The 115,343-nt window shown below is 43.3% G+C and carries 107 protein-coding genes, 2 tRNA genes, 2 rRNA genes, 4 pseudogenes and 2 riboswitches (2 of these 117 cut by a window edge); of the genes and pseudogenes, 85 read left to right on the forward strand and 30 right to left on the reverse strand.

Going from position 1 to position 115,343, the window contains the following annotated elements:
- The 9 genes from HC660_RS03320 to tsaD form a co-directional block, all read left to right on the forward strand.
- Window positions 1–1,173 (forward strand): 23S ribosomal RNA (locus HC660_RS03320); it begins 1,755 nt to the left of the window's first position.
- Window positions 1,174–1,226: 53 nt separating this feature from the next.
- Window positions 1,227–1,342: ribosomal RNA gene (gene rrf / locus HC660_RS03325) — 5S ribosomal RNA — on the forward strand.
- Window positions 1,343–1,364: 22 nt separating this feature from the next.
- Window positions 1,365–1,441, forward strand: a tRNA-Met gene (locus tag HC660_RS03330).
- Between the two features lie 55 nt (window positions 1,442–1,496).
- Window positions 1,497–1,573, forward strand: a tRNA-Asp gene (locus HC660_RS03335).
- Window positions 1,574–1,754: 181 nt separating this feature from the next.
- On the forward strand, window positions 1,755–2,732 hold the full coding sequence (thiL, locus tag HC660_RS03340; RefSeq protein WP_168747075.1) for a thiamine-phosphate kinase: 978 nt from the start codon (window positions 1,755–1,757) through the stop codon (window positions 2,730–2,732).
- A 14-nt stretch (window positions 2,733–2,746) separates the two neighbouring features.
- Complete coding sequence (gene tsaE / locus HC660_RS03345) at window positions 2,747–3,223, forward strand: tRNA (adenosine(37)-N6)-threonylcarbamoyltransferase complex ATPase subunit type 1 TsaE (protein ID WP_168747076.1); 477 nt, start codon at window positions 2,747–2,749, stop codon at window positions 3,221–3,223.
- Complete coding sequence (gene tsaB, locus HC660_RS03350) at window positions 3,204–3,893, forward strand: tRNA (adenosine(37)-N6)-threonylcarbamoyltransferase complex dimerization subunit type 1 TsaB (RefSeq protein ID WP_010333204.1); 690 nt, start codon at window positions 3,204–3,206, stop codon at window positions 3,891–3,893. Before tsaE ends, tsaB begins: the two co-directional genes overlap by 20 nt.
- A 9-nt stretch (window positions 3,894–3,902) precedes the next feature.
- Window positions 3,903–4,358 carry a ribosomal protein S18-alanine N-acetyltransferase gene (gene rimI / locus HC660_RS03355; protein WP_010333205.1) on the forward strand — a complete coding sequence of 152 codons (456 nt, stop codon included), beginning with the start codon at window positions 3,903–3,905 and terminating at the stop codon, window positions 4,356–4,358.
- Window positions 4,351–5,391 carry a tRNA (adenosine(37)-N6)-threonylcarbamoyltransferase complex transferase subunit TsaD gene (gene tsaD / locus HC660_RS03360; RefSeq protein ID WP_168747077.1) on the forward strand — a complete coding sequence of 347 codons (1,041 nt, stop codon included), beginning with the start codon at window positions 4,351–4,353 and terminating at the stop codon, window positions 5,389–5,391. Before rimI ends, tsaD begins: the two co-directional genes overlap by 8 nt.
- Window positions 5,392–5,617: 226 nt before the next feature.
- On the opposite strand, the gene HC660_RS03365 is transcribed toward tsaD, so the two are convergent.
- Window positions 5,618–7,546, reverse strand: coding sequence for an ABC-F family ATP-binding cassette domain-containing protein (locus tag HC660_RS03365; RefSeq protein ID WP_168747078.1), 1,929 nt, complete (start codon window positions 7,544–7,546; stop codon window positions 5,618–5,620).
- 126 nt (window positions 7,547–7,672) lie between these two features.
- Between HC660_RS03365 and moaC the strand changes: the two genes are divergently transcribed.
- Genes moaC through tatC form a run of 4 tightly spaced genes read left to right on the forward strand, consistent with a single transcriptional unit; the run spans window position 7,673 to window position 9,789 of the window.
- Window positions 7,673–8,185 carry a cyclic pyranopterin monophosphate synthase MoaC gene (moaC, locus tag HC660_RS03370; RefSeq protein ID WP_010333208.1) on the forward strand — a complete coding sequence of 171 codons (513 nt, stop codon included), beginning with the start codon at window positions 7,673–7,675 and terminating at the stop codon, window positions 8,183–8,185.
- Complete coding sequence (locus tag HC660_RS03375) at window positions 8,182–8,829, forward strand: redox-sensing transcriptional repressor Rex (protein WP_010333209.1); 648 nt, start codon at window positions 8,182–8,184, stop codon at window positions 8,827–8,829. Before moaC ends, HC660_RS03375 begins: the two co-directional genes overlap by 4 nt.
- Before the next feature lie 21 nt (window positions 8,830–8,850).
- Window positions 8,851–9,024, forward strand: a complete 174-nt coding sequence (gene tatAY, locus HC660_RS03380; RefSeq protein WP_010333210.1) for a sec-independent protein translocase protein TatAY — start codon at window positions 8,851–8,853, stop codon at window positions 9,022–9,024.
- A 6-nt stretch (window positions 9,025–9,030) separates the two neighbouring features.
- Complete coding sequence (tatC, locus tag HC660_RS03385; protein WP_081720752.1) at window positions 9,031–9,789, forward strand: sec-independent protein translocase protein TatCy; 759 nt, start codon at window positions 9,031–9,033, stop codon at window positions 9,787–9,789.
- Window positions 9,790–9,835: 46 nt separating this feature from the next.
- On the opposite strand, the gene HC660_RS03390 is transcribed toward tatC, so the two are convergent.
- Together HC660_RS03390 and HC660_RS03395 are read right to left on the reverse strand one after the other, a co-directional pair.
- Window positions 9,836–10,027, reverse strand: a complete 192-nt coding sequence (locus tag HC660_RS03390; protein ID WP_010333212.1) for a YdiK family protein — start codon at window positions 10,025–10,027, stop codon at window positions 9,836–9,838.
- Window positions 10,024–10,758 (reverse strand): CPBP family intramembrane glutamic endopeptidase, encoded by a 735-nt coding sequence (locus HC660_RS03395; protein ID WP_010333213.1) that lies wholly within the window; start codon window positions 10,756–10,758, stop codon window positions 10,024–10,026. The genes HC660_RS03390 and HC660_RS03395 overlap by 4 nt, the downstream gene beginning before the upstream one ends.
- Before the next feature lie 237 nt (window positions 10,759–10,995).
- Between HC660_RS03395 and groES the strand changes: the two genes are divergently transcribed.
- The 4 genes and pseudogenes from groES (at window position 10,996) to HC660_RS20980 (ending at window position 14,740) form a co-directional block, all read left to right on the forward strand.
- Window positions 10,996–11,280 carry a co-chaperone GroES gene (gene groES, locus HC660_RS03400; RefSeq protein WP_003155970.1) on the forward strand — a complete coding sequence of 95 codons (285 nt, stop codon included), beginning with the start codon at window positions 10,996–10,998 and terminating at the stop codon, window positions 11,278–11,280.
- A 46-nt stretch (window positions 11,281–11,326) separates the two neighbouring features.
- Window positions 11,327–12,961, forward strand: a complete 1,635-nt coding sequence (groL, locus tag HC660_RS03405; protein ID WP_010333214.1) for a chaperonin GroEL — start codon at window positions 11,327–11,329, stop codon at window positions 12,959–12,961.
- 658 nt (window positions 12,962–13,619) lie between these two features.
- Window positions 13,620–13,906, forward strand: a pseudogene (locus HC660_RS20975) (abhydrolase domain-containing 18); the annotation flags it as partial.
- 210 nt (window positions 13,907–14,116) lie between these two features.
- Window positions 14,117–14,740 carry an alpha/beta hydrolase family protein gene (locus HC660_RS20980; protein WP_244956496.1) on the forward strand — a complete coding sequence of 208 codons (624 nt, stop codon included), beginning with the start codon at window positions 14,117–14,119 and terminating at the stop codon, window positions 14,738–14,740.
- A gap of 94 nt (window positions 14,741–14,834) precedes the next feature.
- On the opposite strand, the gene HC660_RS03415 is transcribed toward HC660_RS20980, so the two are convergent.
- Window positions 14,835–17,336, reverse strand: coding sequence for an ATP-binding protein (locus HC660_RS03415; protein WP_168747080.1), 2,502 nt, complete (start codon window positions 17,334–17,336; stop codon window positions 14,835–14,837).
- A 234-nt stretch (window positions 17,337–17,570) separates the two neighbouring features.
- On the opposite strand from HC660_RS03415, the gene gutB reads away from it, so the two are divergent.
- From gutB to HC660_RS03430, 3 genes are all read left to right on the forward strand, one after another.
- Window positions 17,571–18,632: a sorbitol dehydrogenase gene (gene gutB, locus HC660_RS03420; protein ID WP_168747081.1), complete on the forward strand. Its 1,062-nt coding sequence runs from the start codon at window positions 17,571–17,573 to the stop codon at window positions 18,630–18,632.
- Between the two features lie 83 nt (window positions 18,633–18,715).
- Window positions 18,716–20,107 carry a glycoside-pentoside-hexuronide (GPH):cation symporter gene (locus tag HC660_RS03425; protein WP_168747082.1) on the forward strand — a complete coding sequence of 464 codons (1,392 nt, stop codon included), beginning with the start codon at window positions 18,716–18,718 and terminating at the stop codon, window positions 20,105–20,107.
- A 102-nt stretch (window positions 20,108–20,209) separates the two neighbouring features.
- Window positions 20,210–21,178: a carbohydrate kinase family protein gene (locus tag HC660_RS03430; protein ID WP_168747083.1), complete on the forward strand. Its 969-nt coding sequence runs from the start codon at window positions 20,210–20,212 to the stop codon at window positions 21,176–21,178.
- Window positions 21,179–21,240: 62 nt separating this feature from the next.
- Here HC660_RS03430 and HC660_RS03435 read toward each other — a convergent pair whose 3' ends face one another.
- Window positions 21,241–22,236, reverse strand: coding sequence for a potassium channel family protein (locus HC660_RS03435; RefSeq protein ID WP_168747084.1), 996 nt, complete (start codon window positions 22,234–22,236; stop codon window positions 21,241–21,243).
- A 614-nt stretch (window positions 22,237–22,850) separates the two neighbouring features.
- Here HC660_RS03435 and HC660_RS03440 point away from each other — a divergent pair.
- Window positions 22,851–24,272 carry a myo-inositol transporter IolT gene (locus tag HC660_RS03440; protein WP_010333222.1) on the forward strand — a complete coding sequence of 474 codons (1,422 nt, stop codon included), beginning with the start codon at window positions 22,851–22,853 and terminating at the stop codon, window positions 24,270–24,272.
- A 48-nt stretch (window positions 24,273–24,320) separates the two neighbouring features.
- On the opposite strand, the gene bdhA is transcribed toward HC660_RS03440, so the two are convergent.
- Window positions 24,321–25,361, reverse strand: a complete 1,041-nt coding sequence (gene bdhA / locus HC660_RS03445) for a (R,R)-butanediol dehydrogenase (RefSeq protein ID WP_010333223.1) — start codon at window positions 25,359–25,361, stop codon at window positions 24,321–24,323.
- Window positions 25,362–25,802: 441 nt separating this feature from the next.
- On the opposite strand from bdhA, the gene walM reads away from it, so the two are divergent.
- Window positions 25,803–26,174 carry a cell wall metabolism protein WalM gene (gene walM, locus HC660_RS03450; protein WP_081720753.1) on the forward strand — a complete coding sequence of 124 codons (372 nt, stop codon included), beginning with the start codon at window positions 25,803–25,805 and terminating at the stop codon, window positions 26,172–26,174.
- A gap of 65 nt (window positions 26,175–26,239) precedes the next feature.
- Window positions 26,240–27,286, forward strand: coding sequence for a PD40 domain-containing protein (locus HC660_RS03455; RefSeq protein WP_168747085.1), 1,047 nt, complete (start codon window positions 26,240–26,242; stop codon window positions 27,284–27,286).
- 32 nt (window positions 27,287–27,318) lie between these two features.
- Here the strand turns inward: HC660_RS03455 and HC660_RS03460 are convergent, their stop codons facing one another.
- The 6 genes from HC660_RS03460 to gabP form a co-directional block, all read right to left on the reverse strand.
- Complete coding sequence (locus HC660_RS03460; protein ID WP_010333226.1) at window positions 27,319–27,477, reverse strand: hypothetical protein; 159 nt, start codon at window positions 27,475–27,477, stop codon at window positions 27,319–27,321.
- 186 nt (window positions 27,478–27,663) lie between these two features.
- Window positions 27,664–27,873 (reverse strand): cold-shock protein, encoded by a 210-nt coding sequence (locus tag HC660_RS03465; RefSeq protein ID WP_010333227.1) that lies wholly within the window; start codon window positions 27,871–27,873, stop codon window positions 27,664–27,666.
- Window positions 27,874–27,954: 81 nt separating this feature from the next.
- Complete coding sequence (locus HC660_RS03470; protein ID WP_168747086.1) at window positions 27,955–28,770, reverse strand: alpha/beta fold hydrolase; 816 nt, start codon at window positions 28,768–28,770, stop codon at window positions 27,955–27,957.
- Between the two features lie 13 nt (window positions 28,771–28,783).
- Window positions 28,784–29,770 (reverse strand): DUF4003 family protein, encoded by a 987-nt coding sequence (locus tag HC660_RS03475; RefSeq protein ID WP_168747087.1) that lies wholly within the window; start codon window positions 29,768–29,770, stop codon window positions 28,784–28,786.
- Window positions 29,771–29,873: 103 nt separating this feature from the next.
- Window positions 29,874–31,415, reverse strand: coding sequence for an outer spore coat copper-dependent laccase CotA (gene cotA / locus HC660_RS03480; protein ID WP_168747088.1), 1,542 nt, complete (start codon window positions 31,413–31,415; stop codon window positions 29,874–29,876).
- A gap of 86 nt (window positions 31,416–31,501) precedes the next feature.
- A complete protein-coding gene (gene gabP, locus HC660_RS03485) occupies window positions 31,502–32,911 on the reverse strand; it encodes a GABA permease (RefSeq protein ID WP_168747089.1) in 1,410 nt (469 codons plus the stop codon).
- A gap of 413 nt (window positions 32,912–33,324) precedes the next feature.
- Here gabP and mneS point away from each other — a divergent pair, with 413 nt between their 5' ends.
- The 22 genes from mneS (at window position 33,325) to purD (ending at window position 57,546) form a co-directional block, all read left to right on the forward strand.
- The gene (mneS, locus tag HC660_RS03490; RefSeq protein WP_010333232.1) at window positions 33,325–34,197 is read left to right on the forward strand and encodes a manganese transporter MneS; all 873 of its coding nucleotides are present in this window, start codon (window positions 33,325–33,327) and stop codon (window positions 34,195–34,197) included.
- Window positions 34,198–34,354: 157 nt separating this feature from the next.
- On the forward strand, window positions 34,355–35,320 hold the full coding sequence (locus tag HC660_RS03495; protein WP_010333233.1) for an AAA family ATPase: 966 nt from the start codon (window positions 34,355–34,357) through the stop codon (window positions 35,318–35,320).
- On the forward strand, window positions 35,317–36,513 hold the full coding sequence (locus tag HC660_RS03500) for a DUF58 domain-containing protein (protein ID WP_168747090.1): 1,197 nt from the start codon (window positions 35,317–35,319) through the stop codon (window positions 36,511–36,513). The genes HC660_RS03495 and HC660_RS03500 overlap by 4 nt, the downstream gene beginning before the upstream one ends.
- Window positions 36,514–36,533: 20 nt before the next feature.
- Window positions 36,534–38,738 (forward strand): DUF4129 domain-containing transglutaminase family protein, encoded by a 2,205-nt coding sequence (locus tag HC660_RS03505; RefSeq protein ID WP_168747091.1) that lies wholly within the window; start codon window positions 36,534–36,536, stop codon window positions 38,736–38,738.
- Window positions 38,739–38,900: 162 nt separating this feature from the next.
- Complete coding sequence (gene guaA, locus HC660_RS03510) at window positions 38,901–40,442, forward strand: glutamine-hydrolyzing GMP synthase (RefSeq protein WP_168747092.1); 1,542 nt, start codon at window positions 38,901–38,903, stop codon at window positions 40,440–40,442.
- Between the two features lie 144 nt (window positions 40,443–40,586).
- Window positions 40,587–40,688, forward strand: a riboswitch (purine riboswitch).
- A 135-nt stretch (window positions 40,689–40,823) separates the two neighbouring features.
- Entirely contained in the window at window positions 40,824–42,146 is a 1,323-nt protein-coding gene (gene pbuG / locus HC660_RS03515) for a hypoxanthine/guanine permease PbuG (RefSeq protein WP_010333237.1), read from the forward strand.
- A gap of 216 nt (window positions 42,147–42,362) precedes the next feature.
- Window positions 42,363–43,160: a DUF6574 domain-containing protein gene (locus HC660_RS03520; RefSeq protein ID WP_168747093.1), complete on the forward strand. Its 798-nt coding sequence runs from the start codon at window positions 42,363–42,365 to the stop codon at window positions 43,158–43,160.
- 128 nt (window positions 43,161–43,288) lie between these two features.
- A complete protein-coding gene (locus tag HC660_RS03525) occupies window positions 43,289–43,456 on the forward strand; it encodes a Fur-regulated basic protein FbpA (protein ID WP_010333239.1) in 168 nt (55 codons plus the stop codon).
- Window positions 43,457–43,670: 214 nt separating this feature from the next.
- Window positions 43,671–44,225: a DUF2179 domain-containing protein gene (locus HC660_RS03530; protein ID WP_010333240.1), complete on the forward strand. Its 555-nt coding sequence runs from the start codon at window positions 43,671–43,673 to the stop codon at window positions 44,223–44,225.
- Window positions 44,225–44,422 (forward strand): NETI motif-containing protein, encoded by a 198-nt coding sequence (locus HC660_RS03535; RefSeq protein ID WP_168747094.1) that lies wholly within the window; start codon window positions 44,225–44,227, stop codon window positions 44,420–44,422. Before HC660_RS03530 ends, HC660_RS03535 begins: the two co-directional genes overlap by 1 nt.
- A 79-nt stretch (window positions 44,423–44,501) precedes the next feature.
- Window positions 44,502–44,603, forward strand: a riboswitch (purine riboswitch).
- A 140-nt stretch (window positions 44,604–44,743) separates the two neighbouring features.
- The gene (gene purE / locus HC660_RS03540) at window positions 44,744–45,232 is read left to right on the forward strand and encodes a 5-(carboxyamino)imidazole ribonucleotide mutase (protein ID WP_010333242.1); all 489 of its coding nucleotides are present in this window, start codon (window positions 44,744–44,746) and stop codon (window positions 45,230–45,232) included.
- On the forward strand, window positions 45,225–46,367 hold the full coding sequence (gene purK / locus HC660_RS03545; protein ID WP_168747095.1) for a 5-(carboxyamino)imidazole ribonucleotide synthase: 1,143 nt from the start codon (window positions 45,225–45,227) through the stop codon (window positions 46,365–46,367). Before purE ends, purK begins: the two co-directional genes overlap by 8 nt.
- Window positions 46,364–47,659 (forward strand): adenylosuccinate lyase, encoded by a 1,296-nt coding sequence (purB, locus tag HC660_RS03550; protein WP_010333244.1) that lies wholly within the window; start codon window positions 46,364–46,366, stop codon window positions 47,657–47,659. Before purK ends, purB begins: the two co-directional genes overlap by 4 nt.
- 73 nt (window positions 47,660–47,732) lie before the next feature.
- A complete protein-coding gene (gene purC, locus HC660_RS03555) occupies window positions 47,733–48,458 on the forward strand; it encodes a phosphoribosylaminoimidazolesuccinocarboxamide synthase (RefSeq protein WP_026014673.1) in 726 nt (241 codons plus the stop codon).
- Window positions 48,451–48,705 (forward strand): phosphoribosylformylglycinamidine synthase subunit PurS, encoded by a 255-nt coding sequence (gene purS / locus HC660_RS03560; protein ID WP_010333246.1) that lies wholly within the window; start codon window positions 48,451–48,453, stop codon window positions 48,703–48,705. Before purC ends, purS begins: the two co-directional genes overlap by 8 nt.
- Window positions 48,702–49,385 carry a phosphoribosylformylglycinamidine synthase subunit PurQ gene (gene purQ / locus HC660_RS03565; protein ID WP_168747096.1) on the forward strand — a complete coding sequence of 228 codons (684 nt, stop codon included), beginning with the start codon at window positions 48,702–48,704 and terminating at the stop codon, window positions 49,383–49,385. The genes purS and purQ overlap by 4 nt, the downstream gene beginning before the upstream one ends.
- Window positions 49,369–51,597, forward strand: a complete 2,229-nt coding sequence (gene purL, locus HC660_RS03570; RefSeq protein WP_168747097.1) for a phosphoribosylformylglycinamidine synthase subunit PurL — start codon at window positions 49,369–49,371, stop codon at window positions 51,595–51,597. Before purQ ends, purL begins: the two co-directional genes overlap by 17 nt.
- A complete protein-coding gene (purF, locus tag HC660_RS03575) occupies window positions 51,573–53,003 on the forward strand; it encodes an amidophosphoribosyltransferase (protein WP_168747098.1) in 1,431 nt (476 codons plus the stop codon). The genes purL and purF overlap by 25 nt, the downstream gene beginning before the upstream one ends.
- A 100-nt stretch (window positions 53,004–53,103) precedes the next feature.
- Window positions 53,104–54,144, forward strand: a complete 1,041-nt coding sequence (purM, locus tag HC660_RS03580) for a phosphoribosylformylglycinamidine cyclo-ligase (protein WP_168747099.1) — start codon at window positions 53,104–53,106, stop codon at window positions 54,142–54,144.
- Window positions 54,141–54,728: a phosphoribosylglycinamide formyltransferase gene (purN, locus tag HC660_RS03585; RefSeq protein WP_010333252.1), complete on the forward strand. Its 588-nt coding sequence runs from the start codon at window positions 54,141–54,143 to the stop codon at window positions 54,726–54,728. Before purM ends, purN begins: the two co-directional genes overlap by 4 nt.
- Window positions 54,725–56,263: a bifunctional phosphoribosylaminoimidazolecarboxamide formyltransferase/IMP cyclohydrolase gene (gene purH, locus HC660_RS03590; RefSeq protein WP_168747100.1), complete on the forward strand. Its 1,539-nt coding sequence runs from the start codon at window positions 54,725–54,727 to the stop codon at window positions 56,261–56,263. Before purN ends, purH begins: the two co-directional genes overlap by 4 nt.
- A gap of 14 nt (window positions 56,264–56,277) precedes the next feature.
- Entirely contained in the window at window positions 56,278–57,546 is a 1,269-nt protein-coding gene (gene purD / locus HC660_RS03595; RefSeq protein ID WP_168747101.1) for a phosphoribosylamine--glycine ligase, read from the forward strand.
- Window positions 57,547–57,584: 38 nt separating this feature from the next.
- On the opposite strand, the gene HC660_RS03600 is transcribed toward purD, so the two are convergent.
- Entirely contained in the window at window positions 57,585–58,007 is a 423-nt protein-coding gene (locus tag HC660_RS03600; protein WP_168747102.1) for an Lrp/AsnC family transcriptional regulator, read from the reverse strand.
- A 143-nt stretch (window positions 58,008–58,150) separates the two neighbouring features.
- Here HC660_RS03600 and HC660_RS03605 point away from each other — a divergent pair, with 143 nt between their 5' ends.
- Window positions 58,151–59,425, forward strand: a complete 1,275-nt coding sequence (locus HC660_RS03605) for an APC family permease (RefSeq protein WP_168749395.1) — start codon at window positions 58,151–58,153, stop codon at window positions 59,423–59,425.
- A gap of 13 nt (window positions 59,426–59,438) precedes the next feature.
- On the opposite strand, the gene HC660_RS03610 is transcribed toward HC660_RS03605, so the two are convergent.
- Window positions 59,439–59,672 (reverse strand): YgaP family membrane protein, encoded by a 234-nt coding sequence (locus HC660_RS03610; RefSeq protein ID WP_029441181.1) that lies wholly within the window; start codon window positions 59,670–59,672, stop codon window positions 59,439–59,441.
- A gap of 127 nt (window positions 59,673–59,799) precedes the next feature.
- Here HC660_RS03610 and HC660_RS03615 point away from each other — a divergent pair, with 127 nt between their 5' ends.
- The 3 genes from HC660_RS03615 to HC660_RS03625 are packed head-to-tail and all read left to right on the forward strand — an operon-like array spanning window position 59,800 to window position 62,881.
- Window positions 59,800–61,542 carry an adenine deaminase gene (locus HC660_RS03615; RefSeq protein WP_168747103.1) on the forward strand — a complete coding sequence of 581 codons (1,743 nt, stop codon included), beginning with the start codon at window positions 59,800–59,802 and terminating at the stop codon, window positions 61,540–61,542.
- Window positions 61,543–61,568: 26 nt separating this feature from the next.
- On the forward strand, window positions 61,569–62,564 hold the full coding sequence (locus HC660_RS03620; protein WP_168747104.1) for a DUF3048 domain-containing protein: 996 nt from the start codon (window positions 61,569–61,571) through the stop codon (window positions 62,562–62,564).
- A gap of 2 nt (window positions 62,565–62,566) precedes the next feature.
- Window positions 62,567–62,881 (forward strand): YerC/YecD family TrpR-related protein, encoded by a 315-nt coding sequence (locus HC660_RS03625; protein WP_003219429.1) that lies wholly within the window; start codon window positions 62,567–62,569, stop codon window positions 62,879–62,881.
- Window positions 62,882–62,917: 36 nt separating this feature from the next.
- Here HC660_RS03625 and HC660_RS03630 read toward each other — a convergent pair whose 3' ends face one another.
- Window positions 62,918–64,495: an FMN-binding glutamate synthase family protein gene (locus tag HC660_RS03630; protein ID WP_168747105.1), complete on the reverse strand. Its 1,578-nt coding sequence runs from the start codon at window positions 64,493–64,495 to the stop codon at window positions 62,918–62,920.
- A gap of 238 nt (window positions 64,496–64,733) precedes the next feature.
- Here HC660_RS03630 and pcrB point away from each other — a divergent pair, with 238 nt between their 5' ends.
- From pcrB to HC660_RS03655, 5 genes are all read left to right on the forward strand, one after another.
- Window positions 64,734–65,420, forward strand: a complete 687-nt coding sequence (pcrB, locus tag HC660_RS03635) for a heptaprenylglyceryl phosphate synthase (RefSeq protein ID WP_168747106.1) — start codon at window positions 64,734–64,736, stop codon at window positions 65,418–65,420.
- A 59-nt stretch (window positions 65,421–65,479) separates the two neighbouring features.
- Window positions 65,480–67,699, forward strand: coding sequence for a DNA helicase PcrA (pcrA, locus tag HC660_RS03640; protein ID WP_168747107.1), 2,220 nt, complete (start codon window positions 65,480–65,482; stop codon window positions 67,697–67,699).
- 23 nt (window positions 67,700–67,722) lie between these two features.
- Window positions 67,723–69,729, forward strand: a complete 2,007-nt coding sequence (ligA, locus tag HC660_RS03645; protein WP_168747108.1) for an NAD-dependent DNA ligase LigA — start codon at window positions 67,723–67,725, stop codon at window positions 69,727–69,729.
- A 15-nt stretch (window positions 69,730–69,744) separates the two neighbouring features.
- Window positions 69,745–70,935, forward strand: coding sequence for a CamS family sex pheromone protein (locus tag HC660_RS03650; RefSeq protein ID WP_024120459.1), 1,191 nt, complete (start codon window positions 69,745–69,747; stop codon window positions 70,933–70,935).
- Window positions 70,936–71,060: 125 nt separating this feature from the next.
- The gene (locus HC660_RS03655) at window positions 71,061–72,254 is read left to right on the forward strand and encodes an MFS transporter (RefSeq protein WP_168747109.1); all 1,194 of its coding nucleotides are present in this window, start codon (window positions 71,061–71,063) and stop codon (window positions 72,252–72,254) included.
- Between the two features lie 110 nt (window positions 72,255–72,364).
- Here the strand turns inward: HC660_RS03655 and HC660_RS03660 are convergent, their stop codons facing one another.
- On the reverse strand, window positions 72,365–72,610 hold the full coding sequence (locus HC660_RS03660; RefSeq protein ID WP_244956482.1) for a hypothetical protein: 246 nt from the start codon (window positions 72,608–72,610) through the stop codon (window positions 72,365–72,367).
- Between the two features lie 76 nt (window positions 72,611–72,686).
- Here HC660_RS03660 and HC660_RS20985 point away from each other — a divergent pair, with 76 nt between their 5' ends.
- The gene (locus HC660_RS20985) at window positions 72,687–73,001 is read left to right on the forward strand and encodes a hypothetical protein (RefSeq protein WP_244956483.1); all 315 of its coding nucleotides are present in this window, start codon (window positions 72,687–72,689) and stop codon (window positions 72,999–73,001) included.
- Window positions 73,002–73,271: 270 nt separating this feature from the next.
- The gene (locus HC660_RS03670; RefSeq protein WP_168747110.1) at window positions 73,272–74,273 is read left to right on the forward strand and encodes a phosphotransferase enzyme family protein; all 1,002 of its coding nucleotides are present in this window, start codon (window positions 73,272–73,274) and stop codon (window positions 74,271–74,273) included.
- A gap of 39 nt (window positions 74,274–74,312) precedes the next feature.
- Here HC660_RS03670 and HC660_RS03675 read toward each other — a convergent pair whose 3' ends face one another.
- Window positions 74,313–75,011 (reverse strand): MgtC/SapB family protein, encoded by a 699-nt coding sequence (locus HC660_RS03675; RefSeq protein WP_081720754.1) that lies wholly within the window; start codon window positions 75,009–75,011, stop codon window positions 74,313–74,315.
- 105 nt (window positions 75,012–75,116) lie between these two features.
- A complete protein-coding gene (opuE, locus tag HC660_RS03680; protein ID WP_168747111.1) occupies window positions 75,117–76,595 on the reverse strand; it encodes a proline transporter OpuE in 1,479 nt (492 codons plus the stop codon).
- Between the two features lie 412 nt (window positions 76,596–77,007).
- On the opposite strand from opuE, the gene gatC reads away from it, so the two are divergent.
- The 3 genes from gatC to gatB are packed head-to-tail and all read left to right on the forward strand — an operon-like array spanning window position 77,008 to window position 80,215.
- Complete coding sequence (gene gatC / locus HC660_RS03685) at window positions 77,008–77,298, forward strand: Asp-tRNA(Asn)/Glu-tRNA(Gln) amidotransferase subunit GatC (protein ID WP_003219442.1); 291 nt, start codon at window positions 77,008–77,010, stop codon at window positions 77,296–77,298.
- A gap of 15 nt (window positions 77,299–77,313) precedes the next feature.
- Window positions 77,314–78,771 carry an Asp-tRNA(Asn)/Glu-tRNA(Gln) amidotransferase subunit GatA gene (gatA, locus tag HC660_RS03690; RefSeq protein ID WP_168747112.1) on the forward strand — a complete coding sequence of 486 codons (1,458 nt, stop codon included), beginning with the start codon at window positions 77,314–77,316 and terminating at the stop codon, window positions 78,769–78,771.
- 13 nt (window positions 78,772–78,784) lie between these two features.
- Window positions 78,785–80,215: an Asp-tRNA(Asn)/Glu-tRNA(Gln) amidotransferase subunit GatB gene (gatB, locus tag HC660_RS03695; RefSeq protein ID WP_010333268.1), complete on the forward strand. Its 1,431-nt coding sequence runs from the start codon at window positions 78,785–78,787 to the stop codon at window positions 80,213–80,215.
- On the opposite strand, the pseudogene HC660_RS03700 reads toward gatB, so the two are convergent.
- A pseudogene (locus HC660_RS03700) lies at window positions 80,202–81,111 on the reverse strand (TetR/AcrR family transcriptional regulator). The gene gatB and the pseudogene HC660_RS03700 sit on opposite strands and share 14 nt — an antisense overlap.
- A 130-nt stretch (window positions 81,112–81,241) precedes the next feature.
- On the opposite strand from HC660_RS03700, the gene srfP reads away from it, so the two are divergent.
- The 12 genes from srfP to HC660_RS03765 all read left to right on the forward strand — a co-directional run bounded on the left by srfP (window position 81,242) and on the right by HC660_RS03765 (window position 97,968).
- Window positions 81,242–84,391 carry a surfactin resistance protein SrfP gene (gene srfP, locus HC660_RS03705; RefSeq protein ID WP_168747114.1) on the forward strand — a complete coding sequence of 1,050 codons (3,150 nt, stop codon included), beginning with the start codon at window positions 81,242–81,244 and terminating at the stop codon, window positions 84,389–84,391.
- A gap of 152 nt (window positions 84,392–84,543) precedes the next feature.
- Window positions 84,544–85,455, forward strand: a complete 912-nt coding sequence (locus HC660_RS03710; protein ID WP_168747115.1) for a diacylglycerol kinase — start codon at window positions 84,544–84,546, stop codon at window positions 85,453–85,455.
- 57 nt (window positions 85,456–85,512) lie between these two features.
- Entirely contained in the window at window positions 85,513–86,910 is a 1,398-nt protein-coding gene (gene rlmD / locus HC660_RS03715; RefSeq protein WP_168747116.1) for a 23S rRNA (uracil(1939)-C(5))-methyltransferase RlmD, read from the forward strand.
- An 849-nt stretch (window positions 86,911–87,759) separates the two neighbouring features.
- Window positions 87,760–88,341 (forward strand): restriction endonuclease subunit S domain-containing protein, encoded by a 582-nt coding sequence (locus HC660_RS03720; RefSeq protein ID WP_168747117.1) that lies wholly within the window; start codon window positions 87,760–87,762, stop codon window positions 88,339–88,341.
- Between the two features lie 12 nt (window positions 88,342–88,353).
- Window positions 88,354–89,883, forward strand: a complete 1,530-nt coding sequence (locus HC660_RS03725) for a type I restriction-modification system subunit M (RefSeq protein WP_168747118.1) — start codon at window positions 88,354–88,356, stop codon at window positions 89,881–89,883.
- Between the two features lie 12 nt (window positions 89,884–89,895).
- On the forward strand, window positions 89,896–91,155 hold the full coding sequence (locus HC660_RS03730) for a restriction endonuclease subunit S (RefSeq protein WP_168747119.1): 1,260 nt from the start codon (window positions 89,896–89,898) through the stop codon (window positions 91,153–91,155).
- 40 nt (window positions 91,156–91,195) lie between these two features.
- Window positions 91,196–94,303, forward strand: coding sequence for a type I restriction endonuclease subunit R (locus HC660_RS03735; protein WP_168747120.1), 3,108 nt, complete (start codon window positions 91,196–91,198; stop codon window positions 94,301–94,303).
- A 13-nt stretch (window positions 94,304–94,316) separates the two neighbouring features.
- Window positions 94,317–95,042, forward strand: coding sequence for a M48 family metallopeptidase (locus HC660_RS03740; RefSeq protein WP_168747121.1), 726 nt, complete (start codon window positions 94,317–94,319; stop codon window positions 95,040–95,042).
- A gap of 679 nt (window positions 95,043–95,721) precedes the next feature.
- Window positions 95,722–95,865, forward strand: coding sequence for a hypothetical protein (locus tag HC660_RS03750; protein WP_168747122.1), 144 nt, complete (start codon window positions 95,722–95,724; stop codon window positions 95,863–95,865).
- A 68-nt stretch (window positions 95,866–95,933) separates the two neighbouring features.
- A complete protein-coding gene (locus tag HC660_RS03755; RefSeq protein WP_168747123.1) occupies window positions 95,934–96,560 on the forward strand; it encodes a Shedu anti-phage system protein SduA domain-containing protein in 627 nt (208 codons plus the stop codon).
- 51 nt (window positions 96,561–96,611) lie between these two features.
- Complete coding sequence (locus tag HC660_RS03760) at window positions 96,612–97,229, forward strand: DarT ssDNA thymidine ADP-ribosyltransferase family protein (protein WP_168747124.1); 618 nt, start codon at window positions 96,612–96,614, stop codon at window positions 97,227–97,229.
- A 13-nt stretch (window positions 97,230–97,242) separates the two neighbouring features.
- On the forward strand, window positions 97,243–97,968 hold the full coding sequence (locus HC660_RS03765; RefSeq protein WP_168747125.1) for a DarT1-associated NADAR antitoxin family protein: 726 nt from the start codon (window positions 97,243–97,245) through the stop codon (window positions 97,966–97,968).
- A 494-nt stretch (window positions 97,969–98,462) separates the two neighbouring features.
- Here the strand turns inward: HC660_RS03765 and HC660_RS03770 are convergent, their stop codons facing one another.
- The 10 genes and pseudogenes from HC660_RS03770 to HC660_RS03815 all read right to left on the reverse strand — a co-directional run bounded on the left by HC660_RS03770 (window position 98,463) and on the right by HC660_RS03815 (window position 105,287).
- Entirely contained in the window at window positions 98,463–98,699 is a 237-nt protein-coding gene (locus HC660_RS03770; protein ID WP_168747126.1) for a hypothetical protein, read from the reverse strand.
- A 126-nt stretch (window positions 98,700–98,825) separates the two neighbouring features.
- The gene (locus HC660_RS03775) at window positions 98,826–99,023 is read right to left on the reverse strand and encodes a hypothetical protein (protein WP_003240078.1); all 198 of its coding nucleotides are present in this window, start codon (window positions 99,021–99,023) and stop codon (window positions 98,826–98,828) included.
- A complete protein-coding gene (locus tag HC660_RS03780) occupies window positions 99,013–100,140 on the reverse strand; it encodes a Rap family tetratricopeptide repeat protein (protein ID WP_168747127.1) in 1,128 nt (375 codons plus the stop codon). The genes HC660_RS03775 and HC660_RS03780 overlap by 11 nt, the downstream gene beginning before the upstream one ends.
- A 190-nt stretch (window positions 100,141–100,330) precedes the next feature.
- Window positions 100,331–100,635 (reverse strand): annotated as a pseudogene (locus tag HC660_RS03785) (hypothetical protein).
- Between the two features lie 153 nt (window positions 100,636–100,788).
- Window positions 100,789–101,022: a bacteriocin immunity protein gene (locus HC660_RS03790; RefSeq protein ID WP_168747128.1), complete on the reverse strand. Its 234-nt coding sequence runs from the start codon at window positions 101,020–101,022 to the stop codon at window positions 100,789–100,791.
- Between the two features lie 232 nt (window positions 101,023–101,254).
- Complete coding sequence (locus tag HC660_RS03795) at window positions 101,255–101,710, reverse strand: TIGR01741 family protein (RefSeq protein ID WP_168747129.1); 456 nt, start codon at window positions 101,708–101,710, stop codon at window positions 101,255–101,257.
- 89 nt (window positions 101,711–101,799) lie between these two features.
- Window positions 101,800–102,270, reverse strand: a complete 471-nt coding sequence (locus tag HC660_RS03800) for a TIGR01741 family protein (protein ID WP_168747130.1) — start codon at window positions 102,268–102,270, stop codon at window positions 101,800–101,802.
- 34 nt (window positions 102,271–102,304) lie between these two features.
- Window positions 102,305–102,766: an antitoxin YezG family protein gene (locus tag HC660_RS03805; RefSeq protein WP_168747131.1), complete on the reverse strand. Its 462-nt coding sequence runs from the start codon at window positions 102,764–102,766 to the stop codon at window positions 102,305–102,307.
- A 16-nt stretch (window positions 102,767–102,782) separates the two neighbouring features.
- Window positions 102,783–103,271 (reverse strand): immunity protein YezG family protein, encoded by a 489-nt coding sequence (locus tag HC660_RS03810; RefSeq protein WP_103672140.1) that lies wholly within the window; start codon window positions 103,269–103,271, stop codon window positions 102,783–102,785.
- A 6-nt stretch (window positions 103,272–103,277) separates the two neighbouring features.
- Complete coding sequence (locus tag HC660_RS03815; RefSeq protein WP_168747132.1) at window positions 103,278–105,287, reverse strand: T7SS effector LXG polymorphic toxin; 2,010 nt, start codon at window positions 105,285–105,287, stop codon at window positions 103,278–103,280.
- Between the two features lie 179 nt (window positions 105,288–105,466).
- Between HC660_RS03815 and HC660_RS03820 the strand changes: the two genes are divergently transcribed.
- From HC660_RS03820 to HC660_RS03855, 8 genes and pseudogenes are all read left to right on the forward strand, one after another.
- Window positions 105,467–106,489, forward strand: a complete 1,023-nt coding sequence (locus HC660_RS03820) for a hypothetical protein (protein WP_168747133.1) — start codon at window positions 105,467–105,469, stop codon at window positions 106,487–106,489.
- 154 nt (window positions 106,490–106,643) lie between these two features.
- Complete coding sequence (gene rapH, locus HC660_RS03825) at window positions 106,644–107,786, forward strand: response regulator aspartate phosphatase RapH (RefSeq protein ID WP_168747134.1); 1,143 nt, start codon at window positions 106,644–106,646, stop codon at window positions 107,784–107,786.
- The gene (gene phrH / locus HC660_RS03830; RefSeq protein WP_106021538.1) at window positions 107,776–107,955 is read left to right on the forward strand and encodes a phosphatase RapH inhibitor PhrH; all 180 of its coding nucleotides are present in this window, start codon (window positions 107,776–107,778) and stop codon (window positions 107,953–107,955) included. Before rapH ends, phrH begins: the two co-directional genes overlap by 11 nt.
- A 169-nt stretch (window positions 107,956–108,124) precedes the next feature.
- Window positions 108,125–108,844, forward strand: a complete 720-nt coding sequence (locus HC660_RS03835; protein WP_010333282.1) for a YebC/PmpR family DNA-binding transcriptional regulator — start codon at window positions 108,125–108,127, stop codon at window positions 108,842–108,844.
- A gap of 136 nt (window positions 108,845–108,980) precedes the next feature.
- On the forward strand, window positions 108,981–109,349 hold the full coding sequence (locus tag HC660_RS03840) for a spore coat protein (RefSeq protein ID WP_168747135.1): 369 nt from the start codon (window positions 108,981–108,983) through the stop codon (window positions 109,347–109,349).
- Window positions 109,350–109,459: 110 nt separating this feature from the next.
- On the forward strand, window positions 109,460–110,041 hold the full coding sequence (locus HC660_RS03845) for a TetR/AcrR family transcriptional regulator (RefSeq protein WP_101863668.1): 582 nt from the start codon (window positions 109,460–109,462) through the stop codon (window positions 110,039–110,041).
- Window positions 110,042–110,122: 81 nt separating this feature from the next.
- Complete coding sequence (locus HC660_RS03850) at window positions 110,123–110,575, forward strand: nuclear transport factor 2 family protein (protein ID WP_168747136.1); 453 nt, start codon at window positions 110,123–110,125, stop codon at window positions 110,573–110,575.
- Window positions 110,572–111,488: pseudogene (locus HC660_RS03855) on the forward strand (NmrA family NAD(P)-binding protein). The gene HC660_RS03850 and the pseudogene HC660_RS03855 overlap by 4 nt, the downstream one beginning before the upstream one ends.
- Here HC660_RS03855 and HC660_RS03860 read toward each other — a convergent pair.
- A complete protein-coding gene (locus tag HC660_RS03860) occupies window positions 111,478–112,461 on the reverse strand; it encodes an amidohydrolase family protein (RefSeq protein WP_168747138.1) in 984 nt (327 codons plus the stop codon). The pseudogene HC660_RS03855 and the gene HC660_RS03860 sit on opposite strands and share 11 nt — an antisense overlap.
- 251 nt (window positions 112,462–112,712) lie before the next feature.
- On the opposite strand from HC660_RS03860, the gene HC660_RS03865 reads away from it, so the two are divergent.
- From HC660_RS03865 to HC660_RS03890, 6 genes are all read left to right on the forward strand, one after another.
- Entirely contained in the window at window positions 112,713–113,342 is a 630-nt protein-coding gene (locus HC660_RS03865; protein WP_010333289.1) for a TetR/AcrR family transcriptional regulator, read from the forward strand.
- A 73-nt stretch (window positions 113,343–113,415) separates the two neighbouring features.
- On the forward strand, window positions 113,416–113,664 hold the full coding sequence (gene cotJA, locus HC660_RS03870; protein WP_010333290.1) for a spore coat-associated protein CotJA: 249 nt from the start codon (window positions 113,416–113,418) through the stop codon (window positions 113,662–113,664).
- Window positions 113,648–113,911 (forward strand): spore coat protein CotJB, encoded by a 264-nt coding sequence (gene cotJB / locus HC660_RS03875; RefSeq protein WP_010333291.1) that lies wholly within the window; start codon window positions 113,648–113,650, stop codon window positions 113,909–113,911. The genes cotJA and cotJB overlap by 17 nt, the downstream gene beginning before the upstream one ends.
- A 14-nt stretch (window positions 113,912–113,925) precedes the next feature.
- Window positions 113,926–114,495: a spore coat protein CotJC gene (gene cotJC / locus HC660_RS03880; RefSeq protein ID WP_010333292.1), complete on the forward strand. Its 570-nt coding sequence runs from the start codon at window positions 113,926–113,928 to the stop codon at window positions 114,493–114,495.
- A 122-nt stretch (window positions 114,496–114,617) separates the two neighbouring features.
- The gene (locus HC660_RS03885; RefSeq protein ID WP_168747139.1) at window positions 114,618–115,163 is read left to right on the forward strand and encodes a GNAT family N-acetyltransferase; all 546 of its coding nucleotides are present in this window, start codon (window positions 114,618–114,620) and stop codon (window positions 115,161–115,163) included.
- A 52-nt stretch (window positions 115,164–115,215) separates the two neighbouring features.
- On the forward strand, window positions 115,216–115,343 hold the 5' portion of the coding sequence (locus HC660_RS03890; protein WP_168747140.1) for a YesK-like family protein. Its footprint extends 154 nt past the window's final position; only the first 128 of its 282 coding nucleotides appear in the window; its start codon is at window positions 115,216–115,218; its stop codon lies off the right edge, out of view.

Raw genomic sequence — 115,343 nt, forward strand, 5'->3', positions numbered from 1 at the left:
TGTTAGGGTGCAAGCCCGAGAGAGCCGCAGTGAATAGGCCCAGGCGACTGTTTAGCAAAAACACAGGTCTCTGCGAAGCCGTAAGGCGAAGTATAGGGGCTGACGCCTGCCCGGTGCTGGAAGGTTAAGAGGAGCGCTTAGCGTAAGCGAAGGTGCGAATTGAAGCCCCAGTAAACGGCGGCCGTAACTATAACGGTCCTAAGGTAGCGAAATTCCTTGTCGGGTAAGTTCCGACCCGCACGAAAGGCGCAACGATCTGGGCACTGTCTCAACGAGAGACTCGGTGAAATTATAGTACCTGTGAAGATGCAGGTTACCCGCGACAGGACGGAAAGACCCCGTGGAGCTTTACTGCAGCCTGATATTGAATGTTGGTACAGCTTGTACAGGATAGGTAGGAGCCTTGGAAAGCGGAGCGCCAGCTTCGGTGGAGGCATCGGTGGGATACTACCCTGGCTGTATTGACCTTCTAACCCACCGCCCTTATCGGGCGGGGAGACAGTGTCAGGTGGGCAGTTTGACTGGGGCGGTCGCCTCCTAAAAGGTAACGGAGGCGCCCAAAGGTTCCCTCAGAATGGTTGGAAATCATTCGCAGAGTGTAAAGGCACAAGGGAGCTTGACTGCGAGACCTACAAGTCGAGCAGGGACGAAAGTCGGGCTTAGTGATCCGGTGGTTCCGCATGGAAGGGCCATCGCTCAACGGATAAAAGCTACCCCGGGGATAACAGGCTTATCTCCCCCAAGAGTCCACATCGACGGGGAGGTTTGGCACCTCGATGTCGGCTCATCGCATCCTGGGGCTGTAGTCGGTCCCAAGGGTTGGGCTGTTCGCCCATTAAAGCGGTACGCGAGCTGGGTTCAGAACGTCGTGAGACAGTTCGGTCCCTATCCGTCGCGGGCGCAGGAAATTTGAGAGGAGCTGTCCTTAGTACGAGAGGACCGGGATGGACGCACCGCTGGTGTACCAGTTGTTCTGCCAAGGGCATCGCTGGGTAGCTATGTGCGGACGGGATAAGTGCTGAAAGCATCTAAGCATGAAGCCCCCCTCAAGATGAGATTTCCCATTCCGCAAGGAAGTAAGATCCCTGAAAGATGATCAGGTTGATAGGTCTGAGGTGGAAGTGTGGCGACACATGGAGCTGACAGATACTAATCGATCGAGGACTTAACCTAATTTCTAATGATGTCACATCTGTTATCTAGTTTTGAGAGAACACTCTCAATTGTTTGGTGGCGATAGCGAAGAGGTCACACCCGTTCCCATGCCGAACACGGAAGTTAAGCTCTTCAGCGCCGATGGTAGTCGGGGGTTTCCCCCTGTGAGAGTAGGACGCCGCCAAGCTGTTTTATCTTAATTATATCATCGCGGGGTGGAGCAGTTCGGTAGCTCGTCGGGCTCATAACCCGAAGGTCGCAGGTTCAAATCCTGCCCCCGCAACCAAAAAAATCTATCCTTTTAAATAAGGACTGCCCAAAGGGTGCAACCAAATTAAAATGGTCCGGTAGTTCAGTTGGTTAGAATGCCTGCCTGTCACGCAGGAGGTCGCGGGTTCGAGTCCCGTCCGGACCGCCATTTATTGTAAACGAAACGATCATGTTTTCGTTTTTTTTTGTGTTTTCTTTTATTGCGTCTTTTGCTTGGTATGATAACCAAGCTTTCTTTATATCAGCAACATCTTGGATATTTCAGCAGAATCCGATACACTAGATACAGTACATATAAAACATGGTCAGACCAAAAGGAGGTTTGGTTAATGGATGAGTTTGATTTAATTAATAGTATTACTCCTCGAACCATTCACCATTCTTCCGTTGATGTAGGAATTGGAGACGATGCCGCTCTTTACACAGCGAAAAACGGTGTGCAGGAAATTGTATGTGTCGATACAATGGTTGAGGACGTGCATTTTAAATTGAGCTATTCTTCGCCGGAGGACATTGGTTATAAGGCGTTAGCCATAAATATAAGTGATATTGCCGCTATGGGAGGTATCCCTAAGTTTTATTTAGTGTCTCTTGCAGTGCCTTTAAAATGGACGGAATCAGAAATCAAAGCAATGTATGAAGGAATGAATGAACTGGCGAAACTATATTGTATGGATCTGATTGGCGGTGATACAGTTTCTACTTCCGATAAACTAGTCGTCACAGTGACTGTGATTGGGGAAGTTGAAAAGGGACGTGCCTGTTTGCGCAGTTTGGCAAAGCCGAATGATATTGTCTTTGTCACTGGTGAAATCGGTTCTTCTGCCGCTGGACTTTCATTGCTGCTAAAAGAGTCTTCCCATCCGGAAACATCATTTGAAACAAATTACTTTATCAATAGGCATAAGCGGCCTCAGCCAAGAGTGAGTGTTGGCAGACTATGCTCGAACGCTCAGCGTGTGGCTCTTAATGATATTAGTGACGGATTGGCAAGTGAACTGCATGAAATTGCAGAATCCAGCTCCGTTTCAATAGAAATTGACGAGAGCCTACTTCCAGTTCATCCAGACTTGCCTAAGCTGAATTCCAAATGGAAGGAATGGGCTTTGTTTGGCGGAGAGGATTTTGAACTGACTGGGACGATCTCAAAGGAAGACTGGGATGTGTTAGAGCAGGAGTGCTGCAGACTTCAACTGCCAATTAAAAAGATTGGATGTGTCCGGGAAAAGACAGAATCCAATGTCATATTAAAGACAGAAGAAGAAACAATGACTTTAGAGAAAAAAGGATATAATCATTTTAAATAAGACGGGTGACTCGTGTGAAGCAATTAAAATGGAGAACTGAAAATCCTGAAGAAACAAAAGCGATTGCGAAGCTGACTGCATCGTTTTCAAAGCCTGGGGACGTCCTGACATTAGAGGGCGATTTAGGAGCTGGAAAAACAACCTTTACAAAAGGTTTTGCTGAAGGACTCGGAATTACACGTGTTGTAAACAGTCCGACATTTACAATCATAAAAGAATATAACGATGGTTCACTTCCTCTTTATCATATGGATGTATACAGAATGGAAGACGAGAGTGAAGACTTGGGACTTGATGAATATTTTCACGGACAAGGTGTCTGCTTAGTGGAGTGGGCACATTTAATTGAAGAGCAGCTTCCGCAGGAGCGACTGCAAATTGTCATTAAAAGAGCTGGTGATGATGAAAGAGAGATCGTCTTTACAGCGGTGGGGAATCGGTATGAAATGCTTTGTGAGGAGATAAGTAGACATGACAATATTAGCGATTGATACATCGAATTATACTTTAGGCATAGCGCTGCTTCGGGACAACACTGTCATAGCAGAATACATCACTTATTTAAAAAAGAATCATTCTGTAAGGGCGATGCCTGCTGTTCATTCTTTGCTGAATGATTGTGATCTAACCCCGCAGGATCTTTCTAAAATTGTTGTTGCAAAAGGTCCAGGCTCGTACACAGGGGTGAGAATCGGTGTAACAATTGCCAAAACACTTGCATGGTCTTTAAACATTCCGATTTCTGCTGTATCAAGTCTTGAAGCGCTGGCGGCAAATGGACGTCACTTTGATGGTCTGATCAGCCCTATATTTGATGCGAGACGCGGACAGGTGTATACAGGTCTTTATGAATATAAAAACGGGCTTTTAGAGCAGGCTGTTCCGGATCAAAACGTGATGCTGACAGAGTGGCTGGAGATGCTAAAAGAGAAGGATCGCCCTGTTTTGTTTTTAGGTCATGATACATCCATACACAAGGAGACGATACTGGATGTATTAGGAACAAAAGGAGTCATAGGGCCTGCGGCTCAGCATAATCCCCGCCCTTCAGAATTGGCTTACGCAGGTGCGGATAGGGAAGCTGTTGATATTCACGGGCTTGTGCCGGATTATTTAAGGCTTGCAGAAGCAGAAGCGAAATGGATTGAAAGTCAAAAGTAGGGTGATAGGATGAAAACAAAAGCAGCAGTCAGAAAAATGCAGCTTAATGATGTTGATCACGTATACGATATTGAAACATCCTCCTTTACGTCTCCCTGGACGAAGGACTCGTTTTATCATGAATTGCTTGAAAATCCATATGCCCACTATCTCGTGATTGAAAAGGACGATTGTATCGCGGGTTATTGCGGAATTTGGATTGTGATGGACGACGCCCAAATCACAAATATAGCGATTAAACCAGAGTATAGGGGCCAGTCTTTAGGAGAAGCACTTTTTCGTTCAGCTCTCGAGCTTTGTAAAGAAAAAGAGGCGAGGCGGCTTTCGCTTGAAGTGAGGGTTTCCAATCACCCTGCTCAAAGCTTATATAAAAAGTTCGGGATGCAGCCCGGCGGAATAAGGAAGAACTATTATACTGATAACGGGGAAGATGCGTTAATTATGTGGGTGACGATAAATGAATGAGCAAAAAGATCTTTATATATTAGGAATCGAAACGAGCTGCGATGAAACGGCAGCAGCGATTGTAAAAAACGGAACAGAAATCGTCTCGAACGTTGTGGCCTCTCAAATTGAAAGCCATAAACGATTCGGTGGGGTTGTGCCGGAAATTGCATCAAGACATCATGTGGAGCAAATCACTTTAGTGATCGAAGAGGCTTTCCGTAAAGCAGACATGACATATCGTGATATAGATGCGATTGCAGTTACTGAAGGCCCGGGATTGGTGGGAGCACTGCTAATCGGGGTAAACGCCGCTAAAGCATTGAGCTTTGCGCATCATATTCCGTTAGTTGGAGTCCATCATATAGCGGGCCATATATACGCAAACCGCCTGGTAGAAGAGATCGTTTTTCCAGCGCTTGCATTGGTCGTTTCCGGCGGCCATACGGAATTGGTTTATATGAAAGAACATGGTTCATTTGAAGTGATCGGGGAAACACTCGATGACGCAGCAGGGGAAGCTTATGACAAAGTGGCAAGAACGATGGGGCTCCCGTATCCAGGCGGACCGCAGATTGACAAGCTTGCGGAATCAGGGAATGACACTATTCCTCTGCCTCGCGCATGGCTTGAAGAAGGTTCTTATCATTTCAGCTTCAGCGGGCTGAAATCCGCTGTGATCAATACGCTTCATAACGCGGCTCAAAAAGGACAGGTCATTGCGCCGGAAGATCTTTCTGCCAGTTTTCAGAATAGCGTCATTGATGTCTTAGTGACAAAAACGGCACGCGCTGCAAAAGAATATGGTGTCAAACAGGTTCTTTTAGCCGGCGGAGTTGCTGCAAACAGAGGGCTCAGAGCGGCGTTACAGAAGGAATTCTCCCAGCATGAGGGGACAGCGCTCATCATTCCTCCGCTATCCTTATGTACAGATAATGCTGCAATGATTGCTGCGGCCGGTACTATTGCTTTTGAAAAAGGGATTCGCGGATCATATGATATGAATGGCCAGCCTGGTCTTGAACTGACTTCTTATCAAGGTCTCACGACATAATGACGTGAGGCTTTTTTATTGTTATTAACAGATAATTCTCAATTTATCCACATATCTGTTAGTCATTATGGAGATATAGATGGATAAAGGGGTTGAGAGGCTGTTAATAAAGTGGGTAAATTCAGAATATTTTGTGGATATTGTGTATAAATCGCTTTCTTCGTTTGCTTATAAGGGTATTTACTGTGGATAAAAAGCACCTCTAAAAAAGAGGTGCTTGACTTTTTTAATCTTCTTCTGTGGATAGTTCTTCCCATTCTGATAATAGGTTTTCCAATTCTTGATTAAGTTTCTCGTTGTCAGCGTGGATGGCTTGTACCTTTTCGTGGTTCTGATATACTTCCGGATCACAAAGTAATTCATCATTGTGGCTGATGTTTTCTTCTATGGTCTGAACTGTCGTTTCAATTTCTTCTATGCGTCTGAGTCGTTGGCGTTCTTTCTTTTTCCATTCTTTTTCTTCCTCGTATGAACGTTTAGAGTCGGATTTCTGTGCAGCCGTTGCTTTTTCAGTTTCCTCTTGCTGTTTCATTTTCTCCAATTCTAGCTGCTGTGTTTTTTTCTCTGTATAATAATCGTAATCGCCGAGGTATTCCTCAATATGGTTTGGAGAAAGCTCGTATACCCTTGTTGCGATTCTGTTAATAAAATATCTGTCATGTGAGACAAATAACAATGTACCCGGATAATCGATCAAGGCGTTCTCGAGAACTTCTTTGCTGTCTAAATCAAGATGGTTTGTCGGCTCATCAAGAATGAGAAAGTTAGCTTTTTGCAGCATCAGCTTGGCCAGGGCCACTCTTGCTTTTTCGCCCCCGCTTAGGGAATGGACGGGTTTAAGCACATCATCCCCGGAGAATAAGAAATTTCCGAGGCACGTTCTGATTTCTTTCTCTTGAAGCTCCGGATACTCGTCCCACAGCTCATCAATGACGCGTTTAGAGGAGGTCAGCTCAGCTTGTTCCTGGTCATAGTAACCGATACTGACATTTGAGCCGTACGCTATTGTTCCCTGATCCGGCTTCAGTGTGTTTATTAATGTTTTCAGCAAGGTTGATTTTCCGATTCCGTTGGGACCTACAAGAGCGGCGCTTTCTCCTCTTGTCAGCCTAAACGAAACATCTGTCAGAAGCGGCGGCTGGTTTTCATAGCTGATGGTCAGATCCTGAACCCGCAGGACCTCGTTCCCGCTCTGTTTTGTAATATCAAAATGAAAATTTGCTGATTTTTCGTCGCCGAGCGGTTTTGACATGACGTCCATCCGTTCAAGCTGTTTCCGCCGGCTTTGTGCTCTTTTTGTCGTTGAGGCTCTCGCCAGATTTCGGTCTACAAAGTCCTGCAGCTTAGCGATTTCATCCTGCTGTTTTTCATACAGCTTAAGATCCTTTTCATATTGGGCAGCTTTCTGATCGAGATAAGCGCTGTAGTTGCCGTGATACTTTTTGCTTTCTGATCTAGATACCTCGTACACCTGATTCACCACTTTATCCAAAAAGTAGCGGTCGTGAGAAACAATCAGAATGGCGCCTGAATAGCCTTGCAAATAATGTTCAAGCCAGGTCAGCGTATTAATGTCCAGATGGTTGGTCGGCTCATCTAGAATGAGAAGGTCAGGCTGTGTTAACAAAAGCTTACCCAAGGCCAGTCTTGTTTTCTGACCACCGCTCAGGCTTTGCACCTGCGTTGAATCGTCAAAATGGCTGAAGCCGAGACCGTGCAGCACAGATCTGACATCTGCTTCATATTGATAGCCGCCTTTATCTTTAAATTCCTGCTGAAGGCGGTCGTAGGTTTTCATGATGCTTTCCAGTTCACCTGGATCAGCTGCCGCCATTTTTTCTTCTATGGTGCGCATTTCTTTTTCCATTGCTTTTAAGTGATCAAAAACAGTCAGCAGCTCTTCTTTTATGGTAAGCTTAGAATCCAAGCCGGTATGCTGGGCTAAGTAGCCCATTGTGATATCTTTCGGCTTGATAACTTCACCCTTTTCATATGAAAGGTGACCTGCGATAATTTTAAGGAGTGTAGATTTCCCCGCGCCGTTTCTTCCGACAATTGCGACGCGATCACGGTTTCTGACTTCCAGCTTTATATTGTTTAAAATAGTATCAGCACCAAATGATTTGGAAAGCTGATTAATTTGTAAGATCATCATATTATTTCACCTCTGCTATAATAAGTTAAGTGTAGCTTATGAACCAGAACTCAGCAAACAATACATTGGCCGGATAAGACATAGAGAAGAAAATAGTGTATGATCTGTTTAAGGAGAGTTTTTACTATGAATGGATTTTCTCATTTTAATGAACAGGGCAGAGCCCAGATGGTGGATATCAGCGAAAAATCTTCGACTGTCCGTACTGCGGCGGCTGTATCAAGCGTACACATGAAGAGTGAAGTGTACGAGAAAATAAAAAGCCATGATATCGGCAAAGGAGATGTACTTGCTGTCGCTCAGGTGGCGGGCATTATGGCTGCAAAGCAAACATCAAATATCATTCCGATGTGCCATCCGCTATCCTTGAGCGGGGTCGATATTTCGTTTGACTGGAAAATAAAAGAAACAGAAGTTATACTTCATATAAAAGCACAGGTCAAAACGAAAGGGAGTACAGGTGTGGAAATGGAAGCGCTAACTTCTGCATCGGTGTGTGCCCTTACTGTTTACGATATGTGCAAGGCGCTTGATAAGGGGATGGTCATCGGCCCTACCTGCTTGCTGGAAAAGACAGGCGGGAAAAACGGTGACTTTAAAAGAGAACTATCCGAGTATAATTTGGAGGACCAAAAATGAATAAGGATCAATCAAAAATTCCGCAGGCGACGGCAAAACGGCTGCCGCTTTATTATCGCTTTTTAAAGAATCTGCATGCGTCAGGAAAACAGCGTGTATCATCTGCTGAACTCAGTGATGCCGTAAAGGTTGATTCTGCCACGATTCGCAGGGATTTTTCCTATTTTGGAGCTCTTGGCAAAAAAGGATACGGATATAATGTTGATTATTTGCTGTCATTTTTCCGAAAAACACTTGATCAGGATGAAATGACAGACGTTATCTTGATTGGTGTCGGGAATTTAGGAACAGCATTTCTTCACTATAATTTCACAAAAAATAATAACACGAAAATTTCTATGGCTTTTGATATAAATGAGAGTAAAATAGGAACTGAGGTAGGCGGTGTGCCCGTCTTTAACCTAGATGATCTTGAAAAACATGTAAAAGGCGAATCAGTTGCCATTCTTACAGTGCCCGCAGTTGCGGCCCAATCGATTACCGACAGATTGGTTGCGTTAGGGATTAAGGGTATTCTTAATTTTACGCCGGCCCGTTTGAATGTGCCGGAACACATTCGAATTCATCATATAGATTTAGCTGTAGAGCTTCAGTCACTGGTTTATTTCTTGAAGCATTATTCTGTTTTAGAGGAAATCGAGTAACCGGAAAGGAGGAGCCCAAATATGCCGATCGGTCCTGGAAGCCTTGCTGTTATCGCAATCGTTGCTCTGATTATCTTTGGTCCCAAAAAGCTGCCTGAGTTGGGAAAAGCGGCTGGAGACACACTTCGTGAATTCAAAAACGCTACTAAAGGATTAGCGAGTGATGATGAGGAAAAAAAGAAAGAGAATCAGTAAGTTAGGATGACACAAATGAAAGTGAATCAAATGTCGCTGCTGGAGCATATTGCGGAGCTTCGAAAACGATTGCTGGTTGTGGCGCTGGCGTTTGTCGTTTTCTTTATCGCGGGATTTTTTTTAGCGAAGCCGATTATAGTGTATTTGCAAGAAACGGATGAAGCGAAGGAGCTCACGCTCAATGCGTTTAATCTGACAGACCCGCTTTATGTGTTTATGCAGTTTGCGTTTATCATCGGGATTGTCCTGACTTCGCCGGTTATTCTTTACCAGCTTTGGGCTTTTGTGAGCCCGGGTCTCTATGAAAGGGAACGCAAAGTAACGCTCAGCTACATTCCGATCTCTATTTTGCTGTTTTTAGCGGGTTTATCTTTTTCCTATTATATTTTATTTCCTTTTGTTGTCGATTTTATGAAACGGATCTCTCAAGATTTGAATGTCACTCAGGTAATCGGAATTAATGAATATTTTCATTTTCTTCTGCAGCTGACGATTCCGTTTGGACTATTGTTTCAAATGCCGGTCATCCTTATGTTTTTGACAAGGCTTGGAATTGTGACACCGATGTTTTTAACGAAAATCAGAAAGTATGCGTACTTTACGCTGCTTGTGATTGCTGCTCTGATTACACCACCTGAGCTTTTGTCTCATATGATGGTGACTGTTCCGCTCTTGATTTTGTATGAAATCAGTATTTTAATATCGAAGGCTGCCTATCGGAAAGCGCAGAAAAGCAGTGCTGCCGATCATGACGTTTCTTCTTAACCATCATAAAAAAATCCATTTCTCATAGAAGAGAAATGGATTTTCTTTATTTCTGGTTTTTCTTTGTTTTAAATGAAAAGGCGAACATCTTAAAAGAAATGCTGATGTTGTATGCAGCGAACACCATCAGCAGGATGGAGTAAAATGACCACATGCTGCCTGGTGAGCTTGCGGCGAGATAAGTAAAGATGCACCCTACGGCAAAGTAGATCATTCCCCACACTATCGGGTTTCTCATGAAAGTAATCCTCCAATAATCAATTGCATTTGTGTGCTTTGCTGTTCAAGGTATTTCTGAACAGGCTCAAGCTGCATAATGACGACGAATGTATTCATCATTACATGGGCGAAAATCGGCACCCAAATCCGTTTGGTTCTCGCATATAAAAATGCAAAGGTAAAGCCCATTGCTGTATACAGCAGAAGGTGCGTCAAATCGGCATGAACAATTCCGAAAATAATGGAGCTGATCAGTCCGGCAATAAAGAAATTCGTTTTTTCGTACAGCGCGCCGAAAATGATTTTTCTGAAGATGATTTCTTCTAATATTGGCCCGATGATAGAAGAAACGATAATCATAAGCGGGACTGCCTGAATCACATCCAGGATGGCTTTTGTATTTTCTGATTCTCTTCCGATGCCAAATACATAATATTCAATAGAACCGGCTATTCCTTGAGAGAAAAGGGCTATGAAAAAACCGGCTATCGCCCAAAGGATCGATAGTCCGACAGAGTCTTTCTTTTCGTTTCGCAACGTAGTTTTAGGCACAGTTCTGAGAATGAGCAATACAACAATCAGACAGGCAATAAAACTGATGACGGACCATAATCCCTGCGCGTGCAGCAGATTTTCTTTTGTGGGCTGTCCTCCCGCATAACCGAATTTAAATAACAAGGGAATCCCGATTACTGCTGAAAACTGCATGATGATATATGTCAAAATAATAAACCAATACTGTTTTCTCAAATGGTATGTACTCCTTTGTTAAGTGGGTTTCTTTTGTCTACAGCTATTGTAACATAATTGAACGGGGGTGAAAAAACCAAGGGATATCAGAGCTGAAAAGAATGATGTAAGCGTGAAAAATTTTTTATCTTATCACTTGAAATTGGAAGTCAGATTCTTTATTATAAGAGTTGTGTTAGCACTCTTTAGTGCTGAGTGCTAAAATTACATATTCATACTATTGAGGAGGTTATTACATTGTTAAAGCCATTAGGTGATCGCGTTGTCATTGAACTCGTAGAATCTGAAGAAAAAACTGCCAGCGGAATTGTGTTACCGGATTCTGCAAAAGAAAAGCCGCAAGAAGGCAAAATCGTGGCAGCTGGTTCAGGTCGCGTGTTAGAAAGCGGAGAGCGCGTTGCTTTAGAAGTAAAAGAGGGCGACCGCATTATCTTCTCAAAATACGCAGGTACTGAAGTGAAATACGAAGGTACTGAATACTTAATCTTACGTGAAAGCGACATTTTAGCTGTTATCGGCTAATTCTTAAATAAACAAATACTTAAAAATTCGAGGAGGTTTCGTACACATGGCAAAAGATATTAAGTTTAGTGAAGAAGCTCGCCGCGCAATGCTTCGCGGTGTTGATGCACTTGCTGATGCTGTAAAAGTAACTTTAGGACCAAAAGGACGCAACGTGGTTCTAGAGAAAAAATTCGGTTCTCCGTTAATCACAAATGACGGTGTAACAATCGCTAAAGAAATCGAACTTGAAGACGCGTTTGAAAACATGGGTGCTAAGCTTGTAGCTGAAGTAGCCAGCAAAACAAACGACGTTGCCGGTGACGGTACAACAACTGCGACAGTTCTTGCGCAAGCAATGATCCGCGAAGGCCTTAAAAACGTAACAGCAGGCGCTAACCCTGTAGGCGTGCGTAAAGGTATGGAACAAGCTGTAAACGTTGCGATCGAGAACCTGAAAGAAATTTCTAAGCCAATCGAAGGCAAAGAATCTATCGCTCAGGTTGCTGCGATCTCTGCTGCTGATGAGGAAGTCGGAAGCCTTATCGCTGAAGCAATGGAGCGCGTAGGCAACGACGGCGTTATCACAATCGAAGAGTCTAAAGGCTTCACAACTGAGCTTGAAGTTGTTGAAGGTATGCAATTCGACCGCGGATATGCGTCTCCTTACATGGTAACTGATTCTGATAAGATGGAAGCAGTTCTTGACAATCCTTACATCTTAATCACAGACAAAAAAATCACAAACATTCAAGAAATCCTTCCTGTGCTTGAGCAGGTTGTTCAGCAAGGCAAACCATTGCTTCTAATCGCTGAGGATGTTGAAGGTGAAGCTCTTGCAACACTTGTTGTGAACAAACTTCGCGGCACATTCAACGCAGTGGCTGTTAAAGCTCCTGGCTTTGGTGACCGCCGTAAAGCAATGCTTGAAGACATCGCTGTCCTTACTGGCGGAGAAGTCATCACAGAAGATCTTGGCCTTGACCTGAAATCTACTGAAATCGGACAATTGGGACGCGCTTCTAAAGTTGTGGTTACAAAAGAAAACACAACAATCGTTGAAGGCGCTGGCGAAACAGATAAAATTTCTGCACGCGTCACTCAAATCCGCGCACAAGTGGAAGAAACAACTTCTGAGTTCGACAGAGAAAAATTACAAGAGCGTCTTGCTAAACTTGCTGGCGGCGTAGCTGTCATCAAAGTCGGCGCTGCGACTGAAACTGAGCTGAAAGAGCGTAAACTTCGCATCGAAGACGCCCTGAACTCAACTCGCGCAGCTGTTGAAGAAGGCATCGTATCCGGCGGTGGTACAGCGCTTGTCAACGTATATAACAAAGTGGCTGCCGTTGAAGCTGAAGGTGATGCGCAAACAGGTATCAACATCGTGCTTCGCGCGCTTGAAGAGCCAATTCGTCAAATCGCACACAACGCTGGTCTTGAAGGATCTGTCATCGTTGAGCGCCTCAAAAACGAAGAAATCGGCGTAGGCTTCAACGCTGCAACTGGCGAATGGGTAAACATGATTGAAAAAGGGATCGTTGACCCAACAAAAGTTACACGTTCTGCACTGCAAAACGCAGCTTCTGTAGCAGCAATGCTCTTAACAACTGAAGCTGTTGTCGCTGACAAACCGGAAGAAAATGCCGGCGGCGCAGGAATGCCTGACATGGGCGGCATGGGCGGTATGGGCGGCATGATGTAAAACCGACAAAAAACCCTTGACTTACAAGGGGTTGTCGGTAACGGACGTCATTTTTGATGCCCTTTTGATGCCATTTATAAATTTTTGAGGCTTCTCATGAGTTCACCGAACTTGTGAGAGGCTTCTTTTTTTTCTGTTTTTTGTGGTTTGATTTTTTCAGCACTGTTTTATATCGATTTTCAATAGTTTTGATAAACGATAGATAACTCCGATATGGACTATTCAATCGATCAAAATACAAAATTCTCATCATACAATCCGTGCTTTATTTGCATCTTGACTTTATTTTTTACTTTGTGCTTTTTAAGGACTCGCAGGACGGACCTCGTCTTCGACTGCTGAAAACCAGAAGTGAGTTGAATTCCATCTTCTCGAAAAATAACACGAGGCATTTCTTGGGATGTAGCCAGAAACCAACCTTTGGACCCTTTCTCTCTATTGCAGACAGGAGACAATATTGGTATACTCTCATACGACAAAAAAAGACCCAGTTATCTAGATAAATAGTGCCATCAACACTCTTAAACGGTTTCCCCGGGAAAGCACTGTCAAAGAGAAATCCTATTAAAATGTCTATTTTTGCTGCTTTTATTGCTACTAAAAGACGATGTTTTCCTTGCAATAAGGAACTCGTCTTTTTTGTTAAGTATAAAGAGAAACTGTCGATGGAGATAGATTCTTTCACCAACATCTTGATAAAATCCGTTCCGACTCTATGGAGACAGGACAATCCAATTATTAACTCTAATATTCGTTTTTTTGATTATCAAGGAGGACTTAATCGTGCATTTCTCAGAAATGATAGATCGCTTGGCTTTATATGATTTACATAGAAAAAGAAGCAAAGATAAACAATTTTCTGTTGCTTTTACAGCCGATGCAGATGATAGAGAGGAATTTTACAGTGCAAATATAGCCGATGTTTCAATTGACTTGAATGAATCTAAAAAAAATTATAGGGTTGGAACATTTCGTTATGAATCCTTAATTCAAACTGGGAATCCTGTTAATGATACTTTAAAAGGGGAGGTTTTTTTAAATGAAAATGATATAGATCAACCCAATGTTATCTTTGTACATGGCTGGCGCATGGATTCGTACAATAGGATCAAAAAAATATTTCATAATCGTATAATGAACGATTTAGGCTGGAACATGTATTATTATTCTCTTCCATACCATTTTGAAAGAGAACCGGAAAATTCATTGTATAATGGCGAGTTGATGATTAGTGCAAATATTGATCGTACAATTGAGTCGTCAAGACAGGCCGTTGTAGATTTACGAGCGTTAATTCACTGGATAAAAGCAAATAAAAAAGGGCCTGTTATCATAATGGGAGTAAGCTTAGGGGGATGGGTTACGAATCTAATTGCTACCCTAGAATCCCAAATTGATGTAGTGGTATCAATCTTTTATGCCAATCGCCTTTCTTATTCAATATGGAACACGATCCCAGGTAAATTCATAAGAGAAGAATTAGAACAAAATGGTGTGACCTATGAAGATTTAATAAAATATTGGAATATCACAGATCCTAGTCAAGCCTTGCCGAAAGTTAATAAAGATAACATTCTGCTGATTTCTGCTAAACATGATCAGTATATTGACTTAAAAGATGCAGATTCTTTATGGGAAAGTTGGAGGAAACCGAAAAGATATGTCTATAATTGTGGTCATTCCAGCATTGTTCTTTGCCGCAAAAAGCTGGCAAATGATACGCTTTCCTTTATACGAGAAAGAATACATACGGGAAAATCTCGTTCAGTACATTTGTAGACATTAATAAGAAACGAAAGGCCAACTGCGACTTCAGTTGGCCTATTCTATTTATAATAAAGAAACTGAGTGAGATTCCTGACAGAACTACGTACTAGTCGTTTTCTTTGATCACCATTGCCAATTGTTCCACCTCTCCCCGAATCCCAATCGCAGGCTCCCACGAATCAATCAGACGAATCGCCTTCTGATTAGAATCCATCGCTTTCGTTTTCTCTCCTTTACGGTACAACAGCTGAGCCATTCCATAATAATAATAGATCAACTCAACCTGATTCGCGTTATGTTTGTCATAAAGCATTTGCTCAAAAGCTTCTTCCGCTTTCTCAAACTGACCACACTTCACGTAAGCCACACCCAAATTGAAATAGGCTTCTACCGTTTTTTCGCCCCCATACATGGAGCTGATTTGATTTGCCGCTTCGTATAATTGAATGGCTTCTTCATTATGACCTTTCACAAAGCTCAGATCTCCGCGAACCAATAGAACTCTGTGCTGAATCGCAGGGGAAATCGGTTTATCTTTGATTTCGGTTAAAATCGCTTCCGCTTTTTCATCACTTCCGCCTTTTAGTAACAGCCTTGATTGCAGTGCGAGTCCCCATACCTTTAGATCGTGAACGTCTTGCTCTTCAGTGTCTGATTGTTCAAGCGTTTTCAGGCCGGCTTCAATTTGCTGAAGAGCCCCGTCTAAATCGTTGACTTCCATCAGTGCCCAGCCCGCTGTGTCGATTCTGAAGAAGGCTTCTCGTGTGTGTTGGCCTAATTGATGGGCGGCATCGGCGGCTTTACGGCCGTATTCGATTCGTAAGGGCAGGTTGATTCTGCTTAGAAAATGGCTGATGCGGGTGATGAGTTCGATTAGAATTTCTTTTTGATCGGTTTCGCTTGACCATTTGATCACCTTTAGGATGTTTGGCCATTCTTTTTTGATTTGGTCTAAATCACGTCCCAGGAGATAGCTCCAATAGATAGAGTTGGGCTGTTCCCGCTTTAAATGGGTTTCCGCATAATGAATATAATAGTGCGCCCAGCGGCTGCGGGCTTCTGTTTCATAATTCTGATTTTCGGACAAGTGCTGTTCTCCGTAAGCGACCACAGTTTGATGCGCTAAGTATTGTGTCCTTCCTTCGCTTCGTTCCGGCTGAATCAGAGCAAAAGATCGCATTTGTTCAATTGCGTAATGAAAACGGCGAGCGTCTAATCCGGCCGCTGCCGCCAGGCTTTTTTCATCTGGCGGCTTGCTGAAAAAGCATAGCACCTGCCATAGCTTCAGGGTGTCTTCATTGCATCTGTGCCATGTGCGCCCAAATAGAAAATCAAACAGATCTAATAGTGAGTAGCCTGCTTTTCCGAGCTCATGAATCAGCTGATGAGCGGGAATGTCATCGTCTGACATATAGGCGATGCTGAGTGCCATGGCTTTCGGGTTTCCGGCTGTTGCTGAAATGAACCCACTCTTCAGTTCTGGGGATAGTTCCAGCAGCTGCGCTAGCTTTTCTCGTTTAGTTGGATCGTTGCACATTTGCAGGCAGCGGTTCACTTCTTGATGAAAATATTCCAGGGCATCTGTTTGTTCAAGTCCGCTCAGCTGGATGGTTACCATTTCACCGAAGCCTTCCCGATAGGTTTGCTTCAAGTTTTCACGTGCTGTGAGGAGAACTTTCACGCCTTGAGGCAGGCTGGTGATAAATTCGTGAATGTCTCTTTCGGCAGTGTCTATGCTGTCCACGATCAGCAGGACCGGTTTTTCTCTAGTATAATTAGCAAGTGCATTGCGGACGACAAATCGTTTTTCGTTTATGGATTTATTGATTTGTTCCGTTCGACCGAGCTGATAGGCAATCGTATTTAAAAAATCACTAAAGCTTAATCCCTTCCAATCAGCACTGAGCCAGATGATGCTGTTGAATGCCGGCCAATCTGAGGAATCGCCGCCGATACAGGAATAGGCTGCCTCAAGAGCAGTAGTCGTTTTCCCCATGCCTGCCCATCCGGTAATCAAACAGACGGGTGATGGGGAAAGCATCCATTGCCGTATCGCCTCGATGTCAAATCTTCGTCCTATAAAGTGACCCGACCAGCGTGACGGTAAGTTGTGTGTCAAAGGGATCTGTTCTGTAAGCGCATTCGTTTTATGGTCGAGAACATCAGGAAATAAACGCTTGACTGTTTTTTCAATATCTTGATCAAGCGGTGCTCCGAATGAATTGTCCTGCCGTACTATTTTCGCTTTTTTAAGACATGAGGCCGCCCATACAGGCAGTGCAGGTTTGATTACCGGTATAGTGGTGGTCTCAAGCAGGTCGGAAAACCACTGTATATTCATATCGGTTTTTTCAAGAATGATCCAGATCATTCCGAACAGTTTTCCGTCTTCAATTCTTCCGGGAACATAGTTCACACCCATCTGTCCGATCCAGCTTTTAATCGTGTTTGGGGAAACTCCCAGCTGGTGTGAAATGTTGTCTAAATAAGACTGTCCTGTTTTTTCGTTCTTATTTCTTCTGACTTTATAATCTGGATGAAGTTTTAATGACTTTACGCCAGGTGCCAGCAATTCTGCAAATTGTTTTCGATCTTCCAGTTCAGCCATAAAACCTGCACCTCCTATTAGTACTATTTTATCAATCCTGCTTGTTTTGTATATGAAAAATCAAAAAGTACAGTGCGGCTGTCCTTTTATACAGCATGAAAAGCTGTTGAACATGTTGAAAAGCAGATAAAATGAGGGCAGTAACAGAAAATGCAAAAATGTATGCACTTACATTTCTGGATGAAGCGGCTTAAATGCCGTTAATAGTGTTCATAAAGAAAGGAATTTGCCGTAATGACTCACACAGTACCTAAAACCATGAAAGCAGCTATTATGCATAACACTAGAGAAATCAGAATAGAAACATTGCCTGTGCCGGACATCAGCCAGGATGAAGTGCTGATTAAGGTGATGGCTGTCGGGATTTGCGGATCGGATCTGCATTACTATACAAACGGCAGAATAGGCAATTATGTAGTGGAAAAGCCATTTATCCTCGGACATGAGTGCGCGGGAGAAATCGCGGCTGTCGGCTCGTCTGTTGAACAATTCAAAGTAGGTGACCGCGTGGCTGTTGAGCCGGGTGTCACGTGCGGACGCTGTGAGGCGTGCAAGGAAGGACGTTATAACCTTTGTCCGGATGTACAGTTTTTGGCTACACCGCCGGTAGACGGCGCGTTTGTACAATATATCAAAATCAGACAGGACTTTGTTTTCTCTATTCCAGATTCACTTACTTATGAGGATGCTGCCTTGATTGAACCGTTTTCTGTCGGTATCCATGCAGCGGCGAGAACGAAGCTTCAGCCCGGATCAACGATTGCGATTATGGGGATGGGCCCTGTTGGATTAATGGCTGTTGCGGCAGCTAAAGCGTTTGGGGCAAGCACAATTATCGTGACCGACTTAGAGCCGCTACGGTTAGAAGCTGCGAAAAAAATGGGAGCGACTCATATTATTAATATCCGTGAACAGGACGCGCTTGAAGAGATTAAAGCGATCACGAATGATAGAGGCGTTGATGTTGCTTGGGAAACAGCGGGGAATCCAGCGGCACTGCAATCCGCACTGGCTTCTGTGCGCCGGGGCGGGAAACTGGCGATTGTTGGTTTGCCTTCTCAGAACGAGATCCCGCTTAATGTGCCGTTTATTGCGGACAATGAGATTGATATTTACGGGATCTTCCGTTATGCCAACACGTATCCGAAGGGAATCGAATTTCTCGCTTCAGGCATTGTCGACACGAAGCATCTTGTAACGGACCAATATTCGCTGGAACAGACGCAAGAGGCGATGGAGCGGGCGCTTCAATTTAAGAATGAATGTTTAAAAGTGATGGTTTATCCGAATAGCTGAGTGAACAGGGAGAATCTCGTATTCTCCCTCTTATTTACTGGATTTGTACTCAATAATGAAAACGGATTCTTGGGGTGGGAAAGATGATCGAAACAGAAAAAGCAACGGTAATGAAGGCGAAACATCAAACAAAATCCAGTGCCGGTTTGTCCTGGCTTGAACGAATCGGATACGGCTTTGGTGATATGTCGTATAATATTGTGTTTCAATTTGTAAACGCATACCTGCTGTTTTATTATACGGACATCGGCGGCATACAGCCTGCGGTCATCGCCACATTATTTCTTGTTGTGCGGGTGCTGGATGCTATTTTTGACCCGATTATGGGGGTTATCTTAGATAAAACAAACACAAGGTGGGGAAAGGCAAGGCCTTATCTGCTGTGGGTTGCATTTCCTTTCGCATTATTTACTGTCCTGTGCTTCACCACTCCTCACTTTGGAGCAACGGGAAACATCGTCTATGCGTATATTACCTATATTCTGCTCGGCATGTCCTTTAGTATGCAAACGATTCCGGTGAACAGCTTAACGGGAAGGATGACGAATTCTGTAAAAGAAAGGACGGTATTAACAACAACTCGTATGATCTTGGTTTATGTCGGAATCCTTCTATCCATCTCCTGCGCGACACCGCTTGCAGCAGCTTTGGGAGGAGAGAACCAGGCATTTGGGTTTCAAATGACAGCTCTCGTCTATGCCATTGTTAGCATCGCTTTGAACCTCTTTAGTTTCTTTACTGTGCGTGAGCGGATTGCGCCTAAGAAAACAAAGAAACAGGGAATGAAAAAGACGTTATCTGTTTTGTTTCAAAACAAACCTTTGCTGATTCTAACGTCATCATTTTTAGCATTTGCAATCGGGTTTAATATTAAAATCAGTACAATGGTGTACTACTTTACGTATAACGTGAATCATAAGGAATTGGTGTTCTTTGGAACCGTTTTATTTTTTGGCGCAGCCCTCATCAGTAACTTGTTTATTCCATACTTTTCTGAGAAGTGGGGCAGGAAAAATGTGATGATCATATCGGCCGCTTTGTCACTGATTTCGTATGCAGGTCTGCATTTTACGGCGTATTCTTCGGTGACGCTCATTTTCATCTGGCTATTTGCTTCAGGGTTCTTTACAACCCCTTTAAATACGCTTGCTTGGGGAATGGTTGCCGATTGTGTTGATTATGCGGAATGGAAGACAGGAGTTCGTGCCGACGGAGTGGTGATTTCCAGCATGAGTTTTATCAATAAGTTAGGTGTTGCACTGGCCGGTTCGTTTTCTGCGATCTATTTAGGAATCGCAGGATATGTGGCGAATACTGATCAAACCGTAACGTCACTGAATGCGATTAAACATATGAATGCTTTAATACCGGGACTATTTATTTTACTCTCTATCATCATCATATCCTTTTATCCTTTAACTGAAAAAAGATATAAACAGATCATCACCGAGCTGAGAAGAACTCCAGGTGAATGAATATATTTAATATTTCTAATATTCGATGTAAAAGGTTGTATTTATGACTGAAAGTAATATACTGAGACTGTAATCTAGAATATGTAAAAAGAGTGTGATAACATGCGAAGTCAGTCTGTTGTTTGTATTGGGGAGTTATTGATCGATTTCTTTTGTACCGATGTTGATGTTGATTTAATGGAAGGGCGCCATTTCTTAAAAAGTGCCGGGGGCGCCCCGGCAAATGTGTCAGCCGCTATTGCCAAGCTGGGAGGGAACGCTGCTTTCGCAGGAAAAGTAGGGAAGGATCCCTTTGGGTATTTTCTGAAGCAAACGTTAGATGCTGTTCATGTTGATACCTCTATGCTGGTGATGGATGAGAAAGCACCTACAACGCTTGCTTTTGTTTCATTAAAGAATAACGGAGAGCGCGATTTTGTTTTCAATAGGGGCGCGGATGCTCTGTTTACGATCGAAGATGTCGATCAGGATAAAATGAATCAAGCAAAAATCCTTCATTTTGGCTCAGCGACGGCATTATTATCTGATCCATTTTGTACAGCCTATTTACGGCTTATGTCCATTGCGAAGGATAACGGGCAATTTCTTTCATTTGATCCTAATTATCGAGGGGATTTATGGAAGGGAAGAGTCTCTGAGTTTGTTAGTGCTGCAAAAAGAGCCATTGCTTTAAGTGATTTTGTTAAGGTGAGTGACGAGGAGCTGGAGATCATCACCGGTGCGAAGGATCATGAAGAGGGCGTCAATATCCTCCATGGCATCGGGGCCAAGATGGTTGCTGTGACTCTTGGGAAAAACGGAACACTGCTGTCTAATGGCAAGAAACATGAAATCATTCCGAGTATTCCTGTCACTTCGATTGATTCTACAGGAGCGGGAGACGCTTTTGTCGGTGCAGCCTTATTCAAATTAGCTGGTACAGATAAGATTCAATCGGTAGAAACTGATTTTAAGAAGCTGCGTGATATCGTATCTTTTGCCAATAAGGTGGGAGCGCTTGTCTGCACCAAAATTGGAGCGATAGATGCGCTGCCGCGTATGGAAGAGATTGAAGCTTCTATATCTTTGTGATAAAAATCGAGGATGTTTCTTAAAAGTCTCTTGGACTTTTGGGAGGCATCCTCTTTTTTCCTTTACTTTTGGACAGGCCACTTACGCGCACCCGCTTGAACAATGCCCAAAAGCAATTGCCGCCGTTCTTTTATAGATTTAATCGCTGTTCGAAAGGTTTGTTCTGATAGGGTTGGTATGCCGCATTCCCTTAGCTTCATAAGGTTGGGCTCCGGCGGTTCTTGTTCAGCCGGATGGATATATGCTGTATGAACGGTGTCTAAGTAGTTTTTAACACTTGAGCGCGCTTCTTTTATGTGCAGCTGATTCGGAAGATACTGCTTTGGAATGCCATATGTCAAAATGGTTAACGCTTCATCCAGTACAGTGACTGCAATCACGGAAGATTCCTCACGCTGTGTGCTATGGTAAAAATGAAGAATGGGGAAGGCGTTATGCTGAGCGGTCAGCTTTCCCAGCTCTGAAGAAAATGTAACGAGAAGCAGATCCATGTCGTGAAAATGTCTCCCGTTCCACGCAGTTTGGACAATCTCTGTTCCGTTATGCCCAAGACTCAGTACACTCTGGGCGAATGAGCGCTTTTGATTAACTGCGCTCAAGACAGAAATTAAATACGTAACAGAAAAAGTAATTGTAAGCAGACCTTCAGCTGTAGCACCGACTGTCACAAGCTTCCAAAAGGCTCCGTTCGGTGTAAGGTCGCCATTTCCTAATGTAAACATCACATATCCAGAAAAATAAGCTCGATCTGACCAGGAGGCTGGTTCTTTACTTTGAGTAACAACAAGAGAATGAGGGTCACTTGAGAAGATAAACGTCCAGCCGCTCCAAAATAAACCGATCCACACCAATAATGTCATGCATAACAGCAGGGGCCCTGCCGTACTGAGAACCTTTGCGTGATCTCCGCTGATCTTACGGAAGCCTTTCCACAGCCATGCAGATAAACATCTTGTGATCGGACCGGCTCCGCTCTCGAGCCATAATGTTGTCCATATAAAATCAATCATCCCCGCTGCCAACAATAAAATTCCTGCAATGATATAAATCTCATTCAATTTTATTGCCTCCTCCTATTCAATTAGAGCCAGCCATTTAGCCATCTTTATGTTTCTTTTCTATTTCCTTTTGTCTTGAATATGAAACAATCATTTGAATGTGTGAGCAGTGAATCATGCAGAGAAGATTTATATAGGAGAAGTTAACCAACACTTACTCATAATGAGGATGACAGAAATGTCGCATAACATACATAATGATTCCACATTTTCGGCAAGAAAAAAGTTCAATTCCCCTATGAAGTGGTCATTTTACCGACTTGAAGTGAAAAAAAATTCAGAAAATGTTATTGACTGAAAGCGTTTTTATAATTATGATATTAGCAGAAGTAACAAATATATAACTACAATATTACTATAACAACACTACAAAGTGACTATAAGATGACAACTCGTTAAGTCAGACACCAAAAATATACCCACTGTTGTTTAGTGTAATGAAATCGCTTCCAAAATAATTGGCTTCAACGCATGCTGAAAAGAAGGGAAGGTTATATAGCCAGTGATAAGAGACATTTTGAACTTTTTTCTCGGCATTTGAGAAAGGTTGCAGCCCTAGAATACGTTTTTAAAATACGCAGTGATCGATTTTGAAAAAGACTGGGGGAAACGGTATGAATACAAAAGGCAGTCAAATGTCATTTTTACGCACAATTATTTTAGTTTCGACTTTCGGCGGGCTTCTCTTCGGTTATGATACCGGAGTATTAAATGGGGCTTTACCATATATGGGTGAGCCTGATCAGCTTAATCTCAATGCTATCACAGAGGGGCTCGTCACCAGTTCTCTTCTTTTTGGAGCTGCACTTGGAGCTGTGCTTGGCGGAAGGATGTCTGATTTTAACGGACGCCGCAAAAACATTCTTTTCCTTGCCATTATATTTTTTATCTCAACGATTGGATGTACACTGGCTCCAAACGTAACAATCATGATCATTTCTCGTTTTGTGCTTGGGATAGCCGTCGGGGGCGCATCAGTGACGGTGCCTGCTTATTTAGCGGAAATGTCACCTATGGAAAGCAGGGGACGGATGGTGACCCAGAATGAATTAATGATTGTATCCGGGCAGCTGTTGGCCTTTGTTTTTAATGCCATCCTCGGGACGACAATGGGGGACAGCTCCAATGTATGGAGATTTATGCTCGTGATCGCATCTCTTCCGGCCGTATTCCTGTTCTTTGGAATGATCAGAATGCCTGAAAGTCCTCGCTGGCTTGTTTCAAAAGGAAGGAATGAAGATGCTTTAGGGGTTTTGAAGAAAATCAGAGACGAAAAACGCGCTGCATCTGAGCTGGCTGAAATTGAATCCGCTTTCAAAAAAGAGGATAAGCTTGAGAAAGCTACGTTTAAAGATCTAGCAGTGCCGTGGGTGCGCCGGATTGTATTCATAGGAATCGGAATTGCGATTGTACAGCAAATTACGGGTGTAAACTCCATCATGTATTACGGCACTGAAATTTTAAGAGATTCCGGGTTCCAAACGGAAGCAGCGCTGATCGGAAATATTGCCAATGGTGTGATCTCCGTTCTGGCTACGTTCGTTGGAATTTGGCTGCTCGGAAAAGTCGGTCGCCGGCCGATGCTGATTACAGGGCTGATCGGAACGACATCGGCATTGCTGCTGATCGGAATATTCTCACTTGTGCTGGAAGGATCGCCTGCACTTCCATATGTGGTTCTGTCGTTAACGGTTTCGTTCCTGGCATTTCAGCAGGGCGCGATTTCACCAGTGACGTGGCTGATGCTTTCAGAAATTTTCCCGTTGCGCCTTCGCGGTCTGGGAATGGGTGTTACGGTATTCTGCTTGTGGATGGTCAATTTCGCAGTCAGTCTGACATTCCCTATTTTGATGGCAGGCATTGGGTTATCAACAACGTTCTTCATCTTCGTTGCGCTGGGAATTTGCTCGATTCTGTTTGTGAACAAGTTTTTACCGGAAACAAAAGGTCTTTCGCTTGAGCAGCTTGAGGAAAGCTTCCGTGCTCACGATCGCAGTGAGGCTAAAGAAGAGGCCGGCGCTGAAGTGATTGGCTAAGAGGAATAAAAGAATCCGCACTTGAATGCGGATTCTTTATTAGTATGTTTAGTTTGGTCTGACAAGGATTTTCACTTGGTTTTTCTCTTTGATCAGAGATCCGAAGCCTTCTTCGATTAGATCGTCTAACACGATTTTTTTCGTAACGAGTTTATCGGCTGAGAAATAGCCTTCTTTCATTAATGACAATACAGCTGGGAATACGTCACGGTACCCGATGATTCCTTTCACTGTGCGTTCTTTGATTACGATATCATTCGGATGAATTTCAGCGCCTTTTTCCCAGATGCTGACGATCACTGTCTCACCGGCAATTGTTGTAGATTGGATAGCCTGGCGTAAAACGACTGGAACCCCGGTTACTTCAAAGGCTACGTCAACGCCGCCTCCTGTAAGGTCTGTGATATGGGCCACTACATCGTCTGTTTTGGACGGATCCACGATAATGGCGCCGAGCTCCTCAGCTTTTTGCTGGCGCTCAGGTGAGAGCTCAACAGCGTAAATTTCAGTAGCGCCGGCAGCTTTCAGCGCTTCAATGACAAGTAGTCCGATCGGGCCGCAGCCGAATACAGCCGCTTTGTCACCAGCTTTGATTTTGCTTGAGCGGACAGCGTATAAAGCGACCGCAGAAGGTTCAACGAGTGCGCCTTGTTCATATGATAATTCCTCAGGAAGTTTGAATAACAGCTCTTCATCTACAGAGACGTATTCGGAGAATCCGCCGCCGCCTCCGGCTAAGCCGAGGAACCCCATTTGTTCATCAAGGTTGTACGCACCCTGATGTCCATGTGTTGCAAAAATCGGTTCCACAACGACTCGGTCTCCGACTTTATAGTTTTCAACACCTTCCCCGACTTCAACAACTTCACCGGAGAATTCATGCCCCATTGTGACAGGTGCTGTTTCTTTTGTTAAAGGATGGGGTTTGTCCACCGGGATAAAAATCGGGCCTCCTAAATACTCGTGTAAATCACTGCCGCAGATGCCGCACCATTTGACTTTGATCTTGACTTTTCCCGGTTCCACTTTTGGCTCTTCAATATTTTCAATACGGATATCCTTTTGGTTATGCCATCTAGCTGCCTTCATGGATTACCACTCCTATATCTTTTGATATGAGTAATTCCGCACCGATCAATATGAACTGTTCACAAAATCGCCATTTTTAAAAACCAAAAAAAGATAAAACTTATATATAATATAGACTACGTTTTTTTGAAAAAAGAAACTTTGAAGAAAAAAGAGTCTCGCACACTCTTTTTTCTTTATGATGAGAGAGTAAGAATCGTTTACATAACAATGAATTTGGCTTGAACAATACGGTAATGGTTCGTTCATATTGAATGCGTCAACTACTCTATCAACAATTATAACGCTAACACTGCAATTATAATAGGATAATCTTCCATGGTTTATTTTAGCAGAGGACATTTTTTTGACTTTGTAACATTACTGTAAGGATATTGAAATAAAAAATCCCTGGTTGATCGTGTATAATTTTTCCTAGATGTTAATAAACAGGGGGACGAAATGTTGAAGAAAGTCATTTTAGCCGCTTTTATCTTAGTAGGAAGTACTTTGGGAGCTTTCAGTTTTTCGGCAGATGCCAGTGCGAAACATGTGAACGGAAATATTACTTGGTATAACGGAGTTGGGAAAAAAGGCTCTTCAGGTAAAAAACTTGGACATTGGGACTGTGCGACAAAGATCGGATTTGACGTACCTAGAAATGGGACAAAAATCAGAGCTTATGCAAAAGCGAAACCTAAAAAGGTCATTACGGTTTATAAAAATGATGTTGGCAGAATGCCTAATGCAGTGCTGGATGTAAGCCCTAAAGCGTTTAAAGCGCTGGGATACCCATTAAGCAAAGGAAAAGTATCGGGGCATTACAGCTATTAATACATAGTTTAAATCTGTAAAGCAAGAAGTCGCATTCTTGCTTTTTCTATTGGTGGAGATAAGAGATGAAAAAAGGAATCGTTTTAACGGCAATCGTCGTTGTTTTGGCGGCAGCTGCGGGTTTTATGTTTTATTCTTTTAAAGATAAAGGCAGTGAGAGTGCGGCCGATGTTTCCGTGAGCACGGAGAACAATGAGAAGCTTCTGATTTCGATTACCGATACCGATCTTCTGACGAAGTATTATGAAAATGATAAGGTGATCCATGAGGAGAAGCTGACCAGCTATCCGGCGTTTGCCTTGGATCAAGAGCAGCAGGCGCTCTATTATACAAGCAATAACGATCAAAATGAGATGAGGCTTTTTAAGCTTGATCTTAAGTCTGATAAGAAAACTATGCTTTATAAAGGTCCGGAAAGCGCGGACAGCTTGTTTTTATCAAAGGATCGCTCAAAAATTTATTTCCGTTTAGGAAAAGCGGACGAAAGCAATTTCCGTATCGCATCCTTTGATTTGAAAACGAAGAAGTACAAAAACCTGTATCCAGCCGCTAATGACCAGGATGACAGCGTCAGCAGCTTCTTTTATAACCAAAAAACAGATTCATTTGCTTTGCTTCATTATTCTGTAGAAGAAGACTACAAAAAAACGGATGAAGCCAATGAGAAGGGAATCGATCCTGAGCCGACAAAGATTCATTTTTCGGCCGGTCATGAAAGCGGCCTTCATGAGCTTAAGAGCCTGAAGCAGTTTATCAGTGATATTGCTGTTTCTGATGACGATAAACGGATTTTGTTTACGTCATATACACAAAAAGGCACGGAGCAAACGGCTTCTATTCAAATGCTGAATGCAGACACGAAAACCTATGAAAAAATCATTTCAAATCAGAAAACGTATAAGCTGTTAATTGACGCGCAGCCGCAGTTCTCCAAGGACGGAAAGAAAATTTATTTCCTTGCCGAAGCCAAAGGGGCTAAAAAGCTGAAGGACGAAACAGGGCGTGAAGCCAAGGTTCGAACAATTTATTCTTATGACCTTGACACGAAGACGTTCAAAAAAGTATGGGAAAATCCGAATGGCATCATCAATAGTTTTTCTGTCATCAACTGAAAAAATCACTCAGCAAATGCTGAGTGATTTTTTTAATGGACGAGGTGCAGGGCAAATGATCCGAGCCATTTAAAGAAACGAATAATTGGTATTGACCAATTCATAAGTTCCGCACATAAGTTTATAGCCAAGTTCAACTTTTTGTCAGAAGTTCGTTTCTCCAGGTCAGCCTGCTGTTGATTTTTGATCACATCATCACCTCTCATATCCATATTATACCATAATCAAAAGTGAAAAAGCCCGAAACGTTTACAGTTTTGGGCTTCATTATCTTGGCCTCTCGTCAAACCGGGAGGCCTTGCTATTGGATATAAGATTTGCTTCTCTAATCGAGGATTGTTCGCTGATAGAGACTGCTTTTTAAAAAAAGGGAAGAGCTAACTTGTTTTCGTTTGGCTGTTGTTTTGGAGATTCACTAATGAACGAATGCCTTCGACCATTTTACTTCCGCACAAAGGGCACAATGGCGTGTCACTGCTGGCGAAGTTTTTTCTGGTCCAGCCGTTGCAGTCTTCTTTTGTGCATTCCCAGGTACTCACATCTTCCTTTGGCAGCGGTTCTTGATTTCGTTTATTATAGTAAGACATAAAGTCACTTCTTCCCTCATGTATTTTACTGCACATTCTTATTGTCTCATACTTTGCCCTAATCTCCTAATTCCTTTTTCTTTATGACTTTCCAATCCGCTCATCTAAAAAGGACAGGAGCGTTCTGTTGAAAGCATCCGGTTCTTCTAAAAACGGACAATGGCTGCTCTTAGAAAATGTAACGAGCTTTGAGTTTGGAATATGTTCACACAGGTGTTCTCCGGCTTCTATTGAGAAAAATTTGCGGTCTTCTCCGAAGCATAACAATGTCGGCACATGAACGTTTTGAATGGATTCGCGATAATCTGCTGCCGTTTGATTAAATAAAATCGTGCTTGAAATGGCTGCCGGCTGTTTCAACATTTCGGCAAGCATCCATTCTGTTTCTGTTGATGCAGGCGGCTCTGCGAACATATTATTGATGAAGCTTTTGTAGAATGGAAGCGGGTCAGTTTGAATAGCGTGCATCGCTGTTTTCAAGCCGTCAAAGTCAAACGGGCCGTGTCCCCAGCCGTCCCATTGGTAGTCGGAAGCCGATTGATCGACGATAACAGCGGCTCGAATGTTATCATTCCCAAATTGATTGATATAATCCCATACCACGAAAGCGCCCATTGACCAGCCGACAAGGACGGCAGGCTCAAGCTCCATCGCACACATAAATTCCTTAATATCACGGGCGTATTGGGAAATGGTGTGTCCATGAAGAACTTTGTCGGATTCGCCGTGCCCTCTAAGATCGAGACGAATACATTGATAATTGGCAGATAGCGCTGAAAGTTGTTTGTGGAAAAATTGTCCGCTCATAAGCACGCCGTGTATAAATAGGATTGGTGTCCCGCTGCCGTGAGTTTCGTAGTATAGTCGGGTCTGATCTTCTAATGTGATGTATGGCATGTTTTCTCCTCCTTTAGTTTCCGTCATGCGAATGAATGGCTGATGAACTGATGATCACAGCTGTCGCGGCTGCTTGCTGTGCTTGGATGGCTGTTTCAATAGCTGTGTACAGCCCTGATTCCATCAGCAGATTTTTCTCCATATACTCGCTGAGATATAAACTGACAGCAATTTTGAAATTCATATCCTTTTCCCATTTAAATGCTTTTTCTTGGTTCAGTTCATGCGCAATGCCCAAAACGGTTTTGATATCCGGCTCTTCCAAGAATGTGAGGAGGGAGAGATCGGGATAATGAAAATCTTTTGGCTTTTTATGAGATTCAGTAATGGATTGAAAGATATGTTTGCATTGGGATACAAGGATTTCAGGGTCTTTTTCACTTTGCAGAGCAAGAATATGGCTGACGTGTTGTAAGTATTGGCCTTTTTTAAAGCCGTTAGCGGACAGCAGCTGGTAACATGATTCTGCCTTGTTCAGCGCCTGCAACCCTTTTCCGTTTTGGGCAAGCAATACGGCAAGCGGAACATTTTGAGTTGAAGTGAGAAAATAGTGATTTTTCTTCATCTGCTGATAAACAGAGAGCCCCATGTTCATCTGTTCTCTTTGGTTTATCGTTTCGGTCTTGCCGGTGAGCAAGATCAGAGCGGAAATGTACGTGAAAATATCCCGTTTATAACCAAGCCTCACCATTTGGTTGTATACATCGATAAACGTAAGAAACGCTTGCTTCGCCTCATGCTGAAAATGAATATCCAGAATTGATGCGACAGTAAATCGGTGGTGAGAACTGAGAGTTGAAAAGCTGCCGATGTTTGATTTTATATAGCTGCTCAAATTATAAAAGCGCTGAAAATCAAAATCTCTTTTATTCACAATATATGCAGAGGAGATGAGCATTAATATCTGATTATGAGCAACTTTCCATCTTAATTTTGATTTTAATTCGTCATAAATTGAAATGTATTGAGTTGTTTTATTTTTGAGATCGTTTGACAGCATAGTAAGCAGCTCCTTTTTTCGCTGTTTCTAAGTTATACGATTTATGGAAGAAAAAGTTTCATAGATAAAAAAACCTGCCGGCAGCAGGCAAGTTTTTTGGGTCTTATTTATGGGGGTCAATCACATCCATCGGTCTCATCATGTCATAGTCTTCATGCTCAAGAATGTGGCAATGCCATACGTACCGCCCAGTGTATGGCCCGAATGTTACGGCAATTCTCAGGACTTCACCGGCGTGGGACTGAACCGTGTCTTTCCAGCCTTTTTCACTTGGTGGCGGCGGAACGGCGGGTCCGGTGTAGAACAGTTCTCCGCGCTCTTCAAAACGGGCAGTATCAAATGGGCGCCGGTCCAATACACGGAAGGAGACCAAATGAAGATGGATGGGATGTGTTCCGCGTGTCGGATTGATGATCGACCATACTTCGGTAGAACCGGCTTTCGGTGCTTCAGTGACAGGATCGTGCCAGCGTTTGTTGTTGAGAAGAAGGACGGGTCTGCCGTATTGATCTTGAGTTCCTGCCAGCTTCAATGTTCGGAGGTTTTGTATTCTTTCGTGCTGCACTGAAGGGTAAGATGCCAGGTATTTTGGCTTTCTGCTTTCGTCTTTTTGGGCTAACGGTTTTGTGACCCTGAATTGCATGATGTTTGCGTCTGTTTCCGGATTAACATCGCCTCCGCAGCCCTCGCTGTTTGCTAAAATGATCGATTGTCCTTCAAACGCGGCGAAGTCAATGAGAATATCAAAGCGCTCAGCCGGCGCGATACTGAAAGAGTTTAGCTTGACGGAGCGTGGCAAAAGTCCGCCGTCAGAACCGATCTGGATAAATTCTCCGCCATTATCAAGTGACAGGTTATATGTTCTCGTATTAGAGGCATTGATGACGCGGAAGCGGTATTTTCTCGGTTCGACCTCCATGTATGGCCATGCCTTCCCGTTGACGAGAATTGTATCTCCGCAAAAGGCTGGAACGATTGACGGATTAGGCAGTGATGGTGAAAGGTTTTCCGGTCCGCTCGGATAAAATAAAGAGCCATCTTCATTAATCGTACGGTCCGTGATTAAAAGCGGCACATCGTATTCACCTGATGGAAGCTTTAGGCGTTTTTCCTTTGGATCATGAATGATATAAGCGCCGATGAGCCCGGCATACACATTCAGCCTCGTCAGTGCCATGGCATGATCGTGATACCACAAAATAGCTCCGCGCTGCTGATTTGGATAATGGTAAACCTCACGTTTAAAATAAGGTCCTGTTTGTTCAAAGTCTTTAGAAAACCACGCCTCAGGATAACCGTCACTATCATCAGGAGTGACGCCACCGTGTAAATGAACGACGGTTTTTACCTCGGGTTCGGCATGCTGGCTGTCACTGTGATGAATGGTGTGATCAATCGGTAGGAAATGCTCTGAAGGAAGGTTATTCATCCATTTCACATAAACGTTTTCATTTCTGTTGGCTTCAATGGTAGGGCCGGGAAATAAACCATTATAGCCCCACAGGCGGGTTGGAGGGAGATCGCGGTGAAGCTGATGGTAGCATTCCTCCATGGTTACTTCGTAGTATGTGCTATCTTTTGACTGCTGTACCGGCTTTAGTGTATCTGGGATTGGGAGAGCATCCGCAAATTTTTCAAGTGTCATTTTCATCTGTCCTTATTTAAATTTTCCTAATTGGTACTATAGTTAATGACACTATGGACGTGAAGGTGACAAAAAAAATCCTGCCGTTAAGGCAGGATATCGGGCTGTTGCTGAGTAACCTGTTTGGCTGATGCTTTTTCAAACACCTTGCGTTTTCTGAACACTAGATAAGAAAGCAACACGATGCCTGTGATAAAGCCTGTCAGCAGCAGTTCATCTCTCATCGATTCAATAAATGCCATGGATACTAAAATACCGCAGATGGCAATAATGGTCACGTAGGTTAAGAACGGGAAGAACCACATCTTGATCTTCAATGCTTCCGGGTTTGTTTTTTCGAGACTTTTTCGCATTCTCAGCTGGGAAACAGCGATGACAAGATAGACGAGCAGGGCAATTGCGCCTGATGAGTTAACTAAGAATAAAAAGACGGTGTCAGGTGAGAAGTAGTTCATTACGACCGCAATATAAGAGAAAAATGTTCCGGCAACAATTGCTTGTACGGGAACTCCTTTTTTGCTCAGTTTCATAAAGCGGCGCGGCGCTTCGTTTCTTTCTGCAAGTGAATACAGCATTCTGGATGTGGTGTACAAACCTGAATTCAGGCAAGAAAGTACAGCTGTGAGGACGATAAAGTTCATAATCTGCGCGGCTGCCGGCACTCCAATATGCTCAAGAACAGCGACGAAAGGGCTTTCTAAAATATTAGCTGAGTTCCAAGGCAGAAGTGCCACGACAACGGCGATTGAACCAACGTAAAAGACAATGATGCGCCACACAACGGATCGGGTCGCTTTTGTTACGGATTGAACCGGGTTTGATGTTTCACCGGCAGCAATCGCAACAATCTCCGTTCCCATAAAGGAGAAGATTACGACAACAATTCCGAGCAATACAGAGCCTATGCCTTCAGGGAAAAATCCGCCTTGGCCCGTAATATTTGCGAAACCGACTGGATCACTGCCTGGGGCGAAGCCAAAAATAAATGCAAAACCAACGATTAAGAATGCGATGATTGTAACAACTTTAATGAGGGAGAACCAATATTCAAACTCACCAAACGATTTAACAGAGTAGATGTTTGTCAGAGTGAGTAAAATCGTCAAAATTAGGCTCGTCATCCACAGAGGAATATCGTGGAACCAGTATTGGATAATGCCGGCTCCCGCGATTGCTTCAATAGCGATGACAATAACCCAGAAAAACCAATAGAGCCAGCCGATTGCAAATCCGGCCCACGGTCCGATAGCGTCATGAGCGTATTGGGAAAATGATCCGCTTGTCGGGTTTACGGCCGACATTTCACCAAGCATTCGCATGATAAAGATGACCAGTAATCCGGCTAATGCATAGGAGACAATGGCACCGGGCCCGGTCGAGTGAATTACTGAACCGCTGCCAACAAATAGTCCGGCTCCGATGACGCCGGCGATAGAAATCATCGTCATATGTCGGGTCTTTAATTCTTTTTTTAATCCTGATTGAGACTGGTTCATATGTTACCTCCTTGAAGAATAGAGTTGTTACTGAATATTATGATAATTGAAACTGTAACATAAATATACATTTTGTCGAAAATTTATGTCAGAAAATATAACAGTTTATTTCAAATTTGTTGGGTTTTGTTTGCTGTTTTTGGAGTGCGTATGTTCGAAATAAAAGAAAAAATTTTCCGTCAATTATTCGTTTTTTTAATTTGTTATATTTTTGAAAAAGTGTTGATTGGCTAGAAGTATTGGCATGATTGGGTTTGAAACACTTTTTATAAATGAAAATTTGTTGCGTTAAGTAAAAAGAGTTCTACCGTCACTATTTTTCTGTGGTGAGTGAATCATGTTTCTATAGACCCACTGCTGTTCAGCTTTGTATCATAATGATAGGAAAACGTGAGCGGAAAGGAGGTTTTTTTATGGAGAGATATGATGAATTGAAAAAGGGAGAATCCGGGGCGCTGGTCAGTATTGCCGCGTATCTTGTGCTGTCCGCGATTAAGCTGATCATCGGTTATGTATTCCACTCGGAAGCTCTTACGGCAGACGGGTTAAATAATACAACCGACATTATTGCTTCTGTTGCTGTGCTGATCGGTCTCCGCATCTCTCAAAAGCCTCCTGATGAAGATCATCCTTACGGCCACTTTCGGGCGGAAACAATTGCATCTCTTATCGCATCGTTTATTATGATGGTTGTCGGCCTGCAAGTGCTTTTCAGCGCCGGTGAATCTATTTTTTCTGTGAAAGAAGAGACACCGGACATCATTGCGGCTTGGACGGCTGCAGGCGGGGCAGTCATGATGCTGATTGTCTATCAGTACAACAAAAGGCTTGCTAAAAAGGTGAACAGCCAAGCGCTGCTTGCGGCAGCTGCTGATAATAAATCGGACGCGTTCGTCAGTGTCGGCACGTTTATCGGTATTTTGGCTGCGCAATTCCATCTGGCATGGATTGATACAGTGACAGCGTTTGTCATTGGCCTTCTCATTTGCAAAACGGCATGGGATATTTTCAAAGAATCATCGCATTCATTGACGGATGGCTTTGACGTAAAGGACATGTCCGATTATAAACAGACGATTGAAAAAATCTCCGGTGTCAGCCGTTTAAAAGACATCAAGGCGAGATATTTAGGCAGTTCTGTTCACGTAGATGTGGTGGTTGAAGTGTCCTCAGAGTTAAATATTACAGAGAGCCATGATATCGCGAATGAAATTGAGCGGAGAATGAAGGAGGAGCATGCGATTGATTATTCGCATGTTCATATGGAGCCTTTGGAAAACAAATAACTGGTAAAGAGCTTCCTGTCATGGGAAGCTTTTTTTGTTTGAATGGCCTGTATGTATTGGTAACAATTTGCTAGAATCGTTTTTTTATACAGGTCGTTTTTTGTGGTAAAGTTAGGTTACTATATGATGAATTTTGTAGATGACTAGGAGGAAGAGAATGTCATACCAAGAAGACCTGCATCCTTTGCTGGGGAAAGCAGTTGAACATATCGATAAAGTAATGGTTGGAAAACGAGACATCGCAAAACTCAGCTTAGCAGCTATTCTTGCCAAAGGACATGTGCTGCTTGAAGATGTGCCGGGCGTAGGGAAAACGATGATGGTTCGCGCTCTGGCGAAATCAATCGGCGCAGATTTTAAACGAATTCAATTCACACCGGATTTGCTGCCCTCCGATGTAACGGGTGTTTCTATCTATAATGCGAAATCAATGGAGTTCGAATACCGGCCGGGCCCGATTATGGGGAATATCGTGCTGGCTGACGAAATCAACCGAACATCTCCTAAGACACAGTCTGCCTTGCTTGAAGCGATGGAAGAGGGAAGCGTCACGGTTGATGGCAATACAATGCCGCTTGCCGCCCCGTTTTTTGTCATGGCAACGCAAAATCCAGTGGAATATGAAGGGACTTATCCTTTGCCGGAAGCCCAGCTTGACCGTTTTTTATTTAAACTTCGCATGGGCTATCCGTCCTTTGAAGAGGAATTCGATGTCTTATCTCTTCAGGAAAAAAGCCATCCGATTGAGACACTTGAGCCTGTGATTTCAAAAGAAGAATTCATTCGCCTGCAAAGAGAAGTGCAGGATGTCCGTGCTGATGACAGCATGAAGGAATATATTGTCGAAATCGTGCAGAAGACGAGACAGCATGCTTCAGTTCACTTAGGCGTCAGTCCGCGCGGATCCATCGGACTTATGAAAGCGGCCCAGGCCTTTGCGCTGCTTCATGGCCGCGATTATGTCATTCCGGATGATATTCAATATCTAGCTCCTTATACGCTGCCGCACCGGATGCTTCTGCAGCCGGAAGCAAAATTCGAAGGGGTTCAGGCAGAAACAATCGTACGGGAGATCATGTCAAACGTGAAAGTTCCGGTTCAAAGGTCGTCGGTCCGCCGATGAAAAAGACATTTCAATGGTTGATGTACGGGTGGAAACTGCTCGCATTAACGTTATTGACGGGTGCTGTTTTCTCTTATGCAATGTTTCAGGGCGGCTTTGTCAGCTGGTTTTTGTTTTATGCATTTCTCCCTTTTGTTGTATACGCCGGGCTGCTGGCGATGTACCCTCTCCGCTCTTTTCAGGTGTCGCGGCATATCGTCAAAACGCAATTGCATGCGGGAGACAGGCTGGAAGCTTCGATTACGCTTAAAAGAAAACTGCCGTTTCCCCTGATGTATATGGTGATTGAAGATTGTCTGCCGTCAGGGTTAGAGCCATTAAACGGAGATGAAGCTTTGGCCAAACAGCTGGTGTTTCCGTGGTTCAAACGGAGCATCACGATGTCATATCAAATAACGCCAGTACCGCGTGGAGAACATCATTTTCATGCCGTCAGGGTGCGGGCCGGGGATGTTCTCGGCCTGATTGAAAAAACGGCGTTTTATGGAGCAGATGATGCGGTGTTTGTTTATCCGTCCTTTCAGTCTCTTCAGTATCAGCTGAATGAGCGTTATCAGGAAGATGGCGTAAGCGGGGCATCGCCTGTTCATCAGCACCAGTCTTCAGTCGCAGCGAGTGTAAGGAACTATCAGCCGGGAGACCGTTTTGCGGCGTTAGACTGGAAGACTTCGGCAAGAAGGAGCCAGCTGATGACGAAGGAATTTGAACCGTCAAAAAGCAAAAACCTGTTTCTTCTGATGGACCGTTTTAGTTCTGACGGATTCGAAGAGGTTGTTTCCGTGACAGCTTCAATTCTTCATTCTGTTTTAAAAAATAACGCAGGAGCAGGTCTGGCTTCAATCGGTAAGGAAAGGTCCATTTTTCCGATTCAGGAGGGGGAGCAGCATTTTAAACACATGCTGCATCATTTAGCCGTTTGCGATTGTAATGCTGCTGACCGCGTAAGCCGCTATGCACGTGAGGAGCTTGGGAAGCCGTCTGTTCGCCAGGCTGATAAAGTGATTGTCACGGGGCAGATCACTGAGGATTTGATGAGAATGCCAGAAGCAGGGATCAGCCCGGTTACCATTATACTCGCAAAAGAGAAAGACACCGATCTTTCTCAGGGTGAGTATATGATGATCGAACGCTTGCTGAAACACCAAATCAGAGTTCAAATCATGAGAGGCGGGCGAGCTTCGCGTGTTGTTTAGAAAGAGAGGTGACGGTGTACATGCCGCTTGATGATCAGAAGGGAAGCCGTTTGAGCTTGCTGTTATTTTATTTTCTGGCTTTTTTATTGCTGTGGGAGTGGCTCAGGCCGCTGGATCATTTTACTGACACGAAGCATACGGGCTTTTTTATTGTCTTTATCGGCTTGACGTTTCTGCTGACTTTTTTCAGGATGAGGTGGTTTGTCACCGTTCCTTTTTGTGTCTTATTTACGTTCATTTCGATACACATATTGTTTTATGAAGGGTCTATTTTTGACTTGAGCTGGGTCAGCTCTTTTTTACAGGACGTCTATTTGAATATCACATTTATTCAGACAGGACAATGGAATGATATGATTCCTTCTTTTCGGACCCTGCTGTTTTTTGTGCTGCTGTGGCTGCTGGTCTACCTCCTCCATTACTGGGTGATTTACCAGAGGAGAATCTTATTTTTCTTTATGATGACAGTGGCATATATTACGATTCTTGATACATTTACGCCTTATGACGCTTCCTACGCCGTTATCCGTATCGTGCTGATTGGTTTCTTTATGATGGGCCTTCTGTATTTGGAACGCATTAAGCTGATGGAACGAATAACACTACCGAAAGTGTCTGTTCTGAAATGGTTTCTCCCCCTGTCTGTGCTGATTTTGGCCGCGGTGGGATTTGGGCTTGCCGCGCCGAAATCAGATCCGAAGTGGCCGGATCCCGTTCCTTTTCTCAAAAAAGTCACCAATCAAGACCGGGTGCCGGCAGGAGAAAGTAAAATCGGATACGGGAATCACGATGAATCGCTTGGCGGTCCGTTTCAGCAGGACGATACCCCTGTTTTCACGTGGCAGGGAAAAGAGCGCACATATTTCCGGGTGGAAACGAAGGATACATATACGGGAAAAGGCTGGATTGAAACAGATACAGGCATGTCGTATCAGCTTAGCGGCGGCAATGTGGAAAATCTGTGGTTTGATCATAAGGTTTCCACAGAGCGAAACACTGTACGCGTAAAGGTCGATGAGCATTATGGATATAACCATGTAATGTATCCGATTGGTGCCCAAAATATTAAGCCTAAGCAGGCCGTCTCACTTGAAATGAACGGGAACACTGAACAAATAACTCCGATCAGTGAGCAGAGCGGTGATATTCGGAACATGGGCAGTTATACAGTGACGTACAATTCCCCGGTCTATAAACAGGATGAGCTGCAAAAAGTGAAAGTAAGACAAAACAGTGAAGAGTACACATTCAGCGACCGCTATATGCAACTGCCTGATACACTTCCTGAGCGGGTGAAAAACCTTGCGATAAAGCTGACTGAGGGCCAGGATAATATGTTTGATAAGGTGAAAGCTATTGAGGACTATTTAGGATCCAATGAGTTCACCTATGAAACAGAAAACGTGACCGTCCCTAAAGATGACGAAGATTATGTGGATCAATTTCTGTTTGAAACAAAGATAGGCTATTGTGATAACTTTTCGTCCTCGATGGTGGTGCTCCTGCGTTCAGCTGGCATTCCGGCACGCTGGGTAAAGGGATATACGTCAGGTGAATATAAAGAAGCGGGGAACAAAAAAGGCAGCATCTATGAAGTGACAAATAACAACGCCCATTCTTGGGTAGAAGTGTATTTTCCAGAGCAGGGCTGGGTCACTTTTGAGCCGACAAAAGGATTCACAAATCCGGCTGAGTTTGCTTCCTCTGATAAAAAGGATTCCGGCAGCGAGAGCAGCAATCCGCCTGAGAAAGCAAAAGAGGACCAGAAAGAAGAGAGAAAACAGCCGGAGAAAGAGGAAAAACAAAAGGAAAAACGTGAGCCTGCCGTTTCTAAAAAAACGCCGTCTGCGCATGCAAGTGTTAGTACAGGCTGGTATGTCGCCATTGCTGCGGTACTTTTGGCAGCTGTGTTGCTGTATGTATTCCGTTCGTTATGGCTACCTGTTTTCACAGTGAGAAAATGGAAGCGCCGCAGTGATCAGCATGTGTTTTTTGAGGCATACGGCGCGCTTCTGAAACAGATGAAAAGAAGAGGCCTGCCCAAACGTGACAGCGAAACGCTGCGGGAATATGCAAAACGAATTGACGAAACATATCATTCTGAAGACATGTTAAAGCTGACAGCAAACTATGAGCGGGCGCTGTACAGAAATGATGATGCGGCAAAGCTTTGGAATGATTCCAGAGAGTTATGGGAAAATTTAATTAAAAGAAGATGGTCTTGACCGCTTATCGACGTGTTGTTAGAATTAGTGAATATTATCGGAGTCTGGGAGCGAGTTGCCTGACTCCGGCAAACGGCCTTGCCAAAAGAGGGCGGAGCGTGTTTCATATCTGTCCTCGTTTTTTTCTGTGTCAAAAAACTTAGAGGAGATTAGGTGACAACCATGACAAAGTTAGTGAATGAAATGATTCTTGTCCTTGATTTCGGCAGTCAGTACAATCAGCTGATTACACGCCGCATCCGTGAATTTGGTGTATACAGTGAGCTGCATCCCCATACATTGACGGCTGAAGAAATTAAAGAAATGAATCCAAAAGGAATTATTTTATCCGGCGGTCCGAACAGTGTATATGATGAAGGCTCTTTCCGCTGTGACGAGAAAATCTTCGAATTAGATGTTCCTGTATTGGGAATTTGCTATGGCATGCAGCTGATGACTCATTACCTTGGTGGTAAAGTAGAAGCGGCCAGCCAGCGTGAATACGGTAAAGCGAACATCCACATCGAAGGAACACCTGATTTGTTCAAAGATCTTCCGAATGAACAAGTGGTTTGGATGAGCCACGGTGACTTGGTTGTAGAAGTGCCTGAAGGTTTCACTGTTGATGCGACAAGCCATCACTGTCCGAACTCAGCAATGAGCAAAGCGGATAAAAAATGGTACGGCGTTCAGTTCCACCCGGAAGTGCGCCATTCTGAATACGGCAATGACCTTCTGAAAAACTTTGTATTCGGCGTTTGCGATTGTGAAGGCAAATGGTCAATGGAGAACTTTATCGAAATCGAAATGCAAAAAATCCGTGAAACGGTCGGAGACAAACAGGTTCTTTGTGCGCTTAGCGGCGGCGTTGATTCTTCTGTTGTTGCTGTTTTGATTCATAAAGCGATCGGCGACCAGCTGACTTGTATCTTTGTAGACCATGGCCTGCTCCGTAAAGGCGAGGCTGAAGGTGTTATGAAAACATTCAGCGAAGGCTTTAACATGAACGTGATTAAAGTAGATGCAAAAGACAGATTCTTAAATAAACTGAAAGGCGTTTCTGATCCTGAGCAAAAACGCAAAATCATCGGTAATGAATTCATTTATGTGTTCGACGATGAAGCGGACAAGCTCAAAGGCATCGACTACCTTGCACAAGGAACGCTTTACACTGATATCATCGAGAGCGGTACTGCAACGGCGCAAACGATCAAATCTCACCATAATGTCGGCGGGCTTCCTGAAGACATGCAGTTTGAACTGATCGAGCCGTTAAACACGCTCTTCAAAGACGAAGTGCGCGCGCTTGGCACAGAGCTCGGCATTCCGGATGAAATCGTATGGCGCCAGCCTTTCCCAGGACCGGGCCTCGGCATCCGCGTTCTTGGCGAAGTAACAGAAGAAAAACTGGAAATCGTTCGTGAATCAGATGCGATTTTGCGTGAAGAAGTAGCAAATCACGGGTTAGAGCGTGATATCTGGCAATACTTCACTGTTCTTCCTGACATCCGCAGCGTTGGTGTTATGGGTGACGCAAGAACATATGATTACACAATCGGAATTCGCGCCGTTACTTCAATTGACGGCATGACTTCTGACTGGGCGCGTATCCCATGGGATGTGCTTGAAGTGATTTCTACACGTATCGTAAATGAAGTGAAGCACATTAACCGCGTGGTGTACGATATTACAAGTAAGCCGCCTGCGACGATTGAGTGGGAATAAGTAAAATTAGCGAAAACCATTTTCTTTGGCAATTATGCCGAGAAGATGGTTTTTTTTGTTTATTACGAACAAAATCAATTTTTAACCGACTATTGTTCGTTTTTTTATATTGTTTTTTCAAATCGAACTTGGTACAATAGACACAGAAATCAAATAAGATGAATTCGTATAATCGCGGGGATATGGCTCGCAAGTTTCTACCAAGCTACCGTAAATGGCTTGACTACGTAAACATTTCTTTCGTTTGATATAAATAAAACACGTTTATTTATTCAAACTGGAATCCGTCTGTAGTCAAGCGTCCCAAAATATATTGGGGCGTTTTTTATTTGGCGATTTCAGGGCAGGATAAATAGCAAAGAGTGAAGGGAGTCAAATAGCTTGAAAAAGTTTTTTCAGTTTGATGAGCTGGGCACCAGCTATCGCAACGAAATCATCGGCGGATTAACGACCTTTTTATCCATGGCGTATATCCTGTTCGTCAATCCGATTACGCTAGCTTTGGAAAGTGTAAAAGATTTTCCGGAAGCATTGAGAATAGATCAAGGTGCGGTCTTTACGGCGACAGCTTTGGCGTCAGCAGCAGGCTGTATTTTAATGGGCTTAATTGCGAGATATCCGATTGCCATTGCGCCCGGTATGGGGCTGAACGCGTTTTTTGCGTTTTCTGTTGTTCTCGGTATGGGGATTTCCTGGCAGGCCGCTTTGTCTGGTGTTTTCATTTCAGGACTGATCTTTGTTGCTCTTTCTTTAACAGGTTTTCGTGAAAAAATCATAAACGCTATTCCGCCTGAGCTGAAATTGGCAGTCGGAGCGGGGATTGGCCTATTTATTACATTTGTCGGCTTACAGGGCTCAGGGATCATTGCATCGAATCCTTCAACCCTTGTCACAATCGGAAACATTCACAGCGGTCCTGTGCTGTTAACGATTTTCGGTGTCATTGTAACAGTTATTTTAATGGTGCTTCGCGTGAACGCAGGCGTGTTTATCGGGATGCTGTTAACGGCGATTGCCGGTATGATTTTCGGTTTGGTTCCGGTTCCGTCTCAAATCGTCGGAAGTGTGCCAAGCCTTGAATCGACGTTTGGACAAGCTTGGATTCACTTGCCGGATATTTTCTCTGTGCAAATGCTGATCGTCATTTTAACATTCTTGTTTGTCGGATTTTTTGATACGGCTGGTACACTGGTTGCTGTGGCAACACAGGCTGGTTTAATGAAGGAAAACAAATTGCCGCGTGCAGGCCGTGCACTTTTAGCTGACTCAACTTCAATCGTTATCGGCTCCGTGCTTGGGACGTCTACAACAACGTCTTATGTGGAATCAAGCTCGGGTGTTGCTGCGGGGGCCCGTTCCGGTTTTGCGGCAATTGTAACTGGGATTCTCTTTTTGCTCGCTATGTTTTTCTCACCGCTTCTATCAGTCGTTACGTCAAATGTAACAGCTCCGGCACTGATCATAGTGGGTGCATTAATGGTAGCGCCGCTTGGCAAAATCGCTTGGGATAAGTTTGAAGTGGCGGTTCCCGCTTTCCTTACAATGATCATGATGCCGCTAACGTACAGCATTGCGACTGGAATTGCGATCGGATTTATTTTCTACCCGATTACAATGGTGTGCAAAGGTAAAGCCAAAGAGGTTCATCCGATCATGTACGGACTGTTTGTTGTATTTATTCTTTACTTTATTTTCTTGAAATAATGATTGAAAACCAGCTGCAGTTTTTGCGGCTGGTTTTTTATTTTGTTGCGAAAGGCAAAACCATTTCATATCATATACCGTCATGTAGATGTGCCGCCCTTGTTTACTGAAATGGAAATGACTTGACTGTTCAGGAAGGCTTCGGTACCTTATATAAGTGTTTTATTTTCTTGCTGAATGGTATTCCGCCGTATATTTTTGATAGGAGTTGCTAACATGACGGAAGAAAGAAAAGAAACGTTTGAAGAAGAAGTTAACCAGAATGAAGGAATAGATGAAGAGCCGCTTTCGCGGATGTCCAGAAAAGCCAGCCGCCAAAGCAAGCAGAAGCAGAAACAAAAGCAGAAACAACATAAGGAACGCGTAGAATCGTCTGCGAAAGAAAAGCTAGCCTCTGTTTGGGCAGCCATTAACAGATATTGCGGATTTGCTTTTTCAATATTGAAATCTCCGGCGAAAACGGTTGTGGCAGATGGTTTCTCTCATTATAAATATGGTCTTATTTCAATGCTCATATTCAGTATCGTTTTTTCAATCGGGAACTGGTTTCAGTTAAAGGCGAGCTGGAACAGGCCGCTCGGTTTTGGAGAACGCCATCACGCGTTTTATGACGGATTTTTTGTCGTTCTTGTGTATATGCTCGTCTTTTTTGCTGTTATGGTCTTCTCAATATGGGCCGTGTCTCGGTATATGATGAAGCAAAAGGTATCATTCAAGGAAGCTGCTGCTGGTTTTGGCTCATTGCTTGTACCGGTGATCGCCGTTTCAATCATTTGGATGATATTTGCGATTGTGAATGTACCGATGCTGACTGTCCTTTTCACAGTCTTAATCCTGTTTTCGCTTTTCTTTATGATGGCGCTGTATGTACAGCGTCTGTATCAGACGGCAAGTGAGGCACCGATTGACTACATCTATTGTGTGTTTGCTGTTTTAGCCGTTGCGCTGCTGTTTGCGGCAGTGACATGGCCGTTTATTTCTGAATATTTTACGGCGTCGCTTATCCCGCTTTAATGTAAAAAAACCGGCTGAAAAGGCCGGTTTTTTGATGTCACAGATTTTACAAATATATCTAAAAAACACAGTTGAATTGTAGGATTAATCCGTGTATGATGAGGAAAATGCTGTGGAGGATGATGGACATGGCCCATTTACTTCGTCAGGCGATTTATCAAAAGAAGGAATTTTTAAAAACCAAATTAATGCTCTCAGAATTTTATCGCGGAAGAGGGGAACAGCTCGCTGATTATACGCTGAGTGAACTTGAGAAAGAATATGAGTCCCTTCGGAAAATGAAAAAAGAGATGTGACAATAAATAAAGAAATGTGAGTCTGCTGAAAAGCAGGCTTTTTTGTTTGGATTTTGAAAAGGATAGAAAGAGGGTAAACTATTGCTGAGTGAGGAAGAGAGTGTGTCGAAAAATTTTGTCTGCGATAACGGCCATAGCTGATTGTAAAGGGTTCATTTCTCTAGTAGAATATGAATGCTTTACGTAAGTTGAATGAGTAAGGGGGTTTTATAAAATGATGCAAACCTTATTATCAAACGGATTAGCAATGGTTCTCATTATTCTGATTATCAATGTTGTTTATGTATCATTTTTTACGATAAGAATGATTTTAACACTGAAAGGCCAGCGGTATTTAGCGGCCGGAATCAGCACGATTGAAATTTTGGTTTATGTGACCGGGCTGAGCCTCGTGCTCGATAACTTAGACCAGATTCAAAACGTGATTGCGTACGCACTCGGCTATGGTCTGGGCGTGATTGTCGGCATGAAAATCGAAGAAAAACTGGCGCTTGGCTATATTATGGTCAATGTGATTACAAAAGAGCTTGACCTCGATCTTCCGAAGCAGCTTCGTGAAAAAGGCTATGGCGTGACGAACTGGGTGGCAGGCGGACTTGAAGGCGACCGCACGGCTCTGCAGATTTTGACGCCGAGAAGATATGAGCTGCAGCTGTACGAGACGATTAAAACGCTTGATTCAAAAGCTTTTATTATTGCGTATGAACCAAAAACGATCCACGGCGGCTTCTGGGTCAAAGCGGTGAAGAAGAGGAGAATTAAAGAATAATGGCAAAACCGAAGAAGAAAAAGTTTGAAGTGATAGAACAGCAAACGATCGAAGCAGTGCTTCAGCAAATGAAAGAAGAAGGGTATATGCCTGTACGTCGAATGGAAGAGCCGATCTTCAAGGAAAAGATGGAAGATGGGTCAATTCAGATCGTTCCGTGCGGAAAAAAAATCGTATTTGAAGGGAAATTGATCTAAAACACGAACATTAGCAGAATGAATTTTTATATCGTTCGATAATGTCGTTGACATTATTCATGTCCGTTGTTAAGATAAACATGAAATCAAAACACGACCTCATATAATCTTGGGAATATGGCCCATAAGTTTCTACCCGGCAACCGTAAATTGCCGGACTATGCAGGAAAGTGATCGATAAAACTGACATGGATATATCGCAGAAGCGAACGACTGCCGATACATGCACCATGCCCGGTTTGTATTGCTTCCTCATAATGCAATACAAAGCCGGGTATTTTTTATTTTCTGAAAACTAAAGCATTAGAAGGTGGGAACAGAATGCAGCCGCTAGTAGGAATCATCATGGGAAGCACTTCCGATTGGGAGACAATGAAAAACGCATGCGACATACTTGAAGAACTTGAAGTGCCGTACGAAAAGAAGGTGGTTTCCGCTCACCGGACGCCTGATTTCATGTTTGAGTACGCTGAAACAGCCAGAGAAAGAGGCATCAAGGTCATTATCGCTGGTGCCGGTGGTGCGGCGCACTTGCCGGGGATGACAGCTGCTAAAACGACGCTGCCGGTTATCGGCGTTCCGGTTCAGTCTAAGGCGCTGAACGGACTCGATTCACTTCTTTCCATCGTGCAAATGCCTGGAGGCGTACCGGTTGCCACAACAGCCATCGGAAAAGCGGGCGCTGTGAACGCAGGTCTGTTAGCGGCGCAAATTTTGTCAGCTTTTGACGAGGATCTAGCCAGAACGTTAGATGAAAGAAGAGAAAATACAAAACAAACAGTGTTAGAAAGCAGTGATCAGCTTGTCTAATCAAATCATCTATCCAGGAGCCGTCATCGGCATGATCGGCGGCGGACAGCTTGGGAAAATGATGGCTGTCTCCGCAAAGCAAATGGGGTATAAAGTCGCGGTCGTTGATCCGGTGAAAGACTCGCCGTGCGGGCAGGTCGCGGATATTGAAATCACCGCGTCTTACAATGACCGCGAAGCGATTCGGAAATTGGCTGAGATCAGCGATATTATCACGTATGAGTTTGAAAACATCGATTATGATGCGCTGCATTGGCTGAAAGATCATGCGTATCTCCCGCAAGGAAGTGAGCTGCTGCTCATTACCCAAAACCGTGAAACAGAGAAAAAAGCGATTCAATCCGCGGGCTGTGAAGTTGCCCCTTACAGCATCGTCAAAACAAAGGATGAGCTGAAAGAGGCGGTTCAGTCGCTGGGGCTTCCCGCAGTGCTGAAAACATGCCGCGGCGGATATGACGGCAAAGGCCAATTTGTCATCAAGGAAGCGTCACAAATAGAAGAGGCTTCAGCTCTTTTAGAGCAAGGGACTTGCATTCTCGAAAGCTGGGTTTCTTTTAAAATGGAACTGTCGGTCATCGTTGTCAGATCGGTAAACGGAGAAATTTCGACGTTCCCGGCAGCGGAGAACATTCACCACAATAATATTCTGTTCCAAAGCATCGTGCCTGCACGGGTTGAAGAAAGGATTCAGGCAAAGGCTGCTGAGCTGGCCGTTAAGCTCGCAGATGAGCTGAATCTTGTCGGACCGCTTGCTGTTGAAATGTTCCTGACAGAGGGCGATGAGCTTTTGGTTAATGAACTGGCGCCTAGACCGCACAATTCAGGACATTACACGCTGGATCTTTGCGAGACGAGCCAGTTTGAACAGCATATCAGAGCGGTTTGCGGCCTTCCGCTTGGAAAAACGGAGCTGCTGAAGCCTGGCATGATGGTGAATCTTCTCGGCGATGAAGTCAAGATCCCAGAGGAAGAGCCGGAGCTTTTAAAAGAAGCAAAGCTTTATGTATACGGAAAACATGAAATCAAAAAAGGCCGCAAAATGGGGCATATTACTTTTATGAAGCAGCCTGAAGACGAATGGATTCAGGAGATCACAAATAAATGGAGAAATAGAGACGGAGGACAAGCAGAATGATCGAACGTTATTCAAGACCTGAAATGTCCGCGATTTGGACGGATGAAAACAGATTTCAAGCATGGTTAGAGGTTGAAATTCTTGCCTGTGAAGCGTGGGCGGAGCTTGGCGTGATCCCAAAAGAAGACGTAAAGCTGATGCGCGAAAACGCGTCATTTGACATCAACCGCATATTAGAAATCGAACAGGACACGCGCCATGACGTAGTTGCTTTTACGCGCGCTGTATCCGAATCACTGGGCGAAGAAAGAAAATGGGTGCATTACGGCTTAACGTCAACTGACGTCGTAGATACTGCTCTTTCTTACTTATTAAAACAGGCAAATGACATTCTGCTCAAGGATCTTGAGAGATTTGTTGACATCATAAAAGAAAAAGCGAAAGAACATAAATACACAGTCATGATGGGCCGTACACACGGCGTACACGCAGAGCCTACAACATTTGGTTTAAAACTTGCGCTTTGGCACGAAGAAATGAAACGCAACCTTGAACGCTTTAAACAAGCGAAGGAAGGCATTGAGGTTGGGAAGATTTCCGGTGCTGTCGGCACATATGCGAACATTGATCCGTTTGTTGAGCAATATGTTTGTGAGAAACTCGGCCTGAAAGCCGCACCGATTTCAACACAAACGCTTCAGCGTGACCGCCATGCTGATTATATGGCGACACTTGCTTTGATTGCGACAAGCATTGAGAAATTCGCGGTTGAAATTCGCGGACTGCAAAAAAGTGAAACACGCGAGGTCGAGGAATTTTTTGCGAAAGGGCAAAAAGGGTCATCAGCTATGCCGCATAAACGGAATCCGATCGGTTCTGAAAACATGACAGGTATAGCGCGTGTCATTCGCGGCTACATGATGACAGCTTATGAAAATGTTCCGTTATGGCATGAGCGCGATATTTCTCATTCTTCAGCGGAACGGATTATTCTTCCGGATGCGACAACCGCGCTGAATTACATGCTGAACCGTTTCTCCAATATCGTGAAGAACTTAACGGTCTTCCCGGAAAACATGAAGCGCAACATGGACCGCACATTGGGGCTGATCTACTCTCAGCGCGTGCTGCTGGCATTGATTGACACAGGCCTGACTCGTGAAGAAGCTTATGACACAGTGCAGCCGAAAGCAATGGAGGCATGGGAGAAGCAAGTACCGTTCCGTGAGCTTGTGGAAGCGGAAGAGAAAATCACGTCCCGTCTTTCTCCGGAAAAAATTGCTGACTGCTTTGATTATCATTACCATCTGAAAAATGTGGATCTGATCTTTGAACGTTTAGGTTTAGCTTAGAAGAAGCTTTTAGCGGCTTCTTCTAAGCCGCTGCAGTTTGAAAATTCCCAACATTCGGGTTAGGAGGCCTTCCGTGAATATTGTGAAGAATGAACTTTTATATGAAGGAAAAGCAAAAAAGATCTACAAAACCGATGACGAAAACACGCTGTATGTGGTGTATAAAGATTCTGCCACTGCCTTTAACGGAGAAAAAAAGGCGGAAATTAGCGGCAAAGGGCGCTTAAACAATGAGATTTCAAGCCTGATTTTCAAACACCTCCATAAAAAAGGAGTTAATAACCACTTTATCGAGCGGATGTCGGAAACAGAGCAGCTCATTAAAAAGGTAACGATTGTGCCGCTTGAAGTCGTCGTCAGAAATGTTGTGGCAGGGAGCATGTCCAAACGTCTCGGCATTCCAGAAGGTACGGAGCTTGAACAGCCGATTATCGAGTTTTACTACAAGGATGACGCGCTGGGTGATCCGCTCATCACAGAAGATCATATTTGGCTTTTGAAAGCGGCGACTCCTGAGCAGGTAGAAGCCATTAAGTCCATTACAAAAACAGTAAATGAGGAGCTTCAAAGCATTTTTGACGATTGTCATGTCAGATTAATAGATTTCAAGCTTGAATTCGGTTTAGATGCAGACGGGCAAGTGCTTTTGGCGGATGAAATTTCACCTGATACATGCCGTCTGTGGGATAAAGACACGAACGAAAAGCTGGACAAAGATTTATTCAGACGCAATCTGGGAAGCTTAACCGACGCATACGAAGAGATTTTCAAAAGACTGGGAGGCATTCATCATGTATAAAGTAAAAGTTTATGTCAGCTTAAAAGAAAGTGTACTGGATCCACAAGGGAGCGCTGTCCAGCATGCCTTGCACAGTATGTCTTACAAGGAAGTCGCCGACGTGCGCATCGGGAAATACATGGAGCTAACAATTGAAAAGTCGGACCGTGATCTTGACGTGCTAGTGAAAGAAATGTGCGAAAAACTTCTTGCGAATACAGTGATTGAAGATTACAGATATGAGGTTGAGGAGGTAGTCGCACAGTGAAATTTGCGGTGATAGTGTTACCCGGCTCTAACTGTGATATCGATATGTATCACGCTGTAAAGGATGAACTCGGCCATGATGTGGAATACGTCTGGCACGAGGAAACAAGCCTTGACGGCTTCGACGGCGTGTTAATTCCGGGAGGTTTTTCTTACGGAGATTACTTGAGATGCGGCGCCATCGCCCGATTTGCGAATATTATGCCTGCTGTAAAACAGGCAGCGGCTGAAGGAAAACCTGTCCTCGGCGTCTGCAACGGATTTCAGATTTTACAGGAGCTTGGCCTTTTGCCAGGTGCAATGAGACGTAACAAAGATTTGAAGTTCATTTGCCGTCCGGTTGAATTAATCGTGCAGAACGATGAAACTTTATTCACCTCTTCCTATGAAAAAGGCCAATCGATTACAATTCCGGTTGCCCACGGTGAAGGGAATTTCTACTGCGATGACGAAACGCTTGCTTCATTAAAAGAAAACAACCAAATTGCTTTCACATACGGTTCCGATATTAACGGAAGTGTCAGCGATATTGCCGGTGTTGTAAATGAAAAAGGAAATGTGTTAGGCATGATGCCTCATCCAGAGCGCGCGGTCGATGAACTGCTTGGAAGCGCCGACGGTCTTAAATTGTTTCAGTCTATCGTGAAAAATTGGAGGGAAACTCATGTCACTACTGCTTGAACCAAGTAAAGAACAAATAAAAGAAGAGAAAATATATCAGCAAATGGGTGTCAGTGATGATGAGTTTGCATTGATTGAATCCATTCTTGGAAGATTGCCGAACTACACAGAAATCGGAATTTTTTCTGTCATGTGGTCAGAGCATTGCAGCTACAAGAACTCAAAGCCGATTTTGCGTAAATTCCCGACGAGCGGCGAACGCGTGCTGCAAGGTCCGGGGGAAGGCGCCGGAATCGTTGATATCGGTGATAACCAAGCGGTTGTGTTCAAAATTGAATCGCATAACCATCCATCAGCCATCGAACCGTACCAAGGCGCTGCGACTGGCGTAGGCGGCATAATCCGTGATGTCTTTTCAATGGGTGCGCGTCCGATCGCTGTATTAAACTCTCTTCGATTTGGTGAACTGACTTCACCGCGCGTGAAGTACTTGTTTGAAGAAGTAGTAGCAGGTATCGCCGGATATGGGAACTGCATCGGAATTCCGACAGTCGGCGGCGAAGTGCAATTTGACAGCAGCTATGAAGGAAATCCGCTTGTCAACGCAATGTGCGTGGGATTGATCAATCATGAAGACATCAAAAAAGGCCAGGCAAAGGGTGTCGGCAACACGGTCATGTATGTCGGCGCAAAAACAGGGCGAGACGGAATTCACGGCGCTACGTTTGCGTCTGAAGAAATGTCTGATGCTTCTGAAGAAAAGCGCTCCGCGGTTCAAGTCGGCGATCCATTTATGGAGAAGCTTTTGCTTGAAGCGTGTCTGGAAGTCATTCAATGTGACGCCTTAGTCGGCATTCAGGACATGGGAGCTGCCGGCCTGACCAGCTCAAGCGCGGAAATGGCAAGTAAAGCGGGTTCTGGCATTGAAATGAACCTTGACTTGATCCCTCAGCGTGAAACAGGCATGACCGCTTATGAAATGATGCTTTCTGAATCACAGGAACGGATGCTGCTTGTTATTGAGCGCGGACGTGAACAGGAAATCATCGATATTTTTGACAAGTATGATCTTGAAGCAGTTTCTGTCGGACGTGTAACAGATGATAAAATGCTGCGCCTGACACATAAAGGTGAGGTTGTATGTGAGCTCCCTGTTGATGCCTTGGCAGAAGAAGCGCCGGTTTACCACAAGCCTTCTCAAGAGCCTGCCTACTACCGTGAATTTTTAGAGACAGATATCCCGGCTCCTCAAATTAACGATGCGAATAAAACACTGAAGGCGCTCCTGCAGCAGCCGACGATCGCAAGCAAAGAGTGGGTTTACGACCAGTATGACTACATGGTGCGGACGAATACAGTTGTGGCTCCTGGGTCTGATGCGGGTGTTCTCAGAATCCGCGGAACGAAAAAGGCGCTGGCGATGACAACTGACTGTAACGCCCGTTATCTCTACCTTGATCCAGAGGTCGGAGGAAAAATCGCTGTCGCTGAAGCGGCGCGCAACATCGTTTGCTCCGGTGCAGAACCGCTTGCGGTTACAGATAACCTGAACTTCGGAAACCCGGAAAAACCGGAAATTTTCTGGCAGATTGAAAAAGCGGCTGACGGCATCAGTGAGGCGTGTAACGTTCTCAGCACACCTGTAATCGGCGGAAACGTATCGCTTTATAACGAATCAAACGGCACGGCGATCTACCCGACACCTGTAATCGGCATGGTCGGTTTAATTGAAGATACAGACCACATTACAACGCAGCATTTCAAACAAGCGGGCGACCTTGTGTACGTCATCGGCGAAACAAAACCTGAGTTTGCCGGAAGCGAGCTGCAAAAAATGACAGAAGGCCGCATTTACGGCAAAGCGCCGCAAATTGATCTTGATGTAGAGCAGGCACGCCAAAAGGCACTGCTTGATGCGATTAAACAAGGCTTTGTTCAATCAGCGCACGATGTATCTGAAGGCGGCTTAGGCGTAGCAATTGCGGAAAGTGTCATGACGACGGAAAACCTTGGCGCTAGCGTGGCTGTTGAAGGGGAAGCAGCATTATTATTCTCTGAATCTCAATCCCGCTTCGTTGTTTCTGTGAAAAAAGAACATCAAGCAGCGTTTGAAGCAGCTGTACAAGATGCGGTTCATATCGGTGAGGTAACAGCTGACGGACTTCTGAGCATTCAAAATCAAGACGGACAACAATTGATTCACGCGCAGACGAAAGAGCTTGAACGCGCGTGGAAAGGAGCTATCCCATGCTTGCTGAAATCAAAGGCTTAAATGAAGAATGCGGCGTTTTTGGGATTTGGGGACATGAAGAAGCCCCGCAAATTACGTATTACGGCCTCCACAGCCTCCAGCACAGAGGACAGGAGGGCGCGGGCATTGTGGCAACTGACGGTGAACAGCTGACGGCGCATAAAGGCCAAGGGCTGATCACTGAAGTATTTCAAAACGGTGAGCTCAGCAAAGTGAAGGGGAAAGGCGCAATTGGGCACGTTCGATATGCAACAGCCGGCGGCGGCGGATATGAAAATGTTCAGCCGCTCCTCTTCCGCTCCCAAAACAACGGCAGCCTGGCGCTTGCCCATAACGGGAACTTGGTGAATGCCACTCAGCTGAAGCAGCAGCTTGAAAATCAAGGAAGCATCTTCCAGACGTCTTCAGACACTGAGGTTTTGGCTCACCTGATCAAAAGAAGCGGCCACTTCACGCTGAAGGATCAAATTAAAAACTCGCTTTCCATGCTGAAAGGCGCCTACGCGTTCCTGATCATGACTGAAACAGAAATGATTGTTGCGCTTGACCCGAACGGACTTAGACCGCTGTCAATCGGCATGATGGGAGACGCTTATGTCGTCGCTTCAGAAACATGTGCATTTGATGTCGTCGGCGCGACGTATCTTCGCGAGGTGGAGCCGGGCGAAATGCTGATTATCAATGATGATGGCATGAAATCAGAGCGCTTCTCCATGAATATCAATCGTTCCATCTGCAGCATGGAATACATTTATTTCTCACGGCCTGACAGCAATATTGAGGGCATTAACGTGCACAGCGCGCGTAAAAACCTTGGAAAAATGCTTGCTCAGGAATCAGCGGTTGAAGCTGATGTCGTGACAGGCGTTCCGGATTCCAGTATTTCAGCGGCTATCGGCTACGCGGAAGCAACAGGCATCCCGTACGAGCTTGGGTTAATCAAAAACCGTTATGTGGGCAGAACATTTATTCAGCCGTCACAGGCTCTGCGTGAGCAGGGCGTCAGAATGAAGCTTTCTGCGGTGCGCGGTGTTGTAGAAGGAAAACGCGTCGTCATGGTGGATGACTCTATCGTGCGCGGAACGACAAGCCGCCGGATCGTAACGATGCTCAGAGAAGCGGGTGCGACAGAAGTGCATGTGAAAATCAGTTCGCCGCCGATCGCTCATCCGTGCTTCTATGGTATTGATACGTCTACACATGAAGAACTGATCGCGTCTTCTCACTCGATTGAAGAAATCCGTCAGGAAATCGGAGCTGACACTCTCTCATTTTTGAGTGTCGAAGGGCTGCTGAAAGGAATCGGCAGAAAATACGAAGACGCTAATTGCGGGCAATGTCTTGCTTGCTTTACAGGGAAATATCCGACTGAAATTTATCAGGACACTGTGCTTCCTCATGTAAAAGAAGCGGTGTTAACCAAATAATACTTGAAAATGACATAAAGGCAGCGCAGTTCGGCTGCCTTTCTCTTTCTGCCCTTGATCGGAGAGATATTTTGAAAAGCGCCTTAAAGGAGTGAATAGGATGTCTGAAGCATATAAAAACGCAGGAGTTGACATCGAAGCCGGATATGAAGCTGTAAAACGGATGAAAAAACATGTGGAGCGTACGAAAAGGCTTGGCGTTATGGGCAGCCTTGGCGGCTTTGGCGGCATGTTTGATCTGTCGGAGCTTTCTTATCAGAAACCCGTTTTAATTTCGGGAACAGACGGTGTTGGCACAAAATTAAAGCTGGCTTTTTCCATGGATAAACATGACACGATTGGTGTAGACGCTGTCGCAATGTGTGTCAATGACGTGCTTGCGCAAGGTGCGGAGCCGCTCTTTTTCCTCGACTATTTAGCGGTCGGCAAAGCAGACCCCGTGAAAATCGAGCAGATCGTACAAGGCGTTGCGGATGGCTGTGAGCAGTCAGGTTCAGCCTTGGTCGGCGGAGAAACCGCTGAAATGCCTGGATTATATACAGTTGATGAATACGATATCGCAGGTTTCTCAGTTGGTGTGGCGGAAAAGGATGAAATCGTGACCGGGGAAAACATCGAGGAAGGCCACCTTTTAATCGGACTAAGCTCCAGCGGTCTTCACAGCAACGGATTTTCCCTTGTGAGAAAGGTGCTTCTGGACGATGCAGAGCTTGATCTCGACGAAACGTATGAGCCGTTTGAACGCCCGCTCGGCGAAGAATTGCTTGAGCCGACAAGAATTTACGTGAAGCCTGTGCTTGCGGCTGTGAAAAGCGGACTCATTGATGGTATGGCGCACGTAACAGGCGGCGGATTTATTGAAAATCTTCCGCGTATGCTTCCTGAAGGCTTAAGTGCGGAAATCGATCACGGCTCTTGGCCGATCCCGCCGATCTTCTCTTTCTTGCAGGAGCATGGCAAGCTGAAAGAAGAAGACATGTTTAACGTCTTTAATATGGGCATCGGATTTGTTCTCGCGGTAAAAGAAGAACATCTCACAAAAGTTATCGGAACGCTTGAAAGCCATGGCGAAAAAGCCTATTTAATCGGGCGAGTGAAACAAGGTGAAGGCGTTACATTCGGCGGTGCTGCACTTTCATGAAAAAGTTTGCGGTATTTGCATCCGGAAATGGCTCAAACTTCGAAGCCATCGTCACACGCTTGAAAGAGGAGAACTGGGATGCGTCCGTATCACTCCTCGTTTGCGACAAACCGCAGGCGAAAGTCATCGAGCGGGCGGAAAGATTCCAGATTCCATCCTTTGCTTTTGAGCCGAAGTCTTATGAAAACAAGGCCGCATTTGAACGGGCCATTATTGAACAGCTTCATCTTCATGAAGTAGAATTGATCGTTCTCGCCGGCTATATGAGACTGATCGGTGATACGCTGCTCCAGGCATACGGAGGAAAAATCATCAACATCCATCCGTCCCTTCTTCCCGCTTTTCCTGGAATAGACGCAGTCGGACAGGCATACCGGGCGGGTGTGAAGGTGGCCGGGATTACCGTTCATTACGTCGATGAAGGAATGGATACAGGTCCGATCATCGCTCAAAAGGCAATTGACATTAATCAACATGATACATTGGAAACAATCGAACAGCGGATTCACAAGCTTGAGCATAAATGGTATCCAAGTGTGATTAAACAGCTATTAGGATTAAATAACAGAGGTGAAAAGGCATGACCATTAAACGCGCACTAATCAGTGTTTCAGATAAAACAAATCTTGTTCCTTTCGTAAAAGAACTGACAGAGCTTGGCGTTGAGGTTATTTCAACCGGCGGCACAAAAAAGCTTCTTCAAGAAAACGGTGTTGAAGTTATCGGAATTTCTGAAGTGACAGGTTTTCCGGAAATTATGGACGGGCGCTTAAAAACGCTTCATCCGAATATTCACGGCGGTCTTCTTGCAGTTCGCGGCAACGAAGAGCATATGGCGCAGATCAATGAACACGGCATTGCGCCAATTGACCTGGTTGTCGTCAACCTCTATCCATTTAAAGAAACGATTTCTAAAGAGAATGTGACGTACGAAGAAGCTATTGAAAACATTGATATCGGCGGACCTGGCATGCTGCGAGCGGCATCGAAAAACCATCAGGATGTGACGGTTATCGTTGATCCAGCGGATTACAGCCCTGTTCTGAATCAAATCAAAGAAGAAGGCGATGTTTCGCTTCAGAAAAAACGCGAGCTGGCGGCAAAAGTATTCCGTCACACTGCGGCATATGACGCGCTGATCGCTGACTATCTGACACATGTTGTCGGTGAAAAAGAACCAGAACAATTCACCGTTACATTTGAGAAAAAACAATCGCTTCGCTACGGAGAAAACCCGCATCAGGAAGCAACATTCTATCAAAGCGCGCTTCCTGTCAAAGGTTCTATTGCACAAGCAGAACAGCTGCACGGCAAAGAGCTTTCTTACAATAACATTAAAGATGCGGACGCTGCTGTTCAGATTGTTCGTGAATTCACGGAGCCTGCTGCGGTTGCTGTGAAGCATATGAATCCATGCGGCGTGGGAACTGGCGAAACGATCGCAGAAGCGTTTGACAGAGCGTTCGAAGCAGATAAAACATCGATTTTCGGCGGCATTATCGCGTTGAACCGTGAAGTGGACAAGGCAACAGCCGAAGCGCTTCATAACATTTTCTTAGAGATCATCATTGCGCCTTCATTCAGCCAAGAAGCGCTTGATATCCTGACAGCGAAGAAAAATCTTCGTCTGCTGACACTTGATGTGACAGCTGCCGTCCAAAAAGAAAAACAGCTGACATCTGTACAAGGCGGATTGCTGATTCAAGATTTAGATATGCACGGCTTTAATGATGCTGAGATCAGCATTCCGACAAAAAGAGAGCCGAACGAGCAAGAGTGGGAAGATTTGAAGCTTGCTTGGAAAGTCGTGAAACATGTGAAATCCAATGCGATCGTTCTCGCGAAGGACAACATGACAGTCGGCGTGGGAGCCGGACAAATGAACCGCGTCGGATCAGCGAAAATCGCAATCGAGCAAGCAGGAGAAAAAGCGAAAGGCAGTGCGCTCGGATCTGATGCATTTTTCCCAATGCCGGATACTGTTGAAGAAGCCGCAAAGGCGGGCGTTACGGCTATCATTCAGCCGGGTGGATCAGTTCGCGACGAGGATTCCATCAAAAAAGCGGATGAATACGGCATTGCCATGGTATTCACCGGCATCAGACACTTCAAACATTAAGGGGATGAAAACGCGTGAATGTATTAATTATCGGTAAAGGCGGAAGAGAACATACGCTGGCATGGAAGGTGGCGCAAAGCAGCCTCGTTTATAAGGTATTTGCCGCTCCGGGAAATGACGGCATGGCAGCTTCTGCACAGCTTGTAAACATTGAGGAAAGCGACCACGCCGGGCTTGTCTCATTTGCTAAAGAGAATCAGGTTGGGCTGACCATTGTCGGACCTGAGGTTCCTTTAATTGAGGGCCTTGTTGACGAGTTCGAACAAGCCGGTCTTCGTGTGTTCGGTCCGTCAAAAGCCGCTGCGATCATCGAAGGAAGCAAACAGTTTGCAAAGGATTTAATGAAGAAATACGACATACCGACCGCAGAATACGACACGTTTACATCCTTTGAAGAAGCGAAGGCTTATGTGCAGGAAAAAGGCGCTCCGATTGTCATTAAAGCGGACGGACTTGCGGCTGGAAAAGGCGTAACCGTTGCGATGACGGAAGAAGAAGCCATCGCGTGTCTGCACGATTTTCTTGAAGATGAAAAATTCGGTGATGCGAGCGCATCTGTCGTGATTGAAGAATTTCTTTCTGGCGAAGAGTTTTCCCTCATGGCATTTGTCAAAGGAGAAAAGGTATATCCGATGGTCATTGCCCAGGATCATAAACGCGCGTTTGATGGAGACAAAGGGCCGAATACAGGAGGTATGGGCGCTTACTCTCCTGTTCCGCAAATTTCGGAAGATACCGTAAGTCATGCTGTAGAAACGATCGTCAAGCCAGCCGCAAAAGCAATGGTTCAAGAAGGGCGTTCTTTCACAGGCGTCTTGTACGCGGGACTGATGCTCACTGCGAATGGATCGAAGGTCATTGAATTTAATGCCCGCTTCGGCGACCCGGAAACACAGGTCGTGCTTCCGCGCATGGAATCTGATCTTGTACAGGTGCTTCTTGATCTTTTAGATGATAAGGACGTTGACTTGAGATGGAAGGATACGGCGGCAGTCAGTGTCGTGCTTGCTTCAGAAGGCTATCCTGAAAGCTATGCAAAAGGCACGCCGATTGGCAGCCTGACAGCACATGCTGATCAAGTTGTCGTCTTCCATGCCGGAACGAAAGCAGAAGGTGAAGAGTTCGTCACAAACGGCGGACGCGTCGCCAATGTGACCGCCTTTGACGAAACGTTTGAAGCGGCACGAAACCGAGTGTACAAGGCCGTTGATGAGATCATCAAGCCTGGACTGTTTTTCAGAAAAGATATCGGGGCGCGCGCTCTGAAGGCTGCTCAAAAATAAAGAGATGAAAAACCCGCAGATTGTGCTGCGGGTTTTTGTTATACCAAAGCGTGCCGGAAAGCGGAAGAAGAAAGCACAACAAGCGTGGTCGGTTTTCCATGGGCCATTGAAGCGTCTATAAAATCTTCTAGGGTATGCACAGATTCCGTCACCACTTTTGTCACATAGCTGTACATACCTGTAATCCGGTGGTTCTCTGCCACATCGGGGTGGGCTTCGGCAAAGGCGGCGTAGTGCTTGCAGCTTTTCGGCTCCATCAGGATAAAAGCCGTAACATGTTTGTTTAGCTTTTCAAAACAGATATCAGCGCTGTACCCGGTAATGACTCCTTTTTCCTCGAGCTTTCTGACACGTTCCGCCGCACTCGGAGAGCTGAGTCCGACAAGCTTTCCTAATTCAACCATCGTTAATCTCGCATTTTGCTGTAAATGCGAAAGAATTTGAAGGTCTGTATCATCCATTCGTATGGCTCCTTTACAAATTTAGGTGAATTGATAAAAATACCTTTTATGATTAGGTGATGTTGGTGATTTAGCTTAATTGTAGCATATAAGTGTCGTCATCTTTTTTCTATAATTAAGCCATCAACATGGGAGGAGGCATCATTTTGCCGGAATTGCAGCGTTCGATTACTTGGGTTCAAGGAGCGGCATTAACGATCGGGGCCGTATTGGGCTGCGGGATTTTAATTCTTCCGTCTGTCACGGCTGACACCGCTGGTCCCGCTTCTTTATTGGTTTGGGGATTTATGTCTTTCTTATCTTTTCTGCTCGTCGGCACACTGGCGCGCCTTGTCAGAATGGCACCAAGCGCAGGAGGAATCACGGCTTATGTACAGCTAGCTTTTCGGCCAAAAGCCGGGGCCATTTTGGGCTGGATTATGCTGGGATCGGTTCCGATCGGTGTGCCAGTGATCGCTTTGACTGGCGCACATTATGTCAGCTACGTCACAAAGGCTTCGGATTGGCAGATTGCTTTCATTGCAGCAAGTATGCTGGCGATCTCTATTTTGCTTCATATCAGGGGCATTCAATTATCAGCAAACATCAGCATACTCGTCATCTGTGTCATTTTGTTGCTGCTCGTCATTTCTGTTGCTGTTTCACTGCCTCACGTAAAAGCAGCTGAATTTAAGCCTTTTCTGCCGCATGGCTGGTTTGCCGCGGGTTCTGTTTCTGTCATCATCTTTTTTTCTTTTGTAGGCTGGGAAATGATTACTCCATTAGCTGAAGAGTTTACACATCCCGAAAAGGATGTACCAATCAGTTTATTCTTAGCGGCAGCTTGTGTGGCGGTGCTGTATATTATGCTGTCGTTTGTCACTGTGGGCACCCATGCATATGGAGAAAAGGGAGAAATCGCATCTCTGACGATGCTCATATCAAAAGGAGCGGGGGATATTGGGGTATATGTAACGACTTGTTTAGCTCTTTTTATTACATTCGCCACCATTCATGCCAACATCGCAGGGTTTTCAAGAATGGTCTATGCGTTGGCGAGAGAAGGTCATATTCCGGGGTACTTCGGGAAACTCAGTCATACAAAACATACACCTGTCCGTGTATTAACAGCGCTGGCTATCGTGTTTGGTTTCGTTCTTATGGCGAACGGCATATTTCAAATTGATCTGACAACGCTGCTGAAAGGACCAAGCTCGGCATTTATTGCATCTTACATATGCACTATGGCGGCAGCGCTGAAACTGCTGAACTGGAAGGATTCAGGCTGGTGGATGGCTTTGGGGGCGCTTCTTCTTTGTACAGTAATCTACTTATTTAGCGGCTGGGCGCTCTTGTATCCGGCTGCGTTTGTGGCTGTTGGTTTTTTCTATATGAAGACAAAGGGATATTCTGAAAAAAAGCTTGATCACATTTTATGATCAAGCTTTTTTCTTACGATTCTTGATGATCCTGTCCATGGTTTTCATCAATGGTGTTTTGAAACATATAGGTTACTGGACAGAAACGCAGTATGCCTGAACCTGCCTTCATGGCGCCTATAAAGATGCAGAACAGATGCATTTTGCACCAAGGTTTTTTCGTATACTTGGCACTCGCAGCTGACATAATTGTCAGTCCGCAGGCGATACGGAAGACGGCATTGATGAGACTGATGTTTGGTTTCATGGAATCCGCTCCTTTTACTTTAAAAAGTTTTTTAATCGAACCTTCAAAAATTTGTAACGTTTTTATCGTGCGTGATGGAGAAGGATGTGATACCATGAGTCTAATACATGTAAAGGAGAGTATGTGAATGTCCGAACGCACCTTTAACTGGAAAAATAAAGACATCAGGGCACAGGTTGATGTTGTAGACTCTAAGCTGCTTCCAACGCTCCTTTTACGGAATGCTCTCGTCTTAAATCCATATGTAAAACAATGGCTGAAAAAAAACATTTGGATTTATCAGGACCGTATTGTTTATGTTGGTCATGAACTTCCGGATAGAACCGAAGAAATTCATACGATTGATTGTGAAGGAAAATACATTGTGCCTGGCTATATCGAACCGCACGCACATCCTTTTCAAATATATAATCCCCAAACGCTGGCGGAATATGTGTCTCAGTACGGTACAACGACATTCGTAAATGATAACTTATTTTTGCTTTTGCAAAGCGGAAAAAAGAAAGCGCTTACTATTTTGAGTGAACTCAAAAAGCTTCCGGTTCAGTATTTTTGGTGGTCCCGGTATGACCTGCAGACCGAGGTTCTGAACGAGGATCACGTTCTTCCATTTGACGTCAGAAAGCAGTGGATTGAACATCCAGATGTCATACAAGGCGGAGAAATGACCGGCTGGCCGCGTCTTGTAGATGGCGATGATTTAATGCTTCATTGTATGCAGGCCACAAAAAAACAGCGGAAACGCATAGAAGGGCATTTTCCCGGCGCTTCAGATAAAACGCTTACAAAAATGAAGCTGTTCGGAGCGGATTGTGATCATGAAGCCATGACAGGTGAGGAAGTGATGAGAAGGCTGGAGCTGGGCTATTATGTATCACTTCGCAATTCGTCCATTCGCCCTGATTTAAGAAACATATTGCAGGAGCTTCATGAAAAGGGCTTCCGCTACTATGACCACTTTTTTTACACAACAGACGGCGCTACGCCTAATTTTTATAAAGGCGGCATGACAAACGAGCTCATCCGGATTGCCCTGGAAGAAGGGGTTCCGGCAATCGATGCGTACAATATGGCATCATTTAATATCGCGAAGTATTATCAAATGGATGATTATTTAGGCATTGTCGGGCCGGGAAGACTTGCATCACTGAATATCCTTGAGGACCCGTTGCAGCCGAATCCGGTAACCGTTCTGTCAAAAGGCAAGATTCTGCGTGAAGACGGCCGTGATGTGAATGCGTTTCCACATACGAACTGGAACAAAGGCGGTCTTGTCCCGCTTGAGCTTTCATATGATATGACGATGGATGATTTGCAGTTTTCCATGCCGATGGGCGTAAAAATGCGGAATGCGGTGATTATGGAGCCGTATATGATTGAGATCGACAACTCGGTCGAACAGCTTTCATTTGACCATGATGAAAGTTATTTAACGATGCTTGACAGACATGGGAAATGGCGCGTGAATACGATGATAAAAGGATTTGCCTCAAGTGTGCAGGGATTTGTGAGCTCCTTTACGACGACGGGTGATATTGTTGCGATCGGAAAAAACAAAGCGGATATGCTGCTTGCTTTCTCCCGCATGAAAGAAATCGGTGGGGGAATTGTGCTTGCGGAAAACGGAAAAATCCTTCACGAAATTCCGCTTTCACTGTGCGGATGCGCTTCTTCGGAATCGTATGACATCGTGCTGGAAAAGGAACAGAAGCTGAGAGATCTATTGACTGAAAGAGGCTATGAGTATTGTGATCCGGTTTATACGCTGCTCTTTTTGCAAAGCACGCACCTCCCGTATATACGCATTACGCCAAGAGGAATCTTCGACGTGATGAAAAAAACTGTACTCTTTCCATCGATAATGCGTTAAAATATAAAAGAACGGGGAGCCGACATATGAAAAAATGGATGACAGTTTGCGTGCTGTGTTTCGCGTTTTTTATGCTAGTATCTTGCCAGCAGAAGGACGCTGTCCCTGATCACACAAAGAAGCTGAGAGCCCCTTTGACGGGATTGGAGACTGAGCAGAAGGCAGCTGAACGCAGGCCTGTTGCTGTCGTGGTGAACAATCACCCGAAGGCGCGGCCGCAATCAGGACTGTCTAAAGCCGACATTGTCATAGAAGCGCTTGCCGAAGGCCAAATTACAAGGTTTCTGGCCATTTTTCAAAGCCAGATGCCTGAAACTGTCGGACCTGTGCGGAGTGCGCGGGAATATTTCGTCACTCTCAGCAACGGTTTTGACAGCATATTTGTCCATCACGGCTGGAGTCCCGGCGCCAAGGAGCAGCTGGAATCCGGAGCTGCCGATTATATTAACGGATTGGATTTTGACGGAAGCTTATTTTGGAGAGCTGATTTCAGCGAACCGCCCCACAATTCCTACACGTCTTATGAGTACATAAAAAAGGCGGCGGAACAAAAGGGATATGAGCTGAAGCAGGAAACAGATCCAATGCTGTTTCAAACATCAGATGCAAAACCTGTAAATGAATCTTATAATGTTCGGGTAGATTATGGAACAAAAAACGTTACAAATCTTGTCGAATACAACTATGATAAAAAAGCTGAAGCTTATACGAGAAGCTCTGATGGTGTCATGACGACAGACCGGGAGACCGGAAAGCCGGTTGCAATGCAAAATATTTTCATTGTTGAAGCCAGCCATCATACTATTGACCAAGATGGAAGGCGTGACATCGACATAGAATCAGGGGGTAAAGGTCTGCTGTTTCAGCACGGAAACGTCATTGAAGCAGACTGGAAATATGTAAACGGGAGAATTGTGCCGGTGAAAGAAGGCAAATGGCTGCCGTTTGTACCAGGAAAGACATGGATAAATATCGTGCCTGATCTCGATGCGGCTTCCATTAGTAAAGGAGAAGGTGTGTAACGATGCAAATCGATAAATTACGCGGCAAAGAGCTGGACCAGCTATTTAACTCTATCTTATCGCTGAAAGACCTGGAGGAATGTTACCGGTTCTTCGATGATCTTTGCACAATTAATGAAATTCAATCGCTGGCTCAGCGCCTTGAAGTGGCGCGCATGCTCCGCGAAGGAAACACGTATCATAAAATTGAAACAGAAACAGGCGCATCTACTGCGACAATTTCCCGTGTGAAGCGCTGCTTGAATTATGGAAATGACGCCTATGAGATGGCGCTTGACCGTGTGAAGGAGACTGAAACAGAGTCTTCTTCCAAATAAAAAACCGCCCTGCCGTTTGGCTAGGGGCGGTTTTTTTTATGAAACAATTTTCTCAATCAGTTTGTTGATGTCAATTGTGCTGCCATCCTCTTTACGATAGACAACATGCTTTTGGGAAAAATGAATCGGCGAATCGATCCCGGCTGCTGCTGCCAGATTAAACAGCCCCTCACGCAGCGAAATGACGTAGTTGCAGACACGGTGCTGCTTTTCCTCAACGCTCAGCGCTTTTTGCAGCTTCGGATCTGTTGTCGCAACGCCTGCCGGGCATGTGTTGGTGTGGCATACGAGGGCGCGGATGCATCCGACTGAAAACATCATACCGCGTGCAATGTTGACAAAGTCAGCGCCCAGAGCTAAAGCCACCGCGATTTTGTCAGGGGTCAGCAACTTTCCGGAAGCAAAAAGTTTCATCCGGTCACGCAAGCCGTATTGTCTGAGCAGTGTATCAACGATAGGGAGCGCGGTCATAATCGGGAGGCCGACTGTGTCGGCAAGCTCATAAAAGGAAGCACCGGTACCGCCTTCACTCCCGTCTATTGTTATAAAATCAGGATGTTTTCCGCTTTTCTGCATATAAGAAAAAAGCTCATGCAAGTCATCAGGCTGGCCTGCAACAATTTTAATGCCGACCGGCTTTTGACCGACGTCTCGCAGCTTTTCAATAAAATCCAGCATTTCAGGTGTGCTTGAAAATTCATGAAAGCGGTTTGGGCTGTCGATTGATTTTCCGGGTTCGACATTCCGGATTTCCGCCACTTCCTCTGACACTTTAGCGCCATCCACATGTCCGCCGCGGGTTTTTGCTCCTTGTGCGAGCTTCAGCTCAAACGCTTTAATTTGGTCAAGCCGGCTTTTCTTTTTGAATTCCTCCCACGAAAATTCCCCTTTTCTATTGCGCACACCAAAAAGACCGGGACCGATTTGGCAGATGATATCAGCACCTCCCTTTAAGTGATACTCAGACAATCCGCCTTCACCGGTATTCATCCAAGTGCCGCCCGCCTGGTGCAGCCCTTTTGACAGCGCTGTAATGGCGCGCTCCCCAAGTGAACCGTAGCTCATGGCGGATTGCCCGACTAATCCCTTCACATAGAAAGGCTTTTCGCATGTACTCCCGCCGATGACTTGAACATCATCTGGATGGAGATAATACGGATCAGCCTTAATACGTTCGGCATGTTCGCTGCGTCTGAACAGATTGTCCGAATCGATTTTATAGATGTGGGTTTCAATTTTCGGAGACTGGCTCACACGCAATTCTTCTTTTTGTTTTGGGAAAAGGGCGTTTCGGATATAATAGCCCGGTTGATCAAAATCTCTTACCGAGCCGAAACCCATCATTCTGCTTTTATATTTTCCGGAAATGACAGTTTGCTCATATTCTTTTCGTGAAAAAGGCTGTTCCTCATTGTCATTGCTAAATAAATACTGCCGCAGCTCCGGACCGATTTTCTCAAAAATATAGCGAAACCTTCCAATGACAGGATAATTGCGGAGGATCGAATGCTCCTGCTGTTTTTCGTCCTTTATGTAGATCCAGACAAACAATGCGATGGGGATAACGATAATCCCGATGATAAATGCAATAAGTGCAATGATCATGTATTCCATCTGTTAGCCTCCCTTTTTATGTAACCATTTCCACTGTTGGAGCGTTTCCAAACAATAGAAAATATTACTGTGTTTTTACTATAAAAAGAGAGCGGAACAGCCGCTTTTTTTCTGCGGAAATAGAATCAAAACACCTTTTTCAGTGAATAACGAGAATGACGGCTTTTTCCGTTTTTCCGCGCTATGTGAATTTGTTATAATGTTTAAATGGTAAGAAACGAATGGAGGAACGGATGACGTGTACGATGTAACGGAGTGGAAACATGTCTTTAAACTCGATCCAAATAAAGATTTGCCTGATGAACAGCTGGAGATTCTTTGTGAGTCAGGGACTGATGCGGTCATTATCGGAGGAAGCGATGGTGTAACGGAGGATAATGTCCTGCGGATGCTGTCTCAGGTGAGACGGTTTTTGGTGCCGTGTGTACTTGAGGTGTCAGCGATTGAAGCGATTGTCCCCGGCTTTGACTTATATTTTATTCCAAGTGTATTAAACAGCAAAAATCCGGATTGGATTGTCGGAATGCATCAGAAGGCCATGAAGGAATATGGAGAACTGATGTCGATGGAAGAAATTGTGGCGGAAGGCTACTGTATCGTAAATCCTAATTGCAAAGCCGCGGTTTTAACGGAGGCGGACACCAATCTGAAACATGACGATATCATCGCCTATGCGCGCGTGTCTGAGCTGCTGCAGCTTCCGATTTTCTATCTGGAATACAGCGGCGCTCTTGGGGACATAGAAGCCGTGAAGAAAACGAAGGCTGTATTGCAATCGTCCACCATGTTTTACGGAGGCGGCATCAAAGATGCGGAGACGGCGAAACAGTATGCCGAGCACGCGGATGTCATTGTGGTGGGCAACGCTGTATATGAGGATTTTGATGAAGCGCTGAAGACAGTAGCAGCTGTCAAAGGCGAGTAGCGAAATGTACGGATTTGGTTTATGATAGAACATATGTTTGTATAGGCGGGTGACGAATTTTGAATTACATTAGCAATCAACTATTAAGCGGATTAAACCCCGTTCAGCAGGAAGCTGTCAAAACAACGGACGGGCCTCTCTTGCTGATGGCGGGAGCGGGAAGCGGAAAGACGCGTGTCCTGACGCACAGAATCGCTTACTTAATGGCGGAAAAGCATGTGGCGCCGTGGAATATTCTGGCGATCACATTTACAAATAAAGCGGCCAGAGAAATGAAAGAACGTGTGGAGAGCATTCTCGGGCCTGGCGCGGACGATATCTGGATTTCCACGTTCCACAGCATGTGTGTGCGAATTTTGCGCCGAGATATCGACCGCATCGGGATCAACCGTAATTTCTCAATCCTTGATACGGCTGACCAGCTTTCAGTCATCAAAGGGATATTGAAGGAACGCAACCTTGATCCGAAAAAATTTGATCCGAGAAGTATCCTCGGTACGATCAGCAGTGCGAAAAACGAATTGACCGAACCGGAGGAATTTTCTAAGGTTGCCGGTGGCTATTATGATCAGGTCGTCAGCGATGTATACACTGATTATCAAAAGAAACTGCTGAAAAACCAGTCTCTTGATTTCGACGACTTAATTATGACGACCATTAAACTGTTTGACCGTATTCCGGAAGTGCTTGAATTTTATCAGCGCAAATTCCAATACATCCACGTCGATGAGTATCAGGATACGAACAGAGCGCAATACATGCTCGTGAAGCAGCTGGCGGAGCGTTTCCAGAACCTTTGCGTTGTCGGCGACTCCGACCAGTCCATTTACAGATGGCGCGGGGCGGACATCGCCAACATTCTTTCCTTTGAAAAGGATTATCCGAATGCCAGCGTTATTTTGCTTGAACAAAACTACCGTTCAACAAAACGGATTTTGCGCGCGGCCAACGAAGTGATCCAAAACAACACAAACCGCAAGCCGAAAAATCTATGGACGGAAAACGATGAAGGAATTAAAATTTCCTACTACCGCGGAGACAATGAATTCGGTGAAGGACAATTTGTTGCCGGGAAAATTTATGAGCTTCATAACTCCGGCAAACGGAAGCTGTCGGATATCGCCATCTTGTACCGGACAAACGCCCAGTCCCGTGTGATTGAGGAAACGCTTCTCAAAGCGGGCTTGAACTATAACATTGTCGGCGGCACAAAGTTCTATGACAGAAAAGAAATCAAAGACATTCTCGCGTACCTGCGTCTCGTATCCAATCCGGATGATGACATCAGCTTTACGCGTATTGTCAATGTGCCGAAGCGCGGAGTCGGCGCCACATCACTTGAAAAAATCGCTTCATATGCCGCGATGAACGGCTTGTCACTATTCCAAGCGATACAGCAGGTTGATTTCATCGGCGTCAGCGCCAAGGCTGCTAACGCGCTCGACAGCTTCAGACAGATGATTGAGAACCTGACAAACATGCAGGACTATTTATCAATTACCGATCTGACCGAAGAAATTCTCGATAAAACCGAATACAGAGAGATGCTGAAAGCAGAAAAATCAATTGAAGCCCAAAGCCGTTTAGAAAACATCGACGAGTTCCTGTCCGTAACGAAAAACTTTGAACAGAAAAGCGAAGACAAGACACTCGTTGCGTTCCTGACAGATTTGGCACTGATCGCTGATATCGATCAGCTCGACCAGAAAGAAGAGGAATCCGGCGGCACGGATGCGATCACGCTGATGACGCTGCACGCCGCAAAAGGACTGGAATTCCCGGTTGTTTTCCTTATGGGACTTGAGGAAGGTGTCTTCCCGCACAGCCGTTCACTGATGGAAGAAGCAGAGATGGAAGAAGAACGCCGTCTCGCTTATGTGGGCATTACAAGAGCGGAGCAGGAGCTTTATCTGACCAACGCAAAAATGCGCACGTTGTTTGGCAGAACAAACATGAACCCGGAATCACGCTTTATCGGTGAAATTCCTGATGATTTATTGGAAAACCTAAATGAGAAAAAAGAAACGAGAGCGCCGTCTGCAAGAAAAATGCAGCCGAGACGCGGCCCTGTTTCCCGTCCGGTATCCTACGCAAGCAAAACAGGCGGTGATACCCTCAACTGGGCTGTCGGAGATAAAGCCGGACATAAAAAATGGGGCACAGGAACCGTTGTCAGCGTAAAAGGCGAAGGAGAAGGGACCGAACTCGATATTGCCTTCCCGAGCCCGATCGGTGTGAAGCGCCTGTTAGCGGCATTCGCGCCAATAGAAAAGCAGTAATTGAAGAGGAAAGGAAGAAGCAGATGGACAAAGAAACAGCGAAGCAGCGGGCAGAAGAACTGCGCCGCACCATCAACAAGTATAGCTATGAATATTACACCTTAGATGAACCGAGCGTCCCGGATGCCGAATACGACAGATTGATGCAGGAGCTGATTGCGATTGAGGAGGAGCATCCAGACCTCAGAACGCCTGATTCTCCTACACAGCGTGTCGGCGGCGCTGTGCTTGATGCGTTTCAAAAAGTCACTCACGGCACGCCGATGCTCAGTCTGGGCAACGCGTTTAATGCTGACGATCTCCGCGACTTTGACCGCCGTGTGCGACAGGCCGTGGGTGATGATGTGGCGTATAATGTGGAGCTGAAAATAGACGGTCTTGCTGTTTCTCTCCGTTATGAAGACGGCTATTTTGTCAGAGGCGCGACAAGAGGCGACGGGACGACGGGAGAGGATATTACGGAAAATCTGAAAACGATCCGCACTATTCCGCTCAAAATGAAACGCAGCCTTTCGATTGAAGTGCGAGGAGAGGCGTATATGCCGAAGCGTTCGTTTGAAGCGCTCAATGAAGAACGGATCAAAAACGAGGAAGAACCGTTCGCAAATCCGCGCAATGCCGCTGCGGGATCACTCAGACAGCTCGACCCTAAAATTGCGGCGAAACGAAATCTCGATATCTTCGTCTACAGTATAGCGGAGCTTGACGAAATGGGTGTGGAGACACAAAGCCAAGGACTTGATTTTCTCGACGACATCGGCTTTAAAACGAACCAGGAACGGAAAAAATGCGGCAGCATAGAAGAAGTCATTGCGATGATCGATGAGCTTCAAGCGAAACGCGCCGATCTCCCGTATGAAATTGACGGCATTGTCATCAAAGTGGATTCTCTCGATCAGCAGGAGGAGCTCGGCTATACGGCGAAAAGCCCGCGCTGGGCCATTGCGTATAAGTTTCCTGCAGAAGAGGTCGTGACCAAGCTTCTCGATATCGAATTAAATGTCGGAAGAACGGGTGTGATTACGCCGACCGCGATTCTTGAGCCGGTAAAAGTTGCCGGGACAACGGTCTCAAGAGCATCCCTTCATAACGAAGATTTAATTAAAGAGAAGGATATCCGGATTTTGGATAAGGTAGTCGTCAAAAAAGCGGGCGATATTATACCTGAAGTCGTGAACGTTCTCGTTGAACAGCGCACGGGGGAAGAAAAGGAATTCAGCATGCCGACAGAATGCCCTGAATGCGGCAGTGAACTCGTCCGCATTGAAGGAGAAGTGGCACTTCGCTGCATCAATCCTGAATGCCCTGCACAAATCAGAGAAGGGCTGATTCATTTTGTCTCCCGCAATGCCATGAACATTGACGGGCTTGGCGAACGAGTGATCACACAGCTGTTTCAGGAGAATCTCGTCCGAAATGTGGCAGATTTGTATAAGCTGACGAAGGAACAGGTGATTCAGCTCGAACGCATGGGCGAAAAATCAACTGAAAACCTGATCAGCTCTATACAAAAATCAAAGGAAAATTCATTAGAGCGCCTGTTATTCGGCCTCGGCATCCGATTTATCGGCTCGAAGGCTGCAAAGACGCTCGCCATGCACTTTGAAAGCTTGGACAATCTGAAAAAAGCTACCATAGAGGAACTTCTCGCAATAGATGAAATCGGTGAAAAAATGGCTGACGCAGTCATTACCTATTTCCATAAAGAAGAAATGCTCGAGCTTTTGGCCGAACTTGAGGAGCTTGGCGTAAACACACTTTATAAAGGTCCGAAAAAAGTAAAAGCAGAGGACAGCGATTCCTATTTTGCAGGCAAAACCATCGTTCTGACAGGAAAGTTGGAAGAGCTGTCAAGAAACGAAGCGAAAGCGCAAATTGAAGCGCTCGGCGGAAAGATGACTGGAAGCGTCAGCAAAAACACAGACTTGGTCATCGCCGGAGAAGCGGCGGGAAGCAAGCTGTCAAAAGCGCAAGAGCTGAACATTGAAGTGTGGAATGAAGAACAGTTAATAGGAGAGCTAAAGAAATAAGAGGAGTGTTTTCTATTGAAAAAGACGTTGGTAATGGCGGCAACGGCGGCAGTGTTGATGCTGTCTGCCTGTTCGTCAGGTTTTGGGGGGAAGAAGGAGGAAGAGATTACGCAAAAAACGGCGAAATCGTCAGAAAAAGCGATTATCCCGAAATACAATATCTCTGACTCTTATTACAAAATGGTGCTTCCGTTTAAAGCGGGGAAAGCACGCGGCCTGACAACGGAACAGCTGAATACAAGACTTGATATTGATGAGTTTGAAACGGGGCTGATGCGCCTTGCCCAAGACTCTTTCTCGACAGACGATTATCTGTTCCAAGAAGGACAATACTTAGATGAAGATACAGTATTAAGCTGGCTGGCTCGGAAAAAAACAGGCTCTGATCTGAAAAAAGCCCAAAAAGAAGATAAAAACTTTAAAAACGAAGGTCTGAACCCAGCGCTCCCTAGCTCTGGCTCAACAGAAGAGAAAAACGAAAGCAGTCCGGTTTATTTAGCTTCTATGCTGGAACATGATTACTTAGTCAGAAAAGACAAGAATTCCATCCAGCTTGGCGGCGTTATGATCGGCTTGGCGTTAAATTCAGTGTATTACTACCGCGAGAAAACAGGCGACCCTCAAAAAGAAGTGGAAATTGATAACAGCACACTCCGTAAACAGGGAGAAAAAATCGCGCAGGAGGTCATTAACCGCCTTCGCAAAAAAGACAACCTGAAGAATGTGCCGATTACGATTGCGCTTTACAAACAGGCGTCTAAAACATCCATCGTTCCCGGCAATTTTATCGCTAAAACAGAAGTCAAAGCAGGCTCCTCTGATATTTCAAACTGGGACGATGTAAATGAAAAATACGTCTTCTATCCGGCCGATACGAGCACTGCAGAGAAATATCCGGATGATACTGAAGTCTTTAAACGGTTCAAAAACTCAATTGACAACTACTTCCCGAACTACACAGGTGTTGTCGGAACGGCCCTGTATGAAAACGATGAAATGAAGAAAATGAAAATCGAAATTCCGATGCAATTCTACGGAAAGAGTGAAGTCGTCGCGTTTACCCAGTTTTTAACGGGTGAAGTCATGGACTACTACTCAAAGAGCTCACTAGATCTCGAAGTGGATATTACATCCTCAGACGGACAGGAAGCGGTCATTCTCCGTGATGCTGGCGATAAAGAGCCGACTGTTCACATTTATGACTAAAATAAGTTAACCCCTTGCGCCGTAGCGGCGCTGGGGTTATTTTACGTTTATATTGAATTTGGGGATCGTTGGATAGGGTATGCATTTATGTTATGATGTTCTAAAAATAGAAAAGGGTTGAAAATATGAAAAATAAATCCTTTTATTTCATATGGGCGGGGCAGTCGATTGCCAATTTAGGAGATTCTCTATATGTGCTGGTTCTGACCCTGTTTACCTATCAAGTCACAGACTCGGCTTTTTTGGCATCGCTTGTGGCCATGATGCAATTTGTCGGCCAATCATTAAGCGCAGTTTTTATACCTGTTTTTATCAATAAATACAGGCTCAAGCAGATTTTGATCTTTTTACAGCTGACGCAAACCATACTTTTATCTTTGCTGCTCCTCATATTTATTATAGATTTTAAATCTATTGTAATCTTTTTCTTGATTGTATTTTTCATGTCACTGTTAGATGGAGGAACCATCCCGGTCAGAAATTCTATGATTCCCCGTTTTGTTCCAAAACCCATGCTATTGAAAGCAAACAGTCTTGTGCTGACCTCTGATCAGATCGTGCTCTTGCTCGGTTGGCTGCTCGGCGGCCTTTTGATCAAATGGCTCGGGCCCCAATTGCTATTAATGCTGACTTTTGTGCTTTATGGCACTTCAACAGTGTCTTTATTTTTTGTCAAGGATGCGGGTAAAGGAGATGGCGAACAGGAAGAAAACGAATCTTTTATTGATAAAATCGCAGCTGGCTGGAAAGCGATTTATCAGATGCCTGTTATCAGAATGCTGACTGTTCTTGAGCTTTTATCCATGTTCGGCAGGAGCATTTGGACGGGGGCTATCATTCTTGTATATGTCGATGAAGTGCTTCATAAAAACGAAACATGGTGGGGGTTTATTAATGCCAGCTATTTCGCGGGTACCATTACAGGCGGTTTAATCGTATGGAAATTTTCGAAAAGCATCAACGGAAAGCTGTTCTCAATGATTTTATGGACTTCAATTGCTATCGGCGCTTCTACATTATGTCTTGCGCTAAACAAGTATGCGTTGGCATCCTTGCTTCTTGTCTTTATTCTGGGACCCTCATTTCAGCTCAGGGGGATTGCGATCAGAACTTATGTGCAGGAGAACATAAACGAAACATTGCTTCCAAAAATCCTGTCTGCTCAGCATACAATAAGCACATTTGTATACGGAGCTTCTATCTTGATTATGAGCAGTCTAACTGATTGGCTTGGTGTGCAATATGTCTTTTTCTTGAATTTTATCATTTTTACTGTTTCAGCGCTTCTATCATTAAAACTAAAAAATAAACAAATATAGACAATATATTATAAATATTTACATAAATATGTTTGTGTGATTAAATGGTTTTTAATCAAATACTTTTGGAATTTTAGACGGTCATTTTCATTTATTTCCTCTTTCTCCCGTTAAAAAGCTCGCAGACGAAAAGCATATGAGAATCCGACTTTTGAAATAATATAACTCCTCATAATCGTATGTTTCCCGCTTGCATTCAGCTGATTCATACGCACCGTAAGCTCTTCGGCCCGCTGCAAGTTGCTTTCCTGCGCATAGCTGATTGTAAACTTTATATTTAGACTGGAAATAAATTGATCGGATGGTCCTTCAAACTGCTCTTCAGACTCTCTTCTGTGATCATCCTCCACATACATCTTTCGGCGCCTTTTTGCAACCTCTGTTATAAAGCTGGCTTCATATGCATGGGAAAAACAGCTTGCGACGATATCCTTGCAGTTTAAGGATTCAGGCAGAAATCGGGCTTTTTCTGAATTCTGGGCTGCGCATCGTTTTGAAGAAGAAGCGGATCGTATTTATCACAATTCTGTGTATGAGGTAGAGGATCGAAGCAGGCATATCGAATGGGTATCCTCTCGGCAGCCTGCGCAGGATGTAACGGAAAAAACGGCTGCAGGTGATGTATTGCCGCAAGCTTTCATTGAAAACACAAATGCTCATTGGAAAGTGCTGCATGCTGAACAATCCCGCATTCTTCATATAGTGGCCTTAGATACAAACCGGCCGGAGCATTTGCGAGCTTATTAGTGAAGGAACATATAGGAGCCGAAGCAGTAGAAAGCGGGTCGGAACCGATAACAGAATAGCAAAAAATACTTGCAGACATTTAAGGATATTCTCCACTTGGATCATGTAGGTATTGACCCAACTATTTCTTTCATTTAGGAGGAAATTTACTTCTCGCTGTCAAAATGGAAGTAGATGTGGAAAAGAAGGGCAGGTATGTTGATGATTGGAACTTCACAAAAAAACACACGATAAAAGAATTATTTAAATATATGAAGAGGGAGAATCAGCATGCATAAAGATATTAAAGCAATATTCGATGAAGAAAAGGTTCTGGCAGAAGCTGCCGTTATATATGGATTTACAAGAGAGCAGGTGCAATTCTTAGCAGATGCGGAAAACTATGTGTATGAGTTTGCTAAAGACAACGAATCTTATATTTTAAAGATTACACACACAATTCGCAGGTCCCCTAATTACATTATGGGGGAAATGGAGTGGCTCCATCACCTTGCTGAAGGAGGACTTTCAGTAGCCAAACCGATTCCGTCGCTAAATGGAAAAGATGTTGAGGAAGTGCCAGATGGAAATGGCGGAGCGTTTTTACTCAGAGTATATGAGAAGGCGCCGGGGCACAAAGTGGACGAATCCGACTGGAATGAAACCCTATTTTTTGAGCTTGGCAGATACACAGGGAAAATGCACAGCTTGACAAAAAGCTACAAGCTCAACAATCCTGCTTTTAAAAGACAGGAGTGGGATGAAGAAGAGCAGCTGATGCTTAGAAAATACGTGCCGGAAGACCAGACTCAGGTGTTTCAGCAGGCGGATGAGCTAATGAATGAACTGCGCCAATTACCAAAAAGCAGGGACAGCTACGGCTTGGTTCATGCAGACCTCCACCATGGCAATTTTAACTGGGACCAAGGGAAAATCACAACATTTGATTTTGATGACATCGGATACAATTGGTTTGTCAATGATATTAGCATTCTTCTTTATAATGTGCTGTGGTACCCGGTCGTTCCATATGAAAACAAAGTCGTGTTTACAGAGGAATTTATGACGCACTTTATGAACGGATACAGAGAGGAAAATAATCTTGATGCTTCGTGGCTGAAAAGAATACCTGATTTTCTCCGCCTGCGTCACATGCTGATATACGGACTGCTGCATCAAATGTTTGATCTTACCTCAATAGGCACAGAAGAAAAAGAAATGCTGGCCGGTTTCAGAAGGGATATAGAAAACCGCACGCCGATCACAGAATTTGATTTTTCTAAGCTCGTCTAGAACGAAAAAAGCCAATGGGACATAATGCCCCATTGGCTTTTATAATGTATCGCACTTTACGCCGACGACACCTTCAATGTCTTTTATATCATAGTAGACATCGGTCGTGTATCTGTTTTTATGGACACGGACCTTGACTTCCATAATCGGAAATTCTTTTTCATGAAGGTCATCGATTCGGACGGAGTGTGTCTTAATGTTTCTTCTTTTCATTTCTTTTAAAATCTCTGTCATTTTGTTTTTATCGGAAAGTGACATTCTGATGCGGATGTCTTTTTCCTGCAGACGGTCTGGACCGATTTTTCTGACCGCCCACGGCAGAAATTCAACGCTGATCAGGATGAACAGAAGGCTAGCAAAGGCTTCTTTATAAAATCCCGCTCCGGTTGCAAGTCCGAGCCCGGCCGCACCCCAAATCATAGCCGATGTGGTTAAGCCGGAAATGACATCGTTGCTCTTTCGCAAAATAACACCCGCTCCGATAAACCCGACACCGGAGATGATTTGCGCCGGCAAACGCAGCGGATCCATCATGATGCGGTAGTATTTAGGGAAATGATATGCCGCGTTAATACTGACGATCGTCAGCATGCATGAGCTGACGGCGATAACAATGCAGGTTTTTAACCCGAGCGGCTTATTCTTCAGCTCGCGCTCCAGCCCGATGACCATGCCAATTAAAGTGGCAATGCCCAATTTTAATAAAATATCAGGATCAATATACCAGCTCAATAGCAACTTCCCCCTTATCTATGGTGTTTTTAAATAAATATGATTTTCTCACAGTATTTATCGCAAAACAAGGGCACAAAAGCCACCAAGCAGCGCTTGATGGCTTTTTGATTATTTTTTGCGCTTTAACAGTTTTTCCATAACACCGAATAATCGGTAAGAGGCTTTTGCAGGCCGCTTTGTGATCATGCTGACGGTGATGCCGGCAATCATACTGAGGATAAACCCAGGGATGATTTCGTATACGCCGGTTGATTTTGCCAGGCCGGTTGTAATCCAGATCAACACGGTCGCAGCCCCGACAATCATCGCAGCAAGAGCGCCCCATTCGTTCATCCGCTTCCAATACAGGCTGAGCAGAATCGCAGGCCCGAAAGCTGAACCGAAGCCGGCCCACGCGTATCCGACCAAATCAAGAATGGAGCTGCTCGGATTCAATGATAAGAATACCGCAATAATGGCAATCACTAAGACGGACAGACGCCCGACCATTACTAATTCTTTATCGGAAGCTTTTCGTCTGAAAAACGTCCGGTATAAATCCTCTGTTACAGCACTTGCTGTTACCAAGAGCTGTGAGGAGATGGAACTCATGATGGCAGCCAAAATAGCTGACAACAAGAAACCAGTGATTAAAGGGTGGAACAAGATTTTAGAGAAGATAATGAATATCATCTCCGGATCCTTTACAGCAACACCGAATTTATGGGCATAAGCAACACCGATTAAACCGGTCAGCACGGAACCGAGCACTGAAATAACCATCCAGCTCATGCCGATTCGGCGTGCAGGCTTTAAATCTTTAATGTTTTTAATCGCCATAAATCGGACGATAATATGAGGCTGGCCGTAGTAACCCAAGCCCCAGGCTAAATAGGAAATAATGCTAATGACGCTCGCGCCTTTAAAGATATCCAACAGATTTGGGTTAACAGCGCTGATTTCATGGAAAGTCGGAGCAACGCCGCCCACATGGGTAAAAGCAACGATCGGCACAAGCACTAGTGCTGCAAACATGATCGCACCCTGCACGAAGTCAGTCAGACTGACAGCAAGGAAACCGCCAAACAGTGTGTACAATACGACAACACCGGTAGTCAGAAGCAAGCCTAATTTGTAATCCGCGCCAAAAGCAGATTCAAACAGCCGCCCGCCAGATACCATACCGGAAGAGGTATACAATGTGAAAAAGATCATAATGACCAAAGCTGATACGATTTTCAGCAGTGATGAAGAATGCTGGAACCGTTTATCAAAGAAATCAGGAATCGTAATCGCGTCATCCGCCGCTTCCGTATAAGCACGCAGCCTTGGAGCCAGCAGCAAGTAGTTTGAGTACGCCCCGATGGTAAGACCTAAAGCAAGCCATAAGGTTGACAGCCCTGTCGCGAACATTGCGCCGGGAACACCCATCAGCATCCATCCGCTCATATCCGCCGCTCCGGCAGACAAAGCAGTAACAAACGGCCCGAGACCTCTTCCTCCAAGCATGTAATCGTTAATATCAGTGGTTTTCTTAAATGCATACCAGCCGATTAACAGCATGGCAATAAAGTAAATTGCTAAAGAAATAATAATTTCAATACTCACGTTTTACCCTCTCTTCATTTCTAATAATTTTGCATCACCTCTCAAATTGATGGTGCCAGTTAAGCAGCCTGGCGCAAGTGCGACACAAAAGACATTCTTTTGCAGGTGCACTTGGTAACTTAACCTAACAAAGTATTCCCACCCATTCAAGCGGTGAAACATGGCCGCCCAGCGGGAAATATCGGGGCAAACCAAGAAGGGAATAGAGATTAAAACGCTTTCAAAAATAATTAAAGTAAAAATTTTCAGAAAAATATTTCGTTTCTCCTCCGGCTCTTTTTAGTATAAAATATATAGGGTATTGTCTCGAAAACACAGGCCCGCCCCAAGGCGTTTTGTTGCTTTAAAGGGCTTGTTTTTGATATGATCAGTATTATATGACTTAACGGAGAAATATGTGGAGGTGGATCATATGTCACGAATTTCAATAGAAGAAGTAAAGCACGTTGCGCATCTTGCGAGACTTGCGATTACGGAAGAAGAAGCAAAAATGTTCACTGAACAGCTTGACAGCATCATTTCATTTGCCGAGGAGCTGAACGAGGTCAACACAGACAATGTGGAGCCTACAACTCACGTGCTGAAAATGAAAAATGTCATGAGAGAAGATGAAGCGGGTAAAGGTCTTCCGGTTGAGGATGTCATGAAAAATGCGCCTGACCACAAAGACGGCTATATTCGTGTGCCATCAATTCTGGACTAAAGGAGGGACACAAGAATGTCATTATTTGATCACAAAATCACAGAATTAAAACAGCTCATACATAAAAAAGAGATTAAGATTTCTGACCTGGTCGATGAATCTTATAAACGCATTCAAGCGGTTGATGATAAGGTACAAGCCTTTTTGGCATTAGATGAAGAAAAAGCGCGCGCATACGCAAAGGAGCTCGATGAGGCGGTTGACAGCCGTTCTGAGCATGGTCTTCTCTTTGGGATGCCGATCGGCGTAAAAGATAATATCGTAACAAAAGGGCTGCGCACAACTTGCTCCAGCAAAATTCTCGAAAACTTCGATCCGATTTACGATGCTACTGTCGTTCAGCGCCTTCAAGACGCTGAAGCGGTTACAATCGGAAAACTGAACATGGACGAGTTCGCCATGGGATCATCAACAGAAAACTCAGCTTACAAGCTGACGAAAAACCCTTGGAACTTAGATACGGTTCCCGGCGGTTCAAGCGGCGGATCTGCGGCTGCGGTTGCTGCGGGAGAAGTTCCGTTCTCTCTTGGATCTGACACAGGCGGTTCCATCCGCCAGCCGGCCTCTTTCTGCGGCGTTGTCGGATTAAAGCCTACATACGGACGCGTATCCCGTTATGGATTGGTCGCATTTGCGTCTTCTTTAGACCAAATCGGGCCGATTACACGTACGGTTGAGGATAACGCATTCTTGCTGCAGACCATTTCAGGTGTTGATAAAATGGACTCTACAAGCGCAAATGTAGACGTTCCAGATTATCTTTCTTCATTAACTGGCGATATCAAAGGATTGAAAATCGCTGTTCCAAAAGAATATCTTGGCGAAGGCGTCGGCAAAGAAGCGAGAGAATCAGTTCTTGCAGCGCTCAAAGTTCTAGAAGGCCTTGGCGCTACATGGGAAGAAGTATCTCTTCCGCACAGTAAATACGCGCTTGCGACGTATTACCTGCTGTCATCTTCTGAAGCGTCTGCGAACCTTGCACGCTTTGATGGCATCCGCTACGGATACCGCACGGACAATGCCGAAAACCTGATCGACCTATACAAGCAAACGCGCGCTGAAGGCTTCGGAAATGAAGTGAAACGCCGCATCATGCTTGGAACATTCGCTTTAAGCTCAGGCTACTATGACGCGTACTATAAAAAGGCGCAAAAAGTGCGTACTTTAATTAAGAAAGACTTCGAAGACGTATTTGAGAAATATGATGTCATTGTTGGACCAACTACACCGACACCTGCATTTAAAATCGGTGAAAACACGAAAGACCCGCTCACAATGTACGCTAACGATATCCTAACAATTCCGGTCAACCTTGCCGGCGTTCCGGGAATCAGCGTGCCATGCGGATTTGCAGACGGACTTCCGCTCGGCCTGCAAATCATCGGAAAACACTTTGACGAAAGCACTGTATACCGCGTCGCTCATGCATTTGAACAAGCGACAGACCATCATAAAGCAAAACCTGAATTGTAAGGGGTGAAATGAATTGAACTTTGAAACGGTAATCGGACTTGAAGTCCACGTTGAATTAAAAACAAATTCAAAAATTTTCTCAAGCTCTCCGACGCCATTCGGCGCGGAGGCGAATACACAGACAAGCGTCATCGACCTCGGGTATCCGGGTGTCCTGCCTGTACTAAACAAAGAAGCCGTGGAATTCGCAATGAAAGCGGCAATGGCGCTGAACTGTGAAATCGCGACGGATACGAAGTTTGACCGCAAAAACTATTTCTATCCGGACAACCCGAAAGCGTATCAGATTTCTCAATTTGATAAGCCGATCGGCGAAAACGGCTGGATCGAAATTGAAGTCGGCGGAAAAACGAAGCGTATCGGCATCACACGTCTTCACCTTGAAGAAGATGCCGGAAAACTGACGCATACAGGCGACGGCTATTCTCTTGTTGACTTCAACCGCCAGGGAACGCCGCTTGTCGAGATCGTATCAGAGCCGGATATCCGCACGCCGGAAGAAGCGTATGCGTATCTTGAAAAGCTGAAGTCCATCATTCAATATACAGGCGTGTCTGACTGTAAAATGGAAGAAGGTTCACTTCGCTGTGACGCCAATATCTCTCTTCGTCCGATCGGCCAAGAGGAATTCGGCACAAAAACGGAATTGAAAAACTTGAACTCCTTTGCGTTTGTTCAAAAAGGCCTTGAGCATGAAGAAAAACGCCAGGAGCAGGTTCTTCTGTCCGGCGGTGTGATCCAGCAGGAAACTCGCCGTTACGATGAAGCAACGAAGAAAACCATTCTTATGCGTGTCAAAGAGGGTTCTGACGATTATCGTTATTTCCCTGAGCCTGACCTTGTCGAGCTTTACATTGACGATGAATGGAAGCAGCGCGTAAAAGCAAGCATTCCTGAGCTTCCGGATGAACGCCGCAAGCGTTATATCGATGAACTTGGCTTGCCTGCATATGATGCGATGGTTCTGACACTGACAAAAGAAATGGCAGACTTCTTCGAAGAAACAGTTCAAAAAGGTGCTGAAGCAAAACAAGCATCAAACTGGCTTATGGGTGAAGTGTCAGCTTATCTGAACGCTGAGCAAAAAGAGCTTTCTGATGTGGCGCTGACACCGGAAGGCCTTGCCGGCATGATTCAATTGATTGAAAAAGGAACAATTTCTTCTAAAATCGCGAAGAAAGTGTTCAAGGAATTAATTGAAAAAGGCGGCGACGCTGAGAAGATTGTGAAAGAAAAAGGCCTTGTGCAGATTTCCGACGAAGGTGTGCTTCTGAAGCTTGTCACAGAGGCGCTTGACAACAATCCTCAGTCAATTGAAGACTTTAAAAACGGGAAAGACCGCGCGATCGGCTTCCTTGTCGGACAAATTATGAAAGCGTCCAAAGGACAAGCCAACCCGCCAATGGTTAACAAAATCCTGCTTGAAGAAATTAAAAAACGCTAATGAAAAAGCAGCTCTCCTCATTGCAGAGGGAGCTGCTTTTTTTATGATCAAATAGAAATAAAGATAGAGATCAAAGCGCGGAGCTTTTCAACTTCTTCGAAATCACTTCCGGTCAAATTTGACAGCAGGCCTTTGATAATCGGCTTGCGTGGCTTTTCCTGCGACAGCTCCTCCTCGATCACATCGAGCGAAACGATGATGTCCTCAGGCAATGCGCTGTTTTCTTTCACTTTTTGAATGTCCTGAAGGATCTGACCTTTATTCGCGGGCATTAGGCTGTAAATATCTTTTGGCATGAGCGGATTCAGGCTGGAACGGCTTAGCCCCTGTACAAGATCATCCAGTCTTTCCATGATAAATTCAGATATGTTGTCTGCATCAATTTTGATTTCTTCATTAAACACCATCACATTCATATAGGAGTGCACAATGCCTCTTGCCATGATGGAGAGGTCTGAGAGGTAATTCTCAGTTTCCTTGCCATAAGTCGCAAGCAAAGCGTTCCGATACAGTTTATCTGTCTCGGCTGTGACTTTGTAAAAGTATTGCTTCACTTCTTGGTTTTCCGGGATGATATTTTCAGTAAGCAACAGAACAATAAAATCCTTATGATCGCGAAAATCCTCAAACTGAGCGCTGATTTGTTTTTTCAGCACATCCTTAGGCGGCTGTCCGGCGAGATTCTCTTCTATTTGTTTCATTTTTTTCATAGACATGCCAATGTAATATTCACAGGCAGACAATAGCAGCGCTTCTTTTGATTTGAAATGCAGATAAAAAGCGCCTTTTGAGATGCCGCATTCGCTGGCGATTTCCTGGATGGTCGTCGAAGCGTATCCTTTTTTCGCAAATAAACGAATGCTTGTTTTTATGATTCTCTCTTTTTTCTCATTCATGATGTGCTTCCCCTTAATCCTTGAAAAATTTAGAAAAATTTTCTGGTATATGAGTTGACGATGTTGCGTTATACCGTTTAGTATTATATAGAATGACCAGTCAGTCAATAAAAACACAATGGAGGATATGATGAATCACGTTATTAATTTCGTTCTGAAAAACAAATTCGCCGTATGGCTGATGACGATTATTGTAACGGCAGCCGGCTTGTACGCGGGTATGAATATGAAGCAAGAATCCATTCCTGATGTAAACATGCCCTACCTGACAATCAGCACGACATATCCGGGAGCGACGCCTAGCCAAGTCGCTGATGAAGTAACGAAACCGGTTGAACAAGCGGTGCAGAATTTGGACGGCGTGAGCGTTGTTACGTCGATGTCCTATGAAAATGCATCGTCGGTTATGATTGAATATGATTATGAGAAAGATATGGACAAAGCGAAAACAGAAGCGGCTGAAGCATTAGAAAACGTCAGCCTGCCTGATGACGCGAAAGACCCGGACATTTCACGCTACAGTTTGAACTCCTTCCCAATTCTGACGCTGAGCGTGTCCAGTGATTCAGATAATCTGCAAAAGCTGACAAAACAAGTGGAGGACAGCCTCGTTTCTAAGCTTGAAGGCATAGAAGGCGTTGCTTCAGTCCAAGTGTCAGGCCAGCAGGTGGAAGAGGTTGAATTCTCTTTCAAAGAAGACAAACTGAAAGAATACGGCCTTGATGAAGATACAGTTAAGCAAGTGATTCAGGGGTCAGATGTGACAACGCCGCTTGGATTGTACACATTCGGAAATAAAGAAAAATCTGTCGTCGTCAGCGGCGATATTGAAACCATTAAAGATTTGAAGAATATGAGAATTCCAACGGCATCTGCTTCTAGTGCAGGCAGCAGCGCCGCAGCAGCACAAAGCGCACAAGCGGCTCAAAGCCCGCAGGCAGCAGCACAGGCGCAGCAAAGCGTAAGCACAGACGTGCCGACGGTCAAGCTATCTGACATTGCAACGATTAAAGATGTCAAAAAAGCTGAATCAATTTCACGCACAAATGGAAAAGACAGCATCGGCATCAACATCATCAAAGCAAACGATGCCAACACGGTAGAGGTTGCCGACAATGTCAAAGATGAACTGAAGCAGTTCAAAGAAGACCATAAAGGCTTCAACTACAGCGCAACACTCGACATGGCAGAGCCAATCACACAGTCTGTTGAAACAATGTTAAGCAAAGCCATCTTCGGTGCTATTTTTGCGATTGTGATTATTCTCTTATTCTTAAGAGATATCAAATCAACATTAATTTCAATTATTTCTATTCCATTATCATTGCTGATCGCACTTTTCGTGCTGCAACAGCTTGATATCACACTCAATATCATGACGCTCGGTGCAATGACCGTAGCCATCGGACGGGTTGTTGATGACTCCATTGTAGTGATCGAAAACATTTACCGCCGCATGAGACTGAAAGATGAACCGCTGCGCGGAAAAGCTCTGGTCCGTGAAGCAACGAAGGAAATGTTTAAACCGATCATGTCATCCACTATTGTGACGATCGCGGTATTCCTGCCGCTTGCACTGGTAGGCGGACAAATTGGTGAATTGTTTATTCCTTTCGCCTTAACAATTGTATTTGCGCTTGCCGCATCCCTGTTGATTTCGATCACGCTCGTGCCAATGCTCGCACACAGCCTGTTCAAAAAATCATTAACGGGAGCGCCTGTAAAAGCGAAAGAACACAAACCTGGCAGACTCGCAAACATCTATAAAAAAGTATTGAACTGGGCGCTGAGCCACAAATGGATCACGTCTATCATCGCCGTTCTGATGCTGCTCGGAAGCTTGTTCCTTGTACCGTTAATCGGTGCCAGCTACCTTCCGTCAGAGGAAGAAAAAACGATGCAGATCACATACAGCCCTGAACCGGGTGAAACGAAAAAAGAAGCGGAAGATGAAGCTGAAAAAGCAGAAAAAATCCTGCTTGACCGCAAGCATGTCGATACGGTTCAGTATTCATTAGGCTCTGGCAGCCCACTTGCCGGAGGAGATTCAAACGGCGCGTTATTCTATATCAAATATGACAGCGACACGCCGAACTTTGATAAAGAAAAAGACAACGTGCTGAAAGAAATCAAAAAGCAGTCTGACCGCGGAGAATGGAAGTCACAGGACTTCAGCTCTTCAGGCAATAACAATGAATTGACATACTATGTGTATGGCGATTCAGAAAATGACATTAAAGACACTGTCAAAGACATTGAGAAGGTCATGAAGGATGAAAAGGATCTGAAGAACGTAAACTCAGGCCTTTCCAGCACATATGATGAGTACACATTTGTGGCTGACCAAGAAAAGCTGAGCAAACTCGGTTTAACTGCTTCTCAAATTTCTAAGGCCCTAATGTCAGAGACAGCACAGGACCCGCTCACAACCGTGAAAAAAGACGGCAAAGAGCTTGACGTGAACATTAAAACCGAAAAAGACGAGTATAAGAGTGTTAAAGATTTAGAGAACAAAAAGATCACATCAGCGACCGGGAAAGAAGTCAAAATCGGTGATGTGGCAAAAGTAAAAGAAGGCACAACATCTGATACGGTGTCTAAACGTGACGGAAAAGTGTATGCTGATGTCACAGGTGAGGTTACATCAGACAACGTTACAGCTGTATCCGTTGATGTCCAGAAGAAAATTGATAAGCTTGACATGCCTGACAATGTAACGATCGATACAGGCGGTGTTTCCGCAGATATCGCGGATTCCTTTACGAAGCTTGGATTAGCGATGCTTGCGGCGATTGCGATCGTCTACCTCGTGCTTGTGATTACATTCGGCGGAGCATTAGCGCCATTTGCGATTCTGTTCTCACTGCCGTTTACAATCATCGGTGCCCTTGTCGGACTTTACGTATCAGGTGAGACAATCAGTCTGAACGCGATGATCGGTATGCTGATGCTGATCGGTATCGTTGTTACAAACGCCATTGTCTTAATTGACCGCGTGATTCATAAGGAAGCGGAAGGACTGTCTACGAGAGAAGCGCTCTTAGAAGCCGGCTCCACACGACTCCGTCCAATCCTGATGACAGCCATCGCGACAATCGGCGCCTTGATTCCATTAGCACTCGGCTTCGAAGGCGGAAGCCAGGTCATTTCAAAAGGACTCGGCGTAACGGTTATCGGCGGTTTAATCAGTTCGACGCTTCTGACACTTTTAATCGTGCCAATCGTATACGAAGTATTGGCGAAGTTCCGCAAGAAAAAACCGGGAACAGAAGAAGAGTAAAAATGACAAAAAGCCTCAGCTATGCTGGGGCTTTTCTGTGTTTCCTTCTGTAAGATTATGTACATTTTGTTGCGATTTTTTTAACTCATAGTATAATTAAAGGTTGTTAGTGTAAAAATGGATCGGATACTCTTAAGTAGGATGATGAGATAATGAAACGTGCACGCATAATATACAATCCGACTTCGGGACGGGAGGTCTTTAAAAAGCATCTTGCCCAGGTCCTGCAAAAATTTGAACAAGCCGGTTATGAAACCTCCACCCATGCCACAACATGCGCGGGAGACGCAACGCACGCTGCCAAGGAAGCGGCATTGCGTGAGTTTGACCTGATCATTGCGGCAGGCGGAGACGGAACGATCAACGAGGTCGTCAACGGGCTTGCCCCATTAGACAATCGTCCGACACTCGGCGTGATTCCTGTCGGCACAACAAATGACTTCGCCAGAGCGCTCGGCATTCCGCGAGAGGATATTTTAAAAGCGGCGGATACGGTGATTAACGGTGTTGCCCGCCCGATTGACATCGGACAGGTCAACGGCCAGTATTTTATCAATATCGCCGGCGGAGGCCGCCTGACGGAGCTGACGTACGACGTCCCAAGCAAACTCAAAACGATGCTCGGCCAGCTTGCTTATTATTTAAAGGGTATGGAAATGCTGCCTTCACTTCGTCCGACAGAAGTCGAGATTGAATATGACGGCAAGCTGTTTCAAGGTGAAATCATGCTGTTTTTGGTCACGCTGACAAATTCCGTCGGCGGGTTCGAAAAACTCGCGCCGGATTCCAGCCTGAATGACGGCATGTTTGATTTGATGATATTAAAGAAAGCAAACCTTGCTGAATTTATCAGAGTCGCATCGATGGCGCTCCGCGGCGAACACATCAACGACCAGCACATTATTTATACAAAAGCGAACCGCGTGAAAGTCAATGTATCAGAAAAGATGCAGCTGAACCTGGACGGCGAGTACGGCGGCATGCTGCCGGGCGAATTCGTGAATCTGTATCGACACATTCACGTTGTCATGCCGAAGGAGAAAGCGGATCAGCTGGATGACTAAAAACTTGGCTTTAATAGGCCAAGTTTTTCTTTCGCTTAAAACAAGAGGTGAACATACATGAAAATGAAACCCCCAGTAGAAAAAAACGAATACTACGACGTGACATTTGAGGATTTGACTCACGAAGGAGCGGGCGTCGCAAAGGTCCAAGGCTTCCCGATCTTCGTGCCGAACGCCCTGCCGGAAGAAAAAGCCCAAATCAAAGTGACACGTGTCAAAAAAGGCTTTGCTTTCGGCCGCCTGATTGAGCTGAAGGAAGAAAGCCCGCATAGAACGGACGCCCCATGCCCGATTTACAAGCAATGCGGAGGCTGCCAGCTTCAGCACATGACCTACGAAGGCCAGCTCTTGTTTAAACAAAAACAAGTCAAAGACGTCTTAGAACGGATCGGCAAGCTGAACCTGTCCAACGTCACCGTGCACCCGACACTCGGCATGCAAGACCCATGGAACTACAGAAACAAAGCACAGGTGCCGGTAGGAGAACGGGAAGGCGGACTCGTCGCCGGATTCTATCAGCAAAGAAGCCATGACATCATTGACATGAGCGCCTGCCTGATCCAGCAATCCAAAAACGACGAAGCCGTTCAAGCCGTCAAAGACATTTGCGCCACATACGGTGTCAAAGCCTACAACGAAGAAGGCCACAAAGGCTGGCTCCGCCACATCATGGTCAGATACGGCGTCGTTACAGGTGAAATGATGATCGTCTTCATCACAAGAACAAACGACTTCCCGCACAAAGCGAAGATTATCGAAGACATCACAGCAGCGTTCCCGCACGTCAAATCAATCGTGCAAAACATCAATCCAAACAAAACAAACGTCATCTTCGGCAATGAAACAAACGTCATCTGGGGCGAAGAATACATCTATGACCTCATCGGAGACGTCAAATTCGCCATCTCCGCCAGATCTTTCTATCAGGTCAACCCAGAGCAGACAAAAGTGCTATACGACAAAGCGCTTGAGTACGCGGAGCTGAAAGGCGAAGAAACCGTCATCGACGCCTACTGCGGCATCGGAACGATTTCTCTCTTCCTGGCGAAGCAGGCGAAAAAGGTGTACGGCGTTGAAATTGTGCCGGAAGCGATTGAAGACGCCAAACGAAATGCAGAATTAAACGGCATCACAAACGCAGAGTTCGCGGTTGGAGAAGCCGAGACCGTGATTCCAAAATGGTATGAAGAAGGCATCACGGCGGACACGCTAGTCGTAGATCCGCCAAGAAAAGGCTGCGACGAAGCCCTCCTGCGGACAATTGTGGAGATGAAGCCGAAGCGGGTGGTGTACGTGTCCTGTAATCCGGGTACGCTTGCGAGAGACTTGCGGGTGCTTGAGGATGGCGGGTATGTGACGCGAGAAGTGCAGCCTGTGGATATGTTTCCGCATACGAATCATGTGGAGTGTTGCGTGTTGCTTGAAAAAAACATGTGTGAGTTCGAGAAATTATAGTAGATCTCGGACTTCCGTCTTCTTTAATTCTTCGATACACTCAATTGGTTTGTGAAGAATTTTTTCATCAATAGTTGGGTTTGAGTGAATTGTTCAAGTTGTTTTAGTAAATCATTTAAATTAAGTCATCTTTAAGTCGGATTAAGGTCTCTAATCGGAGTCTCTACGCAATTTTGTTTTCAGATAGGTATTTGTTTCAATTGGATAGGCTTAACAAACAAATTTAAAAAAAGATCAATAAGCAACAAATCGAATTACCAGTACACATGTTTAATACAATCGAAATTGTTCCCTATGATTATCAAGGGAAGTTAGAGGATAACATAGCAGATGCTATTATGACATCAAAGGAGCAAATAAATCTTTCTTTGATGTTTGTTGATTTTCTTTAACGCTCATTGTTCTAAAGCAAATCTTGACAAACGGCAAATTGTTTTTGGTGTTGGTCGAGGCGATTTGGATTGTCGATTGTTTAGAGGACGCCAATAAAAACTGCTTTTAAAAATAATTAAGATTGACAAATGAACGACGTAGACAGCTTTATGAGCAAATAAACCAATTGTTAAAGGAAAAAAATCAAATATAATCATATTGTTTTCAATGAAAATGAAATTACCTTTACTATTCCCGATATGATAGATGTAATCAATAGGATACAGGCTGTCATAACTCAATTAAAGCAAGTGTTAATAACCGTTGATCCATTGGTAGTGAATATGCCGAAACTTGTGTAAGGAAGCTCTCTAATTAGGGGGCTTTTTGCTTAATTGACAAAGAAAAGGATAAAGTCATATACTGTATTTAACAAGTGTTAAATCTGTTATTTGACATAGAAATAGGAGGTGTAAAATGCAACTCGGCGATATTGCTAATGTAAAGACAGGGCTTGTGTTAAGTAGAAAAAAAGCAGAAGTTGAATATGATGCGAAAGCTACATACAAGCTACTTACACTCAAAAATATTGCGGAAGATGGCATGATTGAAAACGATTCGTTTGAAGAGTTTGTAAGTAATCACGAATTAGACGATCACTACTTTACAAAAGAAGGTGACGTGCTAATGCGGTTGAGCCACCCACATACAGCAGTTTTCATTGAAAGACAATGTGGAGGGTTGTTAATTCCATCGTATTTCGCCATTATTAAAGTAGATAAGACAAAATTCCTACCAGAGTATATTGCATGGTATCTAAACTCATTTGAAGTAAAAAAAGAGTTGGAACGCTCTCAGTCAGGTAGTCGTATCCCAAGTACCAATCAAAATGTAATTAAAACACTCCCTGTTGTCTGGACAACTCTATCAAAGCAAAAAGCATTGATTGAACTTCACAGGCTTCATCGAAAAGAAAAAATGCTTTATAAGAGATTAATGGAAGAAAAAGAATTATTGTTTCAAGCAATATCACAACAAATATTAAAGGACACAAATTAGGAGGAAATATCAATGGTTGAATTAACAACACAAGACAAAATTAACAGTGTTTTATGGCAGGCCGCAGACACTTTTAGGGGGAAAATTGATTCCTCTACATATAAAGATTATATTCTAACGATGCTATTTATAAAGTATTTAAGTGATACATACAAGGAGCATTTAGAAGAATATACAAAGAGATATAATGGTGATGAACGACGCATTGAACGTGCTTTATCAAGAGAACGCTTTGTACTTGATGAACAATCTACTTTTGATTATTTGTATAGCAAAAGAAATGATCCCGAAATTGGAGAAATCATTAACAAAGCATTGGAACGCATTGAAAATGAAAACACAGGTAAACTTCGTGGTGTATTCCGTAACATTGACTTTAACAGTGAGTCAATCCTTGGAAAAGCGAAAGAGCGAAATGCAATGTTACGATTGCTTTTGGAGGATTTTAGACAGTTATCTCTCAGACCATCGCAGTTAGGAAATGAAGATATAGTAGGAAATGCATACCAGTACATGATTGGACTTTTTGCATCGGATGCAGGTAAAAAGGGTGGCGAGTTCTATACACCCGCTGAGGTATCGGAATTACTGGCACGTTTAGTTAAACCGCAAGAAAACGACCGTATTTATGATCCGACATGTGGATCAGGTTCGCTGTTAATTAAAGTGGCAAAACAGGTTGCAAGTAGAAAAGTTGCTATTTATGGTCAGGAACGTAATGGAGCAACTCATTCATTAGCCCTAATGAATATGTATTTACATGGGATAGATGATGCAAAGATTGAATGGGGAGATACATTAGCGAATCCCTTACATTTAGAGGATGGAAAGTTGATGAAGTTCCAAGCAATCGTTGCCAATCCTCCTTTTTCGTTAGATAAGTGGGCTATGGGATTTGCAGGTGAAGCAACAAGTGATAAGAAGTTTAAAATGGAATCAAGTCTTGATCCTTATAGACGTTTTGAGTGGGGTGTACCACCGAGTTCAAAAGGTGACTATGCATTTGTTCAGCATATGCTTTATTCATTGGCTGAAAATGGACGCATGGCAACTATTCTTCCTCATGGTGTATTATTCAGGGGAACAAGCGAGGGGAAAATACGCCAACAAATCATCGATATGAATTTACTTGACGCAGTTATTGGTTTACCAGAAGGTCTATTCTTTGGTACAGGAATTCCTGCATGCATTATGGTATTCAAAAAGGATCGAATACGGAACGATGTCCTTTTTATTGATGCTTCTGGTGAGGAACATTTTGAAAAAGGAAAAAATCAAAATCATCTGCGAGAAATGGATATAGAAAAGATTATTGCTACATATGAGAAAAGGGAGACAATTGAAAAATACTCGTATATAGCTACATTAGATGAAATTAAAGAAAATGAATACAACTTAAATATCCCACGTTATGTGGAAACCTATGAAGAAGAAGAACCAGTCGACATGGATGCTGTGAAAGAAAATATTGCAATTATTAAAAGAGAACTTCAAGAAGTAGAAGAACAGATGAAAGAATATTTGCAAGAACTTGGGTTATAGGTGGTGAGTGGGATGAATGTAACTCTAAAAGATAGACTAAAGAAAATGAGTATAGGAGAGGTACCACAAGGATATGTTACGACAAGCGAAGGTATTTTCCCTAACGATTGGAAAGTAGTTCAACTTCAAGAGGTAGTTAGAGTATTTAGGGGAGCAAGTCCGAGACCAAAAGGTGATCCAAGGTATTATGGAGGGGACATTCCAAGGGTACTAATTGAAGATGTAACAAGAGATGGGAAATATGTATATCCTTGTATTGACAGCCTGACAGAAGAAGGAGCCAAAAAAAGTCGATTACTCCCCAAAGATTCAGTGATTTTAAGTTGCTCAGGTACAAGAGTTGCTATACCAGGAATTTTGGGCGAATCTGCTTGTATTCATGACGGATTCTTTGGCTTTGATAGTTATGATGGATTACTTCCTGAATATTTATATTACTTCTTTTTGCTACTACATGAAAAGATGCAGTCTTCTGCAACAAAAGGAGGAGTTTTCAATAATCTAACTACTCAGATAATGAAAGAAATGTATATACAATTACCAAGTTTATTTGAACAAGAAAAGATTATTGACAAAATTAAGCCATGGGACAAGGCAATTGAGTTAAAAGAAAAGCTAATTAAGCAGAAAAAAGAGCAGAAAAAAGGGATAACACAGAAGTTATTGACAGGTGAAGTGAGATTACCTGGATTTAAAGATAAGTGGAAAAAGGTTGAATTTGGGGATGTATTAAATTTAATTAAAAAAGATCCTATAAAAAATCCCGAAGATTATTATTTATTGACTGTTAAGCTCCATTTAAAAGGTATTGAGGGAACTGATAAAAAGCCTAATGTAACAACAAAGGGAAGACCGTATTATCTTAGAGAGCCAAATGAATTGTTAATTGGTCGGCAGAACTTTCATAATGGTGGAATCGGTATTGTTCCTGAGAATATGAAAAATTATGTGGCATCTAATGCAATTAGTAGTGTGGGTGCTATTAAAGGTAATTTAACATTTTACTACTATTATCTCTCTAATCCAAACTTCTATAAAAGAATTGAACATATCATTGGTGGTACTGGACAGAAGGAAATTTCAGAAGCAATGATGAAAAAGTTAAAGTTATTTATTCCTGTAAATGAGGATGAACAAACAGCAATTAAAGAGTTATTAGAAATTATTGATAAAGAAATTTATCTATTGGAAGAAGAATTGTTTCAATTGAAGGAGCAAAAAAAGGGACTTATGCAATTACTTTTAACAGGAAAAGTTCGAGTAAAGGCGTAAATAAACGCCTTTACTTGATACTGTTATAGGAGGTGTGTGAATGGCGAGGGAGAAAATTTATGATGAAAGGTATATTAGTCAAATTCCTGCAATCGAAGTATTAAGGAAGTTAAATTACCGATACTTGACATCGGAAGAATCGGGGAGAATGCGTGGAAATCTCCATAACGTTTTATTAAGAAAGATATTGGAAGAAAAGTTAAGATCATTTAATTTCTATGAGTATAAAAATCAAATTTATAAATTTAGTGATACCAATATACAACAAGCCATTCGTGATTTAGATGAACCATTGACAAATGGACTCGTAAAAGCAAATGAAGCGATTTATGAAACGTTAATGAAGGGTAGAACTTATTCTGAGTTTTTACCAGACGGATCAAAAAAATCATTCACAATTCAATTTATTGATTGGAAAAACTTTGAAAATAATGTATTTCATGTTGTAGAGGAGTTTAATGTGGAACGAATGGATGGTCGTGGAAACGTTCGACCTGATATTGTACTATTTGTAAATGGCATTCCTTTTGTTGTGATTGAATGTAAAAAAGCATCCATCTCGATGGAACAAGGAATTAGTCAAATGATTCGTAATCAGGGTAAAGACCATGTACCACAACTGTTTAAATTTGTACAGATGGTTATGTCCACTAACAAAAATGAAACTAAGTATGCAACATGTAATACACCAAAAAAGTTTTGGTCTGTATGGAAGGAAGAAAAGGAAGAATGGTTAGAGTCTTGGTTGGACAAAGCGATTGAAGGCAGATTGCCAACTACACAGGATAAAAATATCATTTCTCTGTTTCATCCTAAGCGTTTATTAGAGATCACCCAATTTTTCACACTGTTCGATAAAGACGTGAAAAAAGTAGCTCGTTATCAACAATATTTTGCTATAAAAGAAATAATTAAAACAATTCAAGAAAGAGATGAACATGGGAATCGTCAAAGTGGTGTGATTTGGCATACACAAGGATCAGGAAAATCACTAACGATGGTAATGTTAGCGAAATACATTCTTTCTGAGTTGTTTGAATATAATCCAAAAGTAGTTGTTGTGACAGACCGAGTTGAGTTAGATAAGCAGATTCATAAGACGTTCCGTCATACAAGATTAAAGGCAAGCAGAGCAACATCAGGCGGCCATTTAGTTGATTTAATTAACGATAACAATGCTGATATTGTTACAACGTTGGTTCATAAGTTCGATACAGCATCTTCAAAACAAAAACCTATTGAGTCAAAGGACATCTTTGTTTTGGTAGATGAATCTCACCGAACACAATATGGAGAGCTTCATATAAAAATGAAAAAGGTTTTCCCTTTTGCATGCTACTTAGGTTTTACAGGCACACCGTTAATGAAAAAAGAAAAAAATACGATGATTCAGTTTGGAAAGCTAATTCACACCTATACAATTGCAGATGGGGTACGGGATAAGGCTATTGTTCCGTTATTATATGAAGGGAAAATGGTTGATCAATCTGTTAATCGAAAGGCAATTGATAACAGATTAGAGATGATTACTCGTAATCTAAATGAAAAGCAAAAAGAAGAAGTGATGAAAAAGTGGAGCCAATTTGAACGAATTGCTTCCTCCAATCAAAGAATAAGTATGGTTGCATTTGACATAAATGAACATTTTCTAAAGAATTACAAAACACAAGGAAGCAACTTTAAAGCAATGTTAGCTACAAATAGTAAGATTGAGGCTATTCGTTACTTAGAATCATTTGAAGAACTTGGTGATTTGAATTGTGCTGTAGTTATTTCTCCGCCTGATCAACGTGAGGGTCATGAAGTGGTAGATGTAGAGTCAAAGGATAAGGTACAGCGTTTTTGGAAACGAATGATGGATCGTTATGGAACACCTGAGGACTACGAGGATGCAATTAAAGATGAATTTATTAATGGTGATGAAATCGACTTGCTAATTGTCGTTGATAAATTGCTCACAGGTTTTGATGCTCCGAGAGCTACAGTGTTGTATGTTGATAAGCCAATGAAAGAACACACACTTCTACAAGCGATAGCGAGGGTGAACCGCCTATATGAAGGAAAGGATTATGGCTTTATTATAGATTATAGAGGGTTATTAGATAAACTTGATCAAGCAATGCAAATGTACTCAGGAGCAGGGTTAGAGAACTTCGACCCTAAGGATTTAGAAGGAGCCATATATGATATCATTAGTGTAATTGGTTCGTTAAGACAATATCATTCTGATTTATTACAAATATTTGCTCCTATTAAGAATAAACAAGATGTTGAAGAGTATGAAGTATGGTTAGAAGATGAAGAACTTCGAGAGAGATTTTATGATGTATTAAGCAACTTTGGGCGGAATCTTGGTATTGCATTAGAATCTGAAAAAATTCACAATGCTCTACGGCCAGAGGAACTTCAAAAGTATAAGAAAGACTTGAAGTTTTTCCAAAAGCTAAGAAAAAGCGTGAAGCTCCGCTATTCCGACACAATTGATCATAAGGAATACGAGGCAAAAATGCAAAAGCTAATGGATAATTACATTTCTGCCGAAGAGATTATCCGTATTACAAATCCTGTCGATATTTTAAATGAAAAAGCATTCGAGGAAGAATTAGAACGCCTGGATTCAAAACGTGCTAAAGCTGATGCTATTCGTACTCGTTTAACGAAAAGTGTAAGTGCAAAATGGGATGAAAACCCTGCATTTTATAAAAAGTTCTCTGAACGTATTCAAGAAGCTATTAAAGAATACAAGGATAAACGAATCTCCGAAGCAGAGTATCTGAATCGAATGAAGGATATAATGAAAGATTATCGCAAAGGTGAATCAAATGACGATTATCCAGAAGTGATTAAGGAAAATCGAAATGCACAAGCGTTTTATGGAGTTGCAAAAGACCTTATGAGCGAAGTTGCGGAGACTTCTGAAAGTTATGGTTCGGATACACTCGGAGATTTAGCTTTAAAAACGGATAAAGTGATTAAAGAACACCAAAAGGTTGATTGGCATAATAATCTTGAAATTCACAATCGAATTGCACAGGACTTAGATGATCTTCTCTTTGATTTTGCAGAAGAAAATGGGATAGAAATAGATTATGATACAATTGATAAACTTATAGAGCAAATTAAAACCGTTGCTCTTAGACGTTATTAAGGTTGTGAACAGCATGGAGAGACATCAAATCCAGTACGTAAATAAAATAATTGACTTTGCTATTCAACGAAAGAATGTTAAGAATATTAATCTTAACATTAAGCCTGATATGACAATAGTGGTGTCTGCACATGATGCCGTTCCGTTGAATTTCATTTATGATTTTGTGAAAAGCAAAGGTGCATGGATTGTTAAGAATGTAAAAAACTTTGAAAATGCACAACAAAATAGCCAAAGTGGGCGAGAGTATGTAAGTGGTGAATCCTTTAAGTACCTTGGAAAACAATATCGTCTACGAGTGCAAAATACTGAGGAAGAGGAAATAGTAAAATACTTCCGAGGATTTATCTATTTATTCGTTAAAGATCCCAATGATTACGACCGCAAAGCTAAACTTATGGATAAATGGTATCGTGAGAAAGCATTTATGACATTTCAGGAATCTCTTAATAAGCAATTTCCATTAGTACAAAAGTACGGAGTTGATAAACCTAATCTTGATTTACGTACAATGAAAGCTCGTTGGGGTTCCGCTTTAACCGACAAGAATACGATTTTATTGAATACAGAGTTGATAAAAGCACCTAAATTTTGTATAGATTATGTAACTTTACATGAGTTAATCCATTTTAAGTACAATGACCATAGTGAAAAATTTTATGACATGCTGTATTCATTAATGCCCGATTGGGAAAAGAGAAAAGCAATTTTAGATGAAGAGATTGTAAAAGACTTATAAGAAATTGAACTTCTTGGTAACTAAACAACCAGCTTAAACAACAAAAGGCAGTTCCTAATATTCATTTGGAGACTGCCTTTTTAATTTCTTATTCAACTTTATCGGAGAATTGGTCTACAAAATTGAGGATTAATTGAGAGATGATGTCTTGTATGAGAAGATGTGGGAATTGTCGTTCACAAGTGGCAACAAACTGCTTGTACACTTCATCCTGAAATACGGAAATTCTTCATAACAGGATTTGATGAACGGAAGATTCTCTTGTCCAATATAAAGTCATTGTTATCTTTCATTTTTTCAACTAAAGACACGATAATCGAGAAATTTTGCTTAATAAAAGCTATCTCGTCACTTTCTAATGAAGGATTTTCAATAATAGGTTATCATCTTGTACAAATTTGCAATACTTTGCTAACCGCTTGATGTACACGTAATGGTCTCCTGCATGAGTTTTGTAAAGGTAGAGTATTTTATTCCAAGCGTTTTTGCAACACCTGTAGGTCATTTCCTTCTTTTAGTAGAAGGTCTTTTACAATTTGGACACGATGTTTGCTATTTACAGTAGTGAAATTGTCTTTGTTCATGGGTACACCTCCTATCTTTTTTTAATTTATATAGTAAGTTTCAAAGGCTATTATTCCAGTATAGTCGTGAATTTTGTAGAAAAGAGATGATAAAAATGAAGATTTATGAAAGGGATTACAATTTCTTGAATGACCATGAAGTAAGAGAATGGGAGGAATTAAAGGAAAAAGAAATTGTACATAGGATAGGGAAGTTAAAAGTTAGAAGGAATTTATATAGGGATTATCCTGTTGCATAAAGGCATAAAATGAGTTTGTTTCCCAACAATCATTTAGATATAGTGGATTTGCAGAATGAAGAACAGTTATGTTGATTGAAGAATTCTCGGAATTTATTGCTGATCAAACAACGAATGAAAGAGATATACTGAACTGGATTAGAGAAAAAAGAGCATACTTTATCATTGCTTCGATAATGAAAAGTTACTATTCATTTGGTCATCATGATGCTTTCATCATTCCAGAATTTCAATTAGGGAATTCATATCAAGTTGATTATCTTTTAATTGGTAAAAGTTCAGGCGGTTATGAGTTTATTTTTGTAGAGCTTGAACATCCAAATAAAAATACGACGCTATCAACAGGTCACTTAGGAGAAACCTTTAGAAAGGGATTAAATCAAGTAAGTGATTGGAGTTCATGGCTTGAAGGTAATTACAATTCCATTTATGAAACGTTTAACAAATATAAAAATAACCATCAAACATTACCGATTGAGTTTCTGAAATATGATAGCTCAAGAATTCATTTTGCAGTAATTGCAGGAAAAAGAGACGATTTCAAGGAGAAAACGTATGAAATTAAAAGGCAGAAATTGAAAGAGCGAACTTTACTCCTACATTACGATAACCTTTATGACATGTCTAAAAACCTAATTGGTGAGGACACTTTTCTTTTGTTGGTGAAGTTTATTTGCGGGCAAACCCCATTGTAGTAGAATTATAGTATAGTCATAAATTACTATATGGGGAAGAGGGAATCTTATATGCGAAATGCTGTTAATGAGTATGGTGTTAGATTTTTGTTACATTTTACACAGGCGAGCAATTTATCAAGTATCTTTGAACATGGCATCCTTCCAATTACTGTCTTGCAATCAAGACGAATGGCTTATAATTGGAATGATGCCTATAGGCTTGATGGTTGTTATAATGCTTCCTGTTTTTCCGTTGAGATGCCAAATTACAAAATGTTCTACAAGTATAGATATGAAAACCCACAATTAGATTGGGTTGTATTAGGAATTAAAAAGGAATTATTATGGGAGAAGGATTGTGCATTTTGTGTGGAGAATGCGGCCAGTACATCAATTACTCAAACCTCTATTGAATCAAGAAAAGGGGTTCAAGCATTTAGAAGATTATATGATGAATTCCCTAATAAACCAACCAGGAGAGAGTTAAAATTACCTACTGCTGTTCCAACCAATCCCCAAGCAGAGGTGTTGGTATTTGGAAATGTCGAACCTTCATATATCTTTTCAGTTTGCTTTGAAGATGCTATTTTACGTGATAAATATAGGAAGTATGTTCCCAATAATGTAAATGTTGAAATACAGAAATGGCTATATCAACCAAGACATGACTATGAGTATTGGAGATAAATAAGGAGGCATTATGGCAGAGAGACCAGTTTTTATCAGTAGTGTAAAAGAAAAAGGATATGTAAGCACACAAGAGATTGAATTTGAATGGTTTCCAGGTTTTTCGGTGAAGCAAAAACAAAAATCAATTGAGTCGTTTCATAAAAATTTCAAAGAAAGAAATCCTTCTTCAAATGTCTTAGAAATTTCCAGTAAATCAGATAAAGAATTAGGCGTAGCTTTAAGTGCATTTAACTTAATGATAAAAACTAAAAACAATAAAGAATTTAGTGTTGAAACCGCATTTCAAGCAAGTAAAGTTTTTGAAAAAGGTGGGCCTTTTTTAGATCTATATAGCAAAACTTCAAAAGAAGCAAAGAAAGATCCAAGAATCAAAAATAGCGGGGAATTACTTTATTTTCAGTATTTCGGAAGAAAGTGGGAGCTTGAACCAAAGACATTTTTTTATGACTGGTTATATACTAATGCATTATCTCATAATAAGGAACTAAGTAAAGAGGTAGTGCAATATGATGCCTTTACAGATATTGAATTTAATCCACACAAGTCCATTAATTGTCAAGCGAGATCGGTGGCTCTCTATGTTTCCTTATATAAAGCAGGTTTGTTAGAAGTTGCTTTGTCATCAGTTGAGAAGTTTAAAGAATTAGCTTTTGGGCAACAACACAATAACAAAAAAGATGTAAAAGTGGATAAAGAGACGACTGAACAGCTAAGTATTTTTGATAAAATGGATTAATTCAAGAATGCTGGTCAAATCTGTAATAGTGTAAAGGGAATGAAGTGAGTTTGAAGCCAACTAAAAAGTAGTGCCAAACAAGATTACACGTTTCACAAAGGATACAAAAATGACTAAAGAAAATCAAAAAGCATTAATAGTGGTGAGATCGGTTAAAGGAATGTTTGGTTGAACAGGCTGTATTCTTTTAAAAGGGATATAACTATTTGAAAGAAAAGGGGAGTTCTGTTCACCTCCCCTATTCCTTACTATAATTACGACTGCTTTTACGGGTATTGAGTTTCTCAATTTGTTTAGGTGAATTCCACTACTCTTAATATGCCCTGTCTACATTCAGCACTCTGCACACGTGGAGTGTGTGGCAGTGCTTGAACTTAGAGAAGGCAACTAACCCTTGGGGTTGTTGCCTTTTTTGATTGTTATAAATGGAAAGGCTAATCTTCATTGTTTTTCTTGAATAATCTTATAGTTAGATCACTAATTTCAGATATATGCTACTCAAGTGAGGTCATCTTTTTGTGGATTTCAAGCAGAAGTTGATCAGCATCTTGAACATTGTTAAGACCAATACGTTTACTCTTTTTTAGAAGATTATCCATATCGTTTATTATTGTAGACAAGTCATTTAGATTGTCTTGTTGTTCTTCGAATTCAACAGAAAGTATATTTGTTTGACCGTAGCTATTTATTTTTTCTAAGAGGTTTACAATTTCTCTTAATTGGTTATACATTACTTCCACCTATCTTGTTTTTTTAGGCCTTTGTTTGGTCTGCATATAGAGTTTGAACACAGCATTTTATCACCTTGTCACCTATTTCTTCAGAAAAAGAGACGCAGCCTAAGCTGCGTCTTGTCCTTAACCAAGCGTTCCGTTTTCTGCAATCGTCATTTCCTTGTCAAAGATGGCTTTGTCTGCTAGGGAGTTCGTTGAATCGTTTGCAGCTTTGCTTGTCATGTTTCTGGATGCTACGTTTACTTCATTTCCTAAGGAAGAACTGATAAAGCTTACACCGATCAAAGCAATTACAGCGCACAAAGTCAGTTTAAATTTCATACAAACAATCCCCTCTCTGAATTTGTTTGCGGGCATGAACCATCTTTTTGAAACAGATAACAGAATCATCCATCTGCCCAATTTCAGTATAAAACTTTGCGGCTAATAATGCCAACTCTTCCATATAAGGATATCCTTGGGATGTCTCTAATTTGTTGAAAACATTTAATAAAATGGACGCTTCTCCTTTTTTGATAAACAGCGCCTGCAATCCTTCAAACATGATTTTAAATAGGCCATCGTCGAATTTACATGCGAAGCGTACGCCTTTTCTAAAACAATCCATTGCTTGGTTTTGTTTATGTTGAAGAAAATAAATTAAGGCTAAATCGTGGTAAGCTTGTGTCAAGTTGTTGAAATTTGATTTTTTAAATTGGAGTATCGATTTCTCCATGTATTTTGCTGCTTTCGTCAATTCGCCCATTTTAAGATAACAATTTCCAATATTGAATAAAGCTTGGCCGTAAATCCGCTTGTTTTTGCTTTCAAGCAGCCGTGCGCCTTTTAGTGCCTGTTCGAGGTGAGGGAGCGCCTTTTCATGACTTTCTAAATCGTCGTAGTTTCCTGCGATCACAAAATGGCATTGTATGCGGCGGACTGAGTAAAGGTCGTGCGTTTTATAGATGTTATACGCCTGAGAAGAATAGTGCATGGATACGTGGGTTTGTTTCATATGATAAAACACTACAGCCATTTTAAAATAAAATTCCGCCCGCTCAATTTCATCCGAAATATAAGGAATTGTGTTTTCCGCTTTTTGATAGAATGTAATGGCAGTTAAGAAATTGCCCTCTTTGAATTCATACATCCCTTGAAAAAAGTAATAGTAGTATTCAACGAGTTTCTCCATCTTCCTGTTGCTGCCTTCAATTCTCTTTAAATATTCTGATAACTCCATTTGGTTTCCTTCAGAAGGAATCACATAGTCGATCATAAGCTGATGACGAAATGCAATGAGCTGATAGTAAATCAAGAGGTCTTGGTCTTCTTCCATGATGTCAATGTCCCGTTCGATCTCAGCTTTAAGCATTTCAGCGTCAGTCACATTAAACTTTTGAATATGCCGGTTCCACTCATTAATTTTCATTCCAACGTGCGGAGACGAAATTGTGCCCAAACTTCCTCACCCTTCCTCTTATCACTAATTATGTAAATTTTATCAATACTGAAATTTAATAGGAAGGGGTTGAGAGACCGCAAAAAAAGTTTTCGGTGCTGTCCGCAAATGGCTGTTTGGGTGTTTTGCGTTATATTTGGTTTTGTGTGGGTTAGTGCAATCATAATTTTCGAATTTTAGATTGCGGTGATTATGACTTACCAGTTTCATCATACTTTTTTAGCAGCTTTTCTGTTTTATGCATTTCTATGGGCATAGGATTCATGTAGTCATTAGCTGATTCTAGATATGCTCTTGTCAGAGTGTCTAGTTTATTTCTAACTTTAGGGAGGTCTTCTTCGAATTGTTCCTCAGAGAAATGTTGGATAAAGACTTTTGCTTCTTCGTATCTTTTTAATATGTTTTTGACCATTGGAGTTGGATTCTTTTGATTGTTTGTTTTATTGTTGTGATTGTTAAATGGATTTGTTTTATTAATTCTTTTCTTATTGTCAAGGTGATGCTCCTTTTATTAAGTAGAGATGAACGAATACAAAATAGCATCTTTACTTTACTACATTAAAATAATCTACCCACTTTTTTAGTTTCCCTTTTAACCTCAAGCACAGTGGCAACTTTATTATCTCTATTCCATTTGAGAGTTGGTTGCTATATCTGTGTAACGGTTTGATTAGAGTACTCATCTTTATAATTTAGAGCAATTCTTACAACTTGCTCCGCTGTGTAATCTTCATTGCTCCAGAAAATTAAATCACTTGGTGCCGGATGAGGAACATTTTTCTCTAATAAATAGAGATATTCACTGACTTTCTCATCATCTAATGTTGGGTTCATTAATTCCTTTACAAGAAAGATCAACTCTTCTTTTGTCAGTTTATCCATTGTTGACCCTCCAATAGATTGTAACTACATTGATTTTACAAATGACTTTATTTCTTCTGGTAATGTTATAGGTTGTTTGCATAATGATAGATAATTGTCTTGAGAAAGGTTAGCCTCATTATAGAGTTTATTAATTGTATTTATAATCAATTTATTTATATGGAAAACCTCTAAAATTTCTTTATTTGATTGGTTTATAAAAAATAGCTCAGCAAAGTAGGGCTGAGCTTAATTATAGACCGAGGTAGCTAATTACAAATTCTTTATCATCCTCATCTTCAGGCGAAATACCAAGGTTTTTATATTCCCATATTGCGATTCTTTCATATCCATCTAATTCTGATACTAAAATATCATCATAATTATAATCTAATTGGAATTCTCCGCTACGATCCAATGTTAGTGTAAGGTTCGTCCAAACATCATCGTTATTATTTCTGTGTTCAGTTCTTAGCTCTTCAAAAAGTTCTCTTAGCTCTCTTAACAACGTCTTGAAGATATCCTTGCTTACGTTGTAATGGTTAGGTATATCTTGTAAATAAATAATTTGATTATTTTCTGGTGTCTTGAAGTGAAAGAGAACCATGGTAGAGTCATTTAATACTTCTGCATAAAGATAAATTTTTGTCCATTCACAAGGTATGATGTTATTTAATTTCTGACTAATAAGCTGATACAAATCTTGCATTTTTTTGTTTCCAATCTTTTCACCTTCAATCGTCGAGAAATCTTAATTATCAAAATAGCTCAGCAGAGAAGGGCTGAGCCATTTTTGATTTATAGACCGAAGTAGTTTATTACAAATTCTTTGTCGTCCTCATCTTTAGGCAATATCCCTAAATTTTGATATTTCCAAACATCTCGTCTTTGAAGGTCATCAAGTTCAGACGATAAAACATCATCATAATTATAATCAATTGAAAACTTTCCGGTGTTTTCTAATTTTAAAGTGAGATTAGTCCAAATATCTTGGTTGCCTAGTTTAAATTCCTCTTTTAGTTCTTCAAATAGCTCTTGAAGTTCAATTAGCAGTTGATCGTAAATCTCTTCGCTCACATCAAAGTGTTCAGGTATAAAATGAGAAAATAAATAATCACTGTTATTTGGTGTTGGAAAATAAAAGTATATATCCGCTGAGTCATCAAGTATCTCAGCATATAAAACGATCTTTTCCCATTGAGATGGAATCATTTCATTTAGGTGTTCAGCAATCTTTTGATATAGTTCACCCATTTTTTGAGTTTCCATTAGATTAACCTCTAACTTTAAATTGTTGATGGCATTATTTAATATTTAGATAATCCTTAACAAATTCTTTATCCTCTTCGTCTTCAGGGAAAATACCTAAGTTATTGTACTCCCAAATCATTTGTCTTTGGTATTCGTCCAATGTAGATTCAATAACATCTTCATAATCATAATCAATTGAGAACGTTCCATCGCTTTCAAGATTCAGTGTCAAATTTGTCCATGCTTCAGGATTATTTTCTTTAAACTCATTGTGTAACTGTTTAAATAACTCTTGAAGATCTATTAATAGTTCTGTATAAATTTTTTTACTAACTTGAAATTGTTCTGGAATGTCGTGAGAGTATATATATTCATCGTTTTCTGGTGTTTGAAAGAAAAAATACACTTCTCTGGAACCGTCTAGTATTTCTGCATAAAGAACAATTTCACTCCAATCAGCAGGAATTATTTTTCCTATGACATCAGTTATTTGTAGATAAGTTTTTTCTAACATCATTATCTCAACTTTATTAAATTGGATTTTCAGGATATTCTTCTAAATATTTTTTTATTAATTTTTGTAATGATGGATCCTTAGGTTCTTCCCCTAAATATTTAAATTTCCAGATGATAAGCTGATCACTGAAACTATAATCTGTCTTAAACCAATCTGTATAATCAAAGTTGACAGTTAATTTTCCTGATCTTTCTAGGCTAAGAGTGAAGGAGTAAAATAATTCTTGATCATGATCTTTGAAAACATCTCTCATTTTTTCGCTTAGTTTAAATAATTCCATCTCATACTGATCGAATTCATTTTCGTCAATATCAAATTCAAACGGAATTTCAAGACTGTACTTAAAATGATTAGGTTCATTTTGAGAATTATAAAAAAAGTAAGTGCCTCCGCCTGTCTCTGAAACCTGAGCATAGAACAAAAATTTCTCCCATGGTTCTGGTATCATTTCGTTAACGGTTTCAGCTATGCTTCTATATAATGCATTTAATTCATTTTCCAAAAAGAATCAACCTCCAGCTTGATTTTTTATAAATTTCTTAAATAATCCTTTGCCTTCAATTCTGTAAATAACCTCAAAAGAGTCTGGTCTTAGAGAGTCTCCTAAATATTTCGGTCGAATTCTTACTGAGACTTTTCTCGGTGGTTCCTCTTTTAGAGCCGCCGCCCATTCGGTCTCCATTTTGTACCATTCTCCGCCAGAACGGTTAATTTGACTATTTTGAGCAACTAAGTTATCTAGTTCTCCTGAACCTCTGAATTGTGATCCTATCAAATGTCCGCCATCGTCATCAGGTAATCGATCTTGAGGCTTTCCAGCGTTTGATTGCGCATATTGATTTCGCTTTGCTTCTCCTAATTGTAAATCAGCTTCAACTTTTGTAATTCTACCATAGTTGTCTGTATTGTATGTGTAGCCCTCTTTTGTTTTATATTCGACATTTGGCTTCAGTACTTTCTTTCTGCTCCATTTTGCATAATGCTCGCCGTATTTGACGTTTACCGGCGGTACAACTGGCGCTGGTGTTCGTCTTCCGCTTGATGAAGTTCCGTACGGTTTCGGCAGGATGACCTTGGCGAATTTCTGCAGTCCCTCTTTAAGTGTGACCCCATTGACTGCGTTGTAAGGAACGCCTGCCGGCACTAAATCGTGACGGGGATGATAGGGGAGAATGTCTGCAAGTGTGAGATCTCCGATTTGATTTAACTTGGTTTTGACGTGTTTTTTTGATACTTCTATGCCTTTGTTTACTTTTTGTTTGACGTGATCAACGGTTTGTTTTGAGACCGTTATGGCTTTTTGGGCTGTTGCTGATTTGCTTGCTGCTGTTTTGACTTTGGTCGTCACTTTGGCGGCTGTGCCAGTTTTTGAGACGGCGCCTACGCCTTTTGTGCCGACAACTGATGTGACAACAGTGCCAACCGCATATGACACCCATCTTGCTCGTGAGTAGGTGTCACCATTCACCATGTCTTTTTGATACGATTCTTCGATTGCTGCTGAAATGGCTTCATACGTTTTGATCGGGTGAGCCACCGCTCCTGTAATCGCTTCAACGGTTCCGCCCGGATCTGTGACCATATCCCACAGACCTGTGACTGCGTCTTTTCCTGAATCGTAAAGGCCGACGGCAACCCCTTTGAAGCCTGCTTCAAGCTCACGCGTGTTTTCAATTTGGGTGAAGTATCTTTGCTGTTCTGCTGTCAAATTTTCATAGCCAATTGTTTTTGCCATTTCGTAGAATTCATCAGCATCTGCATAATCGTAATTTTTCAGTCTTTCTTTCAGTTTTTCAATCTCGCGTTCCTTCGCTTCCTCTTTCTTAATTTTCAAGTAAGCCTCAGTCCGCTTTTCAATATCGCCTTTTTTCTTATGTATGTCACTCTCACGATACGCCTTGGCGTTGTAGTGGATAGGTGTGGCGTTTTTGCCTTTGCCCGTTGCCTCTTGGAGCTTTTGGAAGTCGGACTTGATGAATTGTTCGTTCGGTTCAGACAGGGCGTATTCTGTCTTCAGGTCTTCGTCCAAGGCGTCCAATTTTTCCAGTGTTTTTTTGCGTTTGTCGTTGGCATCGGCCAGCTCGTCTTTGAAGGTTTCTGTTGAAAACAGGTCGAGCGGGAGGATGTTGTTGATATCGTTCAAGATGTCTTTCATCGCTTTTTTCTGTTCGGACATGATGGATTTCGATTTTTGGTGGGCGTTTGCCAGCTCGTGTTCCAGAAAGGATTCTTCGATGTATGCGTCAGAGAGGGCTTTATCCTCGACGGCTCCGGCGATGCTGTTGAAAAATGCGATTTTCATGTCGATGTAGTCGATCCATTGGTCGGTGACGCCAACGTGGTCGTGATAGAAGGCTTTGATGTTGCTGGCGCCTTTTCCTGAGAATTCGCTGTCACTGAGATCAGCAACGCTTTTTAAGGCTTTTCTCAAGTTGACCATTTGCGTTCTTAGTTCTTTATACTCTTTCGCGCGGTCTGTCGCTTCAGAAAGCAGTGTTTTCGCTTCAAGTACTTTCATGACCATTTCCCTTCTTTTGTTCGCTCAATATCAAAATTTTACCACGGAGCAGGATAAGAATGGCTGTGGAAACGTGTTTCGATGGAAAAATGAGTCGTTTGGCATGTGTCTTTATTCACGAAGGGATTGTGTAAACATAGTCGAAATGATTATTGATAGACAGTTAAAGGAGCATTTTGATGAAGAAAAAACGCATTATATTCGGTTTATTAGGGTTTATGATATGCATCATCCTGTTTGCTCTGTATCTTCAGTTACATAATAAAAGCAATATTCCTGTCAAAACTTCTGCCATTCATCCCGAAGAAGACCGCATCTATTTTATCTATTCCAACCCTCTCATAAAAGAAAGCACGCTGCTCTCAACCTCAACAGGCGAAAGATTTAATAGGCGCACGTTCAAGGTGGCGGATGTGCCGTACATCCAAATGAAGTCTTACGCATCAACAGACATTGTTTTATTAGCGGAACATGAGTCCTTTTATTACACGCTGGAGAAGGATGCCATAAAAAAGCATCCGCTATCAAATCCATTTTCGTTTTGGTATGAGGGGAAGGATGTTTCTGTTAAGGCCTATAACGTTGATACGACGGGGAATGACGTGCATATAAACGACAAAAAAACGAAAAAGGAATATAGCCTCACCTTGCCTTCACTTGTCACGATGGGGTCGAGTGACGAGAATTATATTTATGTCATTCAAGGCATGGCAATTTACGTGATTGACAGAAACACAGAGGAAATCATAGAGACCCTGAGCTTAGCCTCATACGCTGATAAATTCGCAGACTCGGAGGAATTTATTGTCGCGAGCTCGCAGCATGAACTGACTGTGATTGAAAAAGGGACATGGAAGACAAATTATATTTCTTATCCTGATGATCTTGAATATGCTGATACCGTGTACTATGACAAAGAAAGCGGCAGTTTTTATGTGACGTACGAAGACAAAGAGGGGGAAGCGAACCTGCTTGAGTATGGGAAGGACTTTTCTTTTCACACATACGGCTTAAAATTCCCTTATATGGATGCAAAGTTTAAGGGGAGTCAACTGTATGTTGTTGCTCAGGAAGAGCATAAAAAGGGCATTGGCGGGTATGTGGGTGTGTTTGATATCCATTCCAAGAAGATGCTTTATCAGTTTGATTTGCCTGAGGAACAGGTGAAAGTTCAGGATATTGTTGTGGTTGACAATAAGTGATGAAATAAAATGATATTGGACCCTTGCATAAAGGGTCTTTTTTTGCCGAGAAAACAAATTGACAGGATGAAAAAACAATTTCTTCCTTTCATATTGTTTTCAAAATTTGGGATTGATAGAATATGACATATCTCACAGAGAAGGAGGGAAGCCGTTGAGTCAAGCCATACCGTCTTCGCGTGTTGGTGTTAAGATTAATGAATGGTACAAGATGATTCGCCAGTTCAGTGTTCCGGATGCTGAGGTGCTGAAAGCGGAGGTGGAGAAGGACATTCAGCAGATGGAAGAGGATCAGGATTTGCTGATCTATTATTCTCTCATGTGTTTTCGGCACCAGCTGATGCTGGATTATTTGGAGCCGGGACAAACATATGGGAATCGCCCTACAGTGACAGAGCTTCTGGAAACGATTGAAACTCCTCAGAAAAAACTCACAGGCCTTTTGAAATACTACTCTTTGTTTTTTCGCGGCATGTATGAATTTGATCAAAAAGAATATGTGGAAGCGATCGGTTTTTATCGCGAGGCGGAGAAGGAACTGCCGTTTTTGTCAGATGAAATTGAGAAAGCGGAATTTCATTTTAAAGTGGCAGAAGCGTATTACCATATGAAGCAAACCCATGTGTCGATGCATCATATCCTTCAAGCCTTAGACATTTATCAAGACCATCCGTTATATAGCATGAGAAGAATACAAAGCTTGTTTGTCATAGCGGGAAATTATGATGACTTCAGATGCTATGATAAAGCGCTCCCGCATTTAAGAAAGGCGCTGGAGCTGGCAATGGATATTCAAAACGACCGGTTCATTGGCATCTCTTTATTGAACATCGCCAACAGTTATGACAGGTCAGGAAGATATGATTTGGCCATTGAGTACTTCCAAAAAGCGGCGAAAGTAAGCAGAGAAACGGTCCCTGATTTGCTGCCGAAAGTCTTGTTTGGGTTAAGCTGGACATTATGTAAAGCTGGACAAAAACAGCAGGCGTTTCAGCTAATAGAAGAAGGATTAGAACATATCACAACCCATCCAAATGCGGGGGCCCATAAATTTTATAAAGAATTGTATCTGTTCTTGCAGGCAGTGTACAAAGAGATTGTTGACGAACGCAAAATTCATGACCTTTTAAGCTATTTCGAAAAAAAGAACTTGCACGCTTACATTGAAGCATGTGCCCGCAGCGCTGCCGCTGTTTTTGAAAGCCGCTGTCATTTTGAGCACGCTGCTGCGTTTTATCGGAAAGTGCTGAAAGCGCAAGAAGATATTCAAAAGGGAGAGTGTTTATATGCTTATTAAGAAAAAAGTGATGATGTGTCTTGCTGTTCCCCTTATTTGCGGAAGCATTGCAGTTCCTTTCTTGACACAGTCCGGCGGTTTTAAGGAATCAACGGATCGAAACACGACGTATATCGATCATTCCCCTCATCATGTCATGACTGATCAGGATAAGAAAGCCCTTAGTTAGGGCTTTTTTTCTTGCTTTATTGGAAGTTTGTGTCGTCTCGTACTTTTAAACTACCGCCTTCCTTCTATTTCTAACGCAAGACACTCGAAACAACCAAACCATTTGAGGTATAATGGTTAAAGTGAATAACAGTATTTAGATTGATATATATGAAAGAGAGTGGAGCATCATGGGCCGTAAGTGGAACAATATTAAAGAAAAGAAGGCGTCTAAGGACGCAAATACGAGTCGGGTTTACGCAAAGTTTGGCCGTGAGATTTACGTGGCGGCGAAGCAGGGCGAGCCTGATCCGGAATCCAACCAGGCGCTGAAGGTTGTGCTTGAGCGCGCGAAGACTTACAGCGTGCCGAAAAATATCATTGAACGTGCGATCGAGAAGGCGAAGGGTGGAGCGGAAGAAAATTATGATGAGCTTCGTTATGAGGGCTTCGGGCCGAACGGATCAATGATTATCGTTGATGCGTTGACGAATAATGTGAACCGTACGGCACCGGAAGTGCGTGCGGCGTTCGGGAAAAATGGCGGAAACATGGGTGTGAGCGGATCTGTCGCTTACATGTTTGACGCGACGGCTGTTATCGGTGTGGAAGGCAAAACGGCTGATGAAGCGCTTGAAATTCTCATGGAAGCGGATGTCGATGTCCGCGATATTTTAGAAGAGGATGACAGCGTGATCGTCTATGCGGAGCCGGATCAATTCCATGCGGTGCAGGAGGCGTTTAAAAACGCGGGTGTCGAGGAATTTACGGTAGCGGAGCTGACCATGCTTGCGCAGAGTGAAGTGACACTTCCTGAGGATGCGAAGGAACAGTTCGAAAAGCTGATTGACGCGTTAGAGGACTTGGAAGACGTTCAGCAGGTGTATCATAACGTAGATCTTGGTGAATAAAAAATGAGCAGACTGTCATGGTCTGCTTTTTTTATTGTCCGGGAAATTGTTTTAGCAGTTTATAGGCGGGTGTCTATACGCGCTGTAAGACCTTCTCATACGCTGGACTGTAACCTATGTGAAGGAGAGATTGGATATGACTGATACAAGACACTTCTGCTGCGGACCCGGTTTTGGCGCTTACCCAGGCTATGGTGCAGGCGGTCCGGGATTCGGAATGTACGGAGGCGCGGGCTATCCGGGCCATGGCATGTATACAGGGATGGGCCATCCAGGTTATGGAGGCGCAGGCTATCCGGGTTATGGCATGTCTGGAGGATTCGGCGGCTACCCAAGCGGAGGCTATCCGAGCTACGGAATGCATTATGATAATGATGGACATCACCACCATTACCCTGATGGACATTACGGGCACCATCAGGATGGAAATTATGGGCATCATGATGGTAACTATGGGCACCATCACCACCAAATGGGGCACTGGGGAAAAGACGGCCATAAATAAAAAGCGTGAAAAACGGACACTCTTGCTGATCAAGGGTGTTTTTTGTTTTTCTTTTTCTTGACTGTTCAGTCTGGAAAAGGTAATATCTTCTTGTAGGAGGTGATATTCGTTTGGGTAGAAATAAAGAATTCGATACCGCGCTTGTTTTGCGCAGAGCGATAGAGGTTTTTGGAGAGTACGGCTACGAAGGCACGTCGCTGCAAGAGCTGCTTTCTCATTTAGGTATTGCGCGCCAGAGTTTGTATGATACGTATGGAACGAAGCGGGATCTATTTTTGTCCGCTGTGAAAACGTATCTTGAAGGAAAAAACGCGGCTGTTGTGGAAAGGCTTGAGGCACCGGGCTCTGTCAAGGAAGCCATTCGTGATATTTTTCAGGAGGGTGTGAATGTCCTGAAAGATCCTGAACGTTCAAAGGCGTGTTTTATCATCAACAGCGCTATTGAACAAATCCCGCATGATTCGGACCTTGCCCAGTACTTTGAAGGGCAGACGAAACAGCTTGAGGCGGCCTTTTATCAGGCACTGAGAAGGGCACAGACTGAAGGAGAATTGAAGGAACATCTTGATATATCGGCGCTTGCCCGATATTTAAACCAGAGCAGGCTGTCTCTGACGTTTATCGCTAAGGTTTCTGCTGATTTTGACCAGCTTCAGGATTATGTTGAAGTGAGTTTATCTGTCCTTGATTGACTTTTTTTGATAAAGGGTGCTTAGCCCTTTGACGCATTTTCTGGACTGAATGGTCTAAAATAAAATACGAGGTGATGATCCATGATGATGACGGAATACGAAAAAGCATGTGACACACTGAATAAATTTATGCAATATATGCTTGAAAAGGATATGGAGAGCTGGACAGAGCTGTGGGATGAACATGCCGTATTGGAGTTTCCCTATGCGCCAGAGGGATTTCCGGAAAGAATTGAGGGGAAGGCGGCTATTTACGATTATATTAAGGATTTTCCTGATAACATTCATATTTCTGCGTTTACTGCTCCGACAGTGTATCGTTCGGCTGATACAAACACGATCATTGCGGAGTTTCAATGTGAAGGCTATGCGATTGCGACTGGGCTACCTTACCGGCAAACCTATATCAGTGTGATTGAAACGAAGGACGGCAGCATTTTACATTATAAGGATTATTGGAATCCGCTTGTCGTCAATAAGACGTTTGGAGAAACCATTGAAACATTTATACAAACAGAGGAGGATGAAAAATGATGAGTCACGACCAGATTCTGATTACGGGAGGAACCGGCACGACAGGAAGCCGGATTGCGCAACGGTTAATTGAGCAGGGTTACAGCGTTCGCATCGCGAGCAGAAATAAGGGCAAAATGAGCAAGGCGGAGTATGTATATTTTGATTTGAAGGATGAGTCCAGCTTTACGCCTGCTTTGGAGCGGGTGAAGCGGATTTACCTCGTTGCGCCGGTTGGTGTGTTTGACCCGTCTCCTTATGTGCTTCCCTTTTTAAAAGAAGCGAAGCGGCTCGGTGCTGAACGTGTGGTAATGCTCAGTGCGTCCGCTGTTCCTGAGGATGGTCCTGTGTTTGGAGCATTGCATCGTGCAGTACACGGGTTTCCGGAATGGGCGGTGCTGCGGCCGTCATACTTCATGCAAAACTTCATCAATGTCCAGCATCGCATGTCCATTCAAACTGAGGGGCACATCATCACAGCGGCGGGTGAGGGAAAACTTGGTTTTATTGATGCCGATGATATTGCGGAAACAGCAGTGCGTGCTTTGATTGACATTGTGCCTCATAATACTCATCATATTCTAACGGGACCTGAGGTGCTGAACTACGCTGAGGCAGCGGAGATCATCGGAGCAGCGGCAGGACGTCCGGTGACGCATGTCAGCATTTCTTCTTCCGAGCTGAAAAACAGGATGGAAACAGCGGGTTTGCCTGCGGATTACGCGCGCTTTATGGCGGAATTAGATGAAGCGATCAGCCATGGTGCGGAACATCGGGTAACGGATACAGTGAAGCGTGTGACAGGAAAAGAACCCCGTTCGCTGACTGAGTTTGCGGCTGCTCATGCTGCATACTGGAAACGCTGATCTCATTTTGGACTGATCGATCTAAAAAGACCTTCGGCTCTGCCGAAGGTCTTCTTTTTATCTATTGAGTTTAAAAAGGCTTGCCGCGTTTTCGGTGCCGATTTTCATTCGGTCCGTTTCACTGATTGGACACTGGTCAAACCAGGAAGAGATTTCTTCCATCGATTCATACGGATAGTCCACCGAGAATAAGATGCGGTCTGAGCCGACCTCTAACAATGTATCAATTAATGCCTGTGTTCTGAATACGCCGCTTGTTGTGAGATAAAAGTTTTTGCGGAGGTATTCAGTCGGCGCTTTTTTATGGTTTCCATGGGTCTCAGGGCGCTGATGGCGCAGTCTGTGCTCGACACGCGGCAGCGTAAACGGCAGACCCTCGCCTAAGTGCCCGAGAATCACGGTCAAATCAGGATATTCGTCAAACAGGCCGCTGAGAATCAGGCGGATGGCGTGTGTTGCTGTTTCAACGCCAAAGCCCCATGCTGAGCCGAGGAGGCCTTCGTAGCCTTCATAAATACGCTGCTGATTTGGCAGCGGAATACGCGGATGCAGATAGACGGGAACCTGAAGCTGTGCAGCTTTCTCCCAGAAAGGGCGTACCTGTGGCTCGTCTAAATATTGAGCGGTATTTTCGTCTCCGATATTACTGTAGCCGTTGACCAGGGCGCCGACAAAACCGAGTTCGTTTACAGCCCGCTCCAGCTCCTTCGCTGCTTCTTCAGGATCTTGAAGCGGAACCGCCGCAAATGCTTTAAAACGGTCTGGATGTTTGGAAACGAAGAATTCCGCAGCGTGATCGTTCATTTGCTTTGCGAGTTTTACAGCTCTGTCAGGATCAGTGATGCCTTCAATACCAGGCTGTGTCAATGAGAGAATTGACGTTTGGATGCCGTTTCGATCCATGTCCTCAATCCGTTTCTCGAATTCCTGCAAGCGTTGTTGGACAGCGCTGAAATATTCATCGTCAGTAAAATTGTGACTTCCTGTTGCCGGAAAATCAGGAGATTCCCAGTGCTCTTCTAATGCAATTTTTCCATTCATGTCAAAAGGCTCCTCTCTTTTTCATGTCTGGTTTAGATCAGATGGAGTGCACTCATTTTACGTCACGAAGCTTCGTTTCAATAGGTAATGAACAATGTGTTTATTACTTTACATCATGTACAAGATGTAAGTTCATGGTACAGTAGATTTTGGGAAAAGGTCAATAAACAGAGAACGTGCAAACGTTTAGAAGAAGACATCAGCAGATGATTTGTCCAGAAGAAAATAAAAGTTAGACAAGGAGGTAAAAAATGTCTAAAAAAAATAAAGTAGATCCGAGAGTCAAAAGAACGAACAAATTTTTAAGAGACGCATTGATCGCACTGTTGAAAGAAAAAGAAGCCAATTCGATTACGATTCAGGAAATTACTGAAAAAGCGGATTTGACCCGCGGCACTTTTTATTTGCACTATCGGGATAAACAGGATTTTCTGTTTCAAAGCATGACGGAGGTTCTCGATGATTTGATCCAGCAGGTTAAGCCTGAGACGCCGGTGGAACCGGTCATTATTAATGAGGATCATCCGCCTGTTTCATTTGTGAAGCTCTTTGAGTACATTCATGAACACGCCGAGTACTTTCAAGTGATGCTGAGTGACAGAGGGCTTCCTCAATTCAGAAGTTTGATGGCGGAATTCGTTCAGAAACGAATTTACGAGGAATTGCTTTCATCTATTGAAGAATCTGAGAAACAGCTTCAGATCCCGAAAGAGATACTGGTCAGCTATATCACTTCCGCCCATATCGGGGTGATTTGTTCCTGGCTGGAGAGCGGCATGAAGTACAGTCCTTTATTTATGGCGAATCAATTAACACGTTTAACGCTCTTGGGACCGCTCCGGATAGCGGGGATAGAAAAACAAATCAAGCTTCCTTATTAAGAATTTCAGTCATAATGACGCCTCCTGTCTCATACCTATTAAGGTCATTGTTATTGAGAAAGGAGGAGCCAGAATGAAGGAGATGCAGCCATTTACACCTGTTAAATCATACACGCCCTTTCACAGCCGTTTTGATCCCTGTCCGCCCATAGGGAAGAAATATTACAGAACGCCCCCTAATCTCTATATGACCTTTCAGCCTGAGCATATGGAGCAGTTTTCGCCGATGGAGGCTTTAAGGAAAGGCACCCTTTGGAAGGATCTCTATGATTTTTATGAAAATCCTTATCGAGGGGGAGACGCACATGACAAAAAAGGTTGATGCGGAATATTACCGCCAGCTTGAGCAGATTCAAGCAGCTGATTTTGTGCTTGTTGAGCTGAGCCTGTATTTAGATACACATCCTGATGATGAAGACGCGCTGAAGCAATTCAATCAATATTCCGGCTATGCAAGGCATTTAAAAAGGCAATTCGAATCATCTTACGGACCGCTTTTGCAGTACGGCAATAGCCCCGCGGGCGAGGAGTGGGATTGGAATCAAGGGCCTTGGCCGTGGCAAGTATAAGGAGGAATGCCTGAATGTGGGTGTATGAAAAGAAGCTGCAATATCCTGTCAAGGTCAGCACGTGCAATCCGACGCTGGCGAAATATTTGATTGAGCAGTATGGCGGAGCGGACGGCGAGCTGGCCGCGGCTCTCCGGTATTTGAACCAGCGGTATACCATTCCTGATAAGGTCATCGGCCTTTTAACAGATATCGGCACGGAGGAGTTTGCCCATCTGGAAATGATTGCGACGATGGTGTATAAGCTGACGAAAGATGCGACGCCGGAGCAGCTGCGAGAAGCCGGGCTTGGTGATCATTACGCGAATCATGACGGCGCGCTTTTTTATCATAATGCGGCGGGGGTGCCTTTTACGGCAAGCTATATTCAGGCGAAGGGCGATCCGATTGCGGATTTGTATGAAGATATCGCAGCAGAAGAAAAAGCGCGGGCGACGTATCAGTGGCTGATTGATATTTCGGATGATCCTGATTTGAACGATTCCCTGCGGTTTTTGCGTGAACGTGAAATTATACATTCTATGCGCTTTAGGGAAGCGGTTGAGATTTTAAAAGAAGAACGGGATAAGAAGAAACTCTTTTAACAGCAATGGGGGCTCCCTTTCATGCATCCTTTTACATACAGACAAAATATTCTGTTTTTTTGTCGTTTGCTTGCATTATAATGGAGGTATGCATGTAAGTTAGTTTTGATCGGGGGGCCTTTATGTCATCTTTTAAGATTACGAAAGAAACAGTTGCAAATGATTTTTACGCCGGCCTGGCAGACCGTGAGGATGCAGAGCAAATAACGGGACTGCTCGTCCGTACGGCTGAATGGCTGCGGGACCGGGGCTCTGACCAGTGGAGCGGGCTGCTGGAGGGACATGACTCACATGATATTGTTGGCTCGATTGAAAGCGGACATGTGTTTGTGTTTCAAAAAGATCAAGAGCTGGCGGGTGTAGTGATGCTTCTGCCTGAGCCGAGCGAATGGGACAGAACGCTTTGGGGGGACGAGGGGCACGAAGAGTCCATCTATTTGCACCGTCTAGCGGTCAGCCGCCGGTTTGCGGGAAATGGGCTTGGGGCCGAGATTCTCACATGGACGGAGACGGGTGTTGAGTATCCGGGGAAGAAGCGGATCCGTCTTGATTGTGTTGCTGATAACGACGCCTTGCATTCCTTTTACAGGCGAATGGGATATGAATTCAAGGGATCAGATGCCTCGGGGTTTCATTTGTTTGAGAAAGAACTGAACAAGTCAGAATAAGCGTCCTTTTTAGGGGGCTTTTTTGCCTTTTTGAAAAGGGAGGACAGGGCGGATGTTCTTTTTTTATGTGATGGCCATTGCGACGGCTTGTATTTCTGCTTGTGTATCTATTTTTCTGCGCTTGAGGATGCCGCAAAGAAAATGGCCGGAATGCTTACTGGCCGTGCTGATTGTTCTCGG

The sequence above is a fragment of the Bacillus mojavensis genome (assembly GCF_012648005.1).
In the GTDB taxonomy this organism is placed as follows: Bacteria; Bacillota; Bacilli; order Bacillales; family Bacillaceae; genus Bacillus; species Bacillus mojavensis.

Bases quoted from the DNA above. Each gene is read 5' to 3' on its own strand.
- thiL (WP_168747075.1), top strand. From the start codon at position 1,755: ATGGATGAGTTTGATTTAATTAATAGTATTACTCCTCGAACCATTCAC.
- tsaB (WP_010333204.1), top strand. From the start codon at position 3,204: ATGACAATATTAGCGATTGATACATCGAATTATACTTTAGGCATAGCG.
- rimI (WP_010333205.1), top strand. From the start codon at position 3,903: ATGAAAACAAAAGCAGCAGTCAGAAAAATGCAGCTTAATGATGTTGAT.
- tsaD (WP_168747077.1), top strand. From the start codon at position 4,351: ATGAATGAGCAAAAAGATCTTTATATATTAGGAATCGAAACGAGCTGC.
- HC660_RS03365 (WP_168747078.1), bottom strand. From the start codon at position 7,546: ATGATGATCTTACAAATTAATCAGCTTTCCAAATCATTTGGTGCTGAT.
- moaC (WP_010333208.1), top strand. From the start codon at position 7,673: ATGAATGGATTTTCTCATTTTAATGAACAGGGCAGAGCCCAGATGGTG.
- HC660_RS03375 (WP_010333209.1), top strand. From the start codon at position 8,182: ATGAATAAGGATCAATCAAAAATTCCGCAGGCGACGGCAAAACGGCTG.
- tatAY (WP_010333210.1), top strand. From the start codon at position 8,851: ATGCCGATCGGTCCTGGAAGCCTTGCTGTTATCGCAATCGTTGCTCTG.
- tatC (WP_081720752.1), top strand. From the start codon at position 9,031: ATGACACAAATGAAAGTGAATCAAATGTCGCTGCTGGAGCATATTGCG.
- HC660_RS03390 (WP_010333212.1), bottom strand. From the start codon at position 10,027: ATGAGAAACCCGATAGTGTGGGGAATGATCTACTTTGCCGTAGGGTGC.
- groL (WP_010333214.1), top strand. From the start codon at position 11,327: ATGGCAAAAGATATTAAGTTTAGTGAAGAAGCTCGCCGCGCAATGCTT.
- HC660_RS20980 (WP_244956496.1), top strand. From the start codon at position 14,117: ATGTATTATTATTCTCTTCCATACCATTTTGAAAGAGAACCGGAAAAT.
- HC660_RS03415 (WP_168747080.1), bottom strand. From the start codon at position 17,336: ATGGCTGAACTGGAAGATCGAAAACAATTTGCAGAATTGCTGGCACCT.
- gutB (WP_168747081.1), top strand. From the start codon at position 17,571: ATGACTCACACAGTACCTAAAACCATGAAAGCAGCTATTATGCATAAC.
- HC660_RS03425 (WP_168747082.1), top strand. From the start codon at position 18,716: ATGATCGAAACAGAAAAAGCAACGGTAATGAAGGCGAAACATCAAACA.
- HC660_RS03430 (WP_168747083.1), top strand. From the start codon at position 20,210: ATGCGAAGTCAGTCTGTTGTTTGTATTGGGGAGTTATTGATCGATTTC.
- HC660_RS03440 (WP_010333222.1), top strand. From the start codon at position 22,851: ATGAATACAAAAGGCAGTCAAATGTCATTTTTACGCACAATTATTTTA.
- bdhA (WP_010333223.1), bottom strand. From the start codon at position 25,361: ATGAAGGCAGCTAGATGGCATAACCAAAAGGATATCCGTATTGAAAAT.
- walM (WP_081720753.1), top strand. From the start codon at position 25,803: ATGTTGAAGAAAGTCATTTTAGCCGCTTTTATCTTAGTAGGAAGTACT.
- HC660_RS03455 (WP_168747085.1), top strand. From the start codon at position 26,240: ATGAAAAAAGGAATCGTTTTAACGGCAATCGTCGTTGTTTTGGCGGCA.
- HC660_RS03465 (WP_010333227.1), bottom strand. From the start codon at position 27,873: ATGTCTTACTATAATAAACGAAATCAAGAACCGCTGCCAAAGGAAGAT.
- HC660_RS03470 (WP_168747086.1), bottom strand. From the start codon at position 28,770: ATGCCATACATCACATTAGAAGATCAGACCCGACTATACTACGAAACT.
- HC660_RS03475 (WP_168747087.1), bottom strand. From the start codon at position 29,770: ATGCTGTCAAACGATCTCAAAAATAAAACAACTCAATACATTTCAATT.
- cotA (WP_168747088.1), bottom strand. From the start codon at position 31,415: ATGACACTTGAAAAATTTGCGGATGCTCTCCCAATCCCAGATACACTA.
- gabP (WP_168747089.1), bottom strand. From the start codon at position 32,911: ATGAACCAGTCTCAATCAGGATTAAAAAAAGAATTAAAGACCCGACAT.
- mneS (WP_010333232.1), top strand. From the start codon at position 33,325: ATGGAGAGATATGATGAATTGAAAAAGGGAGAATCCGGGGCGCTGGTC.
- HC660_RS03495 (WP_010333233.1), top strand. From the start codon at position 34,355: ATGTCATACCAAGAAGACCTGCATCCTTTGCTGGGGAAAGCAGTTGAA.
- HC660_RS03500 (WP_168747090.1), top strand. From the start codon at position 35,317: ATGAAAAAGACATTTCAATGGTTGATGTACGGGTGGAAACTGCTCGCA.
- HC660_RS03505 (WP_168747091.1), top strand. From the start codon at position 36,534: ATGCCGCTTGATGATCAGAAGGGAAGCCGTTTGAGCTTGCTGTTATTT.
- guaA (WP_168747092.1), top strand. From the start codon at position 38,901: ATGACAAAGTTAGTGAATGAAATGATTCTTGTCCTTGATTTCGGCAGT.
- HC660_RS03520 (WP_168747093.1), top strand. From the start codon at position 42,363: ATGACGGAAGAAAGAAAAGAAACGTTTGAAGAAGAAGTTAACCAGAAT.
- HC660_RS03525 (WP_010333239.1), top strand. From the start codon at position 43,289: ATGGCCCATTTACTTCGTCAGGCGATTTATCAAAAGAAGGAATTTTTA.
- HC660_RS03530 (WP_010333240.1), top strand. From the start codon at position 43,671: ATGATGCAAACCTTATTATCAAACGGATTAGCAATGGTTCTCATTATT.
- HC660_RS03535 (WP_168747094.1), top strand. From the start codon at position 44,225: ATGGCAAAACCGAAGAAGAAAAAGTTTGAAGTGATAGAACAGCAAACG.
- purE (WP_010333242.1), top strand. From the start codon at position 44,744: ATGCAGCCGCTAGTAGGAATCATCATGGGAAGCACTTCCGATTGGGAG.
- purB (WP_010333244.1), top strand. From the start codon at position 46,364: ATGATCGAACGTTATTCAAGACCTGAAATGTCCGCGATTTGGACGGAT.
- purS (WP_010333246.1), top strand. From the start codon at position 48,451: ATGTATAAAGTAAAAGTTTATGTCAGCTTAAAAGAAAGTGTACTGGAT.
- purL (WP_168747097.1), top strand. From the start codon at position 49,369: ATGTCACTACTGCTTGAACCAAGTAAAGAACAAATAAAAGAAGAGAAA.
- purF (WP_168747098.1), top strand. From the start codon at position 51,573: ATGCTTGCTGAAATCAAAGGCTTAAATGAAGAATGCGGCGTTTTTGGG.
- purM (WP_168747099.1), top strand. From the start codon at position 53,104: ATGTCTGAAGCATATAAAAACGCAGGAGTTGACATCGAAGCCGGATAT.
- purN (WP_010333252.1), top strand. From the start codon at position 54,141: ATGAAAAAGTTTGCGGTATTTGCATCCGGAAATGGCTCAAACTTCGAA.
- purH (WP_168747100.1), top strand. From the start codon at position 54,725: ATGACCATTAAACGCGCACTAATCAGTGTTTCAGATAAAACAAATCTT.
- HC660_RS03600 (WP_168747102.1), bottom strand. From the start codon at position 58,007: ATGGATGATACAGACCTTCAAATTCTTTCGCATTTACAGCAAAATGCG.
- HC660_RS03610 (WP_029441181.1), bottom strand. From the start codon at position 59,672: ATGAAACCAAACATCAGTCTCATCAATGCCGTCTTCCGTATCGCCTGC.
- HC660_RS03615 (WP_168747103.1), top strand. From the start codon at position 59,800: ATGTCCGAACGCACCTTTAACTGGAAAAATAAAGACATCAGGGCACAG.
- HC660_RS03620 (WP_168747104.1), top strand. From the start codon at position 61,569: ATGAAAAAATGGATGACAGTTTGCGTGCTGTGTTTCGCGTTTTTTATG.
- HC660_RS03625 (WP_003219429.1), top strand. From the start codon at position 62,567: ATGCAAATCGATAAATTACGCGGCAAAGAGCTGGACCAGCTATTTAAC.
- HC660_RS03630 (WP_168747105.1), bottom strand. From the start codon at position 64,495: ATGGAATACATGATCATTGCACTTATTGCATTTATCATCGGGATTATC.
- ligA (WP_168747108.1), top strand. From the start codon at position 67,723: ATGGACAAAGAAACAGCGAAGCAGCGGGCAGAAGAACTGCGCCGCACC.
- HC660_RS03655 (WP_168747109.1), top strand. From the start codon at position 71,061: ATGAAAAATAAATCCTTTTATTTCATATGGGCGGGGCAGTCGATTGCC.
- HC660_RS03660 (WP_244956482.1), bottom strand. From the start codon at position 72,610: ATGTATGTGGAGGATGATCACAGAAGAGAGTCTGAAGAGCAGTTTGAA.
- HC660_RS03670 (WP_168747110.1), top strand. From the start codon at position 73,272: ATGCATAAAGATATTAAAGCAATATTCGATGAAGAAAAGGTTCTGGCA.
- gatC (WP_003219442.1), top strand. From the start codon at position 77,008: ATGTCACGAATTTCAATAGAAGAAGTAAAGCACGTTGCGCATCTTGCG.
- gatA (WP_168747112.1), top strand. From the start codon at position 77,314: ATGTCATTATTTGATCACAAAATCACAGAATTAAAACAGCTCATACAT.
- srfP (WP_168747114.1), top strand. From the start codon at position 81,242: ATGAATCACGTTATTAATTTCGTTCTGAAAAACAAATTCGCCGTATGG.
- HC660_RS03710 (WP_168747115.1), top strand. From the start codon at position 84,544: ATGAAACGTGCACGCATAATATACAATCCGACTTCGGGACGGGAGGTC.
- rlmD (WP_168747116.1), top strand. From the start codon at position 85,513: ATGAAAATGAAACCCCCAGTAGAAAAAAACGAATACTACGACGTGACA.
- HC660_RS03720 (WP_168747117.1), top strand. From the start codon at position 87,760: ATGCAACTCGGCGATATTGCTAATGTAAAGACAGGGCTTGTGTTAAGT.
- HC660_RS03725 (WP_168747118.1), top strand. From the start codon at position 88,354: ATGGTTGAATTAACAACACAAGACAAAATTAACAGTGTTTTATGGCAG.
- HC660_RS03730 (WP_168747119.1), top strand. From the start codon at position 89,896: ATGAATGTAACTCTAAAAGATAGACTAAAGAAAATGAGTATAGGAGAG.
- HC660_RS03735 (WP_168747120.1), top strand. From the start codon at position 91,196: ATGGCGAGGGAGAAAATTTATGATGAAAGGTATATTAGTCAAATTCCT.
- HC660_RS03740 (WP_168747121.1), top strand. From the start codon at position 94,317: ATGGAGAGACATCAAATCCAGTACGTAAATAAAATAATTGACTTTGCT.
- HC660_RS03750 (WP_168747122.1), top strand. From the start codon at position 95,722: ATGAAGATTTATGAAAGGGATTACAATTTCTTGAATGACCATGAAGTA.
- HC660_RS03755 (WP_168747123.1), top strand. From the start codon at position 95,934: ATGTTGATTGAAGAATTCTCGGAATTTATTGCTGATCAAACAACGAAT.
- HC660_RS03760 (WP_168747124.1), top strand. From the start codon at position 96,612: ATGCGAAATGCTGTTAATGAGTATGGTGTTAGATTTTTGTTACATTTT.
- HC660_RS03765 (WP_168747125.1), top strand. From the start codon at position 97,243: ATGGCAGAGAGACCAGTTTTTATCAGTAGTGTAAAAGAAAAAGGATAT.
- HC660_RS03770 (WP_168747126.1), bottom strand. From the start codon at position 98,699: ATGTATAACCAATTAAGAGAAATTGTAAACCTCTTAGAAAAAATAAAT.
- HC660_RS03775 (WP_003240078.1), bottom strand. From the start codon at position 99,023: ATGAAATTTAAACTGACTTTGTGCGCTGTAATTGCTTTGATCGGTGTA.
- HC660_RS03790 (WP_168747128.1), bottom strand. From the start codon at position 101,022: ATGGATAAACTGACAAAAGAAGAGTTGATCTTTCTTGTAAAGGAATTA.
- HC660_RS03795 (WP_168747129.1), bottom strand. From the start codon at position 101,710: ATGCAAGATTTGTATCAGCTTATTAGTCAGAAATTAAATAACATCATA.
- HC660_RS03800 (WP_168747130.1), bottom strand. From the start codon at position 102,270: ATGGAAACTCAAAAAATGGGTGAACTATATCAAAAGATTGCTGAACAC.
- HC660_RS03805 (WP_168747131.1), bottom strand. From the start codon at position 102,766: ATGTTAGAAAAAACTTATCTACAAATAACTGATGTCATAGGAAAAATA.
- HC660_RS03815 (WP_168747132.1), bottom strand. From the start codon at position 105,287: ATGAAAGTACTTGAAGCGAAAACACTGCTTTCTGAAGCGACAGACCGC.
- HC660_RS03820 (WP_168747133.1), top strand. From the start codon at position 105,467: ATGAAGAAAAAACGCATTATATTCGGTTTATTAGGGTTTATGATATGC.
- phrH (WP_106021538.1), top strand. From the start codon at position 107,776: ATGCTTATTAAGAAAAAAGTGATGATGTGTCTTGCTGTTCCCCTTATT.
- HC660_RS03835 (WP_010333282.1), top strand. From the start codon at position 108,125: ATGGGCCGTAAGTGGAACAATATTAAAGAAAAGAAGGCGTCTAAGGAC.
- HC660_RS03840 (WP_168747135.1), top strand. From the start codon at position 108,981: ATGACTGATACAAGACACTTCTGCTGCGGACCCGGTTTTGGCGCTTAC.
- HC660_RS03850 (WP_168747136.1), top strand. From the start codon at position 110,123: ATGATGATGACGGAATACGAAAAAGCATGTGACACACTGAATAAATTT.
- HC660_RS03860 (WP_168747138.1), bottom strand. From the start codon at position 112,461: ATGAATGGAAAAATTGCATTAGAAGAGCACTGGGAATCTCCTGATTTT.
- HC660_RS03865 (WP_010333289.1), top strand. From the start codon at position 112,713: ATGTCTAAAAAAAATAAAGTAGATCCGAGAGTCAAAAGAACGAACAAA.
- cotJA (WP_010333290.1), top strand. From the start codon at position 113,416: ATGAAGGAGATGCAGCCATTTACACCTGTTAAATCATACACGCCCTTT.
- cotJB (WP_010333291.1), top strand. From the start codon at position 113,648: ATGACAAAAAAGGTTGATGCGGAATATTACCGCCAGCTTGAGCAGATT.
- cotJC (WP_010333292.1), top strand. From the start codon at position 113,926: ATGTGGGTGTATGAAAAGAAGCTGCAATATCCTGTCAAGGTCAGCACG.
- HC660_RS03885 (WP_168747139.1), top strand. From the start codon at position 114,618: ATGTCATCTTTTAAGATTACGAAAGAAACAGTTGCAAATGATTTTTAC.